The sequence below is a fragment of the Pseudomonas saliphila genome, from assembly GCF_008638345.1.
Classification (GTDB): domain Bacteria; phylum Pseudomonadota; class Gammaproteobacteria; order Pseudomonadales; family Pseudomonadaceae; genus Halopseudomonas; species Halopseudomonas saliphila.
Map to the genome: position 1 here is coordinate 1 of NZ_VTVA01000010.1, position 115,343 is coordinate 115,343.

Annotated in this window: 98 protein-coding genes, 3 tRNA genes and 2 pseudogenes (1 of these 103 running past the window's edge); 64 read left to right on the forward strand and 39 right to left on the reverse strand. The window is 57.4% G+C overall.

Features of this window, described 5'->3' with window-relative positions:
* Nucleotides 1–268: 268 nt before the first annotated feature.
* The 16 genes from FHK95_RS12050 to FHK95_RS12120 all read left to right on the forward strand — a co-directional run bounded on the left by FHK95_RS12050 (nucleotide 269) and on the right by FHK95_RS12120 (nucleotide 22,891).
* Nucleotides 269–1,453, forward strand: coding sequence for a glycosyltransferase family 1 protein (locus tag FHK95_RS12050; RefSeq protein WP_150304883.1), 1,185 nt, complete (start codon nucleotides 269–271; stop codon nucleotides 1,451–1,453).
* Complete coding sequence (gene glf / locus FHK95_RS12055) at nucleotides 1,441–2,712, forward strand: UDP-galactopyranose mutase (protein WP_150304884.1); 1,272 nt, start codon at nucleotides 1,441–1,443, stop codon at nucleotides 2,710–2,712. Before FHK95_RS12050 ends, glf begins: the two co-directional genes overlap by 13 nt.
* A gap of 7 nt (nucleotides 2,713–2,719) precedes the next feature.
* Entirely contained in the window at nucleotides 2,720–3,871 is a 1,152-nt protein-coding gene (locus FHK95_RS12060) for a glycoside hydrolase family 1 protein (protein ID WP_150304885.1), read from the forward strand.
* Nucleotides 3,868–5,646, forward strand: a complete 1,779-nt coding sequence (locus FHK95_RS12065) for an ABC transporter ATP-binding protein (protein WP_150304886.1) — start codon at nucleotides 3,868–3,870, stop codon at nucleotides 5,644–5,646. The genes FHK95_RS12060 and FHK95_RS12065 overlap by 4 nt, the downstream gene beginning before the upstream one ends.
* Before the next feature lie 135 nt (nucleotides 5,647–5,781).
* Nucleotides 5,782–7,341, forward strand: coding sequence for a trehalose-phosphatase (gene otsB / locus FHK95_RS20035; RefSeq protein ID WP_178114779.1), 1,560 nt, complete (start codon nucleotides 5,782–5,784; stop codon nucleotides 7,339–7,341).
* A complete protein-coding gene (locus FHK95_RS20040) occupies nucleotides 7,341–9,758 on the forward strand; it encodes a glycoside hydrolase family 65 protein (RefSeq protein ID WP_178114780.1) in 2,418 nt (805 codons plus the stop codon). Before otsB ends, FHK95_RS20040 begins: the two co-directional genes overlap by 1 nt.
* A 536-nt stretch (nucleotides 9,759–10,294) precedes the next feature.
* The gene (locus FHK95_RS12075) at nucleotides 10,295–11,281 is read left to right on the forward strand and encodes a nitroreductase family protein (RefSeq protein ID WP_178114781.1); all 987 of its coding nucleotides are present in this window, start codon (nucleotides 10,295–10,297) and stop codon (nucleotides 11,279–11,281) included.
* Entirely contained in the window at nucleotides 11,278–12,594 is a 1,317-nt protein-coding gene (locus tag FHK95_RS12080; protein ID WP_150304888.1) for a flippase, read from the forward strand. Before FHK95_RS12075 ends, FHK95_RS12080 begins: the two co-directional genes overlap by 4 nt.
* Before the next feature lies 1 nt (nucleotide 12,595).
* Nucleotides 12,596–13,795: a polysaccharide pyruvyl transferase family protein gene (locus tag FHK95_RS12085; RefSeq protein WP_150304889.1), complete on the forward strand. Its 1,200-nt coding sequence runs from the start codon at nucleotides 12,596–12,598 to the stop codon at nucleotides 13,793–13,795.
* 167 nt (nucleotides 13,796–13,962) lie between these two features.
* Nucleotides 13,963–14,271 carry a YebG family protein gene (locus FHK95_RS12090; protein ID WP_150304890.1) on the forward strand — a complete coding sequence of 103 codons (309 nt, stop codon included), beginning with the start codon at nucleotides 13,963–13,965 and terminating at the stop codon, nucleotides 14,269–14,271.
* A 309-nt stretch (nucleotides 14,272–14,580) separates the two neighbouring features.
* Nucleotides 14,581–15,633: an NAD(P)-dependent alcohol dehydrogenase gene (locus FHK95_RS12095; protein ID WP_150304891.1), complete on the forward strand. Its 1,053-nt coding sequence runs from the start codon at nucleotides 14,581–14,583 to the stop codon at nucleotides 15,631–15,633.
* Nucleotides 15,634–15,702: 69 nt separating this feature from the next.
* Nucleotides 15,703–16,827, forward strand: a complete 1,125-nt coding sequence (locus tag FHK95_RS12100; RefSeq protein ID WP_150304892.1) for a metallophosphoesterase family protein — start codon at nucleotides 15,703–15,705, stop codon at nucleotides 16,825–16,827.
* Entirely contained in the window at nucleotides 16,824–19,481 is a 2,658-nt protein-coding gene (locus FHK95_RS12105; protein ID WP_150304893.1) for an AAA family ATPase, read from the forward strand. Before FHK95_RS12100 ends, FHK95_RS12105 begins: the two co-directional genes overlap by 4 nt.
* Nucleotides 19,482–19,887: 406 nt before the next feature.
* Nucleotides 19,888–20,154 (forward strand): DUF4212 domain-containing protein, encoded by a 267-nt coding sequence (locus FHK95_RS12110; RefSeq protein WP_150304894.1) that lies wholly within the window; start codon nucleotides 19,888–19,890, stop codon nucleotides 20,152–20,154.
* A gap of 16 nt (nucleotides 20,155–20,170) precedes the next feature.
* Nucleotides 20,171–21,940 (forward strand): sodium:solute symporter family protein, encoded by a 1,770-nt coding sequence (locus FHK95_RS12115; RefSeq protein WP_150304895.1) that lies wholly within the window; start codon nucleotides 20,171–20,173, stop codon nucleotides 21,938–21,940.
* Between the two features lie 327 nt (nucleotides 21,941–22,267).
* Nucleotides 22,268–22,891: a GNAT family N-acetyltransferase gene (locus FHK95_RS12120; protein WP_150304896.1), complete on the forward strand. Its 624-nt coding sequence runs from the start codon at nucleotides 22,268–22,270 to the stop codon at nucleotides 22,889–22,891.
* A gap of 152 nt (nucleotides 22,892–23,043) precedes the next feature.
* On the opposite strand, the gene FHK95_RS12125 is transcribed toward FHK95_RS12120, so the two are convergent.
* The 3 genes from FHK95_RS12125 to FHK95_RS12135 all read right to left on the reverse strand — a co-directional run bounded on the left by FHK95_RS12125 (nucleotide 23,044) and on the right by FHK95_RS12135 (nucleotide 27,069).
* Nucleotides 23,044–24,276: an OmpP1/FadL family transporter gene (locus FHK95_RS12125; protein ID WP_150304897.1), complete on the reverse strand. Its 1,233-nt coding sequence runs from the start codon at nucleotides 24,274–24,276 to the stop codon at nucleotides 23,044–23,046.
* Nucleotides 24,277–24,421: 145 nt separating this feature from the next.
* A complete protein-coding gene (locus FHK95_RS12130; RefSeq protein ID WP_150304898.1) occupies nucleotides 24,422–25,138 on the reverse strand; it encodes a 3'-5' exonuclease in 717 nt (238 codons plus the stop codon).
* Nucleotides 25,135–27,069 (reverse strand): putative nucleotidyltransferase substrate binding domain-containing protein, encoded by a 1,935-nt coding sequence (locus tag FHK95_RS12135; protein ID WP_150304899.1) that lies wholly within the window; start codon nucleotides 27,067–27,069, stop codon nucleotides 25,135–25,137. Before FHK95_RS12135 ends, FHK95_RS12130 begins: the two co-directional genes overlap by 4 nt.
* 164 nt (nucleotides 27,070–27,233) lie before the next feature.
* On the opposite strand from FHK95_RS12135, the gene FHK95_RS12140 reads away from it, so the two are divergent.
* From FHK95_RS12140 to FHK95_RS12205, 14 genes are all read left to right on the forward strand, one after another.
* The gene (locus tag FHK95_RS12140; protein WP_150304900.1) at nucleotides 27,234–29,141 is read left to right on the forward strand and encodes a propionyl-CoA synthetase; all 1,908 of its coding nucleotides are present in this window, start codon (nucleotides 27,234–27,236) and stop codon (nucleotides 29,139–29,141) included.
* Between the two features lie 185 nt (nucleotides 29,142–29,326).
* The gene (uvrY, locus tag FHK95_RS12145; protein ID WP_150304901.1) at nucleotides 29,327–29,971 is read left to right on the forward strand and encodes a UvrY/SirA/GacA family response regulator transcription factor; all 645 of its coding nucleotides are present in this window, start codon (nucleotides 29,327–29,329) and stop codon (nucleotides 29,969–29,971) included.
* 2 nt (nucleotides 29,972–29,973) lie between these two features.
* A complete protein-coding gene (gene uvrC, locus FHK95_RS12150; protein WP_150304902.1) occupies nucleotides 29,974–31,803 on the forward strand; it encodes an excinuclease ABC subunit UvrC in 1,830 nt (609 codons plus the stop codon).
* Nucleotides 31,804–31,834: 31 nt separating this feature from the next.
* Nucleotides 31,835–32,404 carry a CDP-diacylglycerol--glycerol-3-phosphate 3-phosphatidyltransferase gene (pgsA, locus tag FHK95_RS12155; protein WP_150304903.1) on the forward strand — a complete coding sequence of 190 codons (570 nt, stop codon included), beginning with the start codon at nucleotides 31,835–31,837 and terminating at the stop codon, nucleotides 32,402–32,404.
* A 62-nt stretch (nucleotides 32,405–32,466) separates the two neighbouring features.
* A tRNA-Gly gene (locus FHK95_RS12160) sits at nucleotides 32,467–32,542 on the forward strand.
* A gap of 43 nt (nucleotides 32,543–32,585) precedes the next feature.
* A tRNA-Cys gene (locus tag FHK95_RS12165) sits at nucleotides 32,586–32,659 on the forward strand.
* 33 nt (nucleotides 32,660–32,692) lie between these two features.
* A tRNA-Leu gene (locus FHK95_RS12170) sits at nucleotides 32,693–32,779 on the forward strand.
* Nucleotides 32,780–33,128: 349 nt separating this feature from the next.
* Complete coding sequence (gene nirK / locus FHK95_RS12175; RefSeq protein WP_178114782.1) at nucleotides 33,129–34,517, forward strand: copper-containing nitrite reductase; 1,389 nt, start codon at nucleotides 33,129–33,131, stop codon at nucleotides 34,515–34,517.
* Between the two features lie 186 nt (nucleotides 34,518–34,703).
* Nucleotides 34,704–35,144 (forward strand): DUF411 domain-containing protein, encoded by a 441-nt coding sequence (locus FHK95_RS12180; RefSeq protein ID WP_150304904.1) that lies wholly within the window; start codon nucleotides 34,704–34,706, stop codon nucleotides 35,142–35,144.
* A 36-nt stretch (nucleotides 35,145–35,180) separates the two neighbouring features.
* The gene (locus FHK95_RS12185) at nucleotides 35,181–36,449 is read left to right on the forward strand and encodes an acyl-CoA dehydrogenase family protein (RefSeq protein ID WP_150304905.1); all 1,269 of its coding nucleotides are present in this window, start codon (nucleotides 35,181–35,183) and stop codon (nucleotides 36,447–36,449) included.
* A gap of 126 nt (nucleotides 36,450–36,575) precedes the next feature.
* Nucleotides 36,576–37,571, forward strand: coding sequence for a ubiquinone anaerobic biosynthesis protein UbiU (ubiU, locus tag FHK95_RS12190; protein ID WP_150304906.1), 996 nt, complete (start codon nucleotides 36,576–36,578; stop codon nucleotides 37,569–37,571).
* Between the two features lie 11 nt (nucleotides 37,572–37,582).
* Entirely contained in the window at nucleotides 37,583–38,473 is an 891-nt protein-coding gene (locus tag FHK95_RS12195) for a U32 family peptidase (RefSeq protein WP_150304907.1), read from the forward strand.
* Complete coding sequence (ubiT, locus tag FHK95_RS12200) at nucleotides 38,467–38,970, forward strand: ubiquinone anaerobic biosynthesis accessory factor UbiT (RefSeq protein WP_150304908.1); 504 nt, start codon at nucleotides 38,467–38,469, stop codon at nucleotides 38,968–38,970. Before FHK95_RS12195 ends, ubiT begins: the two co-directional genes overlap by 7 nt.
* 70 nt (nucleotides 38,971–39,040) lie before the next feature.
* The gene (locus FHK95_RS12205; RefSeq protein ID WP_150304997.1) at nucleotides 39,041–39,427 is read left to right on the forward strand and encodes a putative zinc-binding protein; all 387 of its coding nucleotides are present in this window, start codon (nucleotides 39,041–39,043) and stop codon (nucleotides 39,425–39,427) included.
* A 484-nt stretch (nucleotides 39,428–39,911) separates the two neighbouring features.
* Here the strand turns inward: FHK95_RS12205 and narL are convergent, their stop codons facing one another.
* The 9 genes from narL to FHK95_RS12250 all read right to left on the reverse strand — a co-directional run bounded on the left by narL (nucleotide 39,912) and on the right by FHK95_RS12250 (nucleotide 49,007).
* A complete protein-coding gene (gene narL, locus FHK95_RS12210) occupies nucleotides 39,912–40,565 on the reverse strand; it encodes a two-component system response regulator NarL (protein ID WP_150304909.1) in 654 nt (217 codons plus the stop codon).
* Nucleotides 40,558–42,450, reverse strand: coding sequence for a histidine kinase (locus FHK95_RS12215; RefSeq protein WP_150304910.1), 1,893 nt, complete (start codon nucleotides 42,448–42,450; stop codon nucleotides 40,558–40,560). Before FHK95_RS12215 ends, narL begins: the two co-directional genes overlap by 8 nt.
* Nucleotides 42,451–42,517: 67 nt before the next feature.
* Complete coding sequence (locus FHK95_RS12220) at nucleotides 42,518–42,757, reverse strand: cytochrome C oxidase subunit IV family protein (protein WP_150304911.1); 240 nt, start codon at nucleotides 42,755–42,757, stop codon at nucleotides 42,518–42,520.
* A gap of 7 nt (nucleotides 42,758–42,764) precedes the next feature.
* Nucleotides 42,765–43,373, reverse strand: coding sequence for a cytochrome c oxidase subunit 3 (locus tag FHK95_RS12225; protein ID WP_150304912.1), 609 nt, complete (start codon nucleotides 43,371–43,373; stop codon nucleotides 42,765–42,767).
* Nucleotides 43,370–45,208, reverse strand: coding sequence for a nitric oxide reductase activation protein NorD (locus tag FHK95_RS12230; protein WP_150304913.1), 1,839 nt, complete (start codon nucleotides 45,206–45,208; stop codon nucleotides 43,370–43,372). The genes FHK95_RS12225 and FHK95_RS12230 overlap by 4 nt, the downstream gene beginning before the upstream one ends.
* A 3-nt stretch (nucleotides 45,209–45,211) precedes the next feature.
* Nucleotides 45,212–46,114: a 4Fe-4S binding protein gene (locus tag FHK95_RS12235; RefSeq protein WP_150304914.1), complete on the reverse strand. Its 903-nt coding sequence runs from the start codon at nucleotides 46,112–46,114 to the stop codon at nucleotides 45,212–45,214.
* Between the two features lie 78 nt (nucleotides 46,115–46,192).
* On the reverse strand, nucleotides 46,193–47,605 hold the full coding sequence (locus FHK95_RS12240) for a cbb3-type cytochrome c oxidase subunit I (protein WP_150304915.1): 1,413 nt from the start codon (nucleotides 47,603–47,605) through the stop codon (nucleotides 46,193–46,195).
* Between the two features lie 38 nt (nucleotides 47,606–47,643).
* Complete coding sequence (locus tag FHK95_RS12245) at nucleotides 47,644–48,090, reverse strand: c-type cytochrome (protein WP_150304916.1); 447 nt, start codon at nucleotides 48,088–48,090, stop codon at nucleotides 47,644–47,646.
* Between the two features lie 50 nt (nucleotides 48,091–48,140).
* Nucleotides 48,141–49,007: a CbbQ/NirQ/NorQ/GpvN family protein gene (locus FHK95_RS12250; RefSeq protein WP_150304917.1), complete on the reverse strand. Its 867-nt coding sequence runs from the start codon at nucleotides 49,005–49,007 to the stop codon at nucleotides 48,141–48,143.
* 538 nt (nucleotides 49,008–49,545) lie between these two features.
* On the opposite strand from FHK95_RS12250, the gene nosR reads away from it, so the two are divergent.
* The 6 genes from nosR to FHK95_RS12280 all read left to right on the forward strand — a co-directional run bounded on the left by nosR (nucleotide 49,546) and on the right by FHK95_RS12280 (nucleotide 57,362).
* On the forward strand, nucleotides 49,546–51,705 hold the full coding sequence (gene nosR, locus FHK95_RS12255) for a transcriptional regulator NosR (RefSeq protein ID WP_150304918.1): 2,160 nt from the start codon (nucleotides 49,546–49,548) through the stop codon (nucleotides 51,703–51,705).
* Nucleotides 51,706–51,772: 67 nt separating this feature from the next.
* Complete coding sequence (gene nosZ / locus FHK95_RS12260) at nucleotides 51,773–53,677, forward strand: TAT-dependent nitrous-oxide reductase (RefSeq protein ID WP_150304919.1); 1,905 nt, start codon at nucleotides 51,773–51,775, stop codon at nucleotides 53,675–53,677.
* Nucleotides 53,678–53,784: 107 nt separating this feature from the next.
* Entirely contained in the window at nucleotides 53,785–55,074 is a 1,290-nt protein-coding gene (locus FHK95_RS12265) for a nitrous oxide reductase family maturation protein NosD (protein WP_150304998.1), read from the forward strand.
* The gene (locus FHK95_RS12270; RefSeq protein WP_150304920.1) at nucleotides 55,071–55,982 is read left to right on the forward strand and encodes an ABC transporter ATP-binding protein; all 912 of its coding nucleotides are present in this window, start codon (nucleotides 55,071–55,073) and stop codon (nucleotides 55,980–55,982) included. The genes FHK95_RS12265 and FHK95_RS12270 overlap by 4 nt, the downstream gene beginning before the upstream one ends.
* On the forward strand, nucleotides 55,979–56,809 hold the full coding sequence (locus FHK95_RS12275) for an ABC transporter permease (RefSeq protein WP_150304921.1): 831 nt from the start codon (nucleotides 55,979–55,981) through the stop codon (nucleotides 56,807–56,809). Before FHK95_RS12270 ends, FHK95_RS12275 begins: the two co-directional genes overlap by 4 nt.
* A 19-nt stretch (nucleotides 56,810–56,828) precedes the next feature.
* The gene (locus FHK95_RS12280; protein ID WP_150304999.1) at nucleotides 56,829–57,362 is read left to right on the forward strand and encodes a nitrous oxide reductase accessory protein NosL; all 534 of its coding nucleotides are present in this window, start codon (nucleotides 56,829–56,831) and stop codon (nucleotides 57,360–57,362) included.
* A gap of 96 nt (nucleotides 57,363–57,458) precedes the next feature.
* Here FHK95_RS12280 and FHK95_RS12285 read toward each other — a convergent pair whose 3' ends face one another.
* From FHK95_RS12285 to ytfE, 9 genes are all read right to left on the reverse strand, one after another.
* On the reverse strand, nucleotides 57,459–57,962 hold the full coding sequence (locus FHK95_RS12285; protein ID WP_150304922.1) for a hypothetical protein: 504 nt from the start codon (nucleotides 57,960–57,962) through the stop codon (nucleotides 57,459–57,461).
* Nucleotides 57,963–58,149: 187 nt separating this feature from the next.
* Nucleotides 58,150–58,509: a YbaN family protein gene (locus tag FHK95_RS12290; protein ID WP_150304923.1), complete on the reverse strand. Its 360-nt coding sequence runs from the start codon at nucleotides 58,507–58,509 to the stop codon at nucleotides 58,150–58,152.
* A gap of 53 nt (nucleotides 58,510–58,562) precedes the next feature.
* Nucleotides 58,563–59,249: a Crp/Fnr family transcriptional regulator gene (locus tag FHK95_RS12295; protein WP_150304924.1), complete on the reverse strand. Its 687-nt coding sequence runs from the start codon at nucleotides 59,247–59,249 to the stop codon at nucleotides 58,563–58,565.
* Between the two features lie 182 nt (nucleotides 59,250–59,431).
* Nucleotides 59,432–61,471 (reverse strand): nitric oxide reductase activation protein NorD, encoded by a 2,040-nt coding sequence (locus FHK95_RS12300; RefSeq protein ID WP_150304925.1) that lies wholly within the window; start codon nucleotides 61,469–61,471, stop codon nucleotides 59,432–59,434.
* A gap of 6 nt (nucleotides 61,472–61,477) precedes the next feature.
* The gene (locus FHK95_RS12305) at nucleotides 61,478–62,281 is read right to left on the reverse strand and encodes a CbbQ/NirQ/NorQ/GpvN family protein (protein WP_150304926.1); all 804 of its coding nucleotides are present in this window, start codon (nucleotides 62,279–62,281) and stop codon (nucleotides 61,478–61,480) included.
* Nucleotides 62,282–62,286: 5 nt separating this feature from the next.
* Nucleotides 62,287–63,672: a cbb3-type cytochrome c oxidase subunit I gene (locus FHK95_RS12310; RefSeq protein ID WP_150304927.1), complete on the reverse strand. Its 1,386-nt coding sequence runs from the start codon at nucleotides 63,670–63,672 to the stop codon at nucleotides 62,287–62,289.
* A gap of 39 nt (nucleotides 63,673–63,711) precedes the next feature.
* Nucleotides 63,712–64,545 (reverse strand): cytochrome c, encoded by an 834-nt coding sequence (locus FHK95_RS12315; protein WP_150304928.1) that lies wholly within the window; start codon nucleotides 64,543–64,545, stop codon nucleotides 63,712–63,714.
* Nucleotides 64,546–64,947: 402 nt separating this feature from the next.
* Nucleotides 64,948–66,126, reverse strand: a complete 1,179-nt coding sequence (locus FHK95_RS12320) for an NnrS family protein (protein ID WP_150304929.1) — start codon at nucleotides 66,124–66,126, stop codon at nucleotides 64,948–64,950.
* Between the two features lie 277 nt (nucleotides 66,127–66,403).
* Nucleotides 66,404–67,120 (reverse strand): iron-sulfur cluster repair protein YtfE, encoded by a 717-nt coding sequence (ytfE, locus tag FHK95_RS12325; RefSeq protein WP_150304930.1) that lies wholly within the window; start codon nucleotides 67,118–67,120, stop codon nucleotides 66,404–66,406.
* A gap of 157 nt (nucleotides 67,121–67,277) precedes the next feature.
* Between ytfE and norR the strand changes: the two genes are divergently transcribed.
* The 4 genes from norR (at nucleotide 67,278) to FHK95_RS12345 (ending at nucleotide 71,961) form a co-directional block, all read left to right on the forward strand.
* A complete protein-coding gene (norR, locus tag FHK95_RS12330) occupies nucleotides 67,278–68,816 on the forward strand; it encodes a nitric oxide reductase transcriptional regulator NorR (RefSeq protein ID WP_150304931.1) in 1,539 nt (512 codons plus the stop codon).
* Between the two features lie 258 nt (nucleotides 68,817–69,074).
* Nucleotides 69,075–70,520 (forward strand): cytochrome-c oxidase, cbb3-type subunit I, encoded by a 1,446-nt coding sequence (gene ccoN / locus FHK95_RS12335; protein ID WP_150304932.1) that lies wholly within the window; start codon nucleotides 69,075–69,077, stop codon nucleotides 70,518–70,520.
* Nucleotides 70,520–70,753: a hypothetical protein gene (locus tag FHK95_RS12340; protein ID WP_150304933.1), complete on the forward strand. Its 234-nt coding sequence runs from the start codon at nucleotides 70,520–70,522 to the stop codon at nucleotides 70,751–70,753. Before ccoN ends, FHK95_RS12340 begins: the two co-directional genes overlap by 1 nt.
* A 77-nt stretch (nucleotides 70,754–70,830) precedes the next feature.
* On the forward strand, nucleotides 70,831–71,961 hold the full coding sequence (locus FHK95_RS12345; protein WP_235906772.1) for an HPP family protein: 1,131 nt from the start codon (nucleotides 70,831–70,833) through the stop codon (nucleotides 71,959–71,961).
* Nucleotides 71,962–71,998: 37 nt separating this feature from the next.
* On the opposite strand, the gene FHK95_RS12350 is transcribed toward FHK95_RS12345, so the two are convergent.
* Entirely contained in the window at nucleotides 71,999–72,862 is an 864-nt protein-coding gene (locus tag FHK95_RS12350) for a LysR family transcriptional regulator (protein ID WP_150304934.1), read from the reverse strand.
* A 555-nt stretch (nucleotides 72,863–73,417) separates the two neighbouring features.
* Nucleotides 73,418–74,287 carry an EamA family transporter gene (locus FHK95_RS12355; protein WP_150304935.1) on the reverse strand — a complete coding sequence of 290 codons (870 nt, stop codon included), beginning with the start codon at nucleotides 74,285–74,287 and terminating at the stop codon, nucleotides 73,418–73,420.
* 179 nt (nucleotides 74,288–74,466) lie between these two features.
* Between FHK95_RS12355 and FHK95_RS12360 the strand changes: the two genes are divergently transcribed.
* The gene (locus FHK95_RS12360) at nucleotides 74,467–75,342 is read left to right on the forward strand and encodes a YihY/virulence factor BrkB family protein (protein WP_150304936.1); all 876 of its coding nucleotides are present in this window, start codon (nucleotides 74,467–74,469) and stop codon (nucleotides 75,340–75,342) included.
* 151 nt (nucleotides 75,343–75,493) lie between these two features.
* On the opposite strand, the gene FHK95_RS12365 is transcribed toward FHK95_RS12360, so the two are convergent.
* On the reverse strand, nucleotides 75,494–76,264 hold the full coding sequence (locus tag FHK95_RS12365) for an OmpA family protein (RefSeq protein ID WP_150304937.1): 771 nt from the start codon (nucleotides 76,262–76,264) through the stop codon (nucleotides 75,494–75,496).
* A gap of 38 nt (nucleotides 76,265–76,302) precedes the next feature.
* Entirely contained in the window at nucleotides 76,303–76,692 is a 390-nt protein-coding gene (locus FHK95_RS12370; protein WP_150304938.1) for a DUF4398 domain-containing protein, read from the reverse strand.
* A gap of 273 nt (nucleotides 76,693–76,965) precedes the next feature.
* Between FHK95_RS12370 and gorA the strand changes: the two genes are divergently transcribed.
* Together gorA and FHK95_RS12380 are read left to right on the forward strand one after the other, a co-directional pair.
* On the forward strand, nucleotides 76,966–78,330 hold the full coding sequence (gorA, locus tag FHK95_RS12375) for a glutathione-disulfide reductase (protein ID WP_150304939.1): 1,365 nt from the start codon (nucleotides 76,966–76,968) through the stop codon (nucleotides 78,328–78,330).
* Nucleotides 78,331–78,444: 114 nt separating this feature from the next.
* Nucleotides 78,445–79,065 (forward strand): trimeric intracellular cation channel family protein, encoded by a 621-nt coding sequence (locus FHK95_RS12380; RefSeq protein ID WP_150304940.1) that lies wholly within the window; start codon nucleotides 78,445–78,447, stop codon nucleotides 79,063–79,065.
* 22 nt (nucleotides 79,066–79,087) lie between these two features.
* Here the strand turns inward: FHK95_RS12380 and FHK95_RS12385 are convergent, their stop codons facing one another.
* The gene (locus FHK95_RS12385; protein WP_235906773.1) at nucleotides 79,088–79,585 is read right to left on the reverse strand and encodes a copper chaperone PCu(A)C; all 498 of its coding nucleotides are present in this window, start codon (nucleotides 79,583–79,585) and stop codon (nucleotides 79,088–79,090) included.
* 308 nt (nucleotides 79,586–79,893) lie between these two features.
* Between FHK95_RS12385 and FHK95_RS12390 the strand changes: the two genes are divergently transcribed.
* The 7 genes from FHK95_RS12390 (at nucleotide 79,894) to FHK95_RS12420 (ending at nucleotide 85,795) form a co-directional block, all read left to right on the forward strand.
* The gene (locus FHK95_RS12390) at nucleotides 79,894–80,253 is read left to right on the forward strand and encodes a PilZ domain-containing protein (protein WP_150304941.1); all 360 of its coding nucleotides are present in this window, start codon (nucleotides 79,894–79,896) and stop codon (nucleotides 80,251–80,253) included.
* 455 nt (nucleotides 80,254–80,708) lie between these two features.
* Nucleotides 80,709–80,924 carry a dodecin gene (locus FHK95_RS12395; RefSeq protein ID WP_150304942.1) on the forward strand — a complete coding sequence of 72 codons (216 nt, stop codon included), beginning with the start codon at nucleotides 80,709–80,711 and terminating at the stop codon, nucleotides 80,922–80,924.
* Between the two features lie 240 nt (nucleotides 80,925–81,164).
* Entirely contained in the window at nucleotides 81,165–81,587 is a 423-nt protein-coding gene (locus FHK95_RS12400) for a CBS domain-containing protein (protein WP_150304943.1), read from the forward strand.
* A gap of 45 nt (nucleotides 81,588–81,632) precedes the next feature.
* Nucleotides 81,633–82,502 carry a D-hexose-6-phosphate mutarotase gene (locus tag FHK95_RS12405; RefSeq protein WP_150304944.1) on the forward strand — a complete coding sequence of 290 codons (870 nt, stop codon included), beginning with the start codon at nucleotides 81,633–81,635 and terminating at the stop codon, nucleotides 82,500–82,502.
* Between the two features lie 223 nt (nucleotides 82,503–82,725).
* On the forward strand, nucleotides 82,726–83,115 hold the full coding sequence (locus FHK95_RS12410; RefSeq protein ID WP_206668575.1) for an exopolysaccharide biosynthesis protein: 390 nt from the start codon (nucleotides 82,726–82,728) through the stop codon (nucleotides 83,113–83,115).
* Between the two features lie 552 nt (nucleotides 83,116–83,667).
* Nucleotides 83,668–83,859 (forward strand): CsbD family protein, encoded by a 192-nt coding sequence (locus FHK95_RS12415; RefSeq protein WP_150304945.1) that lies wholly within the window; start codon nucleotides 83,668–83,670, stop codon nucleotides 83,857–83,859.
* 643 nt (nucleotides 83,860–84,502) lie between these two features.
* Nucleotides 84,503–85,795 carry a tyrosine-type recombinase/integrase gene (locus FHK95_RS12420; RefSeq protein ID WP_178114785.1) on the forward strand — a complete coding sequence of 431 codons (1,293 nt, stop codon included), beginning with the start codon at nucleotides 84,503–84,505 and terminating at the stop codon, nucleotides 85,793–85,795.
* Between the two features lie 9 nt (nucleotides 85,796–85,804).
* On the opposite strand, the gene FHK95_RS12425 is transcribed toward FHK95_RS12420, so the two are convergent.
* Nucleotides 85,805–87,937 (reverse strand): sensor domain-containing diguanylate cyclase, encoded by a 2,133-nt coding sequence (locus FHK95_RS12425; protein ID WP_150304946.1) that lies wholly within the window; start codon nucleotides 87,935–87,937, stop codon nucleotides 85,805–85,807.
* On the reverse strand, nucleotides 87,927–88,541 hold the full coding sequence (locus FHK95_RS12430; RefSeq protein WP_150304947.1) for a biliverdin-producing heme oxygenase: 615 nt from the start codon (nucleotides 88,539–88,541) through the stop codon (nucleotides 87,927–87,929). The genes FHK95_RS12425 and FHK95_RS12430 overlap by 11 nt, the downstream gene beginning before the upstream one ends.
* Nucleotides 88,542–88,848: 307 nt before the next feature.
* On the opposite strand from FHK95_RS12430, the gene FHK95_RS12435 reads away from it, so the two are divergent.
* On the forward strand, nucleotides 88,849–89,853 hold the full coding sequence (locus tag FHK95_RS12435; RefSeq protein WP_150304948.1) for an SDR family oxidoreductase: 1,005 nt from the start codon (nucleotides 88,849–88,851) through the stop codon (nucleotides 89,851–89,853).
* 30 nt (nucleotides 89,854–89,883) lie between these two features.
* On the opposite strand, the gene tpx is transcribed toward FHK95_RS12435, so the two are convergent.
* The 3 genes from tpx to FHK95_RS12450 form a co-directional block, all read right to left on the reverse strand.
* Nucleotides 89,884–90,384 carry a thiol peroxidase gene (gene tpx / locus FHK95_RS12440; protein ID WP_150304949.1) on the reverse strand — a complete coding sequence of 167 codons (501 nt, stop codon included), beginning with the start codon at nucleotides 90,382–90,384 and terminating at the stop codon, nucleotides 89,884–89,886.
* Nucleotides 90,385–90,474: 90 nt separating this feature from the next.
* Complete coding sequence (locus FHK95_RS12445) at nucleotides 90,475–94,185, reverse strand: translocation/assembly module TamB domain-containing protein (RefSeq protein WP_150304950.1); 3,711 nt, start codon at nucleotides 94,183–94,185, stop codon at nucleotides 90,475–90,477.
* Nucleotides 94,182–95,900: an autotransporter assembly complex protein TamA gene (locus tag FHK95_RS12450; protein WP_150304951.1), complete on the reverse strand. Its 1,719-nt coding sequence runs from the start codon at nucleotides 95,898–95,900 to the stop codon at nucleotides 94,182–94,184. The genes FHK95_RS12445 and FHK95_RS12450 overlap by 4 nt, the downstream gene beginning before the upstream one ends.
* 159 nt (nucleotides 95,901–96,059) lie before the next feature.
* Between FHK95_RS12450 and xthA the strand changes: the two genes are divergently transcribed.
* Nucleotides 96,060–96,875 carry an exodeoxyribonuclease III gene (xthA, locus tag FHK95_RS12455; protein WP_150304952.1) on the forward strand — a complete coding sequence of 272 codons (816 nt, stop codon included), beginning with the start codon at nucleotides 96,060–96,062 and terminating at the stop codon, nucleotides 96,873–96,875.
* 71 nt (nucleotides 96,876–96,946) lie between these two features.
* On the opposite strand, the gene clpA is transcribed toward xthA, so the two are convergent.
* Nucleotides 96,947–99,214, reverse strand: coding sequence for an ATP-dependent Clp protease ATP-binding subunit ClpA (gene clpA / locus FHK95_RS12460; protein ID WP_150304953.1), 2,268 nt, complete (start codon nucleotides 99,212–99,214; stop codon nucleotides 96,947–96,949).
* A 33-nt stretch (nucleotides 99,215–99,247) separates the two neighbouring features.
* A complete protein-coding gene (gene clpS, locus FHK95_RS12465) occupies nucleotides 99,248–99,610 on the reverse strand; it encodes an ATP-dependent Clp protease adapter ClpS (RefSeq protein ID WP_150304954.1) in 363 nt (120 codons plus the stop codon).
* A gap of 205 nt (nucleotides 99,611–99,815) precedes the next feature.
* On the opposite strand from clpS, the gene cspD reads away from it, so the two are divergent.
* On the forward strand, nucleotides 99,816–100,079 hold the full coding sequence (gene cspD, locus FHK95_RS12470) for a cold shock domain-containing protein CspD (protein ID WP_150304955.1): 264 nt from the start codon (nucleotides 99,816–99,818) through the stop codon (nucleotides 100,077–100,079).
* 128 nt (nucleotides 100,080–100,207) lie between these two features.
* Here cspD and icd read toward each other — a convergent pair whose 3' ends face one another.
* A complete protein-coding gene (gene icd, locus FHK95_RS12475; protein ID WP_150304956.1) occupies nucleotides 100,208–101,467 on the reverse strand; it encodes an NADP-dependent isocitrate dehydrogenase in 1,260 nt (419 codons plus the stop codon).
* A 407-nt stretch (nucleotides 101,468–101,874) separates the two neighbouring features.
* Between icd and FHK95_RS12480 the strand changes: the two genes are divergently transcribed.
* The 11 genes and pseudogenes from FHK95_RS12480 to FHK95_RS12525 all read left to right on the forward strand — a co-directional run bounded on the left by FHK95_RS12480 (nucleotide 101,875) and on the right by FHK95_RS12525 (nucleotide 112,098).
* Nucleotides 101,875–102,309: an NUDIX hydrolase gene (locus FHK95_RS12480; RefSeq protein WP_150304957.1), complete on the forward strand. Its 435-nt coding sequence runs from the start codon at nucleotides 101,875–101,877 to the stop codon at nucleotides 102,307–102,309.
* A 1-nt stretch (nucleotide 102,310) separates the two neighbouring features.
* Nucleotides 102,311–103,441, forward strand: coding sequence for a tRNA 2-thiouridine(34) synthase MnmA (mnmA, locus tag FHK95_RS12485; protein ID WP_150304958.1), 1,131 nt, complete (start codon nucleotides 102,311–102,313; stop codon nucleotides 103,439–103,441).
* Entirely contained in the window at nucleotides 103,438–104,058 is a 621-nt protein-coding gene (gene hflD / locus FHK95_RS12490) for a high frequency lysogenization protein HflD (protein ID WP_150304959.1), read from the forward strand. The genes mnmA and hflD overlap by 4 nt, the downstream gene beginning before the upstream one ends.
* Nucleotides 104,051–104,941 carry a DMT family transporter gene (locus FHK95_RS12495; protein WP_150304960.1) on the forward strand — a complete coding sequence of 297 codons (891 nt, stop codon included), beginning with the start codon at nucleotides 104,051–104,053 and terminating at the stop codon, nucleotides 104,939–104,941. The genes hflD and FHK95_RS12495 overlap by 8 nt, the downstream gene beginning before the upstream one ends.
* Before the next feature lie 36 nt (nucleotides 104,942–104,977).
* Nucleotides 104,978–106,348 carry an adenylosuccinate lyase gene (gene purB, locus FHK95_RS12500; protein ID WP_150304961.1) on the forward strand — a complete coding sequence of 457 codons (1,371 nt, stop codon included), beginning with the start codon at nucleotides 104,978–104,980 and terminating at the stop codon, nucleotides 106,346–106,348.
* Between the two features lie 78 nt (nucleotides 106,349–106,426).
* Complete coding sequence (locus FHK95_RS12505) at nucleotides 106,427–107,602, forward strand: ribosomal protein uL16 3-hydroxylase (protein ID WP_150304962.1); 1,176 nt, start codon at nucleotides 106,427–106,429, stop codon at nucleotides 107,600–107,602.
* A pseudogene (locus FHK95_RS20260) lies at nucleotides 107,592–108,011 on the forward strand (GNAT family N-acetyltransferase); the annotation flags it as partial. The gene FHK95_RS12505 and the pseudogene FHK95_RS20260, both read left to right, overlap by 11 nt.
* A 162-nt stretch (nucleotides 108,012–108,173) precedes the next feature.
* Nucleotides 108,174–108,614 (forward strand): annotated as a pseudogene (locus tag FHK95_RS20560) (DUF7931 domain-containing protein); the annotation flags it as partial.
* A complete protein-coding gene (locus FHK95_RS12515) occupies nucleotides 108,611–109,438 on the forward strand; it encodes a secretin N-terminal domain-containing protein (protein ID WP_178114786.1) in 828 nt (275 codons plus the stop codon). The pseudogene FHK95_RS20560 and the gene FHK95_RS12515, both read left to right, overlap by 4 nt.
* Nucleotides 109,439–109,884: 446 nt before the next feature.
* Complete coding sequence (locus tag FHK95_RS12520) at nucleotides 109,885–111,480, forward strand: isocitrate lyase (protein WP_150304965.1); 1,596 nt, start codon at nucleotides 109,885–109,887, stop codon at nucleotides 111,478–111,480.
* 165 nt (nucleotides 111,481–111,645) lie between these two features.
* Nucleotides 111,646–112,098 carry an acyl-CoA thioesterase gene (locus tag FHK95_RS12525; RefSeq protein WP_150305003.1) on the forward strand — a complete coding sequence of 151 codons (453 nt, stop codon included), beginning with the start codon at nucleotides 111,646–111,648 and terminating at the stop codon, nucleotides 112,096–112,098.
* A 44-nt stretch (nucleotides 112,099–112,142) separates the two neighbouring features.
* Here FHK95_RS12525 and FHK95_RS12530 read toward each other — a convergent pair whose 3' ends face one another.
* From FHK95_RS12530 to rraA, 5 genes are all read right to left on the reverse strand, one after another.
* Nucleotides 112,143–113,114 (reverse strand): OmpA family protein, encoded by a 972-nt coding sequence (locus FHK95_RS12530; protein ID WP_150304966.1) that lies wholly within the window; start codon nucleotides 113,112–113,114, stop codon nucleotides 112,143–112,145.
* 102 nt (nucleotides 113,115–113,216) lie between these two features.
* Nucleotides 113,217–113,801 (reverse strand): RNA polymerase sigma factor SigX, encoded by a 585-nt coding sequence (gene sigX / locus FHK95_RS12535; RefSeq protein WP_150305004.1) that lies wholly within the window; start codon nucleotides 113,799–113,801, stop codon nucleotides 113,217–113,219.
* A gap of 39 nt (nucleotides 113,802–113,840) precedes the next feature.
* Complete coding sequence (locus FHK95_RS12540; protein ID WP_150304967.1) at nucleotides 113,841–114,662, reverse strand: mechanosensitive ion channel family protein; 822 nt, start codon at nucleotides 114,660–114,662, stop codon at nucleotides 113,841–113,843.
* A 3-nt stretch (nucleotides 114,663–114,665) separates the two neighbouring features.
* On the reverse strand, nucleotides 114,666–114,914 hold the full coding sequence (locus tag FHK95_RS12545) for a CrfX protein (protein ID WP_150304968.1): 249 nt from the start codon (nucleotides 114,912–114,914) through the stop codon (nucleotides 114,666–114,668).
* Nucleotides 114,915–115,105: 191 nt separating this feature from the next.
* Nucleotides 115,106–115,343, reverse strand: partial view of a ribonuclease E activity regulator RraA gene (rraA, locus tag FHK95_RS12550; RefSeq protein WP_150304969.1) — the 3' end only. Its footprint extends 248 nt past the window's final position; 238 of the gene's 486 nt are visible here — the last part of the coding sequence; its start codon lies off the right edge, out of view; its stop codon occupies nucleotides 115,106–115,108.

The following is a 115,343-nucleotide window of genomic DNA, read 5'->3' on the forward strand; positions in this document are numbered from 1 at the left end:
GACGGGATTGCCGGACGCTTACCTTCGACTGACTTGCTTAGGCATTGGCCAGCCGATGCCAGGGAACCGATCCCTGTTCGCTGCGTCAATAAACTAGGCGCTGATAATTTGCGCGGCAGTCCCAAGAGCTGTCGATGTTCTGTCGCCACTGCGGCAGAAGCACCTCTTCTGGTACTTCAAATCTGCGCATGGCTGCGCTGCCTTCTCGCGCCGTGTGCCTGGAAAGTGGATCCCAGCAGCACCGGCTGATCGACGATCAAGGTGCCATATGAGCTGGGCAGGTCCCTACCAATCCAATATCGGCAAATCTCGCGATCCCGGCCCGGCCGCCACGGATCTTTTATATTCCGAAGATCTACCAACCCTTCTGGTTTTATCCCATTTGCGCTGGAATTTTGTTTATCAGCGTCCTCAGCATCTGATGTCTCGATTCACGAAGGACTTCAATGTTCTTTTTCTTGAAGAGCCGTTGTTTTCTGACGAGGCGCAACCTTGGCTGGAAGCCCGTCCCGAAGAAAAGGGCGTACAGGTATTGGTCCCGCGACTTCCGCATGGCTGCGCGGGCGCGGCTGGGGATCGAGCGCAACGAGATCTGCTCGAGGACTACCTTTGCCGGCTTGGTATAGATGAACCGATCCTCTGGTTTTATACGCCAATGGCGCTGAACATCACCGACGGGCTGCGCCCTCGATTAATCGTTTACGACTGCATGGATGAGCTTTCGGCGTTTCGCGGTGCGCCACCGGAGTTGATTGAGCGCGAACAAGCCTTGTTGCGTTGCGCAGATCTTGTATTCACCGGGGGTTACAGCCTATGGGAGGCCAAACGCAATTTACACAATAATATCCATGCATTTCCCAGCAGCGTTGACGTCTCACATTTCTCTTCGGCGCGGAGCATTCAGATCGAGCCGCTCGATCAAATCGATATTCCCCACCCACGTCTCGGGTTTTATGGGGTTATTGACGAGCGTCTGGATCTCAAGCTTATTTCACGTATCGTCGAGCTACGACCGGACTGGCATATAGTGCTCGTAGGACCTGTAGTCAAGATTGATCCAACCAGCCTGCCTCAGCTCCCCAATCTCCATTATCTAGGACCTAAAACCTACGAAGAACTTCCGCAGTATCTGGCCGGCTGGGACGTAGCCATCATGCCCTTCGCATTGAACGAATCCACACGTTTCATCAGTCCAACGAAGACTCCCGAGTTTCTTGCGGGAGGCTGCCCTGTGGTGTCGACGCCCATCAATGATGTGGTCCGTACCTACGGAGACACTGACATAGTGTATATCGCAGACACGCCAGAGGAATTCGTTAAAGCCGTAGAAGGCGCTCTGTTACTCGCGAGAGACCCTGATCGGTTGTGTGACGCTGCCGACTCAATTCTTGGTGATGTGTCCTGGGACAACACCTGGGCATCGATGATGGAGAAAATAAAATGCGCGATATAAGAGCATTCGATGATGTGCAGGGTCAACTGTCGGCAGGTTCCAACAGCAGAATACGCAACCTTCTGGCGCGTCAGCCCAGTCGAAGTGTTGGGTTTGATTATCTGATAGTAGGCGCAGGATTTGCCGGTAGCGTGATTGCCGAGCGGCTCGCCGCAGGATCAAACCGACGCGTGCTGATTATTGATAGGCGTCCGCATATCGGCGGAAATGCCTATGATTTTTACAACGAAGCGGGGATCTTGATTCATCGTTACGGGCCGCACATTTTCCACACCAATTCCCAACGCATCGTTGACTATCTTTCGAGGTTTACCCAGTGGAGACCCTATGAACACAGGGTTCTCGCGGATGTGGATAAGCAGTTGTTACCCATTCCTATCAACAGAACCACGCTGAACAAGCTCTATAAGCTGAACCTGGCGAGTGAGGCCGAGGCTTCAGAATTTCTTGCAGCCAGAGCTGAGCCGGTCAATGAAATAAAAACCAGCGAAGACGTTGTCGTCAGCCAGATTGGACGCGAGCTGTATCAGAAGTTCTTCCGCGGTTATACACGGAAACAGTGGGGGCTTGACCCCTCCCAACTAGACAGGATGGTCACTTCGCGGGTGCCCACGCGCACTGATACCGACGACCGCTATTTCGCTGACAGCTTCCAGCAGATGCCAAAGCATGGCTATACCAGGATGTTCCAGAGAATGCTGGACCACCCGAACATTAGCATTATGTTGGAAACTGACTACCGTGAATTACGCGGTAAAGTTGCCTATGACCACTTGATATATTGCGGCCCGGTTGATGAGTTCTTTGATTACCGGTTAGGTCGATTGCCGTACCGCTCGCTGACGTTCAAGCATCAGACATTGGACCAGGAGCAGTTCCAGCAAGTTGCAGTCGTTAACTATCCGTCCGAAGACGTACCCTATACTCGTATCAGCGAGTACAAACACCTCACAGGGCAGATCCATCCCCGGACGAGCATCAGTTATGAGATCCCATCAGACGATGGGGACCCGTACTATCCGGTCCCGCGTCCGGAAAATGTCGAGCTATATAAACGTTATCAGAAGCTCGCCGAAAGCGTGCCGCACGTAACCTTTCTTGGTCGACTTGGAACCTATAAGTATTACAACATGGACCAGGTCGTTGGGCAGGCTCTGGCACTGTACAAGCGTATCGACACACAGTTAAGAGCGCAAAGCAGCGTTGTAATAGCTACTGGGGAATGTCATAAATCGGCTGATCAGGGGGGTGAAGAATAGGATGACAATGTATCAGCCAAGGCTGTTTGAAAGTTTTTTTCTCGGTGGATTCGAGTGTTCGAACCATCGGCGCAGCGATGGGCGACGCTTGGACATGCTGGATGTCACAGGTCACGCGCAGTGGGCAGCGCAGGACTATAAGACACTCAACCAGTTCGGAATTAATAGCGTGCGCGATGGCCTGCGCTGGCACTTGATCGAGTCCAGCTCCGGACGTTATGACTGGTCCAGTTTCTTGCCGATGTTGAAGGCGGCAGAGTGCCAAGGAACGCAAGTGATATGGGATCTGTGCCACTACGGCTGGCCAGATCACATCGATATTTGGCGTCCTGGCTTTGTCGAACGCTTCGCTGCATATGCAGGTTCCGTTGCGCAACTGATCAAAGATGAAACCGACCGCATCCCTCACTACTCGCCACTCAACGAAATTTCCTTCTGGTCCTGGGCAGGGGGAGACGAGGCCTATTTCAATCCTATGACGCGTGGCAGGGGGGCAGAACTCAAGCATCAATTGGTCCGGGCGACCATCGCCGCTATGGATGCGATACGTCAGGTCGAGCCACGCGCACGTTTTGTGCAGGCGGATCCCGCTATTCATGTGATTGCAGCAAATGTCCGCCCTGGTTCAGTGCGCGAAGCGGAGAATTTTCGACTGTCACAGTTCCAGGCGTGGGACATGTTGTGTGGTGAGCTCTGGCCCGGATTGGGCGGCGCGCCGGAGTATCTGGACATCATTGGCGTCAATTACTATTCGGATAATCAGTGGTATCTGAACGGGCCTGTCATTGAGCGGGGTAGCCCTGATTATCGGCCGTTCAGGGGCATTCTGAGCGAGATTCATCATCGATATCGCCGCCCTATGCTGGTTGCCGAGACCGGCGCTGAGGGTGATTTGCGCGGTCACTGGTTGCGCTACGTCGGCGAGCAGGTCTGGTTGGCCATGCAACAAGGTATTCCAGTAGAGGGTATTTGCCTGTATCCCGTGGTGGATTATCCCGGATGGACAGATGACCGCCATTGTCCGGTTGGTTTACTTGGCTTTCCGGACGCTAACGGTAATCGGCTGGTTCATCAGGGACTCGCTGACGAACTGCGAGTGCAGCAGGCCCGGTTCGATCCGCTCACAGAGCCTGCCATCCTCACCAACGCACGACCATGAACGCCCCCGAAAGACCGCCTTCAGTAACGGAGCCGCCTTTGCCTGACAGTCCGGTGGCGTTTCTCTGGCGTTACGTAGTCCGGCGCCCCTGGCGTTTCGCCAGCCTGTTCATGCTGATTGTCGGCGCGGCAGGGTGTGCTGTTGCCGTGCAGTACGGCATGAAACTCCTGGTCGATGCGATGGCGGAAGGAAACCGGGCGACTGCCGCGGTCTGGTTCCCACTGACGCTTTTTCTGACCCTCATTGTCGTCGAAAATGTCCTCTGGCGGCTGGGAGGTTGGCTCGGCTGCAATACCGTCATCGCCAGTGTCGTGGACATTCGGATCGATCTATTCAGATATCTGACCGGGCATCCGATGCGCTATTTCAATGAGCATTTTGCCGGCTCTCTGGGCAATCGGATCTCAGCACTGGGTGCCTCGGCAGGGGCGATTTTCGGCGGACTGGCCTGGAAAATCATCCCTCCTGTGGTGGACTTCCTCGGTGCCGTGGTGCTGTTGTTTACAGTGGACTGGAGCATGGCCGTGGCGCTGATCTTCTTTGTCACGATTGTCGCGGTGCTGATCACCGGATTCGGCATCCGTGGTCGCGCCAAACACCAGCGCTTCGCTGCGCAATCGGCGCGCGTGGGCGGGGAGCTGGTTGATGCGGTATCGAATGTCTGGACCATCAAGGCATTCTCGGCTCGGGATAGGGAGAGCGAGCGCCTTGCCGAAGCAATTGGCTATGAAGCCCGGGCCCAGCGACGGAGCTGGATGTATCTGGAAAAGGCGCGCGTGCTGCACGACATATGCCTGGCCGTCATGGCCGGCGGCATGTTGATCTGGGCCATATCGCTTTGGTTATCTGGAGACGTCACTGCGGGTGACGTGGTGCTGGTCAGTGCATTGACCTTTCGCATCCTGCATGGCTCACGTGATCTGGCGCTGGCCCTGGTGGATACCAGCCAGCAGATCGGTGCGATCGACGATACCTTGCGCATTATCTTACAGCCGCATGGTCTTGAGGACCCGGTACATCATGTTGCGCTGGCGGAGGGTGAGATTGTTTTCGACAACATAAGCTATAGCTATCCCGGCAACAGGCCCGTGTTTGATGGGTTCAGTCTGCGTATCGAGCCTGACCAGAAAGTCGGCATAGTCGGACCTTCCGGCGCGGGCAAATCAACATTGATCAGTCTCATTCAGCGCCTCGACGACGTACAAAGCGGGCGCATTCTCATTGGTGGGCAGGATGTACGCAACGTCAGTCAGGACAGCCTGCGGGGAAAGATTGCTGTGGTACCGCAGGAGACCGCGCTATTCAATCGCAGCATCCGCGAAAACATACGCTATGGTCGTCCAGATGCTTCTGATGACGAGGTGATCGCAGCCGCGCGCGCCGCATTTTGTGACGCGTTTATTCGCGAGCTTCCCCAAGGCTACGACACCTTGGTCGGGGAGCGCGGTGTTAAGCTCTCCGGAGGCCAGCGACAGCGTCTGGGCATTGCCCGCGCATTTCTGAAAAACGCACCGATTCTGCTACTTGACGAAGCGACCTCGGCACTGGACTCCCAATCTGAAGCAGAGATCCAGGTCGCCCTCAACGCTCTGGTGCAGAATCGTACGGTGATTGCTGTAGCCCATCGTCTGTCCACACTGTCTTCATTCGATCGAATCATTGTGCTGAGAAACGGCAAGCTTATGGAAGAGGGTTCCCCTCAGGAACTGCGCAGCCGTAAGGGTGAGTTCGAATCGCTCTGGCGGCTGCAATCCGACGGCTTCATCGTTGAATAAGCACCAGAGGGAGCAAGCGCGTTGCGCTCCTCACGACGGTCCTCTTTGCAGCTCTCTAACCCCACAAAACATAATTCGGAACGACTCGCTCCCCGTGGCGCCTAAAGGTATTAGTTGCCAAGTCAGGGGATACGTATGGTTACCATTGATACTGCCGCATTTGGTGCCGCTGTATTTGACCTGGACGGAGTAGTCACGCGCACCGCCACGGTACATAGCGCAGCCTGGAAGGCGCTGTTTGACTCCTACCTGTTCGAGAAAGCCGCACAGGGCGGCGAGCCCTTCCTGCCTTTCGATGTGCATACAGACTACCTCCGCTACGTCGACGGCAAGCCTCGCTATCAGGGTGTGGAAAGTTTCCTCGATTCACGCTCGATCAAGCTGCCCTACGGTGCGCCTGAAGACGCGCCCAATGAAGAAACCATCTGCGGCCTCGGAAATCGCAAGAATGTACTGTTCAAGAAGCTTCTTCAGCAGGGCGAAGTGGAGGTGTTTGAGACCACGGTCAGACTTATCCGAACGTTACGCGATCATGGCCTGAAAACCGCTCTCGTGACATCGAGCGAGAATGCCCTGGTGATACTGGATAAGACCGGTTTAAGCGATCTGTTTGACGCTCGGGTTGACGGCGTCGAGTCGATTCGCCTCGGACTCAAGGGTAAGCCCCACCCGGATATCTTCCAAAAGGCCGCCGAACTATTGGGCGTGTCGCCGGAGCAGGCTATCGGGGTCGAAGATGCATTGTCGGGTGTGCGGTCTGCGCGCGATGCAGGTTATAAGCTGGTAATCGGCATAGATCGGAGCGGTACCCTGCGCAAGGATCTGCTAGCGAGTGGCGCCCATGAAGTCGTTGATGATCTTGGCGAGGTCACTCTGGCGCAGACAGATGCCGATCCTGCTCTACCCGATGCGCTGGCCGACTTTGCCCACATCGCTCAGCGGCTGGAACACGCGAGGCCGGTGATCTTCCTTGATTATGATGGAACCCTCACGCCGATTGTTGACCGTCCCGAGCTGGCCGTTCTGGATGACAAGACCCGCGCTACGCTCGCGCAGCTCGCCACTCATTACACCGTAGCGATCATCAGTGGCCGGGATCGACATGATGTCGAGCACCTGGTCGGGCTGGAGAATCTGATATATGCGGGGAGCCATGGATTCGATATCAAAGGGCCGCAGGGGCTGCACATGGAAAATGAGCAGGCCGAGGAGGTAATTCCTGCTCTCGACCGAGCTGAAAAACTGTTGAGAGAAAAGCTCGTTAAGGTTGAGGGTGTACTGGTGGAGCGTAAGCGGTATGCCATCGCCGTGCATTACCGGCTGGTTGCGGACTCGCACCTTCAAGCAGTCAGTAGTGCGGTAGATTCGGCAATTGCCGAGGTGGCACCAACCTTGCGCCGCGCCGGCGGAAAGAAGATCTTCGAGCTGCGCCCGAGCCTGCCTTGGGATAAGGGCCAAGCGCTGATCTGGTTACTTGACGCACTCGAACTCAATCGTCCCAGTGCGGTGGCTCCCCTCTATTTGGGTGACGACGAGACCGACGAAGACGCTTTCAAGGTGCTGCGCGAGCGAGGAGGCATTGGCATTCTGGTCGCCGCCGAGGTCTGTCCAACGGCCGCCCAATACCGTCTCCGTGATCCACGCGCCGCTGAAACATTCCTATCACGGCTTATACAGCTACAGGAGCAGAACTGATGCCCACCTGGTCGCTGGAATATGACAGTTTCGACCCCGATCAAGAAGGGCTGCGGGAAGCGTTGTGCACCTTGGGCAATGGGTACTTTGCCACCCGCGGCGCGGCGGAGGAGGCTGAAGCGGGAGAAATCCACTATCCCGGTACGTACCTGGCAGGGGGCTACAATCGTTTGGCAACGGAAATAGCCGGGCGCGAAATCATCAATGAAGATCTGGTTAACATGCCGAACTGGTTATGCCTGAGCTTTCGCCCTGACGGTGGAGACTGGTTCAATCTGCTGGCTGTGGAGGTGCTGGCTTATACTCAGAAGCTCGAGTTGAAAGATGGCGTGTTGGAGCGCAGGCTGCGTTTTCGTGATCGTGAGGGTCGAGAAACTACACTCTTGACGCGCCGTCTGGTGCATATGGGCAATCCTCATCTTGCCGCGTTGAGCTGGGAGCTCACGCCGGAGAACTGGACAGGTCGAATAACGGTTTGTTCAGCGCTCGACGGACGAGTCATCAACGCAGGGGTTGCACGGTATAGCCAGCTTTCCAGCACGCATCTGGTCACGGTCGCTGCGAACTTGGTGAACAGCGAAACGATCGAGTTATTGAGTGAAACCTGTCAATCGCGCTTCCGCATTGCCCAGACCGCACGCACTGAGGTGTACCGACAGGGCCTAGCAGTTGAGGTGGAGCGTAACCTGGTTGCCGAGGAGGACTATATAGCGCAACACCTTGTACTCAATGTAGAGCAAGGCGTGACCATCCAGATCGAAAAAATCGTTGGTTTACATACGTCACGGGATAACGCTATTTCCGAGCCCGCTTTGGCGGCACGTCAGGTCGTCGCGCGGGCTGGGCGTTTCGCCGAGCTGTTTGACTCGCATGCCGGCGCCTGGGCGCGTCTTTGGCATCGCTGCGATGTGAGACTGGAAGGGAGCGACCGTGCGCAGATGATTCTGCGGTTGCATATATTTCACCTGCTGCAAACCGCTTCGCTGCATACCATCGACCTGGATGTGGGTGTCCCTGCGCGCGGGCTGCATGGCGAAGCCTACAGGGGGCATATCTTCTGGGACGAGCTGTTCATCTTCCCCTTTCTGAACTCGCGTATACCGGAAATAACGCGCGCCTTGCTGCGCTATCGCTATCGTCGGCTCGACGAAGCGCGCCGACTGGCGGCTAAAGCCGGATTCAAGGGTGCGATGTATCCCTGGCAGAGCGGCAGTGATGGTCGTGAAGAAAGTCAGCGGGTGCACCTCAATCCGAAATCCGGACGCTGGTTAGAAGATCACACACACCTTCAACGCCATGTTAACGCAGCCGTGGCGTACAACGTCTGGCGTTACTACGAAATAACCGGTGACCGAGAGTTCATGGGATTCTTCGGCGCAGAAATGCTTTTCGAGATTGCCCGCTTCTGGACCAGTGCAGTGACCTGGAATCCCGAGCGCCAGCGTTATGATATCCGTGGCGTCATGGGCCCTGACGAATTTCACGACCGCTACCCATGGCGGGAAGCCCCTGGCCTGGACAATAACGCCTATACCAATGTCATGGTGGCCTGGGTTTTACAGCGGGCTGTAGATGCTTACCAACTTGTGGGCGTTGAGTGTCAGAACGAGCTCTGCGCTGCGATCAGCCTATCGTCAGATGAACCCAACCAGTGGGATGATATCAGCCGTAAACTGTTCGTGCCGTTTCACGGCGATGGGATCGTTAGCCAATTCGAGGGCTATGAGCAACTGGAGGAGTTCGATTGGGATGGCTACCGGGCGAAGTACGGTGACATTCACCGCCTGGACCGCTTGCTGGAAGCCGAGGGCGATACGGTCAATCGGTACAAAGCTTCCAAGCAGGCCGATGTGTTGATGCTGCTTTACCTGTTTTCTGCGCATGAGCTGAGCAACACCTTTGACCAGCTAGGGTATCCGCTGGAAGAGGGCTGGAAGACGCGCACCATCGCCTACTACGAGCAGCGCACCTCCCACGGCTCCACTCTCAGCCGCATTGTGTCCTCCTGGGTACTGGCCCGCCTGGATCGGCGTCACTCCTGGAACCTGCTGAACGAAGCCCTGGAAAGTGACATTGCAGATGTGCAGGGCGGTACAACCGCTGAAGGTATACACCTCGGCGCCATGGCCGGTACGGTAGATCTGGTGCAGCGTGGACAGACCGGGCTGGAGGTTCATGACGATACCCTTTCGCTCGATGTTGGCTTGCCCAAAGAAGTATCCTGCTTGAGTTTTCGGTTTCGCTTTCGCGGACATTGGCTGGAGCTACAGATCACTCATGACCTGTTAAGGATCGCGGCGCCGGACGGCTGGGCAGGACCCCACAAGGTATTTGTCGATAATCAGGTGTATGCGTTCGAAGCGGGTGAAATCCTGGAATTACCGCGTGGAAGGTTGCCACGAGCTGTCAATCCTTAAGGCATATTCTGCAAGTACGTTGCACCCATGGAAACCAGGCGGAACCTTGAACCCCGACTGAAATTTCATCAGCTCCGCTTGGCTAGGGGGAGTGAACCTGACACACTTGCTCGCACATCACAGTTAGAACCCTGCATCGCCTCTTAACAAAGTCCAGAGGTGATCAGCAAGTCGTTCCCGATGAATTTTGGTCGCAATATGTGACAGAGTTTGCAAATTGTAAAAAGGGCAGGATAAGACTAAACTTCACGCCCTTCGAAAAGTCATATCGGCGATAAGTCGGTAAAAAGGTTCAATGGCATCGTTATGCTGGCCAAGTGGACGAGTATTGGTGAACTTTAATGCTCATATGATATCAAATAGACTTTATTGTACGGGTTCGCAGCGTTTTAAACTAATCATGGTGCAGTTATTAAATGGAAAAGCTGAAAGTAACCTTGAAGAAGGTATTGCGGCCAGATAGCGTCCGCAAATTGAAGCAGTATCAAGGACAGCTTTCGCTCGCCTGGTTGCGGGCGTTATCACGATCTGCCTTAATGCGGCGCATCCATTATGCTTTTTTCTCTGACGCATTTGATCGTGAGGCTCGCGCAGTAATAGGTGGCCATCTGCAGCATGAAGAGAATCAGTCCGGCGCGGAATCGGTAAATTACTTCCTCAGACGGGCCATCCACCGCATAGAGAAAGGCCTGATCATGCAGCCTCGCCGCGACGTGTTTGCGGTCGACTACATCACGCAAACAGTTGACTCCTATCGCGACTCGCTGGTTGGAACAGTGGATCGCGATGAAGTGAGCTGGGCGCACGACGTGCTCAAGACGTATTTCGAGACGACTGGTAACCATCCGGTTATAAGCGCTGCCCGCACAGCTTTCCAGCAGCTGGAGTCACCTTATTCCTGCGCATCGAGTCTGCGTCATCCTGAAACAGAGCGTGTGCCTTTTTCTGCGTACATGCACACTCCTCCCGTTGATTTTGAATCCTTTACCGCGCTGTGCATGCGTCGTCGCTCAGTACGCTGGTATCAGGACCGTCCGGTTCCTCGCGAGGTCATCGACAACGCCGTAGCAATGGCTGTCCAGTCCCCGAGCGCCTGCAACCGTCAGCCCTATAAGTTCATGATTTTTGACGACGCCGAATCCGTTGCGCAGGTGTCCGAGCTGCCCATGGGCGTCGCCGGTTTCAGCCATAACTTTCCCGCGATGATAGCGGTGGTAGGGCGGCTGCGTGCATACCCACACGTGCGTGATCGACATGTCATCTATATTGATGGCGCACTGGCAGCGATGTCTTTCATGTTCGCTCTTGAAACGCAGGGTGTGGCCTCCTGTTCGATCAACTGGCCAGACATCCCTGAACGGGAAGACGCTGCCACCAAACTGCTTCGCCTCGACGCCGATGAGCGCATTGTGATGTTCATCTCCGTCGGTTACGCGGCGGAAGAAGGTCTGGTGCCGTACTCCCAGAAACTGTCCCTCGAAGAGGCGCGGGTATATAGCAGCCTGGGCACCAGCGGCGAATGAAGGCGGCCCAGCTCAAAGAGTTCAGGCGTTACCTGTCAAATTCCGGTTGGATGCTGGGTGAGAAGATTCTCATGCTGGCCGTTGGGCTTACCGCGACCGTGGTGTTGGCGCGCTACCTGGGGCCAGAAGAGTTTGGATATCTGAATTACGCATTATCGCTGGTGGCCTTGCTGACCATTGTCTGCCACCTCGGGCTCACCGGGCTGGTGGTCAAGGAACTGAGAGTCAGGCCCGAACAGGAGGACCGAATACTCTCATCTGTGTTCATGACCAAGGTGGCAGCGTCCATCGTTGCGTACGGGATATTGATCGGTACCTGGTTCATTGGCGATGACCGCAATTTTATGGTGCTGGCTCTTATTGGTCTGGCGCTGTTTTTTACCCCCTTTGAAGTCTTGATCGACTGGTTCCAGGCGCGCGTCAAGGCAAAGTATGCGGCTATAGCAGGGGCCGTTGGCCAGATAGGCGGCAACGGACTGAAGATCATCCTCGCCGTGGCAGGGCTGGGATTGGTATGGATCGCCGCTGCGCACGTTGTGATCATCATGCTCACCTCGCTCATCCTGGTCATCTACGCTCTGGCATTGAAACGCTCTTTTCGTTTCGATTTTTCCTGGTCATTGAGCAAAGAGTTGTTGGGCAAGAGCTTCCTGATTTTCCTGGGTTCGCTGTCAGCGGTGATCTACCTCAAAGTAGATCAGATCATGTTGCAGTATATGCTGGGTGATAATGCCGTAGGGCAATACGCTGCAGCGTCCAAGCTGTCGGAAGCCTGGTACCTCATCCCGACGGTACTGATGGCTTCGATCTTCCCAAAGGTTATTGATGTTCGAGCGCACAGCAAAGAAAAATACAAGCGGTTAATGCAGGTCATCTTCGATCTGTTATTTCTTTCAGCATTCTGTTTGTCGGTTGTAGTGTTTATACTTTCAGATCAAGTGATTGATGTGCTATATGGCGATGCGTACTCCGCTGCAGCACAAGTGTTGGCTGTGCACATATTTGCATCAATATTTGTATTCATGCGTGCGTTGTTCAGCAAGTGGATCATTCTGGAGGAAGTGTTTATCTTTTCCCTGATTACGCAGGGATTGGGTGCAATCAGCAATATCGTTTTGAATTACTTTTTTATAAGAAGTCATGGCGTGGCCGGGGCCGCTGTTGCTACGTTGATTTCCTATTCCATAGCGGGATATTTTAGCCTGCTGCTGTCCAGCAAGACTCGGGAGTTGTTCGTCATGATGAGCAAAAGCATGATGTTTCATGCCTTTATCAGCGTTCCCGAGACGATCAAAGAATTGAGGCGAGGTTAGTATGTATATCGAGATCCGAAAGGCTGGGTTTGTAAACAAGGGCGCTGAGCTGATGTTGCACGCTGTAGTACAGCAGCTTCGCCGCAACTGCCCCAATGCCAGACTCGTCATGGAACCGAGCCGAGAAACCGGCCCCTATCCATACCGCGGCCGAGCCGAGCTGGGTCTGTACCAAAAGGCCTGGCTCTGGCGCAAGAATATTCCTTTCGGCGATCTGGCTGCCTTGGTGCCGGGTCGTCTGCGCGAAATGTATGGAGTCGTGCTGGACAGTCAAATTGATGTGGTGCTGGACGCAGCGGGATTCGCCTACACCGATCAGTGGGGCGCTGAGCTATCCGAAGAGCTGGCACGGGCCAGTCGCCGGTGGAAGAAGCGCGGTACCAAAGTCATCCTGATGCCTCAGGCATTTGGCCCTTTCCGCGATGAGAAAAGCAAGACTGCGGTGAAGGAATTTGTCGCCAATAGCGACCTGATCTTCGCCCGCGAGCCGATCTCCTACAAATATCTGACAGACATTGTAGGTGAGCAAGACAAGATCAAGATGTGCCCTGACTTTACTAATCTGCTGGAAGGCACGGTACCCGAGTACTTCGATCCTGCCATACACCAGATCGCCATCGTTCCGAATTACCGGATGATGGACAAGACCAGTGAAGCCGTCGCCAAAGGGTATGTGCCTTTCCTGAAACGTGCAGCGCAGAAGCTCCTGGACAAAGGCGCAAAGCCCTTCATGTTGGTCCATGAAGGCGAAGACGATCTGAAGCTGGCTCGCGAGGTGTCGCAAGCTGTTGGCGGGATACCGGTCATCATCGAAGCGAATCCGCTGGCCATCAAAGGTCTGCTTGGTGCCTGCCGCGGTACAGTTGGCAGCCGCTTCCATGGTCTGGTGAGCGCCCTGTCGCAGGGTGTTCCGTCGCTGGCTACCGGGTGGAGCCATAAGTATCAGATGCTGTTTGCGGATTACGGTTTTGAGCCCGGTATTCTGGATATCGGCATGTCAGACGAAGAGCTCGATCATGTCCTGGAATATCTGACTGACAAACAGCGCTCGCAGGAGCTGTCGGTTCGGCTGATGCTTCGTTCCGATGCGCTGAAAAAACAGTCCCAGGCTATGTGGAGTGACGTGTACAAGATCCTCAACAACCCCATCGCTGGTCGCCAGACCGCCCCTGCGAAACACGCCGGTCCGGTCTGCTCGTAGCACTCGCCAGACCGCTCTGCGTGCATCCGCTGGCCCCTGCGCCAGCGGATGAACTGCTCCCTCTATGATGCTGTATACCTATACAGTACAATATCCCCGGCCGAGATCGTGGATGTTGCCTGCCTGATCCCGGTACAAAAGGACTCACGTACAGCCTGAGGTGAAGCATGGCCGTTGAAATTGTATATCGAAGCAGTAGAGACCCGGAGCATCTGTTCATGGATAAAGCCGAAGCCGACCGTCACGATAAAATGTTGGAGTTGGCCGAGGCGCTTGGCGGCGTTCTGCTGAAAGCCGTACCGTCACTGTCAGAACAGCAAGCGGAGGAAGCGAGTCTCTACATGGCAAGGCGTCGGGACATTTTTGCCAAGGCGTTCAAGAGTAACCCCGAGGCGTTGTCGGTTCTCGACGAGGAAGAGCCTCAGAACACCAAAACAGATCCGCCGAGTAAAAAAGAAGCAGCGACGAAGAAATAGTGGCCCGAGTGTTGTCCGGATAATCGATCGGATTACCGGTACCTCAAGGCTTGCGGTGTGTTGATGCAGGGTAGGGTGGTGTCTGGTGGTATGCCCTGTGAGCCATCCGCTGTTTCGGAAAGCTCCGGTACTGCGGAACTGTACACGGCATAGTTGAGTCGAGATGAGACCGGTTGCTGACGCCCCCTCAGTAACACCCCTGAAGAATGACGTGCCGAATCATGGGTTGCGAGTTGATCGCCCATGCGTGCCGTTATTCTCCTTGCATCGCTTAACAGTGAGCGACGCTGCACCTGATAGGAGAGAACCATGACCGAAGTACAGGGTTACGCCGCGACCAATGGCGATTCACCTCTTGCCCCTTTTCGTTTTGAGCGCCGTACACCGGGCCCGCAGGATGTCCAGATCGATATTCTGTATTGCGGCGTCTGTCACTCGGACCTGCATACCGCACGCAACGAATGGAACAACACTCTGTATCCGTCGGTACCTGGTCACGAGATTGTCGGCCGCGTATCAGCAGTGGGTCCGCAGGTCAGTGCCTTCAAGGTTGGCGACATCGCAGGCGTAGGTTGCATGGTCGATAGTTGCCAATCGTGCGCGTCCTGTGCCGAGGGCCTGGAGCAATATTGCGAGAACGGGTTTACCGGCACGTACAACGGGCCGGTAGCTGGGGGTGAAAACACCTACGGCGGCTATTCCAGCAAAATTGTGGTCGATCAGAAGTTTGTCCTGCGCATCAGCCACACAGATAACCTGGCCGCCGTAGCGCCCTTGCTGTGCGCGGGCATTACAACGTACTCGCCACTGCGCCAGTGGAAGGTCGAGCCAGGGCAGAAGGTCGGGGTCGTTGGGTTAGGCGGGTTAGGTCACATGGCAGTGAAGATCGCCAACGCGATGGGCGCCAAGGTCGTGCTCTTCACCACTTCGCCGGACAAGAAGCAGGACGCGCTGCGTCTGGGTGCCAGTGAGGTTGTGGTCTCCAGGAACCAGGAGGAAATGGACGCGCACCGGGATAGCTTCGATTTCATTCTCAATACCGTCGCTGCACCGCACAACCTGGACGCCTTCATGGCGCTACTCAAGCGCGACGCAACCATGACGCTGGTTGGCGCGCCCGCCACGCCACACCCGGCGCCGGATGTATTTGGCCTGATTTTCCGTCGCCGTCGACTTGCCGGTTCGTTGATCGGTGGCATTGCTGAAACGCAGGAGATGCTCGATTTCTGCGCCAAACACGGTATCGTCTCTGACGTTGAGATGATCGCGATGGACCAGATCAACGAGGCCTACGAGCGCATGCTCAAAAGCGAAGTGAAATACCGGTTCGTAATCGACATGTCGACACTGCAGCCGGCCTGATACTCATAGATCACTATCGGCTTACCCGGAAGTCGGCGTTGCTGGATAGTAAGACCGCAAGGACACTCAATGCCGCGTTTTCTGCACACTGCCGACTGGCAAATTGGTCGACAATATGATCGTTTTGGCCCGGAAGACGGGCCGGTCCTGGCAGAAGCGCGGCTCAGCACCGTAGAGCGCATCGCGCGCCTGGCGAGTGAGCAGGGCGTCGATGCGGTGCTGGTAGCCGGGGATGTATTTGATGCGCAGACGGTTTCGGATCGGACTATCCGCCGTCTGTTCATGGCCATGCAAGGGTATGCGGGGCCATGGATCATGATTCCCGGCAACCATGATGCGGCCTTGGCCGAAAGCGTCTGGACCCGCGCCAGACGACTCGAGGCTATTCCCGCCAACGTGCATGTCCTGCTGGCGCCGCAGGTGTTGATGCTCGCCGAGCAGGGCATGGCCATCCTGCCGGCTCCACTCACGCAACGACATACCTACAGCGACCTCACCGACTGGTTCGATCATGCCGAGACGCCACCGGAGCTGCTGCGTGTCGGTATTGCCCATGGCAGCATCCAGGGCATTCTCGCCGAGGATATCGACTCGCCCAATCCCATCGCACCCGATCGGGTGGCCCGCGCTAACCTGGACTACCTTGCCCTCGGGGATTGGCACGGCTGCAAACAGATCGATGCGCGTACCTGGTATAGCGGCACGCCGGAACAGGATCGGTTCAAGAGCAACGGCGCCGGGCGACTGCTGGATGTCACCATCGAGCGCCCCGGTTGCGAGCCACAGGTGACGACAGTGGCTATCGGGCAGTTTCCCTGGCTGCAGTGGGAGCAACAGCTCGATATGCCTTCGGATCTGGACCTGTTTATCGAACACCTGCAGCAGCTAACCCAGTCTTCAGTACTCAGTATCGCGCTGTCCGGGCATCTTGACCTGGCGGGCGAGCAGCGCTTGCATCAGGCGCTGAGCAAGGCTGAGGCGCTACACCGTTACCTCGAATATGACTTCCACGACCTTCGGCTGTACCCCACTGAGGAGGACATTGCCGGTTTGCATGCCGACGGCTATCTCGGCGAGGTGGTCGAAGAGTTGCGTCAGGCGCAGGAGGGCGAAGCCGCCGGTACGGCCCGCGAGGCGCTGGTCATTCTCACTGGCTTGCTGCGCGACAGACAGGACAATGGGGAAGCGCAATGAAGCTTGGCTATCTGCGTATTAATCAGTTTAAACAGTTTCGTCAGGCCATTGAAATTAAAGACTTTGATCCCGGGCTAAATCTTTTCTGTGGACCTAATGAATCAGGCAAAAGCACGGTGGCCGCTGCCATTCGTGCGGCCTTCTTCGAGCGCCATCGTTCCAGCAGTGTGGATGATTTGCGCCCTTGGGGCGATTCCGGTGCAGCGCCTGAAGTCGAGCTTGAATTCGACCATGACGGTCTGACGTGTCGAGTGAAGAAACGCTTTCTCGCACGCAAACGTTGCGATCTCACCATTGGAACAGAAACCCTGTCTGGCGACGAAGCCGAAGACCGTCTGGCGGCCATGCTGGGGTTTCAGTTTCCCAGCCGTGGCGCGAGCAAGTCCGAGTACTGGGGAATTCCGGGGCTGTTATGGATCGAACAGGGTAGCGGGCACGAACTGCGATCGGCCGTGGAGTTTGCCGGCGACCATCTCAAGTCCGTGCTCGGCGCAACGCTGGGTCAAGTCACCAGTAGCAGGGGTGATGAAGTACTCAGTCGTGTGGAGAGCGAACGCGCAGAGCTGCTCACTCCAACTGGCAAGCCGCGTGGCCGTTATAAGGAAGCACTTGAGCAGGTAGACATTCTTTCCCAGACTCTGGCCGAACTGGATGAACGAGTCGAACGCTATCGCCAGCAGGTCGATCGCTTCAGCGACCTGACAGCGCAGCAGCGGCTGGATGAAGTCGAGCGTCCCTGGCAGGAGCTACGGGACCAGCAAGCGGCTGCCGAAGTAAAATTTGCGCAGGTTCAGCAGCTTGGCGAGCTGCAGGCTCGAGACGAGCAGGCATTGCTCAAATGCCGTCATCACCTGCAGGTGGTGGTGGAGCAGCTTCGCGGCTTTCAGACTCAGGCAGAGGAACTTGCGCAGCGAAAAAATACGCGGGACGCACTTCAACGCCAGGCGCAGGAGCTGACTGCGCAGCAGTTGATCGTCAAGGAAATGCTCACCCAGGCAGTTAAGGCTTACGACACCGCGCGGGCCAATGATCGCGCGAGCAGGCAACAGGCGCGGCGGCGGGACCTGGAACATAAGCGCCAGTCGATGATCGATCGGCACCTGCAGCTCACCGCAGCCTGCGACCAGGCCACTACGCTGGATGCGCTGTTGCAGGAGCAGAAGCGCACTCTGGCGACTACTCAGTTGGATGAAAAGCAGCTCGCCACTCTGCAGCGCCTTGGCAGTGCGCTGCGGGATCTGGAGATACGTCAGCAGAGTATCGCTACACTGCTGGCATTCGAACTGACGTCCGGGCCTCGGCTCCTGCTCGATGGCGAGGTGTTGACCGGCCAGGGGGAGCGACGCCTGCTGAAAAAGACCGAACTGCACATCGAAGGTATTGGTAAGCTGAGCATTGCACCAGGCGGTCAGGATCTCACCGAGTTAGCGCGCCAGCTCGAACGAGCCCGTGAGCAGTTGGCGAGCGCGCTCGAGACTGCCCAGGTGCGTGATATTGCTCAGGCTGTCCAGCGGGCAGAAGACTCCCGTACGCTGCGTACGGACATCAGCGGCAATGAAAGGATGCTGGCGCTCCACGCACCGCAGGGCATCGCAGCGTTGCGGCAGGAAATCGCGTTATTGAACGAGCAGATCCAGCAGGCTGACGCCGACATGCAGGCGCAACCACCAACCACTGCGTCTGCTGAGTCGCTTTCCCCAGAGCAGGCTGATCAGCAGTTGGAACTGGCCTCCACCGCGCTACAAGAGGCTGAACTGACCGAACGTCAGTTGCAGGAAGGGTTGATCCAGTGCCAGCAGGCACTAAATACCGCACAGACTGAGTGTCAGCAGCTTGAGGCGCGGTTGGCCAGCCCAGAACGCCAGCAGCAGGAACGCGACTGTAACGAAACGCTGACTGTGCTGCGTCATGAGCAATCACAACTTGAACAGGCTCTTGCTCAGCGTGCCGAACTGATCGAGACGGCGCGGCCGGATATCCTGCAGCAGGATATCAAGCGCTTTCAGGCCAGCGCGGCTCAGCTGGAACTGGCCAATCAACAGCGCAAGGAAGAGCTGATCCGCCTACAAAGCCAGCTCCAGGCGCAGGATGCCGACGGACTGGAAGAGCGCCAGGGTAAGGCCGCGACTGAACTGGGCGCACAGCGGCGGCGGCTTGAACAGTTCGAACAACGTGCCCAGGCGCTGAGCCTTCTAGCTGGGCTGCTGCATGACAAGCGTCAGGCACTGACGCGGCAGCTGCAGGCACCCCTGCAGAAACACCTTAACCACTACCTGCAACTGTTATTTCCCCAGGCGGTACTGGAAGTTGACGAGAATCTGGTGCCGGGGCAGCTGGTGCGTGCCGGTCAGGAACGAGGTGATTTTGATCTACTCAGCTTCGGTGCGCGGGAACAGATGGGACTTATCAGTCGCCTGGCGTACGCAGATCTGTTGAAAGAAGCAGGGCGGCCTACGCTGATCATTCTTGACGATGCGCTGGTTCACAGCGACCCGCACCGTTTTGCCCAGATGAAACGGATACTGTTCGACGCCGCACAACGCCACCAGATTCTGTTGTTCAGCTGTCATCCGGGAAACTGGCGGGATATGGGTGTTGCGCTCCGTGAAATAGACTCGCTAAGAACCTGGAAGACGCGCATTGTCGGCGGCTGAGATTCAACAAGCCCCCACCTGGCGGGCTTGCTGCAGCACGATCAACATCCATCAAAACACACCGTTTGGCCTGCCTGCGCAAGACCTGAGCGCGCGGGTGATTAGCCCCAGCTATCGCTTTCCAGCGAGCGAATCAGCCGTGGAGCCCATCGGTAACAGTTTTCTTGCGTACCTGGTCCACGAAAATGACTACGACATTAGTAGCAGGCAATATGGCATCATTCGTGAAAATGCGCGAAAAAATAGATAATAAATATATTAGATACAATGTGTTAGATGATCAATCTAGAATCTTTACTAGCGACCAGTCAAAAAAGATGCGTTATTTCCTACCAAAGTCGTAGTCGACGTTTGCCGATGCGGTGCTAACGTGACTATGCAATAAAAACAACAATTGGAGATGGTTATGTCCTTGTCTAAAGAAGACGCAGCGCGAGGCTACTGGAAGGAGAACCTGCGGTTCATGTTCATTCTGCTGGCCATCTGGTTCGTAGTATCGTTCGGAGCCGGCATTCTGTTCGTCGATGAACTGGATGCCATCCAGTTTTTCGGTTTCCCGCTGGGATTCTGGTTTGCTCAACAGGGCTCCATTTATACCTTCGTCGCGCTCATCTGGGTTTACGTCTGGAAGATGAATCGCCTCGATCGTAAATACGATGTCCACGAAGAATAATAACAGGAGCCATTGAATGGAAACTCAAACCCTGATCTACCTGTTTGTAGGCGCGACGTTTGCGCTATACATCGGGATCGCAATCTGGTCTCGTGCAGGCAGCACCAGTGAATACTATGTGGCAAGCAAGGGTGTGCACCCTATTGCAAACGGTATGGCCACTGGCGCTGACTGGATGTCAGCTGCATCCTTCATCTCCATGGCCGGTATCATTTCCTTTTCGGGTTATGACGGCAGTGTTTACCTAATGGGCTGGACAGGCGGCTACGTGCTGCTGGCAATGTGTCTGGCACCCTATCTGCGCAAGTTTGGCAAGTTCACCGTCCCGGAGTTTGTTGGCGAGCGTTACTACTCGCAGACGGCGCGTGTGGTTGCCGTAATCTGTGTGATCTTCATCTCCTTCACTTATGTAGCCGGCCAGATGCGCGGTGTGGGTATCGTGTTCTCGCGCTACCTGCAGGTCGACATCAACATGGGCGTGCTGATCGGCATGGCGATCGTGTTCTTCTACGCCGTGCTTGGCGGCATGAAGGGCATCACTTATACCCAGGTGGCGCAGTACTGCGTAATGATCTTCGCCTACATGGTTCCGGCGATTTACATCTCCCTGCTGATTACCGGCAACCCGATCCCGCAACTGGGGTTTGGTAGTGAGGTGACGGGGACCGGCATGTCGGTGCTCGATCGGTTGAACGGGTTGGGCGCGGAGCTGGGTTTTGATGCCTATACCGATGGCACCAAATCGACCATCGACGTGTTCTTCATCACTATGGCGCTGATGGTTGGTACCGCTGGTCTGCCCCACGTGATTGTGCGCTTTTTCACCACGCCTACAGTACGTGATGCACGTAAATCAGCAGGTTACGCACTTCTGTTCATTGCGATTCTGTATACCACAGCACCGGCTGTTGCGGCCTTCGCACGGACCAACCTGCTGACCACTATTCCGAACGTGGCTTACGAGGAAGCACCTGACTGGTTTACTACCTGGGAAGTTGCAGGACTGGTTGCCTGGCAGGATAAGAATGGCGACGGTGTGATGCAGTATGGCCCTGGCGCTCCCTTTGTAGGTGCTCCAAGCTTTACCGGTGATCGCGGTGAGCTGGGCGCGCGTGAGGTTCGCAACGAGCCCACCGCAACGGAAAACGAAGTGTATATCGACCGCGACATCATCGTTCTGGCCAACCCGGAAATTGCGCAGCTACCTGGCTGGGTGGTAGCGCTGATTGCAGCAGGTGGTCTGGCGGCGGCGCTGTCCACTGCGGCAGGTCTGCTGCTGGTGATTTCGACATCGGTCTCCCACGACCTGTTGAAAAGCAACATGATGCCCAACATCAGTGAGAAGAAAGAACTGTTGGCAGCGCGTGTTGCTGCGGGGGTGGCGATTCTGATCGCCGGTATCTTTGGTATCTATCCACCGGCCTTCGTGGCACAGGTGGTGGCGTTTGCCTTCGGTCTTGCAGCCGCGTCCTTCTTCCCGGTCATCGTCATGGGTATTTTCTCCAAGAAGATGAACAAGGAAGGCGCAATCGCCGGCATGTCCGTTGGTCTTACCTTTACCTTCTGCTACATCGTGTTCTTCAAGTTCATCAGCCCTGAGATGGATAACGCAGCGCATTGGTGGCTTGGTATCTCACCGGAAGGCATTGGTACCCTCGGCATGGTCTTTAACTTCATCGCCGCTGTAGCTGTGGCTGCGGTCACTAAGGCGCCGCCGGAGCATATCCAGCACCTGATCGAGGACATTCGTGTACCGCGCGGAGCTGGTGCAGCAGTCGCTCACTAAGGTTCCAAGCGTAGTAATAGAAAGCCCTCAGAGATGAGGGCTTTTTTGTGTCTGGCTAGGAGGTCACCGGCATCTGTCATTTCCCCAAGCAGTGTTGTCCCTCGCTTTATTACCCGCTCGTCGATTTTCTGCACTATGTTTAGTACAGGACAGCGCTGAAGACGACAGCGGTGCTGACAGCTACTGAGTGACACGCTGAAGGCGTCCGCTGCCAGCTCATATTCCATATATTGTCAGCGCCCGACGCTCGGCGCCGTCGAGCTGAATAAAGATCTTGACCGGTATTGGGAAACCTGGAGCTTCCGGCCAGCACACGAGGGGTGAGCCATGCTTGATACCCATTCTTCCCGGCTTCCGGATCAATATGGACTGGACGACTTCCAGCACACCGCCATCGGGCTGCGCCAGGTTCGCTACCCGGAAGACATGCCACTGTTGTATCGCTGGATGCATGCAGGTCACGTCATCCCCCAGTGGCATCTGAACAAGCCCACCACCGAGCTGAATGTACATTTTGAGAAGATGCTCGCCGACGATCATCAGCGGCTCTATCTGATCAGTGTGAATGGTCAATGGGTGGGGTATGCCGAGATATACGAAGCCGCCCGTGATCGGCTTGCCCGTTATTATCCAGCGGAGCCGGAAGACATCGGCTGGCACCTGTTGATTGGCGAGCTGTCAGCATACGGTAAGGGGCACTTACGGCCTATTGTGCGCACCTTGTCGCACTTCATCTTCCAGCATACGCCTGCCCGCCGAATCGTCGGAGAATCTGACCATAGCGTTCAGGCCTACGAAGTAGTCGCTGAAGGGCTCTGCTATGAGTCGAAGGGGCTGATTCATATGCCTGAGAAAATTGCGATGCTGTATCTCTGTGACCGTGACCGGTTCCTGGCGGCCTATCCGCTGGAAGCGAACCCGCTCGGAGTGCAAGCAGGCGTGGCGCCCTGAGGTCTGTATCCGAGACAGTAGAACGGGTAGGTGCATGCAAGTGCATTGCAGCCGACATCTCGACGCGGGCATCAGGTCCGAGTCTGGCGCGCGCACCAGGGGACGTTACAGGGTATAAAAACGCCCCGGCAGAGCAGGGCGTTTCTGGTCAATCAGAAGCGGTGGGTTACCTGGGCGCTCAAGCCATGAGCAGTATTGCGATAGCTTGAGTGGTAGTCGCCCTGGTGTACCTCGGACTTATCTTCGCGCAGATAAGCGTAGGCCACATCGACAGTCAGATCGTCAGTCGCATTCCAACCTGCGCCGAGGGACAGGATCTTGCGGTCACCCACAGGGATGCGCACGGTACGGTCGGCATCAGTAGTCGGGGATTCATCCAGAGTGAAACCGGTACGCAGTACCCATTGCGGATTCAACTGATAGGCCGCGCCGAAGGCGAAGGACCAGGTGTCGCTCCAGTTGAGTTCTTCCTCTACCGTAGTAAAGCGAGCAGCCAGGGGTCCGGTGACGCCTTGGTTATCAACCACGATTTCCTGCAGCTGGCTCCAGCGAGTCCAGGTAGTGCCGGCATGCAGCGTCCACTGATCATCAAACTGGTAGGTGATAGAGGTATCGACCGACTCGGGGGAGGTGAAGTCCAGCGTTGCATCGTAGCTGCCGTTAATCCCGAGCGGTGGCGCACCCGTAATACGGGTACGGCCTTCAAGCTCGTACTCGACCTTGGAATGGTAGGTCAGGCCCCATGCGACTTTGTCGGTCACATCAACCAGCACGCCGGCGTTGAAACCGTAGCCGATATCGTCACCCTTGATGTTCACTTCGGCATCGTTGAGTGCAGTGACGTTTTTGGTCAGCTTGCCATCGATCTTATTGATGGTCGGGCCGAATCCAACGGATACGCGGTCAGTAATCTGGTAGCTCAGGGTAGGCTGCAGGGTTACCACCTGTACTTTGCTGTACAGGCCGTGCTCGCGGCCGGCGAAGCTGTCTTCGTAGTCGCTGATCACGCCGAAGGGAGCATACATGCCCAGGCCGAAATGCATTTTCTCATTCAACGGCCGCACGTAGTAACCGAAGGGGATTGCAGCCAGAGGCACCATGTCCCCGTCGTTGGTGCCACGTCCGTTATTGCCACCACGGATATCAGTGCTGGCGTCGATCACAGCGAAACCGCCGCTGATTTCGGCACGGTCCAGTTTCGACATGCCCGCCGGGTTGCCAAACACCGTGCTGGCGTCAATGGCAGACGACGAGCGACCGGCGAAGCCAGTGCCCATGCTGCTGGCGCTCTGCTCGTTGATCGTCAGACCGTTAGCGAAACTGTGGCTGGAAATAGTGGCAACTGCCACGGCGAGGGTGGTTTTGAACCAGGCAGACTTTTTCATCCGATACTCCGGGATAAATGAAGCCGCGCAAGCTACCAAGATTTCTACGGTTTAGCTATGGGTGAAAAGAGATTTATTGGCGATCGTGCTGGTATCAGTAGGTATCATGCGGCCTACAGCGCAAAACGTGACCCACCAGTCATGCCTAGACACCGGCATTCCGGGCCTGGCGCAGCTGTCGCCAATGGCCGAGGCGGGTGTGCAACTGCGCCAGTGTGGTAATGCCCTGTGCTCGCGCCTTGCTGAGCAGGATCAGTGCAATTTCAGCGGTAATCATGGCATCTGCAGCTGCGTTGTGCCGCTGACTGTTGTTCAGTCGGAAGTACCCGGCCCAGTCGTCCAGCGAGGCTCTGCCAAGCTCGGCTTCCGGGCAGAGCATGGGAGCCAGCTCTGCAACATCGATAAATTTGTGTCGCAGCTTGTGGCCGAGATCCAGGCGCAGTCCGCGAGTGAGCATGCGCTGATCAAAAGGGGCATGGTAGGCGAGGAAAACACACTGGCCGGCGAATTCCATGAAGTCCAGCAGCGTGGCGGCGGCGGCCCCGCCTTGCTCGATCTCGCTGGGCGAGATGCCGTGTATCAATACCGTCTCGGTCAGTGGGTGGTTAGCGCGATACAGCGTGCGCTCGAACTGCTTGCCGAAGTGAATCACACCCTGCTCGATGGCCACCGCACCGATCGAAAGGATCAGATCCCGGTGCACGTTCAGACCGCTGGTTTCAAGGTCAAGCACGACCAGACGCGTGTCATCCAGAGACGTATCGTCCAGGGGCTGTATCGGGGGCAGGGCGGCACGGCGAGCAATCTGCTCGGCAGTCAGTTTCGGCGCCCGCAGTTGTGGCAACCAGGCCAGTGCGTTCATAGCTGATACCTCAATGCCAGACTCGACTGCAAGCGCTTGGCCTGGCGAAAGGATTCGCGCAGGATGCGGCGGTCCAGATGGTTTAACGTGTCGGGGTCAACGCGGTTACTGAATGGCTCCCCGGAGCGGGCCTGTTTCTGGTGCTGCTGCATCCGTATCAGTTGAATGAAGTGGTAGGCCTCCTCATAGGCGCCAGCATCCAGCGGTTCAATCACGCCTGCGTCGCACAGTTGCCTGAACCGTTCAATGGTATTGCATTCGCTGATGCCGTTGGCCAATGCAAGCACCCGCGCACCATCGACGAAGGGCGTCAAACCCTGGGTTTTCAGGTCGAGAGTATCTTTCTCGGCACCGCTGCGAGCCAGGACGAAATCGCGGAATCGGCCAATCGGTGGGCGGAACATGAGCGCGTTCTGTGCCATCCGATTCTGGAACAGCGTATTGTTCGCCACCTTCCGGAGCACCCCATCAAACAGTTCCTGCGCGCCGGATGCATCGCCCCAGACCACCCGAAAGTCGAAGTAGATGGACGAGGACAGCAGGTTTTCTGGCGTGGTGGTGCGGATGAACTTGTCGAAGCGCTGGCCCCATTCTGCGCGCGACAGGCACAGCTCAGGGTTGTTGGCCATAATGTTGCCCTTGCACAGCGTGAAGCCGCATTGAGCCAGGGCATGATTGATGCGGTCCGCCAGGGGTAACAGCTGCTGACGAAGTTGCTCGGCCTGGGCGGCGGACTCGGCTTCAAACAGCATGCCGTTGTCCTGATCCGTGTGCAGCGTCTGTTCACTGCGCCCCTCACTGCCAAACACCAGCCAGGTGAAGGGCACAGCCGGTTCGCCATGCTTCTCGATACACAGCTCGATCACGCGACACACAGTGTGATCGTTCAACAGCGTGATGATCCGGGTGATCTGCGTCGACGAAGCCCCATGCGCCAACATGCTTTCGGCCAGGCGGCGAATATCCTCGCGCATCGCCTCCAGCGCTTCGACGTCCGCCGCTTGACGGATAGTGCGCGCTAGATGCACCAGGTCCACGCGTTGCAGGGAGAACAGATCGCGCTCGGATAACACACCGACTAGTATGTCGTCCTTGACCACGCAGACGTGGGCAATATGCCGGCTGGTCATGGCGATGGCCGCATCGAACGCGGTATGTGCCGGGGACAGATGAAAAGGTGAAGCGGTCATCACCTGGCGGATCTCGGCGTCGAGTCCAATATCGCCGTCAGCGACCATGGCGCGCAGGTCGCGCAGGGTAAAAATCCCCTGGGGACGCAGCCGTTGGTCGGTGATGATAATGCTGCCGACACTTGCTTCGTGCATGTGTTTTACCGCCTCGCGTACCGGCGTATCGGGCTGGCAGGTTACCGGTGCGCGGTTTGCCAACTCGTCGAGTCTGGTTTCCAGCGAATACTGCTCGCCCAGTTGCTCGGCCGCCTGTGCTTGCGCCTGTTGGTTCACCTGATCCAGCAGACTGCTGACACCGCGCAACGCGAAGTCTCGGAACACCATCGACAGCTTGAACAGCTTGATAAAATGCACGCGCGGCAAGGTCAGGCAAAAGCAGTCCTCGCTGGCAATGTGCTCGGTGCGCGTGGCACGTTCACCCACCAGGGCCGCCAACGGAAAGCACTCGCCGACGCCAATCTCGAAGGTGGTGTCCGGTGTTTCCTGACCCGGAATCAGACGCTCGCCGCGAATAAGCCCCTGCTTGACGATGTAGAAGTCCTGCACCACGCCTTCCTGCGGACTGATGATCGACTCACCCTTGGAGTAGAAGCGCAGCTGGCAATGCTCAACCATCCAGGCGAGATGGCTGGGCTCCATACTGTTGAATGGCGGGTATTTCTGCAGAAAGGTCATTGTGCCGTGAATGTTCTGCAGAACTGCTGTTTTACCCGCCTGCGAGAAGGCTTCTTCTTTCGTCATCGACGTGGCCTGTCAGTGGTGTATTTGCGAGTCTGCGCTGCGTGCTGCGCGGCTCCCATCCGACCTAAGTATAGGATCTACCTAAGTCTAAGCACCGACATAAGTCTAGTTTCCTTTCCAACCGCGAGGACTAGTCTTGAGGGTATTGAAAGAGGACACCTTCCATGACCCGCACCCACACCTATCAGCACGATTACCAGCAATCCATCCAGCTACCTGCTTTATTCTGGGCCGAGCAGGCCGCCGAACTGGCGTGGCATACACCGCCGTCGACGGTCATCAGCCAGGATGCTGAAGGTCAGCACCAATGGTTTGCCGATGGAAAATTGAACACCTCGTGGCTGGCGCTGGACGCCCATGTCCAGGCCGGACGAGGCAGCCAGACGGCGATCATTTATGACTCGCCGGTGACCGGCATCAAACAGCAGATTACCTATAGTGGCCTGACTGACAGCGTCGCGCGCTGCGCTGGCATGCTCCGGGAGCTGGGCGTTGCCAAGGGTGACCGCGTGGTGATCTACATGCCCATGATCCCCGAAGCGGTGATTGCCATGCTTGGCTGCGCCCGCCTGGGAGCGGTTCATTGCGTCGTGTTCGGCGGGTTTGCGCCGCATGAGCTGGCCATCCGGATCGACGACGCCCAGGCGGATGTCGTGCTGACGGCGTCCTGCGGTATAGAGGCCGACCGGCTGATTGATTACAAGCCCCTCGTAGATGCCGCCATCAGCGAAGCGGCGCATCCGGTTCGCCATTGTGTGGTGTATCAACGACCTGAATGTCCATCCCAGCTGCAAGCGGTACGTGATATCGACTGGAAACAGGCAATAGACAGTGCCGCCCCGGTGGATGCGGTGCCAGTGATGGCCACTGACCCTTTGTACGTACTCTATACCTCCGGTACGACAGGCAAGCCCAAGGGCGTCGTACGCGACAACGGCGGGCATGCCGTGGCGCTGCGTTACAGCATGCAGGCGGTTTACGGCGCACAGACCGGAGATGTGTTCTGGGCCGCGTCGGATGTGGGTTGGGTGGTGGGTCATTCGTATATCGTCTATGGCCCGCTACTCGCCGGTTGTACCACTGTTCTGTATGAAGGCAAGCCGGTGCGTACTCCGGATGCAGGGAGCTTCTGGCGAGTCTGCGCCGAATATGGCGTTAAAACGCTATTCGCCGCACCCACTGCGTTCCGTGCGATCCGCAAGGAAGATCCCGATGCCGAGCTGGCACGGCATTATGATCTGAGTCGCCTGGAACGGTTGTTCCTGGCCGGCGAAAGGCTTGATCCACCGACCTGGGACTGGCTGCAAATGCACTTTGGCATACCGGTGATCGATCACTGGTGGCAGACGGAAACCGGTTGGGCCATTGCTGCCAATCCAGCCGGCTATGAAATTCAGGATGCCAAGCCGGGCTCGGCCACCTGGCCCATGCCAGGCTATCAGCTGGAAATCCTCGATGATGACGGCCAGTCACTGGAACCAGGCGCGCAGGGAAATATCTGCTTGAAATTACCGCTGCCCCCAGGCTGTCTGACAGGGATCTGGGGCAACCCGGAACGGTACCGCGCCGGTTATCTGGAGAAGTTTCCCGGCTACTACCAGTCCGGCGACGCAGGCTACATCGACCGCGACGGCTATGTTTTTGTCATGGGTCGGACTGACGACATCATCAACGTGGCCGGGCACAGACTGTCCACCGGCGAAATGGAGGAAGTGGTGGGCTCGCATTCCGCCGTTGCCGAGTGCGCCGTAATTGGGGTCGCTGATGAGCTGAAGGGCGAACTCCCGCTGGGGCTGGTGGTACTCAAGAACGGCGTGGACATTTCCGAGCAGGAGCTCAGCGCCGAGTTGCGCACGCTTATACGTCTGGATATCGGCGCGCTGGCATGCTTTCAGGGCGCGTTGATTGTGCCCCGTCTGCCTAAAACCCGTTCCGGTAAGATTCTGCGACGGCTCATGCGTCAGATGGCCAATGGCGAGACCTACAGCATTCCGTCGACCATCGATGATCCGGGCTGTCTGGATGAACTGGCAGCCAAGCTGACCAGTGGCAAGCTGGTTGCGACGGGCTAGCACCACGGTTATCAGGGCCGGGGCCGGACAGGGTGTGTGCTTGATGCTGCATTTCACTATGCGGCCCAGTTTGCTATTGTGGCGGCAGTGAATAACGGAGTGAGCGCCGCTCGCTCTGCCCTGAGGTCTGCCGGAGACCTTTGGGAACAATACGTCTCCCGGATTTCCTGGCAAGAGGGTGGGATTTGATCAAGGTACTCGTGGTTGATGACCATGATCTGGTACGCATGGGCATCAGTCGCATGCTCAGTGATGTACCAGGGCTCATCGTCGTAGGCGAGGCCGACAGTGGAGAGTCCGCCATCGAGCAGGCCCGTGCGTTAAAGCCGGACGTAGTACTGATGGATGTACGCATGCCCGGCATCGGCGGCCTGGAAGCCACCCGCAAGCTTATCCTGCAGAACAAGGATCTCAAGGTCGTCGCGGTCACCGTGTGCGATGAAGAGCCGTTTCCCACCCGATTGATGCAGGCCGGTGGGACCGGTTATGTGACCAAGGGTGCGGCACTGGATGAGATGGTCACCGCCATTCGCAAGGTGTATGCCGGTCAGCGTTACATGAGTCCGGATATCGCCCAGCTGCTGATCACCAAGCTCTATGACCCCTCCAGCGACTGTCCCTTTGATAGTCTCTCCGAGCGTGAAATGCAGATCGCCTTGATGATTGTTAACTGCGAAAAGGTCCAGAGTATCTCCGACAAATTGTGCCTGAGCCCCAAGACCGTCAATACCTACCGTTACCGCATTTTCGAGAAGCTGAGCATACACAGCGACGTCGAGCTGGCGCTGCTTGCAGTACGCCACGGCATGATCGAAACCGTACGCTACTGAGCATGACCCATACGCACTTTGATGCGCAGGCCTTTCTGGCCACCGCAAGTAACAAGCCTGGCGTTTACCGGATGCTCGACGAGCAGGGCGCGCTGCTCTATATCGGCAAGGCAAAGAATCTCAAGAAACGCCTGGCGAGCTATTTTCGCAAGACCGGCCTGAGCCCCAAGACCGAGGCGCTGGTTGCGCGTATCCGTCAGGTCGACACCACCATCACAGCAAACGAGACCGAGGCGCTGCTGCTTGAGCAGAGCCTGATCAAGGCGTCGCGGCCGCCGTATAATATTCTGCTTCGCGACGACAAGTCTTATCCCTACGTATTTCTGTCCAGTGAGGATGACTTCCCCCGGCTCGGCCTGCACCGCGGCACAAAGAAAGCCAAAGGTCGCTATTTTGGCCCGTACCCCAGCGCCGGGGCGATTCGCGAAAGCCTTGGCCTGTTACAAAAGGCATTCAAGGTTCGCCAATGTGACGATAGCTACTACCGCAATCGCACCCGACCCTGCCTGCAGTACCAGATCAAACGCTGCAAGGGTCCCTGCGTCGGGTTGGTCGACAAACTCGAATATGATCAGGATGTCCGCCATTCGGTCATGTTTCTTGAGGGGCGCAGTAATGCGCTGGCCGATGAGCTGCATCGGACCATGGACGCTGCCGCCGAGAACCTGGATTTCGAACGCGCCGCTGAGCTGCGAGACCAGATTGCCTTGCTGCGCCGGGTGCAGGATCAGCAAAACGTTGATACCGAACACGGTAATGTCGATGTGATTGCGGCTTCGGTATCCCCAGGCGGCGCCTGCGTGCACGTCATCATGGTTCGTCAGGGCAGGGTATTGGGCAGCAAGAACCATTTTCCTCGCGTCCCTATCGAACAGACTCCAGGGGAAGTGTTGGCTGCCTTTCTGCCGCAATACTATCTGGGCGATGCCGAGCGCGAACTGCCCCGCGAGATCATCGTCAATGACATCCATGAGGATATGCCAGTTATCGCCGAAGCCCTGGCTGTCGCGCGTGGCTTTGGCGTAGCTATCAGTCACCGTGTGCGTGGCACGCGCAGTCGCTGGCAGAGCATGGCGGTGACAAACGCCGATTCGGCGCTGGCAGGCATGCTCTCCAACAAGCAGAACATGCAAGCGCGGTTTGAAGCGCTGCAGGAGGCGCTCAAGCTAGAGGAAACGCCTACGCGGCTGGAGTGCTACGACATCAGCCACTCAAGCGGTGAGGCGACGGTTGCTTCCTGCGTCGTGTTTGGGCCTGAAGGGCCAATCAAGAGTGACTACCGGCGTTTCAATATTGAAGGCGTTACCGCCGGTGATGACTATGCCGCCATGCGCCAGGCCCTGAGTCGACGCTTCAACCGACTCAAGGAAGGCGAGGGAAAGATGCCGGATATTCTCCTGGTGGACGGCGGGAAAGGGCAGATGAGCATGGCCATTGAGGTGCTCAATGAACTCATGGTGCATGAACTGACACTGCTCGGCGTGGCCAAGGGGGTTACCCGGAAGGCGGGTATGGAAACCCTGTACCTCAATGATCCGCATAATGAACTGGTATTACCCGGCAACTCGCCAGCACTGCATCTGATTCAGCAGATCCGCGACGAAGCACACCGGTTTGCCATCACAGGTCACCGGCAACGGCGCAGCAAGACACGCAATACCTCCACACTGGAGGGTATCGCAGGGGTCGGCCCGAAGCGCCGCCGTGAGCTGCTCAGGCACTTCGGTGGGCTGCAGGAACTGAAGCGCGCCAGCGCTATCGAAATTGGCAAGGCCCCCGGTATCAGTAAAAAGTTGGCGGAACAGATTTATGCCGCGCTGCATAGTGATTAGAATGCTTGCATAACCCATTTGCCGAGACTTCATGAACATTCCCAACATTTTGACCTTGCTGAGGGTCGGGCTGATCCCGGTCTTCATCCTGCTGTATTACCTCCCATATCCCTGGAGCTATCTGGCGGCTGCAGTCGTGTTCACTCTGGCGAGCCTCACTGACTGGCTGGACGGCTATCTGGCGCGCAAGCTCGAGCAAAGTACGCCGTTCGGTGCCTTCCTTGACCCGGTGGCCGACAAGTTGATGGTTGCCGTGGCGCTGGTCTTGCTGGTGCAAAGTCATGCCAACTTCTGGGTGACTGCGCCGGCAATGGTTATCATCGGTCGTGAGATCGTCATTTCCGCCCTGCGCGAGTGGATGGCCGAGCTCGGCGCACGGGCCCATGTCGCCGTTTCGCAGCTTGGCAAATACAAGACCGCCGCGCAGATGGTTGCACTGGTCGTGCTGCTGGCCAATCCGCCGGTGCTTACCAACTGGGTGATCCTTGGCTATGTGCTACTGATGATATCGGCGGTGCTGACGCTCTGGTCGATGTATGTCTATTTGCGCGCTGCCTGGCCCTACATGAGCATGGATGCCGATCAAAAGAACGACAGATAATATTTTCTGAATCAATGACTTGACAGACCGGCGCAGAAAGATAGAATGAGCGCCGTTCCAAAGCGGGAATAGCTCAGTTGGTAGAGCACGACCTTGCCAAGGTCGGGGTCGCGAGTTCGAGTCTCGTTTCCCGCTCCAGTTTTATGTTGTGTTGGTTTCGCCAATGCAGCACACCCTCAGAGGCCGGGTGGCAGAGTGGTCATGCAGCGGATTGCAAATCCGTCAACGCCGGTTCGATTCCGACCTCGGCCTCCATTATTCAGTACCTGCTGGACTTAGTACCTGCTAGCCCGGATGGCGAAACTGGTAGACGCAAGGGACTTAAAATCCCTCGGAGGCAACTCCGTGCCGGTTCGATTCCGGCTCCGGGCACCATCCCAGTACAGACGCTCCGTTCCCTCCCGCAGTCCGTTATTCAGCGTGTTCACTTCTTCCTCCTTTTGTACGCCCAGGCAATTACTACCTTCCTTGTGCTATTTCGCTCGACGCTGCAGCGGCTCTGGCATGCGGCATTGCGCGACCTGCGACAAACAACCGCGCTCTGAACCCTCCAGTTCTTATAACTATTTGATATCCATCAAGGGTGAGCTACCCTGCCGCTTGTAGCCTGAGTTCGAGCTTGGAAGAGAGTGGGGGTCTGCGATCAGACTGACATTGTTCGCTCTCGACCGGGCATTTTATGACTCTGCAGTGGCAGGGTTTCACCTGATCTGGGATTAAATCAATGAGAACCTTCCTTCTCTATATTTTCACCTTCTGCACCCTTGTAGGGCTCGGTGCGCCGGCGTTTGCCGAGCACCCCGACAATTCTGCGGATGTAAAGTACGTACCTGATGTCGTTTTCACTCTGCGAACCGATATAGCCGATGGCAAGCTGGTCTATATCAGCGAAGCGGGCCCGACCAAAGGTCAAGTTAACCCCGAGATGCGCGTCGCCGAAGGTGCTGTGGTCCAGATTAATATCCTGAATGGGGATGGCGCTCTGCATGATTTCGCAATCCCTGAGTTCGACGTGAAGTCTGACCAGATCGGCGGCAAGGGTTCAGCAACGGCTGTCGTCTTCCGTGCAAACAAAAGCGGCACATTCGAATACCTGTGTACGCTGCCCGGCCACAAGGCTGCCGGTATGTTTGGCAAGCTGATCGTGGGTGACCCCCAGGAGACGACTGCCAGCAACTTCCCCGACCTGTCGAAGAACCCAAGCGAAGTGGGCGAGCCCGTTGGCAAGCGCGAAGCGAAAGAAGTCACTTTCGACCTGGAGACCACAGAAGTTGAAGGTCGTCTGAGCGATGGCGCCAGCTACAAGTTCTGGACGTTCAACAACACCGTTCCTGGTCCGATGATGCGTGTACGGGTAGGTGACACCGTCAACATCAACATGAAGAACTCTATCGAGAGCGCTCACATCCACTCGATCGACCTGCATGCCGTGACGGGTCCTGGCGGCGGTGCGGCGGTTACTCAGGCTGCGCCTGGCCACACCAAGAGCTTCTCGTTCAAGGCTATGGCTCCCGGCCTGTATGTCTACCACTGTGCTACACCGATGGTTGCGCAACACATCACCAACGGTATGTACGGCATGATTCTGGTCGAGCCCGAAGGCGGTCTGTCCCCAGTTGATCGTGAGTACTATGTGATGCAAGGTGAGTTGTACACCGCGCAGCGTCATGGCTCTTCCGGTCTGCAGGAGTTCTCCCTGGACAAGCTGCTTGACGAGCGTCCCGAGCACATGATGTTCAACGGTTCGATGGATGCGCTGTCTGCAACGCACACTATGGAATCCGATGTCGGCGAGACTGTCCGTATCTTCTTCGGTGTCGGCGGCCCGAACCTGGTATCGAGCTTCCACGTTATCGGTGAGATCTTCGACCGTGTATACGATCAGGCGTCATTGACCAGCCCACCGCTGACTGACGTGCAAACCACCCTGGTTCCACCGGGCGGCGCCACCATGGTCGAGTTCGATACCGAATACCCAGGCAAGTACATTCTGGTTGACCACGCTCTGTCCCGCGCAGAGAAAGGTCTGGTCGGTATCCTGACCGTGAACGGCGACGCGGATGCGGAGATCTTCGAAACTGAGGAGGCAGTAGACCACGCCAGCGGTCACTGATCGCCAACGGCTACAAAGGCGCCCCGGAACCTTGTGTTCCGGGGCGTTTTTCGTTTGGGCCCATGCTCTCTGGGCGGCGAGCAAGCCATGAGCTGGTTATAACCTTCAGGTCCTTGAGCCAGATCAAGGATGCAGCCCTTGAGCGGTGATTGAATGAGTCTGCACTCATTTAATACGGGGCCTTTCATGTTTCGATACCTTATTCCAGTACTTGCCGGCTCCGCGCTACTCGGCGCAGCGGCCGTTGCCCAGGCGGCAATACCTGACGAAGCTACTCTCTACAAGAATCCTGACTGCACCTGTTGCGACGAATATGCTCGCCATCTCGAAACTCAAGGGATACAGGTGACTATTGTTGACGATGCCAATATGGGCCAGATCAAGCAAGAGGCGCGGTTGCCCTACGGGCTTGGCTCGTGCCACACGATGAAAATCGGCAACTATCATGTTGAAGGGCATGTGCCCTATGACGCCATAGCCGAACTTTTCAAGCAGCAGCCAGCCATTCACGGCATCACCCTGCCGGGAATGCCGCAGGGCAGTCCGGGTATGCCCGGGCCGCAGCTCTCGCCCTTCGAGATTCAGCAGTTTACCGATCAGCAAGCTGAACCCTTCATGACGCTGTAAGACCAGCGCTGCATGGCATTCAAGAAAGGAGCCACTATGGATTTTGCATACAGTCCCGCCACCCAGGCATTGCGCCTTCAGGTACGCGACTTCCTCGACCAGTATATCGTGCCCCGTCTGGGTCAATGGCAGCGCGAGGTTGCGGCGGGTCAGTTTCCGGTCTCTTTTATGGCCGATCTGAAGGCGCTGGCGCGGGAGGAGGGCCTGTGGAACCTGTTTCTGCCATCGCTGGCTGAAGACGAGCCAGGTAGGGGCCTGACCAATCTTGAATATGCACCTTTGGCCGAGATCATGGGCCGCGTCAGCTGGGCGTCCGAAGTCTTCAACTGCAATGCGCCGGATACCGGCAACATGGAGTTGCTGCACATGTTCGCTACCCCTGAGCAGCGCGAGCGATGGCTGCTGCCGCTGCTGCAAGGCGAGATACGTTCAGCCTTTGCCATGACCGAGCCGGATGTGGCTTCCTCTGATGCCAGCAATATTCAGACGCTGATTCGCCGGGATGGCGACGACTATGTGGTGAATGGGCGCAAATGGTTTATCACCAATGCGTCGCACCCTGACTGCAAGTTTTTGATCGTTATGGGCAAGACCGACCCGGATGGTGAAGCGCGCAAGCAGCAGAGCATGCTCATCGTGCCGCTCGATACGCCTGGCGTAGAAGTCGTGCGCAATATCCCCGTGATGCACCACGTTTCACCGGAGGGCCATAGTGAGCTGGTATTCCGTAACGTGCGAGTACCGGCGACCAATCTGCTCGGCAACGAGGGCGATGGTTTCATGATGGCCCAGGCCAGGCTCGGGCCGGGCAGGGTGCATCATTGCATGCGCGCAATCGGAATGGCCGAGCTGGCGCTCGAACTCATGGTCGATCGTGCCCAGGAGCGCCGCACCTTTGGACGCTATCTGCATCAGCACGGCAGTATTTCCGACTGGATCGCCCGTTCACGGATGGAAATTGAGCAGGCTCGGCTGTTGGTGCTGAAAACCGCCTGGATGATCGACCAGAGCGGCGCACGTGAGGCCCGTCGCGAGATCGCAATGATCAAGGCGGTGGTGCCAACCATGCTCAGCAATGTCATCGATCGTGCCATGCAGGTATTTGGCGCGATGGGACTGACCCCGGACACACCCTTGGCCGATTTGTGGATCAGCTCCCGCGCGTTACGCATTGCAGACGGCCCTGATGAGGTACACCTGCGCAGTATCGCTCGAATGGAGATTGCAGCAGGTCAGGAGCGTCGCGGTAGCAGCAGCGATTATCTGACGCCGCCTGACGTGCTTCGCACGGACCACAAGCACTGACCATCCGGATCGGTGCTCGAGCGGCGCATATGCGCCGCTCGAGCACCGATGCCTTGATCGTGATCAAGGCCGGCTGACCGGAATAAGCGCAGAGTGGCTCGCGATTCAAATTATCAGGGAGCCATTATGCAACTGGTCTGTCCAGCAGGCAGCCTGCCCGCACTGAAATCGGCGCTGCGTCAGGGTGCTGATGCTGTCTATACCGGCTTTCGCGACGACACTAACGCACGTCATTTCGCTGGCCTTAATTTTACTGACAAACAATTACAGAGCGGTGTAGACCTGGTTCGCCAGAAAGGGCGCAAGATCTATATTGCGGTCAATACTTATGCCTTGCCTGATGGCTGGGCGCGCTGGCGGCGGGCAGTCGATCACGCTGCGGATCTGGGCGTGGATGCACTGATCGCGGCGGACCCCGGCGTGCTGGGTTATGCGGCGAAACATCATCCCAAACTCAATTTGCACCTCTCCGTGCAGGGTTCGGCTACCAATGCCGCTGCCTTGCAGTACTACCATGAACATTACGGTATCCGCCGAGCGGTACTGCCCCGGGTGCTATCGCTGAACCAGGTGCGTCAGGTAGCCGAGGCGAGTCCGGTGCCGGTTGAAGTCTTCGCATTCGGCAGCTTATGCATCATGGCGGAAGGACGCTGCCACCTGTCTTCCTACGTCACGGGTGAATCACCGAACCTCTCCGGAGTGTGTTCGCCGGCCAGTGCTGTGCGCTGGAATCAGGAAAAGGATGTGCTGAGCTCGCGCCTGAATGACGTACTGATAGACCGGTACGAAGAGGGCGAAGCGGCAGGCTACCCGACGCTGTGCAAAGGTCGCTTCATGGTCAACGGCAAACGTTTTCATGCCCTGGAGGAACCTACCAGCCTGAATACCCTGGATCTGATACCGCAATTGACTGCGATCGGGGTGACGGCTGTGAAGATCGAGGGTCGCCAGCGCAGTCCGGCTTATGTCGAGCAGGTGACGGGCGTCTGGCGCCAGGCGCTGGACCGCTATGCCGCCAATCCACAGGCCTATTCTGTGGAGTCTGCGTGGATGCAGGCACTCGACAAGGTTTCAGAAGGCAGTCAAACCACCCTGGGTGCTTATCACCGCGCCTGGCAGTAAAGGGGAGAGAAATGAAATTAACACTGGGTCCTATCCTGTTCTACTGGACGCGGCAACAGATCATGGATTTCTATGCCAACGTTGCCAGCGAGCCGTTGGATGTCATCTATATCGGCGAAACGGTGTGCTCCAAACGCCGCGCTTTATCACTGGACGACTGGCTGGAACTGGCGCGCGATCTGCGCAGCGAGAGCGGTGCTCAGGTCGTGATTTCAGGTCTGGCGCTGATCGAGGCAGCCTCTGAGTTGTCCGGGCTGCGCCGCTTGTGCGACAACGGCGACATCATGGTCGAAGCCAATGATATGGCTGCAGTGCATTACCTCACCAGCAAAGGCGTTGAGTTTGTCGGTGGCTCATCGCTCAATCTGTATAACGCGCTGGCGCTGCAACAATTGACCGAGCAGGGCATGGTCCGCTGGGTGCCGCCGGTGGAATGCTCCGGTGAGCTGATCCGGGCAGTAATGCATCAGGCGGCAGAAGAGGGATTCACCCTGCCCGAAATCGAGGTATTTGCCTGGGGCCATTTGCCGCTCGCCTATTCGGCGCGCTGCTTCACCGCTCGAGCAGAGAATCGGCCCAAGGATGACTGCGGGTTCATCTGCCAGGAGTATCCCGACGGTCTGCCAATGACCAGCCAGGAAGACCAGGCACTCTTCACCCTGAACGGTATCCAGACCATGTCCGCCGGCGTGAGCAACCTGCTCGCCGAATACCCGCGCATGCGTGATATGGGTATCGACGCGCTGCGGATAAGCCCCGCCTCAAACGGAACACTGGAGATTATTCGAACCTTCGATCAGGTTAGACGTGGCGCTCAGCCGCCGCTGGCGATCGACGGTTGCAATGGCTACTGGTACGGCGAGCCGGGCATGCTGAGAGTAGAGGAGGCGGGTTTATGTTGAACCTGGCAAAGCTGGTGCTGCGGGCTGGTGATCCCTTGCTACCCTTGAGCCGCCACGTGCCATTCAGGTTGCAGAGACTGGTGATCGAGAAGGTCATGTCGCAGGTGTTTGCCGAGCCGGTTGCTGACGGTGAGTTCGATTGCCTGCGAGGACGCTGGTTACGGCTGGAAGTGTCAGATCTGGGTATGGCCTGGAACGTAACCCGCACAGACGCTGGCCTTCGGTTGGATCGTCACGCGCCGACCGACTTGTGCATTAGGGGTAATTGGCGCGAATTTCTGCTGTTGGCCAGCCGTCAGGAAGATCCCGACACCCTGTTTTTCCGTCGTCGCCTGATTATTGAAGGTGATACCGAGCTGGGCCTGGAAATCAAGAACCTGATGGACAGCCTGGACCCCGATCGTTTGCCACCGCGATTGTGGCAGCTGATTCAGTGGCTGGGGGCCGGGGCGTCCGGAATTGACCCAGGTCAAGGAGGGGCCCAGCACACAGCATGACAATGGCAAGGGTCTGATGGCGCTCCGTCGCGGCCGCGATGAAGCATCAATAGACCCTTTGGAGGTATTAATGTCTGCTGCAAAAAATTCCCCGCTTATCTATTCCTGCTCGGGCTGTTCCAACGTGGCGCAGCTCGCCAATACTCTCGCTCTGCGTATCGATCGCGCCGGGATTGCCGAGATGTCCTGCATTGCTGGTGTCGGCGGCAAGGTTGCACCGCTGGTAAAAACAGCTCAATCGGGCCGCCAGATAATCGCGGTGGACGGCTGCAAATTGCAATGTGCCAAAGCTTGCCTGAACAACGTTGGCGTCGAACCCGAGATTCACGTGTTACTCAGTGACTTCGGTGTACGTAAACGATTTGGTGAAGATTGCACGCCGGAGCAAGCTGATGAGCTGGAGGTGCAGATTGTGGAGTTGATTCATAACAGTCGCCCTCAGGACGAGGCTGTCTGAACTATCGGCTGGAAGCCTCAGCTCTCAAAACGCTGCGCTGAAATTTCGGAGCTAACTGCCCGCCATCTGTCAGGGACTCCGCAAGACGCCGTGAACCCATCCCTGGGGGCTTGACGAAAACATCCCTGTTTTCAACACTTGCTTCACCCTGACAGTCGGCGGGCTTGGTCGAGCGTCGGTGTGGCATAGAGATTAAGACCGATTTTCAGGATTCTGCCGGCAACACGAATCTCTAGGGCGGAGCGAGGCGATAGGGTTGCGATGACCGTTCGATGACATGGATGTCATCGGCGAGCTTACAGGGACGTACTTGCAGCGTGTCAGCGCAGCCCTGTCGGCTCGCGGATGCTGACTCAAAACTCAAAACAATACTGCGCAGCGATTGCCGAGCTAGCAGGCTCCGTAAGGTTTGCGTGGCTGAGAATCTGGCGTAGCGCAGGCGCGCTACACCCCCAGGGTGGGCGAGCACACTTGAGCCGATCCTCTATGCCAGGTTCTGCTCTACCACCCATACCGCTGCTTCAGTCCTCGAACGCATGCCCAGTTTGTTCAGAACACGTTTGACGTGCACCTTCACCGTACCTTCACTTATATCCAGTTCACGGGCGATCATCTTGTTACTTTGGCCCTTGGCGATCTGACGTAGCACGTCTCTTTCCCGGCGGGTGAGGTTAGCCTGTGGTTCTGACGCTTCAGCCTCCGGGCGTTTGCGGATAGCCTCGGCCAGCACCATGGTCAGTTCGGCGCTGAGTGCCAACTTGCCCCGCGCGGCCAGACGAATTTGTTCTACCAGTTGCTCGGCATCCATATCCTTCAGCAAATACCCGTCAGCACCGCTGCGCAGCGCTTCCAGCACATCGCCATGGTCATCTGATACGGTGAAAAATATGATGCGCGCATCAATCTGTTCCTGGCGCATCTGCCGGAGAATCTCCAGTCCGCCCATCCCGGGCATGTTCAGATCCAGTAAAATCAAGTCAGGCTCGAGTTCATGGGCTAGGCGAATGGCATCGGCACCGTTGCCTGCTTCGCCGGCCGGATCGAGATCAGCCTCCATGGCCAGCAGATCACGTAAGCCGCGTCGCATCATGGGGTGATCGTCGACAAGCAGAATGCGGATAGTCTCTACTTCATTCATATACTGCGTGTTCCTGTTTCGGGACAGCTATTCGATAAGCCGGCGGAAATTGCGCCAGAATTTGCGTTCCAAAGTCCATCCGGCGAGCGATCTCCAGCGTACCGCCGAGGCTATTGGCACGCTCGCGCAAAATGCTCAGGCCGTAATGACCTTCCGGAGAAGTCATGTCTGGTATGCCAATACCGTCGTCCTCGATCGACAAGGACACTATGCCATTGTCGTCCTGTCGCAGCGTAATCCAGCAGTGGTCTGCCTGTGCGTGCTTGAGAACATTGCTCATGGCTTCGCGGGCAATCTGCAGGCAGTGCACTTCTTCATTTGGGGTGAGTGGGCAATGATCGAGCTGATAATCCAGATTGATCTGGATACCGGAGTTACGACTGAATTCCTTTACCGTCGCCTGCAGCGCAGGCTTGAGCCCGGGCTCGTTGACCTGGATGCGGAAGGTGGTCAGCAATTCGCGTAACTGGCGATACGCCGCAGATAAGCCCTGTTCGATTTGTTCGCGAGTCTCGGCGAGCTCCTCCGGCCCGCAGCCCAGTTCGACCTGACGTTTGAGCCTGGCCAGCTGCAGCTTCTGCGCCGAGAGCGCCTGAGCCAGCGAGTCATGAAGCTCGCGGGCAATCACCGCACGCTCTTCCATCAAAGCCAGACGCGCCTGATGCTGGCCGAGATTTGCCAGACTCAGTGAGGCGGCGTACAGGTCCGCCAGAGTCACCAGTACCCGCTCCTGCCAGGGCAATAGCGGTTCATTCGCGGACTGTTCAACGCGCAGACTGCCGAAGTGAGTATGTCTGGAATGCAGGGTGAAACTGGTTAGCTGGCTGCCATGGCCGAGCAACGCGCCAGGCAGCTCCGCTGGACATTCTGCACAGCTGGATAAACGGCAGTAATGCGGTGGCTCGACGCCTTCGGAGGTCACAGCGGCATAATTGCCTGCCCCTGCGCCGCTGTTCAAACACAAGGAAACCGGGCCGCATCCGAGCGCCTGTCTCACCCCTGCCAGGGAGCGGGCCATCATGCGTACCGGGTCGTCCGGTTGGTTATAGAGCATCCGGGCACTGTCAAAGAGCAGGTGCAAGGCGGCGTTGCTGCGCGTCAGCTCGGCAGTCTTGTCGTTGACCTTGGACTCCATATCCGCGTAGAGCCCCGCGAGCTCTTCGTTCATCCTGTTCAGTGTGCGGGCGAGTAGATCGAGCTCGGTTCCGCTGCCAAGCCTGATTCGGCCGCTGAAATCCCCGTGGCTGACCTGGTGCGCGAGGGTGGTGAGCTGCCGCAAGGGTCCGGCAAGGTGCCGTCGGAGATCAAAAATCAGTAGGCAGGCGCTCAGCAGTACAACCAAAAGGGTTCCTAGCTGGATCGCATGAATCACTGCCAGATTACGCTCGGAGAGGCGCTGCAAGTTCGTAACAATGCCGTCCAGCAGATCGACAAAAACCGGCACCTGATCTCGAAAAACCTGCCTCGAGGATTGCGCCGAGGGTTCGGCAACTAGGAGCAGCGGGCGCATACTTTGTTGCCATTGGTTAACGACTGCCGCATGCAGCGCTGGCAGCGCAGAAGCGTCATGGCGTTTCAGCGCTGACTGCAACACCGCCGATTGCAGAGTGGTGTCCAGTAGCTCTATGTCGGCCTGCAGCCGGGCTGGTTCGGAGTCTGCCGTGGCTGTCAGTCGCCAGGCCTGCATGCGCAAGCTGCCTGCGACGTTGATCGCCTCGGCATCGCCCTCCAGCGCCTCGGTCATGTAGGTGTTGCCCAGTATCCCAAGCAGCGTGAAACAGATGATGGTCGCGCAGGCGATAATCGCCCTGGATACGATCGAATGGCGTGGTTCGAAGGCCGGAGTATCGGGAAAGTCTCTGGCGTTGGGTGTGTCTTTATTCATGTCTTATCTTGTGCGTTTGGGTCGCGGAGGAACCCCGACGATAACAGACCATCATACGAGCGCACCTCTATAAAAACAGCGCCATGCTAGTGAGAACCAGGAACAACCAGCCACTGACAATTGCCCGGAACAATTTTGGCCCGCGCGCCAGTCCCATGAAATGGTCAATCAGCCATTGTCCCTTGATCGCGCTTAACAAAATGATTGTCCAAAGAAGCCAAGTGCCCTCGGTGTAATGCCCCAGCCACCAGCCCAATCCGGTAAGAGCGAGCAGGGATAGCCAGCCGAACGTCAATTTAGTGGTCATGCGTACCTCACGGCAGAATGTAGAGCAGTGGAAACAGCATCAGCCATACCAGGTCGACCATGTGCCAGTAGCTGGCTGCCGAGTCCGCGGCCATCCGCCGGGTTTCGGCAGTCTGATAGACCTGCCGCTGCCAACGTCTGGCGACGACCAACAGAATCACCATGCCCAGTACCACATGCATCAAGTGAAAGAAGGTCGTAAAAAAGTAGAAAAAATAGAAGGTATTGGTGCGCAAGTTATATCCGGCGTTGAATAGCTGAACGTATTCCACACTCTTGACCACCACATAAAACACGCCGCTGAGCGCACCCCAGAAGAACCAGACCGGCAGTTTTTCCAACCGCCTCTCACGGACCGCGGCCACGCCGCGCGCGACCGCATAACTGCCGGTGAGCAGGGCCAGCGTGTTGATCAACCCGGCCTCCGGATGCAGGGTGGCGACACCGGCGCTGAACATTTCCGGCCAGGTGCCACGGGCGAAGGCCATCCCGCCAAGCAGCAGGGCAAAGACGGCCAGCTCCGCGAAGATGAAGAACCACATCGCCAGGTCGCCGGGTATTTCCTCCTCTGTTACCGCCTCACTCAGCGGCAGGTTTATTCGCTCCGGCGCATTCATGGTGTCCGTCCGGTCAAGAGCAAATACAGTTGGGGCAAAAGTGCTGGCAGGTCGGCGGCCTTTTGCAGCAGATGGAAACGCTGCGGACCAAACAGGTAGGGCAGGTAATCGGCCGCTTCCTGGTCGATGGTCACGCAAAAGGGTTCCAGACCGGCGCGTCGCGCCTCGATCAAGGCGTGACGGGTATCTTCCATCCCGTAGCGACCTTCATACAGGTCGAGGTCGTTCGGCTTGCCATCAGTCAGCAACAGCAGTAGCCGTTGCTCGGCTGGCTGCTCCTTGAGGATCTCGGTTGCCTGGCGGATGGCTGCGCCCATGCGGGTGTAATAGCCAGGCCGCAAAGCCTGAATACGGCCATGGATCGGTGCACCCCAGGGTTCGGCGAAATTCTTGATCAGGCTGTAGCGCACGTGATCGCGCCGGCGTGAGGAGAACCCGTACATGGCGAAGGAATCATCCCCGGCATCCAGGGCTTCGCCGAGCAATTCGAGACTGTCCCGAACCACATCGATGACCTGGTGTTCGTTATCAGCATAGGCCTCAGTGGACAAAGAGAGATCAGCCAGGACCAGACAGGCAAGATCACGCTGCTGCGGAGACTGCTGGCGCCATAACGCGGGCTGGGCGTTGGCTTCGCCGCGCTGACGCGCGGTGGCGAAATTAATGCAGGCCTCCATGTCGAGTACCGGGCCGGTTGTCTGGCGTTTGTTCCAACCTTGCTGAGGGCGCAACGCTTCGAAACGGCGGCGCAATTCTGCGGCGAGCGGTTGCAGGCGTGAGGGCAGCTCGCAGGGCACGGCGTTTTTCGGCAGCATGGGTATCACCTTGCAGTGCCGGGGAATCAACAGCTCCTTGCGCCAGTCCCATTCGGGCAACAGACAGCCTTCGCCTAGCGGGATGTCATCCTCGGCGGCGGAGGGCAGATCCAGATCCAGACGCAGACGGGACGCACCGGCGTCACCGTGGCGCGACAGGGTCAGGTGGTCCAGGTCTTCGGCGACGCGATCGGCATCATCGTCGTCGCTGTCGTCGACGGTACGGTCCACGGGTACAAACTCGGACCAGGAAAACAGGCTTTCCAGGCGGAACACGATCAGCCCGTCGCGCCCCTCTATGTCATCAACGAATTCCGCGCGCTTGCGTCCCTTGCCCTGCTTGGGCTTGGCCGGGACAGTGCTGGTTCCATCGCCTTCATCGGTGCGTGACACCGCAGCCTGGTCCTGATGCAGGGCCGGATACAGCCACAGGGGTACGGGCAAAGGATCGCCATCGGCTGCGGGCAGCGCGGGCTGACTGCCGGGTTCCAGTATGGCTGCCTGCAGACACCGCTCACGGTGGGCCTGCGCCGCAGACAGCGTATTCAGTGACGGGCGCAGTGCTACCAGCTCGGAAGCCAGACGTTCATAGAGTGAGACCAGCCCGGGGAAGCGCTGGAGGGTGGCGGCGACCTGTGTCTGGTTCCACTCCAGCCACTCGCCGCTGGCCGGAGCGCCGCTCTGGCTGGCCAGGGCGACCAGCCAGAGGTACAGGTCATTATTCAGCGCCACCGTTGGATAGGTCTGGATCACCGCAGGCAGGCGCACGCTATCGTGATCGCGCCATGCCATGGCGTACTGTCGGCCGGTGCCGGCGATTTTCTCAAGCCAGTGACGCGGCGGCTTGAAGGCGCGCTCGGTAGCGGCCTTGATCACCAGACCAGGATCGCCGCCCAGCGCGCGGAACACCATGGCCAGCCGAGGACCCTGGTCCTCAAGGCGAACCTGAGCTTCGGGGTAGCTGGTACGCGCCAGGCGCGTTACCAGATTGTGCCAGCGCATGCCTACGAGTTCTTCCATCGTTCAGTCCTTCTCGATCACGTGGATTTTGGTACTGGGTTGCTTGTCCATGACGAGGGCGTTATCGCCACTGGTCCAATGGAGAAGCGAACCGGCGGGGTTGTTGGCCTGAACCTGCGAGCAGGTCTGGACGCACACTCCGCACTGAGTGCAGGTAATCTTGTGACGCTTCATGCCGCGTGGCGGCAGGCGCATCGGGCAAGCCTTGTCACAGGCATTGCAGTCGCGGCAATCTCGGGCGCGTTCGCGCTTGAAACCGATCACCATGGCGCGGCTGTTCACCGCCCAGATCAAACTCTGGAAGATGCCCACGGCGCAGCCGTATTTGCAGAAATAATGCCGGGCCAGGGCAAATTCGATGCTGAACAGGGCGGTGCCGATACCGATGAAAAACCAGTGCCAGGTCGGCAGATTCAGACTTGCCAGCCCTGTCCACAAAGGCACCGGTGGGACCAGGTAGCTCAACAGCGTGATGGCCCAGAGTGCCGATCCGCCCAGTACCATCACGGACATGACCAGGCGTGCGCCTGCCCGTCGGGGGGCAGAGGGCTTTTCCCATACAGAGCGCCGTCCAAGCCAGCGGGCCATCAGGCCGTCGATCCATTCAACCATCGAAAAATGCGGACATAGCCAGCCGCAATACAGACGTCCCCAGCGCCAGACGACCCAGAGCAGCACGCCCAGGGTCAGCAGAATGGGCAAGCCCAGACGCAGCAGCAGGTGGAGGGTGATGGAGGTGGGATCAAGGGCGCTGGTCTGGGGATCAAGCCCCAGGGTCCAGTCCATGGTCAGAAAAACAAAATGGCCCCTGCTCAGATCGAGACGAAACAGATCCAGTACAGGTGCCACAAGAAAGAGGGTAAAAAAAGCGCTGCGACTGATTCGGCGAAGGGTTGCAAGCTTCATGTTGTCTTCGCCTCAGTCAGGTTGGTGGGTAGGGCGGTGCTGGCAGTGGAAACTGCCAGCACCGGGTTGTCGTTATGATCAGCTCATAGCGCCTTCAGCAAGGAGCGGCTCGGTCGGCTCGCTGGTGCGTGCGGCGACCACGAAGCTGGCCAGGTACATGAATACCCCGATGCCAAAGCTCACACCTGCGGCCAGGCGCATCCAGTAGATCACTGTGATCGCATCCTGAGTGGCCATGAAACCTAGCGCACCGGCATCGTCCGGAATGCGTTGCAACCAGATCTGTACCACGCCGGCAGCGGTCAGCAACAGAGTGATCAGCAGCATGCTGATGCTCATGGTCCAGCAGGAGGCGATCTCCAGGCGTTGTGACTGCAGGCTGTTGGCTTGCCGTCCGTGCAGGATCGGCCAGGCGTAGGAAATGATTGCCAGCACGATCATTACGTAGGCGCCATAGAAGGCCAGGTGGCCGTGGGCCGCAGTCAGCTGGGTGCCGTGGGTGTAGTAGTTCACCGGTGCCAGAGTGTGCAGGAAGCCCCATACACCCGCGCCGAGGAACGCCATGATGGTGCAACCGACTGCCCAGGTGACGGCCGCCTTGTTGGGGTGGTCGCGGCGACGCTGCTTGAGCATGCTGAATGCGAAGACCATCATCATGAAGAACGGCAGTGGTTCGATAGCCGAGAAGATCGAACCGATCCACAACCAGTATTCCGGGGCACCGATAAAGAAGAAGTGGTGGCCGGTTCCGAGAATGCCGCTGATCAGAGCCATGGCGATGATCAGGTACAACCATTTCTCGACGACTTCACGGTCTACGCCGGTAGTGCGGATCAGAATGAACGCCAGGATGGCACCCAGGATCAGTTCCCATACACCTTCAACCCACAAGTGCACGACCCACCACCAGAAGTACTTGTCCATCACCAGCGAGGCGGGGTTATAGAAGGCGAACATCCAGAATGCTGCCAGACCGATCAGACCGGTTGTCAGCACCATGCTGACCACAGTCTTGCGACCCTTGAGCACGGTCATGATGACGTTGAACAGAAAGCCGATAAACACCAGGGCCAGGCCGATCTTGGTAATGGTCGGCTGCTCAAGGAATTCCCGTCCCATGGTCGGGAAATACTTGTTACCTGTCAGCTCCGCCAGCGTCGCGTAGGGCACAGCCAGATAGCCAATGATTGTCAGCGTGCCGGCTGCGGCAAATACCCAGAAAAGTATTTTAGCCAGCAAGGGACTATGCAGCTCGCACTGGGTTTCCTCGGGTAGCAGGAAATAGGTCGCGCCCATGAAGCCGAACAGCAGCCACACGATCAGCAGGTTGGTGTGGACCATGCGGGCCACGTTGAAGGGTATTTCCGGGAACATGAAGTCGCCGATGATGTACTGGGTTCCGAGGATCAGACCGAATACGATCTGACCGACGAACAAAATCATGGCGAAAGCGAAGTAGGGCTTCGCTACCGACTGACTTGCGTATTTCATAGTGTGATAATCCTTGCGTAATGGGAACCGGGTAAGCTTCAGCCTTCCTTGTTCGGCGGCCACTCATTGGTATCGATTCGCGATGTCCAGATCAGGAACTCGGACAGGGCGCGGTGTTCTTCGTCGGTCAGATTGAATTGCGGCATCTTGCGGCGGCCAGGCACGCCGATTGGTTGCGCCTTCATCCAGGCGGAGAAGTACGCATGAAAGGCTTCTTCGTTACCCATACCGCGTCGGTCAAACACGTTGCCCAGTTCCGGTGCGAAATAGGCACCCTCGCCGAGCAGGGAATGGCAGCCAACGCAGTTGTTCTTCTCCCAAAGCTCCTTGCCATGCTCGACTTCGGCGGTGAGCATGTCCCGATTTTCGCGCTCCGGTATTGCTACCACCGTATCGACGGTCAGTCCTATAAACAGCAGCATGAAAAACATGCCGCCCCCGTAGTAGATATTGCGGGCCATGCCCTTGGTGAAACGCTCCGACATGATTACTTCCTCATCGTGTTAGTAGTTCGAAAGCTGGGACTAACCAGGCTTCATGCACTGGTTTTCATTCGTTGTGTGGATGCTGCGGGTTGGTTGGTGGAGCCAAAGTGCGCTTTGACCACGTCCAGAATGGCGGCCTGAGTGGTCGGATCGTCACTCAACGGCTGGGCCAGACAGGCCTCGCAGGCAGCAATGGGATCGAGGCCGGAACGCATCAGGCGGGCGGTATGAATGAGTAGTCGGGTCGAGGGCGCTTCCTCCAGGTCATGGGTGCCGAGATGGCGTAACGCGTTGCATAGCTGAACCAGCCGGGTAGCCAGCTCAATGTCCACGCCAGCTTCGCGGGTGAGAATTTCGATTTCGGCTGCTGCTTCCGGGTAATCAAAGGTCATTGCCACAAACCGCTGGCGGGTGCTCGGCTTGAGTCCCTTGAGCAGGTTGCGGTAGCCGGGGTTGTAGGACACCACCAGCATGAAACCGGGTGCGGCTTCTAGGCACTCGCCCGTCGCATCCAGCGGCAGGATGCGCCGATCATCCGCCAGTGGGTGCAGTACCACGGTGGTGTCCTTGCGCGCCTCGATGATTTCATCCAGATAACAGATGGCGCCTTCGCGCACCGCGCGGGTCAAGGGGCCGTCTTGCCAGTAGGTGCCATCGCTGCCGATGAGATGCCGACCGACCAGGTCAGCGGTGGTCAGATCGTCGTGGCAGGCAACGGTGTATAGCTTGCGGCCCAGGCGCTCGGCCATATGCTGTACGAAGCGGGTCTTGCCGCACCCTGTTGGCCCTTTGATCAGCACAGGGAGCTGGTGCTGGGCAGCCTGCTCGAACAACTCGGTTTCATTACCGGTCGCCCGATAATAGATTGCGTCATTATCGCGTTGACGCAGTGTGGTCGTATTTGCCAGTTGGTTCATGTTTGTCGTCCTGATCTGGATCCGTTTCGGTGGATTTGCGCTCACCGAAGCGAATCGGATGCTTGTGCAGGACTATAAGCAAGCACCATGCCAATTCGTATATAGTTGTTTTTAAAGGATTTATCAGCAGATGAGTATTTTCGACCCAACTTGATGATGGTAAATATTACCTCCATGGGTTGGATGTACCGTTTCGCTTCGCGCTTTATCTATAACCGCCGACAGAGTCAAGAGATAAGAATGGGTATGGCAGTTATGAAGACAGTTCTTCACTATCTCTCGAGCTCACTAACAGGTTTCCGTCAACCTGCGACCTAAGGTCGCGCTAGGCAACGGAAAGATGACCTTTTAGGTGCGTCTAGCTACTAGTTCTGGGATATGGCAGAAGATGAGCGCTGGTGAACGTTAACGTGCGCCGCGCCCGAGCTCTCCCAGGTGCGGTTGTAATTGACCGGTATCAATTCGGCACGCTCAAAGGAGGTCTACACTCATGCCCAAACCCCGCAAGTCACCTCGTTAGTACCCGGAGTCCCGTTAGATGACACACCCAATTAGTGCCGCATGGGTATGCAGAGCTATTATCTGCATCGTCCTTGGGCTGGGAGCCTTTCAAACTGCTGTTGCCCAGGAATATGCAGAGCTTGTGCAGCAGCGAATCGATACCGCATTGCCTGATGTCGACACTATTTCCGAACCTGAGGGTGAGTACAACGTCCGTACTCTGTATGCAGGTGAAGAGGTAGTCGGTTATACCTACCAAAGCATCGATGTCACCACTATTCCTGCCTATTCGGGCAAACCCATTAATCTCCATGTGATCCTGGATCCGCGGGGCGTGGTCCGTGATGCCTACGTACTGGAGCATCATGAGCCCATTCTGCTGATTGGAATTCCCGAGCAGAAACTGCACGACTTTACGGCCAAGTATGACGGCATCTCCGTCAACCAGCGTGTTGTGGTGGGCCGTTCACGGGACGAGAACGCGGTCACTATCGACGCTGTGAGCGGCGCGACGGTCACCGTGATGGTGGTCAATGAGATCGTTATGGGCACTGCCCATACGGTGGCGGTATCGCTGGGGCTGGTCGAAGCAACGAGTGGTGCGGGCGCTGCGCCTGCCATCGTACGCGATGATGTATATGAAAAGGCTGACTGGGCGACCCTTACCGGCAACGGTGCAATCCGCCGTCTGCACCTTACTCATGGCCAGATTGATGAAGCCTTCCGCGGTACAGAAGCAGAGGGCATAGACGAAGCGGCCCCTGATCAGGTCGATTCGACATTTATCGATATGTACGCCGCGCATCTCAACCCGCCGACCATTGGTCGCAACCTGCTCGGTGATAATCAGTATCGCTTTCTGATGGAGGATCTCGAGCCCGGCGAGCACGCCATCGCGGTGATGGGCCGTGGAGACTATTCGTACAAAGGGTCCGGCTATGTACGTGGCGGTATCTTCGACCGGGTGCAGTTGCGGCAGTTTGGCGAGATGGTCAGCTTCCGGGATATGGATCATGAGCGGCTAACAGATGTGTTCGCTGAGGGCATCCCCGCGTTCGATGAAATGTCGATTTTCATTGTGCGCGAAAACCATCGCTTCGATCCCGGCGCACCCTGGTCGCTGGAATTGCTGGTTCGCCGGCAAACCGGTCCGGTCAGCAGCATGTTCACCAGCTTCGAGCTGCCATACCAGCTGCCAGAGGACTACATCGAACGGCCAGAGCCAACTGAGCAGGAGCTGGCTGCCATCGAAGAGGCCAACCGGCCGATGTGGGTAAACATCTGGTATCAGCAGAGCTGGAAGATCGGCGTGGTCGTTACGGCACTGCTGGTGTTGCTCGGCATTCTGTTCTTTCAGGACAAGCTCACCAAGCATCCGACCATGCTGCACTGGCTGCGTCGCGGTTACCTGATCTTCACCGTGGTCTTTCTCGGCTGGTATGCGCTGGGGCAGCTGTCGATAGTCAACGTGCTGACCTTCGTGCACGCCGTGTTTCAGGACTTCCGCTGGGAGCTGTTTCTTACCGATCCGATCATCTTCATCCTCTGGGTCTTCACAGCGGCCAGTATTCTGCTCTGGGGTCGCGGGGTGTTCTGCGGCTGGCTATGCCCCTTCGGCGCGCTGCAGGAATTGATCAACGAAGCGGCGCGCAAGTTGAAAGTGCCGCAGTACGAGCTACCCTTCGTGGTACATGAGCGACTGTGGGCGATCAAATACATAGTGCTCATGGTGCTCTTTGCCATATCACTGGAATCCATGTCTGTCGCAGAGCAGGCGGCTGAGGTAGAGCCTTTCAAGACGGCCATCACGCTGAAATTTGATCGTCAGTGGTGGTTTGTGTTGTATGCGGTGATCCTGCTGGTAGTCAGCATCTTCACTCGCAAGGTTTACTGCCGTTATATCTGCCCGCTCGGTGCAGCGCTGGCTATCCCATCGAAATTCCGCCTGTTCGACTGGTTGAAGCGTCGCAAGGAATGTGGCGATCCGTGCCAGCTGTGCGCCAAGGAGTGCGAGATCCAGGCAATTCATCCGGATGGGCATATCAATCACAACGAATGCCATTACTGTCTGGATTGTCAGATGACGTATCACAACGACGAAAAATGTCCGCCCTTGATCCTCAAGAACAAGCGCGCCCGAAAAGGAAAGAAGGAGCCCGTACCCGAGCTGATACCTGTACACGTGGTTGAACCTTGAGCGCCCGACAACCGAAACGTTCAAGATCCGAATTTGAAGACAGATGCTGTATCCAAGGAGCTAAAGAATGAGTGACAAAGAGAAGAAAAGCACCGAAGTACTCGAGTCCAAGGGCCTAAGCCGCCGTGGCTTCCTCGGTGCCAGCGCCATGACTGGCGCAGCCGTTGTCGGTGCGACAGCGCTGGGTAGTTCGATCATGAGCCGTGAAGCCTTTGCCGAGGCTGCCAAGGAAGCCAAGTCAAAGACCCACGTGGCGCCGGGCGAGCTGGATGACTACTACGGTTTCTGGAGCGGTGGACACCAGGGTGAAGTGCGCGTGATGGGCGTTCCGTCGATGCGCGAGCTGATGCGTATTCCCGTATTCAACATCGATTCTGCGACAGGTTGGGGTCTGACCAACGAAAGCAAGCGCATCATGGGCGACAGTGCCAAGTTCATGAACGGCGACTGCCACCACCCGCACATCTCCATGACTGATGGCAAATACGACGGCAAGTATCTGTTTATCAATGACAAGGCCAACAGCCGCGTTGCCCGTATCCGTCTGGATATCATGAAGTGCGACAAGATCACCACGATTCCCAACGTGCAGTCGATCCATGGTCTGCGTCTGCAGAAGGTGCCGCATACCAAGTATGTTTTCGCCAATGCCGAATTTATCATCCCGCACCCGAACGACGGCACCAATTTCGATCTGTCGGGTGATGATGCTTACACCATGTTCAACGTCATTGATGCCGAAAGTATGGAAGTCGCGTTTCAGGTGATTGTTGACGGTAACCTGGACAACACCGACGCCGATTACACCGGCAAGTACGCAGCGGCAACCTGCTACAACTCGGAAGAAGCGACCGACCTGGGTGGCATGATGCGCGCTGAGCGCGACTGGGTAGTGGTCTTCAATATTCCGCGCATTGAAGCCGCGATCGAGAAGGGTGATTTCGCCACTCTGGGCGATTCCAAGGTGCCGGTGTTGAATGGCCGTGCCGGTTCCGAGCTGACGCGTTATATCCCGGTTCCGAAAAACCCCCACGGGCTTAACACCTCTCCGGATGGCAAGTACTTCATTGCTGCTGGCAAGCTGTCGCCCACCGTCACCATGCTGGCGATCGACCGTCTGGACGACCTGTTCGATGACAAGTTCGAGGATCCGCGCGAAGTGGTGATCGCCGAAGTCGAGTTGGGTCTGGGGCCACTGCACACCACATTTGACGGGCGCGGCAATGGTTACACAACCCTGTTTATTGATAGCCAGATCGTCAAATGGAACATGGATGACGCGATACGCGCTTACAACGGCGAAGACGTGAAGTACATCAAGCAAAAGCTGGATGTCCACTATCAACCAGGTCATACCCATGCCTCGCTGACGGAAACATCAGAAGCAGACGGCAAGTGGCTGGTAGTACTCAGCAAGTTTGCCAAGGACCGCTTCCTGCCGACAGGCCCGCTGCATCCTGAGAACGATCAGCTGATCGATATCTCCGGCGATGAAATGAAGCTGGTTCATGATGGTCCTGCTTTCGCCGAGCCGCATGACTGCATCATGGCGCGCCGTGATCAGATCCGCACCAAGAAGATCTGGGACCGCGATGATCCGTTCTTTGCCGAAACCGTGAAAAGCGCGGAAGCGGATGGCATCAACCTGACTGCCGACAACAAGGTAATCCGTGACGGCAACAAGGTGCGTGTATACATGACCTCCTTGGCGCCTGCTTTTGGCGTGACCGAGTTCACCGTGAAACAGGGCGACGAAGTAACTGTGACCATCACCAACATTGACCAGATCGAGGACGTGACTCACGGCTTCGTCATGGTGAACCATGGTGTGAGCATGGAAATCAGCCCACAGCAGACCTCTTCCATTACGTTTACCGCCGACAAACCCGGCCTGTTCTGGTACTACTGCAGCTGGTTCTGCCACGCGCTGCATATGGAAATGTGTGGACGGATGATGGTCGAGCCTGCCTGATAAGCAGCGGCCTGATAAGTAGATTGTCAGCACGTATTACAGCCCGGCGAATTCGCCGGGCTGTTTTCCTATAGCACCCGAAGAAGGTAACAGCAGTGCCGAAAAGACTGGCGAGAGTGGTTTCGCGCCTTGGTGCAGTATGTGCATTACTGTACGTTTCTGGAGTTGCCCAAGCGGCTCCCCAGAATATTATCGACTTGCCACTGTCTGCCGACAGTGACAACCGCTGGACCCTCCCTGAAGGGGAGTATCAGGGCCAGTTTCTTATTGATCAGACTATCCACCTGCGTTGCGAAGACGGCGCAATATTACGCGGACAGGGCACCGGTCACCTGGTCGAGATTAGAGCCCCGGACGTCACCCTCGAGAACTGTACCTTGCGGGATTGGGGGGCGAACCTGACCGATCTGGATGCGGGGATTTTTATCCATCCGCAAGCCGAACGAGCGACGCTGCGCGGTAACCGGCTTCGGGGGCCAGGTTTTGGCATCTGGATCGATCAAGCCAATGACGTCAGCGTGATCGGCAACGACATCCAGGGCGATGAGACGGTTCGCTCGCAAAACCGTGGCAATGGCATCCATATGTTCAGTACCAAGGGTGCCCGCATTATCGATAACCATGTGCGTCACGCACGTGACGGCGTATATATCGGCAATTCCAACGGCAATCAGATCGAGGGCAATACGCTGGAAGATCTGCGCTACGGCGTGCACTACATGTTTTCCCACGACAATACGGTCATCGGTAATACTACGCGCAATACCCGTACCGGCTATGCGCTGATGCAGAGCCGTCAACTGACGGTCACCGGTAACCGCTCCGAGCACGATCAGAATTACGGCATTCTGATGAACTACATCACCTACTCCACGATAAGCGATAACTTCGTATCCGATTCGCATCAGGGGGATGGTGACGCCATGATCTCCGGCGCGGAAGGCAAGGCGTTATTCATCTACAACTCCTTGTTCAATACCATAGAAAATAATCACTTTGAAAACAGCGGCTTGGGGATACATCTTACTGCTGGTTCTGAGGATAACAAGGTCAGTCGTAACGCCTTCGTCGGCAACCAGCAGCAGGTCAAATACGTCGCCACCCGCACCCAGGAATGGTCAGTGGGCGGGCAGGGGAACTACTGGAGTGATTACCTCGGCTGGGATCGCGATGACGACGGCATCGGTGATGTGTCCTACGAACCAAACGACAACATCGACCGATTGCTCTGGCTTTACCCGCAGGTGCGCTTGTTGATGAACAGCCCAGCTATTGAACTGTTGCGCTGGGTGCAGCGTGTTTTCCCGGTCACCAAATCACCGGGCGTGCAGGACAGTCATCCGTTAATGCAGCTACCGGCCGACAGTCCGGCACTGGCTCAGGAATCCACTCGATGAATGCAGTTGAAATCCAGAATCTTACCCAGCGTTACGGCGCCATGACGGTGCTTGAAGAGTTGAACCTGACGCTGGGTGAAGGTGAAGTGCTTGGGTTGTTCGGGCACAACGGCGCGGGCAAGACCACCACCATGAAACTCATCCTCGGCTTGCTCAACGCCACCGAAGGCCAGGTACGTGTACTGGGCTGCGAGCCGAACGATCCGCAGGTGCGGCGTACACTCGGCTATCTGCCTGAGAACGTCACCTTCTACGGACAGCTCAGCGGCCGCGAAACCTTACGGCATTTCGCACGCCTCAAAGGCGCCCCGGTCAGCCAGACCGAGCAGCTACTGGAACAGGTCGGCCTGAGCCATGCGGCAGACCGTAGAGTGCGCACCTACTCCAAGGGCATGCGCCAACGCCTGGGGCTGGCGCAGGCCTTGTTGGGTGAACCGCGGCTGCTGCTGCTTGATGAACCCACCGTGGGCCTTGATCCTGTAGCCACTGAAGACCTGTACAGCCTGATCGATGGACTTCGCCAGCAAGGTTGCAGTGTCATCCTGTGTTCCCACGTGCTGCCGGGTGTCGAGCGGCATATCGACCGCGGCGCCATTCTGGCCGGAGGTCGCCTGCAAGCGGTTGGCACACTGACCAGTCTGCGCCATGAAGCAGCATTGCCGGAGCGTATCCGGGTCAGCGGGGTGGTTGACCGGGAGTCCTGGATGCAACGCTGGAACGCAGCAGGCCATAGCGCCACGCCGCTCGGCCACGACGGTATCGAAGTAGTCGCGCGGGGTGATCAGAAACTCAACCTGCTCAGGCAGCTGCTGGCCGGCGAAAAGCTGACTGACATCGAAATCCATCAGCCATCGCTTACCGACCTGTACCGCCACTATATGGACAAGGCTAACGGGGTGTCTGCATGAACCAGATATGGAATATCGCGCGCAAGGAACTCAATGACGGCCTGCGCAATCGCTGGTTGCTGGCGATCAGCCTGGTGTTCGCGCTGCTGGCAGTCGGCATCGCCTGGTTTGGCGCCGCCGCGTCCGGTCAGGTTGGTTTTACTTCGATTCCGGCGACTATCGCGAGTCTGGCCAGCCTGGCGACCTTCCTGATGCCGCTGATCGCGCTGATGTTGGCCTACGATGCGATCGTTGGTGAAGAGGAGGGCGGCACACTGATGTTGCTGCTGACTTACCCGCTTGGCCGCGGACAGATACTGCTGGGCAAGTTTTTCGGTCACGGCCTGATTCTGGCGCTGGCCACCTTGATCGGCTTTGGCTGCGCTGCCGTCGCTATCGCGGTGCTGGTCGAGGATGTCGAACTGAGTCTGTTGGTATGGGCGTTTGGCCGCTTCATGATCTCCTCGACGCTGCTCGGCTGGGTGTTCCTGGCGCTGGCCTACGTGTTGAGCAGTCTGGCCCGGGAGAAGTCGACCGCGGCAGGCCTGGCCCTCGGCCTATGGTTTCTGTTCGTGCTGGTGTTTGATCTGGCCCTGCTGGCTGTACTGGTGATCAGCGAAGGCAAGTTCAACCCTGAACTTCTACCCTGGTTGCTGCTCTTCAACCCCACTGATATCTATCGGCTGATCAACCTGACCGGCTTCGATGTGGGTAGCAGTGCGGTCGGGGTACTGACGCTGGGTGATGATCTGCCCATATCCGGCTGGCTGTTGTGGGCGTGTCTGGTTGGCTGGGTTGGTATTTCTCTACTTCTGGCTTATTGGTTGTTCCGTCGACGGGTTGTGTAGCCCCAAGGAAATGAAAATGATGCGTTATCTTCAAGGGCGCAGCGCGCGCCTGGTTGCCATTACCCTGGTGAGTCTGGGCCTGCTGGCCTGTGGCACGGAGGAAGAAGAACAGGTCGTACGTGAGCCGGTGGCATTCCATCAGGACGATTCATGCCATGTTTGCGGAATGGTGATCAGTGAGTTTGAAGGGCCCAAAGGGCAAAGTGTGGGCAATAATGGCGTGCGCAAGTTCTGCTCCACCGCCGAAATGCTCGGCTGGTGGTTGCAGCCGGAAAATCGCATCAGTGATGCGTCATTGTTCGTCCATGACATGGGACAGAGTGAATGGAGCGCACCGGATGATGCGCACCTGATCGACGCGACGACTGCCTATTATGTTATCGACACTCCGCTGAAGAGCGCGATGGGCGCGACGCTGGCCAGCTTTTCGGACGAGGCCGCAGCGCAGGCGCTCGCCGACGAGCACGGCGGACGTGTGCTGCGCTTTGAAGAAATCGATCAGCAGGTACTGCAGCAGGCCGCTGCCTCCCAGCACGGCGATGGCGGCCATTGAACGCATGCCTGGGAGTGTAGCGCGGTGCGCTACGCCCGGTTCCGCGTCGCCGGACTATCGAATAGCTCCGGCGACGCGGCCCATCCGTGATATCGCTTAGTGATCGAGCGCTTCAAAACTCTCATCGTCAAAATAGGTAGCGTAGTTGTTTAACGCACCCACCATCCGAATAGCGCCATCGCGTCGGGCCTGGTTTTCTGCCTCTCCCTGCATCGCGTTGGCACTAGCCATCAGATCCGCAATGATCAGATGCAACTGCGCATCCGCTTCCCCCTCCAGCTCGCAGTGGTCGATCATATAGTTGACCTGTGTGTTCACGCTGTCGGCCAGCTTCTCGTACTGATCAACAGCAAGTTCATCCTGGTGAATCACAGGCATCAACGGGTGGAGATCGCTTCTCAGCATAGCCATTGCCTTACGCAGTGGCGCGTCGGATTTCCACTGGCTACCGTTGTCCAGGTGCAGCGCATTTGCATCGGCGCCCTGTTGTTGGTGCGCTGCATCGCTGTGCTCGTGGGCGGCGGTTTCGGCATAAGACAGACTCACCGGAACAGCCGTGAGGGCGATTGCCAGAACCAGGCCAAGAGTTTTGCTAGGCATCAGATATGCTCCTTGAATAGACGTCAGAACCAAATTTTTGGTTTCTTGACTTATATCAAAGCAAGGTCCGTGCCGCATAGCATCTTGTTGATTTATATATCTTTTTATCGGAAGTGGTCGAACGAACCACCTGAGGGTAAGGTGCTTTCAACCATTATGGTGATATGAACCCATCAGGGACACGGCTTCAACTTTCCGGTCGTGCCCAGAGCCAGATGGCTACGCATAGCAGGAACGCCGGTAGCAGCCAGCGCACCAGATCAGGCGCGGGGGAGATCCAGATCATGACCACGCTGCTCAGCATCAGTGCCGAGGCAAACCATTTGGCCTTGCGCGGTACAGCGCCATCGTTGCGCCAGTCGCGTATCAGTGGACCATAGCGTTCGTGGGCCAGAAGGCGGGCTTCCAATGCAGGCCACCCGCGGGAGCCGGCCCAGGCAGCGACGAGCAGAAAGGGAGTTGTCGGCAGGCCTGGGAGCACGATGCCCAGAGCACCCAGTCCGAGACTGACAGACGCCAAGGTGCGCCATAATAATTGCCTGAACATGAATTCAACTTCCGGCTGAGGATTCAGCTGTAAACGCTTTCCGGGCAGCTGTCTCAGGCAAACTCGGCCAGCAGTCTGCTGACGCTCGGAATCTGAATATGGCGGCCCTGGCTGCCGATCAATCCGAGGTCTCGCAATGTGGCCATCGCCCGGGACAAGGTTTCCGGCTTGATCGACAGTCGCGCAGCGATCAGGCCCTTGGGTAAGCCAAGATCCAGTTCGACCTTGTCGTCCGAGCGGTCCTTGATCTGACTGACCAGGTATAAGGCAAAGCGCTGCGTCGCATTCTGCAGCGTCAGGTTCTCGAGCTCATCAAGTCGCTGATGTAGGCGAACACTCAGGTGGCCCAGCAACCTCAGGCAGGTTTGCGGATTGGTCTCGAGACTGCGCAACATCAGTTTGTTTGAGAAACCCACCAGCTGGACCGGCTGTAACGCCTCGGCACATACAGGGTAAACAGGCCGCTGCATAAACATCACAGCTTCAGCGAAGGTATGACCCGCCTGAATGACCTCGACCACTTTTTCCTTGCCGTCGGGCGAGATACGGAACAGCTTCACAGCACCTTCGAGCACCAGAAAGAATCGCTCGGCCGGGTCACCCTGGCGCAGGATCAAGGTCTGGGCAGGGTACTCGCGGTAAACGGTCTCTGCCAGCATTTCGGTCTGAACCTCAGGCGGAAACGACGACAGCATCGGATGCTGGAGGATTCGGTGATGATGTTGTGCAGACAGTTGCATGGTCGGAATTCGCGTTTGGATGTGCGTGGGAGGGTAAGCACTTGATCTGGATCAAGCCATGCCTCTTTATGGGTAGATCATAACCGAGGCCTTCCGCCGGTACTACCCAAGGGGATGTGGTCGGAGGTGGTAGGCTCACGTGGATACGCAAGGCGAGGGGGATATGCGATTAAGAGTCGACGTTAAACCAGCAAGCGCCTGATCCACTCCAGTAGCACCGCCGGTAGCCGCTGCGGTGAAGGCAGCAAGGCGTAGCGGTTTGCCCCGAACACCTTGGGCAGGTAGGCGGCGGCCTGTCGGTCGATGGTCAGGCAGAAGGGGAAAATGCCTTGTAGAGACGCCTCATTGACTGCCTGGCGCATGTCCTCCACCCCATACTGTCCTTCGTAGTCATCAATGTCGTTGGGTTTGCCGTCGGATAACAGTATAAGCAGTCGGTGTTCAGCACCCTGTTGCATCAGGCCACTGGTTGCGTGGCGCAGGGCGGCACCCGCGCGGGTATAGTGTTCGGGTTCGAGAGCGGAGATGCGCAGTGCGATGGCATTGCTGTAGCGCTCGTCAAAGCCCTTGATTTCACGCACGGTAACACCGCCAGGTCCTTCACCGGAAAACGCCTGCACGGCGTAGGGCTCGCCCAGACTTTCCAGCGCCATGCATACCAGCAGCACAGCCTCGCGTTCGACATCAATGATCCGTCGATTACCCGACACCCAGCCATCGGTGGACCCGCTGACGTCTATCAGCAAGGTGATGGCCACATTCCGGCGGATGGCACGACGGGTCTGATATAAGGCGTCGGAGCGTGGCAGCCCGGCGCGAAAGTCCGCATGATTCTCCAGATAGGCGTCCAGATCGATGTCGTCGCCATCCTGCCTGCGCCGCAGTAGCACGGGCTCGGCGCGTAGCATCTCGAAATGCCGGCGAATTGAATTCAGCATGGGCCGATGCTTTCTCAGCGTCTCATCAACCCATTCCTGTGGGCCGGCGCCTGCATCAAGCAGCCGCACTGTTGCGCCTGGATCGCGGTAACTGCTGCTCTGGTAGTCCCATTCCGGATAGCGTATGCGCTTGCCCCGCGGATCACTGCGTCCGGCTGCGCGACGGGCACGTTCCTCTGGGGGGTCATCGGTGAGGAGCACCTCCTTGGGTCTGCCGGGAGTCGAGATCAGTCTGGCTTCGGGGAGCTCGGATACCAGCTCACCGTATTCGGTGGCACTGGTGGCATCATCCAGATCAACCGGACGTTTGAGCCCCATCGGATCCTCGGCGTGTTCGTGGCCTCCTTCAGGATGCACCATCCAGGGGCCCGGACCTGAATCATCGTCTTCATCATCCTTGGCTTCGCGGATCGTCGGCCTTCGATCGAGTCTGGCACTGCGCGGTGCCGGGGCGTCATGCTCAGTCTCGTCCGTGGCGTCGGCCGCCGGTCCCAAACCGTGCTGCTGGGAAACCGGGGTAGGTAGCAATGCACCGGTCCAGCAATCAGGGTACAGGGGATGCAGTCCCATAAGTCGCCGCGAACTGTCGTCAGGCGCAAATTGAGCCGTCATGTCGGCCGCCAGCTGCAGGGATTGATCCGGGGTAGGACAAAGCAGCGCTTTCGGCGGCTCAGCGCACGGACTCTGTAGTAACTGGCGCAGGAATAACTCGAGTTGCTGACGGGGCGCGGAAAACCGCTCCAACTCGGGGCGCGCTGCCAGTGCCTGTTGGCGGGCGACATCCAGCGCGCCGCGCATGCCGGGCAGCAGCTGGCTCAGAGCCTGGTCGGCATTGAACGCCTCCAGCAATAGATACAGATCCCGCAACAGTGGGTTCATGTCCGGCGCGATGAGCGCCGCGCTGCCGCGTTCAACGCGCATCGCCTGTTGCAACGCCAGGACGCGATACCAGGCCGACCCGAATGTGACGTCAGGCGTGCCGGCATCGCGTGGAAGCCAGATGCTGACACCATCCGTTGCGGGGATGGCAGCGCGGGTGCGTGGTGCAGGATCGCGCCTGAACACCAGCGTCAGCAGCGTTGAGCGCGCGCCCATTTGCGCCACGCGGATCGGGAAACGATTGGCGAACACCCCGGTGCACAACAGGTCGAGGCGACTGGCAACATCGTTCAGGGTGAGGAGTACAGGACCCGGAGGAGGGGGACGATACCGGCGCCATAGGTTCCGGGTGAAAATCGTGGCGTGGCGCGCGGCATCGGTGATTACATCTTCAGCTTCGGCCATGGATACTCAGATAAAGGTGGCGTCGACAAGGTCGCGCATGGCGGCGACCAGCGATTCGTCGTCGGACAGAGGCGAGATCACCGCTGCGTAGCACGCCGTGCGAGGCTTGATGCCACTGGCGATGAGGTTGGCGGCAGCAATCAGCAAACGCGTGCTCGGCACCTCAGCCAGACCGTGGTCGCGCAATTCACGCAGCCGAACGGCGAGGGCAACCAGCGCGTGTGCGGTGGGCTCGTCGATACCGCTTTCGCTGGAAACAATGTGCGCTTCTCGCTCGGGCGGCGGAAAATCCAGATCCATCGCAACGAAACGCTGCCGGGTACTGGGCTTGAGGTCCTTGAGCATCCGCTGATATCCCGGATTGTAGGACACCACCAACTGAAACCCCGGAGCGGCGACGAGTTGTTCACCGGTCTTGTCCAGCGGCAGGATTCGGCGATGATCCGTCAGTGAGTGCAGTATCACCACGGTGTCCTGCCGCGCCTCGACCACCTCGTCAAGATAGCAGATGGCACCTTCCCGAACGGCCCGGGTGAGCGGCCCATCCTGCCAGACGGTGTCGTTGGCTCGAATCAGAAAACGACCGATCAGATCACTGGCAGTCAGATCATCGTGACACTGGACAGTCACCAGCGGCCGTCCCAGTTTCCAGGCCATATGTTCAACGAAGCGCGTCTTGCCGCAACCGGTAGGCCCCTTGAGCATGACCGCCAGATTGCGGGAGTGAGACTGCTCAAAAAGTTCAACTTCATCTCCGCTGGGGACATAGAAGGGTGCCTCCCCCTGCTGGGGAGGCACTTGTGTGGACATGACGGTCAAACTCGGGTCCTCGCATCGTCAACAACCGGTTCGCGTGGTGACAGCTGCTCCGTGTCGTCCGAGATCATCAGACGTGGCGGGAACCGGAAGAAGTCGTAGATAAACAAACCCACCCCGGTAACAAAGACCGTGCCTGTGGCGATCAGCATCAGGAAGTGGACCTGAATCTTGAGCTGCGCATCCAGGTAGCCCATGCCCATCACGCGTTCCAGATACACCTGACCGATGCCTGCCGTGGCGAAGGACAAGGTCATGCCGAACATGCCAGCCAGCTGCAACCAGAACGCCCAGTAACCCATGGTGGTGCCGCCTTCCGGACGACCGCGGGTTAGCGCCGGCAGGGCGTAGGTGATCATCGCCAGAATGATCATCACGTACGCACCGTAGAACGCCGCGTGCCCGTGCATGGCGGTAATCAGCGTGCCATGGGTCCACTTGTTGATGCCCGGCCAGGTGTGAGCCAGCCCCAACAGACCGGCGCCAAACAGGGTAAATACAGCGCTACCGACCGCCCAGTGCAGCGCAAGGGCATTGGGGTGCGCCATACCTGAACGGCGGATGGCGCCGTAGGCAAGGACCGCCATACCGACCAACGCTGCAGGCTCGAGCGCACTGAACATACCGCCAATGGGCAACCAGTAGGTCGGCACACCCACCCAGTAGTAATGGTGCGCAGTACCCAGGATGCCGGCGATAAATACCAGCGCGACGATCACATACAGCCACTTTTCCATGACTTCGCGATCCGCGCCGGACAGGCGAATCAACAGATAAGCCAGGAACGAGCCCATGATCATCATCCACACGCCTTCTACCCAGAGGTGGATGGTCCACCAACGATAGAAGATCGACACGGTATAGTTTTCATAGTGCAGCAGGGCAGGGATGAACAGTACCGCGGAACTGACCAAGCCGAGCAGCAGGACGCCCTCTGTGGTGGTGAAGCGCCCGGACTTCTTGATGGTCATGCCGATGTTGTAGAGGAATATCCCCATACACAGCACGATAACCAGCTTTTGCGGCAAGGGTTGTTCAAGCAGCTTATTGCCCGTTCCGTAACGGAACAGGTAGCCAATAATGGCCGTAACCCCCATCAATACCCAGAGAATGAGCTGAATATAAGCCAGCTTCACACTGTACAGTTCACGTCGTGATTCTTCTGGTACCAGCCAATACGTACCGCCCATAAAACCTGCCAGTACCCAGACAATCAGCAAGTTGGTATGGATTACCTTGGTCACATCAAACGGCAGAACGTAAAGCAGCGGGTCAGGACCAAGATATTTGGTGGCCGATAGCAGACCGAATACCATCTGCAATCCGAATAGCCCCATCGCTACTGCGAAATACCAGTAAGCAACTGATTGGGATTTATAGCGCATGTTTGTTCTCCGTCAACTTTTTATGGCGCGCGGCGCAATTCATTTGAGCGAGGTCAAATAGGCCACCAACTGGTCTATCTGCTCTTCGGTCAAGCTTTCCGGATAAGTCGTTGGCATGAACGACACGCCGTCCGCCGAGAACATGCTGCCAGGTACCAGGTGCGCGCTCGGGCTGACGATGGATTCGCGGATGTATCCCTCGACATCTGTCGCTTCGCCGGTGTACTCGTCAGACGCAAGCGTCTGTTCTGCTCGATCCAATAGTCCCGCCATCGTCGGGCCCGCCATGGTCACGCCAGGAGCGATGGAGTGGCAGGCATTACAAGATGGCACCGCGGTGTTGAACAGCTTCTCACCCAGTGCGCGGGGGTCAGAGCCGCTGTCCACGGGCGTCACACTCGGGTCAGTGGTTACGTCAGCACCAGGCTGATGCTGTGCGAAGCTGTTGGTCACCAGAATAGGACGCGGCGGCCAGCCCTGGTTATCAACATTGGCAACCCAGTCGAGGAAGATAATCAGGTCATTGATTTCCTCCTCGCTGAGATCCTGTTTGGGCATCAGCCTGCGATGAATTTCCTCGTCATAGAAATTTGACGGATCACGCATATAGGCTTTTAGGTAAGCTTCGCCCCTATGTTGAGTGATCTTCGTGAGATCGGGCGCGTAATAAGCACCTTCGCCGAACAAGGTATGGCAATTGATACAGTTATATTTATGCCATACGTCTTTGCCGTGGGTGACCTGAGGAGTGATGGCATCGGCGTTGGTCAGCTCTGGAAATTGCCGATGGCTATCAATGGTCAGAACCAGAAACACCAGAGCCGATATCGCCGTGGACGCTAGAGCGAATATCCTGGTTTGTCTTTTATTCATTTTTTTCCGCCCGCCAGATTGTCAAAGAAATCCCTTACATCTCATACCGAGATCCCGTTCCAATATTTGATTGACATAAAAGTGGCATAACAAATTGCAATAACCATAAAAAACAGTACGGCAAAGCCGATAATTTTCATGGAGCTGACTAAGCGTTGCATAGATCCCCCGGCGCTTCAGTTAAATCACGTGGTTAAGTGATAGCAGTGAACCGGCATATGGGCAAATTTGGAAGTGGAAATAAAGAGGTATTGAATGCCCGGGATGCCCGGGTTAGAGGGGTCAGACTTGGAGGGAGAGTGGCGGATGTAGAACAGGTAACGAGGCGAGCAGGAGGGCAGCTAACTTGAACATTTTCGCGCGGGTGTCCGGATTATCCAGACACCCGCCCGCACAACCTGATTAACCCGGTCTGCCGTCCGGGCGTGGCTTGCAGAGCAGCGGAGCGTAGTACCAGAGGTACAGCGCAAAGGCGATGCTCCAACACAGCACGGCAAGCCAGAAGCCTGCGAGTGCAGACCATTCGATCAGCCACACCCGTGCAGGAACCGCCACACTGAGCAGAATGAAGGCCAGGTTCATGTAACTCGGTGGCTGCAAAGGACGCCCGGTATGCCCCAGCGTAACGCGCGCCAGCATGGCGAGGATCAAGCCTGACATACCGCCGATGGCCATCAGGTGAGTCGCCTGACTCAGGCCAATTTCCCAGCCCGCATGCCACATTGCCATGGCGAGCAGTGCAGCGGCCATCCAGGCGTAGGCGACGTGCAGCGACCACAACAGCGGCACGCCCCAGATGCCCGGATGGTACCAGCGGACTAGACGCATGATCTGCGCTGCGGCCACCAGCAGGAACAACGGCACCTGCCAGATACTGACTGCCAATCCCCAGCCACTGAGCATCAGCACTGCTATCAGAATACTGCCGACCAGAATGAAATTGTCCAGCCAGGGCAGGGCAGGCGACGCCGCAGGCAAATCGAGACCGCGCTGGGTGAAGAACGGAATGACCCGTCCGCCGATGACAGACATCAGCGCGGCGACCAACCACAAGGCACCGAGCGCACCCCGACGCTGCAGCAGATCGTCGCCTGACTGAATGCCGAGCATCGAGCACAGGTTGCACAGTGCAAGTAAACCGAGCACCACGAGAATTGGCGCGTTACGGTACTGGCGCACCTGCCACAGATTCCCGCCAAAGGCGATCGCAACCGCTGGAAGAAATGCCAGTTCCAACGGCATCAGCAACCACAGGGGCGCATTCGCGAGCCAGGCCACGCGCGCCGCCAGCCATAATCCAGCCAGCAACACCAGTGGCCTACCGCTCAGACCAGGCACACCTGTCCAGTTTTGCACTGCGGTCAACAGAAATCCGGCGATGATTGCAGCAGAAAAGCCGAACAACATCTCGTGCCGATGCCAGGCCAACCAACCGCCGGAAGGCTGCCACGCGGGGATATATCCCAGAAACGCAGCAATCCACAAGGGGATGGCAAGCAAGGCATAGGCCGCGCCGGCCAAAAAAAATGGCCTGAAGCTCAACCCGAACAGTGCGATGGGTCTGGTACTGCTGCTTTGCATAATGGTCTCTCTTGGTCAATCAAAGGTCACGCGTTCAACCGGCTGGCATCAGCAGGTCCAGACATTGCGCTGGCGGAGCCGGGCTCCCTTGCCCGATCTCTGAGCGCGTTGCCCGGTGTCCTGCCTGGGCTCAGCACGACCAAAGGTGTGCTGGTTTGTCAGTCGGCCGCTGCTCCTGCTGCTATGACCACTGTAAACGAAGCCAGCTGTAAAGCGGTCGACAAGTCGCTGACCAAAGGGCCGCGACGAGTCGGTATTGCTTTTCATGTGTCTGTCCTTAGTTGCCAGAGCAGACGGAACAGCAACTGTCTGCGGGAGTGTCGGTGATGCGTGGGCTGAAGGCGAAGAGAATATTGTTCTCCAGGTGGATATGCTGCATCAGGTCCTGTCGAAACTCTTCGAGCCCGCGATACAACGCCTGCCAGGTGTTACATGCATCTGCGGGCGGGGTAATGTCGTTGGTGAGCCTGATCAGTTCATCCAGGGATTCACCATGCTGTTCGTGTTCGAAGCGCATGACGCTGATTGGCCCCGCCGCTTCACTCTGCTGTCCTTCGATCAACATCGGGAACAGAATGGTTTCTTCCTTGAGCATGTGGCTCTCAAGCTCTTGCTGCATGTTATTGAGGTGATCGGCCAAGCCGTTCGGGCAATTCGGCCGTCGGCCGTGCACCTGTTCAACGCGGCGTGCCAAGCGAATGAGTTCCGGCAGCTGCTCTCGGTGAGCGTCGTGATAGCGCTCGAGAATATGATTGATCAGTACAGAGGGTGACTCCTGTCGCCAATCCTTTTCGGTCGCATCGCCGGCCGCCTGGAGCGTCTTCAGCTGCGCAGCCAGTGCTTCAGCATCGATATGCTTACGGTTGGCTGCTTCTGCCAGGGTGACATGTCCGTTACAGCAGAAATCCAGCCGATGTTCGTGGAGAACGCGGGTAGCGCCAGGGATGGAGCGGGCAATATCGCCCAGGGAAGTATTCAGATAATCAAGCGTCATGGCGGAGTCTCAAAGGATGGTTACTCGGTAGCATTACCCAAAGCAAAGCCTGTGCCATGTCTCAAGCGTTTGAATTCCAATGGGAATTAGTATAAAAGGGTCGCTTGTACCCTCTCACTGAAGGGTAATAAAGCCCTTGCAATGGTTAATTAGACCCATGATCGAACCCCTGATACTCCCGGATCTTGTCGCTGAGCTGCCCGCTGCCGTGCGTCTGCAGCGACTTGTCCATGTACTACGCGAACATTTTCACTGTGGTGCTGTGGTGTTGTTGCAGCGCTCCGAAGACTGTCTCAAGCCTCTCGCCGCTACCGGTCTGGTACAGGAGGCGCTTGGGCGCCGATTCGATATCGCCAGTCATCCGCGACTGGCCGCCCTGATGTCGCGTAAGGAGCCTACCTGGTTCGATCCGGACAGCCCATTGCCTGATCCCTATGACGGCCTGCTGGACAGTTCACCGGGTGAGCCATTGCCCGTTCACGATTGCATGGGCGTCAGCTTGTATGGAGAAGGGCGCGTGTGGGGCGCGCTGACGATGGACGCGCTGCGGGCGGGCACCTTTGACGAAACGGCAAGACGCGAACTGCAAGCGCTGATCCCCTTGATCGAGGCATGCGTGCGGGTCACCCGGCTGGAGCAGGAAAATCGGGCACTGCGCCTGTCACGAACCGGAGAACAGCCTGGTCTGCCGGCGATTGACGAGCATGTGCTCGGCCATAGCCCGATCATCACGGGTCTGCTTGAAGAGCTGAGCGTGGTGGCCGACTCGGATCTTCCGGTTCTGTTGGCAGGTGAAACCGGTGTCGGTAAGGAATTGTTCGCACGCTGGGTGCACAGCAACTCGCGCCGTTCGAACAAACCGCTGGTGCATGTGAACTGCGCCGCGTTGCCTGAAACCCTGGCCGAGAGCGAGTTGTTCGGCCACGTCAAAGGCGCGTTTTCTGGCGCGACTGCCGACCGGGGCGGGCGCTTCGATGCGGCGCACGGTGGAACCATTCTTCTCGACGAGGTAGGCGAGCTACCCTTGTCAATTCAAGCCAAGCTGTTGCGCACCTTGCAGAACGGCGAGATCCAGCGTATCGGTGCAGACAAGCCGATCAAGGTGAATGTGCGGATCATTGCCGCGACCAACCGTAAGCTGGCTGAGTCGGTTGCCGCCGGTGATTTTCGTGCGGACCTGTACCACCGCCTGTCGGTGTATCCGGTACACATCCCTCCGTTGCGCGACCGCGGCAATGATATTCTGCTGCTGGCCGGGCACTTCCTGGAGTTGAACAGGATCCGGTTGGGCGTGCGCAGTCTCAGGCTCTCACCTGAGGCCGAGCAGGCGCTAATGGGATATCAGTGGCCCGGTAACGTGCGCGAGCTTGAGCATGTGATCAGCCGCGCCGCGCTCAAGGCGCTCGGCCGCAACGGGTCGCGTCAAGGCATTATCAGCCTTGAACCGGTGCATCTGGATATCGCCTCGTCGTCCCAGTCTGTTGAGCCCGTAGCGGACACCCTGTCCGCTACGTCGGCAGAGAAGGGGGCCGACCTGGCCAGCCTCAGACAGTTCACCGATGCCTGTCAGCGTCAGCATTTGCGCAGCGCCCTGGAGCGGGCCAATCACAACTGGGCCGCCGCCGCGCGCCTGCTCGACATCGACCCCAGCAATCTGCATAAGCTGGCCAAGCGACTGGGTCTCAAAACTAGCTGATCCGCCAGGCTATTCGGCGGCGTCCATGCCGCCGGATGCAAAACATCCCCCCATACGTCTCCCTCAGGCTTCAAGCCAGCGAGGACGCTTAACATCGAACGCTTCCCAGCGACTTGATTTAAATCAAATATAATTGAACTCAACGACAATTTTTATTCGTTTGTTGTGAATCATGTCAGCACCGACAATAACCGCCTTTCCGTGACAGCCGCTTTCCAGCGCTGTTGTAGCTGTCTATTGCCATTCCAGGGAGATTCGATGAGCCGCCCAGCCGAGCCAAGCATCACGTATAACTATGACGTGGTCCGCCAATTCACTATCGCCACCCTGATCTGGGGTGTCATAGGTATGGCAATGGGTGTGTTTATCGCCGCCCAGTTGGTTTGGCCCACGCTGAGCTTAGATGTGCCCTGGCTCAGTTTTGGCCGCCTGCGTCCCATTCACACCAATCTGGTGATCTTTGCCTTCGGTGGCGGGGCGCTCTTCGCCACATCCTTCTATGTTGTACAGCGCACCAGCCGCGTCAGGCTGATCTCAGACCGGCTCGCTCAATTCGTATTCTGGGGCTGGCAACTGGCACTGGTGGCGATCGTGATTACCTACTTGCTGGGCTATACGACAAGCAAGGAATACGCGGAGATGATCTGGCCAATTGCGTCCTGGATAACGCTGGTCTGGGTCGCCTACGCCTGGCTGTTCTTCGGCACCATTGCACGGCGCACCGTCAAACACATTTATGTCGGCAACTGGTTTTACGGCGCCTTCATAATAGTGACCGGCATGGTGCACGTGATTAATCACATGTCGATACCGGTGTCGCTGCTGAAAGCCTACCCGGTCTATGCGGGCGCGACCGATGCAATGATCCAGTGGTGGTACGGGCACAGCGTGGTCGGTTTCATCCTCTCTGTCGGCTTTCTGGGGATGATGTACTACTTCGTACCCAAGCGCGCAGAACGACCGATTTACTCCTACCGGCTGTCGATCGTGCATTTCTGGGCAATCATCGCGCTGTACATCTGGGCGGGGCCCCACCACCTGCATTACACCGCGCTGCCGGATTGGGCGCAGTCCCTGGGCATGGTGATGTCACTCATCCTGCTGGCGCCAAGCTGGGGCGGGATGATTAACGGCATGATGACGCTCTCCGGCGCGTGGCACAAACTGCGTACCGATCCGGTCCTGCGGTTTCTGGTGGTCGCGCTGGCGTTTTACGGCATGTCCACCTTTGAAGGGCCGATGATGGCCATCAAGACCGTGAATGCACTGTCTCATTACACCGACTGGACCATCGGCCACGTGCATGCCGGCGCGCTAGGTTGGGTCGCGATGATCAGTATCGGCACCATTTACCACATGCTGCCGCAGCTGTATGGGCGCAAGGAGATGTACAGCCTGGGACTGATCAATGCGCATTTCTGGATGGCCACCATAGGCACCGTGTTGTACATCGTCGCCATGTGGGTCAACGGCATTACCCAAGGGCTGATGTGGCGCGCAGTGAATGTGGACGGCACCTTGACCTATTCCTTCGTTGAAGCACTGTCGGCCAGCCATCCCGGTTACATCGTCCGCCTGATCGGCGGCAGCACCTTCGCTGCCGGCATGCTGCTGATGGTGGTCAATTGCTGGCTGACGATCCGCCAGTCGCAATCAGCACCTGAATCCGTGCGCGCGGCGCAACCGGCTGAGAGCGCGAGCTGATGACCATGATGCTCTTGGCCTCATTCGCGCTAATCGTTGCCTTCGGCCTGTCACTGGCCTGCGGCGTGATGGATGAGGCGCACATTGAGCAAGCCGCGCTGATTCCCTTCGCGGATGACCCGGACGCCGCCGAGCAGCTGACCCGGGAAACCGGGCGACGCTGCGAAACGGTGGTTTGCCCCGTCCAGGAACCCTTTGCTGACCAATCGTCGGTTGCTTATCTTGATGCCTGATCAGCATTGCTATTGATTGAACAGGGCTGGCTACCTGCGCCGCGGCGTATTGCCAGGCCGCTCTGTTACGGAGTCCCATGTTACAACGAATATTTCTGATGTCCGCGCGCATTGCGGGTTGGATGCCGCAGGCGATAACAACGCGCCCCATGGAATGGTTACGCTTGTCTACGGGGCTGGTATTGGCGCTGGGAGTCAGCGCCTGGCTCTGCCAGCTTCTGTTTGGTCACGATATTGCCGTAGCCTTGATCGGCCCGCTGGCTGCCTCGGCGATTTTGCTGCTCGCGGTTCCGTCGGGTGCCCTGGCGCAACCCTGGTCGCTGCTGGGCAGTTATCTGGTGGCTATTATGGTGGCGTCGTTATTGGCTAGCGTATTCGGTGCGACTATCGAAACAGCCTGCCTGGCAGCCGGGCTGTCGCTATTGTTGATGTTCCCGCTGCGCTGTCTGCACCCGCCCGGCGGTGCCATGGCGATTGTCCTGGTACTGACCTGGAACTCGATCGACGCGCCGGGCTGGACCCTGGGCGTGCCGGTAATGAGCATCGCGGTCTGTCTGCTGGTGTGCGCACGGGCGTTCAATCGTCTCACCGGCGTCAAACATGACAAGGGAGCCGCCGCCAATACCCACCACACCCGGGACCCCGTGGCTGAGCGCAGAGTCGGAATCACCGACGATGACCTGGACAGTGCATTGGACGAATTCGGTGAATTTGTCGACATCACCCGCGAAGACCTCGAACAGATCGTGCGAAACACCGAGCGGTCGGCATTGCGTCGGCAGATGCGTGGCACCCGCGCTGCGCAGGTGATGTCCCGCGATGTGCGATCGGTGACCCCGGATACCAGCGTCCTGCAGACGTTGCAAATGCTGCGCCATCACCATGTGAAGACCTTTCCCGTCATCGATCAGGATGGAACACTGGTGGGCATCGTGAGCCTGGGCGATCTGATGGGCCAGGTGGACGCTTCACCAGGGAGGCTGTTTGCCGCGCGGATGCAGATATGGCGCGATCAGCCGGTGAGCAAGTGGATGACCAGCCCGGTGATCAGCGCCGACAGCCACATGCACATTGTCGACATGATCCCGCTGATGTCCCGGCATGGGCTGCATTCGTTACCGATCATGGATAACGGCAAACTGGTGGGGTTGGTGACCCAGACGGATCTGATCGCTGCGCTGCATCAGGACCTGTTAATGCATCTCTAGCGCACGCAGGGCAGATTAAGCACGGAGCAGGGCTTGACTAGAACAGCGAATCCCGACGGCGGGACCAGCCTCGGTTGCTACTGGCGACTTCGCGCAGCAGGCTGAAGGCCTGTTGTAATGCGTCCGACTCCCGTCGACGGGTATAAACCAGATAGGTCGGAAAACTGAACTCGGGTGCCTGCGGTACCCGCTCGAGCACACCTGAATCGAGGTAGGGCTGGACAACCCGGGTGCGAAAATATCCGGCGCCGCCGTTCTCTATGATGTATTGCAAACCGAGCGGCCCCAGATTGAAGCTGAGCGGGGCGCGAATGCGTTCTGGCAGGGCGGCATCATGCAATCGACGAAAACTCTCACCCCAGTCGATATACACGTAGGGATCGGGACGTTGCGGTAGACGCACCTGAATAAGCTTTTCCTCGAGCAGCTCCTCGACTTGCAGGCCAGGCAGATATTCGGGCTGGTAAACCAGTGCCGCATCCAGCGTTCCATCCTCGACGCGGCGCAGCAGTTGATGACTCTCGCCGATTTCCGTTCGCACGGTGTGCGTCGGAATCTGCTCCCTGAGCAGCCGCACCCAGTCCAGTACCAGGGGATTGCACAAGCTCGGCTCTGCGCCGAGATTCAGTACGTTCCGATGGCCTTCCGGTAGCGGCAGGTTGCGTTGCGCGGCTTCCCAAGCCTGCACCATCTGGTTGGCATGCACGGCGAAGATTTCACCCTCTGTGGTCAGTTTGGCGCCAGAGCGGTTGCGGATGAACAGCGTGCAATTGAGCTGACTTTCAAGCGATTGAATGCGTGCGGTTACCGCGGCCTGGGTGAGATGCAAGCGCTCAGCTGCAGCGATGAAGCTGCCGCCGCGGATGATCTCCAGAAAAGTACGTGCCAGTGTTGTGTCCACGGGGGATTCCGGAAAGTCGTTAACGAGGTAAGTAGCTGTCCGGCGCTGCGGTTTATGTCGAGCCGCTGCGAGCGGACCCGCATAAAGCACAGATGGGTTCCGCGGAAGCCTGTAGCGCGCGCTGGGCACTGTCATTACAGGCCTTGCAGGGACGGTTTTCTGTTACCGCCATGGGGCGGCCACCGAGGAAAGCGCAAAGTGCCCGGAAGAGACCGATCAAGCCCACGAGCATAGTGAGCGCAGCAAGCATGTAGGCGAACTGTTGCACCGGGTCCGCGGCAGCGACGGCGTTGCCTGCGGCTTCGGTATCGGTGCCGAGCAGCAGCATGCCGGCCGAGCCGGACACGGAGAGCAGAACGGGGGCAGTGAACTTGTGGGTCCACTGCTGAAAGTTTAGTCGATTGATAAATGGGTCCTGTCCTGGTTGCGTACGGGGCCGATCATAACACAGGGTTTTCGACCAGGCTTGCGCGCAACTTCACCTGTTCGGGTGGAAATTGCAACGGCAGCTATTGCTCTGTATGGCCTATTGCAGAGGCCTGTAGCGCCTGAAACTCAGCCTCGCGTGCCGCTCCAGCGAGGCCAGCTCGCGTTCACCCAGAGCGACAATCCGATGAGCGCCCCTCCGAGCAGCAGGCGTTGAATATCCGCCTCCTGGTTCCAGATAATCAGATTGACCACCAGGCCGGCAGGGATCAGCGCGTTGTTCATGATGCCCAGGGTGCCTGCGTCGACCTGCGTTGCCCCACGGTTCCAGAAGAAGAATCCTAGCCCCGACGCCGCCAGGCCCAGCCAGCTCAGAACGCCCCATTGAACGGCTGTATGGGGGAGCCGGTGCGTATCGCCAAGCAATAACCAGGCGGGCGCTGCGACAAGGAGTGCACCAATAAAGAAGAAACCGAAGCCGTGCCATTGTTGGCGTACGTCGACCTGATAATGCCGCACGAGATGCGCATAACCGATTTGTCCGGCCGCAAAGGTCAGGTTGGCCAGCTGCAACAACAGAAAGCCGCGGATGTAACTGTCACTGATCCCGTCGTAACGGATGACGGCCGCGCCGAGCACCGCTATCAGCGTCGCCACCACTGGGCCGATGCTGAATCGACGTCTGAGGACATTGTCTGCCAGCGCGACATACAGGGGTGTGAATATAGTGAAAAGCAGTACTTCGGGCACGCTCAGCAGTTCAAATGACAGATACAGGCAAATGTAGGTCACGCCAAACTGCAGTGCGCCGACCAGTAACAAGCCGGGAATCATCCCCCGCGGTAGGCGCGCCGGGCGCAGCAATGGCAGGAAAAGCAGTCCTGCCAGTACGATCCGCGTCAGCACGGAGAAGTAGCTATCGACCTGGCCGGCGAGATATTCGCCTATCAGACTGAAGGAGACCGCCCACAACAGGGTGACGGCAATCAGGTGGAACATGCAGCCTTACTCCGTTAAACACCGCCAATGGTGCGGGCCGCATGGTAAGCGTTCAGAGGCCCGACGACAAACACGACCGCTCTGTTCCAGCTTTTTTGCCGCGTTGCGCCTGAATTGGGCCGAACTACCCGCCTCAGGCGTCGTCTCAGCTTGAACCACTCTGATTCGGAGCAACGTATATGGCGATCTTGAGTACGGGCGACATTGGTATGGGCACGCTGGCTAAGCGCACGCTCAAGGAGTTCGGTGCTGACGACATGTCGTCTTACTCGGCGGCGCTGGCTTACCAGGCACTTTTCTCGATATTCCCTTTTATTCTGTTTCTGATGTCCATGCTCGGCTTCCTGCATCTGCCACAGTTCTTTGAGTGGTTGCGTTCGCAGGCAACGACGGTCTTACCCGAAACCGCGGCGGAGCAGATAAACCCGGTAATCGACCAGCTACAGTCGCAGGACGGCGGGCTGCTTTCCTTCGGGATTCTGATCGCGCTCTGGACGTCATCTGCAGGCATGCGCTCCCTGATGAATGCGATGAACAAGGCCTATGACGTCACCGAGGAACGGCCGACCTGGAAAGTGTTTTTGCTTTCTGTGGTCTACACCATTGGCATTGCTATCGTTCTTCTGTTGATCGCCGCGCTGATGATCATGGGCCCGCAGGTGATGGAATGGTTGGCCGCGCAGGTGGGGTTGCAGGATATCGTGGTGACCATCTGGACCTGGCTGCGCTTGCCCGTGGCAATCTTTTTGATGATGTTGGTGGTCGCGCTTCTCTATTATGTCGCGCCGAATGTGGAGCAAAGCTTCCGCTTTATCACGCCCGGTTCGGTGGTTGCCGTCCTCGTCTGGATAGCCGCCTCGCTGGCGTTCGGTTATTACGTGCAGAATTTCGGCGACTATGATGCGACTTACGGCAGCGTAGGGGCCGTTATCGTATTGATGTTGTTCTTTTATATATCCTCGGCCGTATTGCTGCTTGGCGCAGAGATAAATGCCGTGATCGAACATGCCTCGCAGGACGGAAAAGAGAAGGGAGACAAGGAGTTGGATTCCTGATCTGGGGGTGCGAGGCAATCGCTTTGATATCGAGGAGATTGGCGTAGCGCAGGAGTCGGCGAGCGTGGCCCATATTACAGGGACCGTTTGATCATCTGATGGAAGAATCGCCCACGTCCGTGATGGACGTGGGCGATTTAGCTACGGATCATTACCGCGACGGTACTTCGTCCTCGTCATGCGAAATGGTGACTTCCACACGACGATTCATCGCACGGGATGCCGGGGTGTCGTTATCGGTTACAGGATGCGCCTTACCCAGACCCACTGTATCGATGCGGCCGGGCTCAACGCCCTCACGAACCAGCGCATGTCGCACTGAGTCGGCTCGCGCCTGAGACAGCTGGCGGTTATAGGCATCGCTACCAGTGCTATCGGTGAAGCCCTCTACCAGGATCTTGCGCTCGGGATTTTTCTTCAGAAAATCCGCCAGGCTGCGAATGCTGGAGTTGGCCGCCGGCTTGAGATCCGCTTTGTTTACGTCGAACAATACGCTTTCAAAGGTGACAACCGAGCCACGCTTGGTTTCCTTCGCGTTGAGTTGCTCGCGCAGTTGATCGATCTCTTTTTCACGAGCGGCAAGGCGGGTTTTCGCGCGTTCTTCCGGCAGCTTTTCGTAAGCTTCTTCAGCTGTACGCAAGACAATCGTCTGGCGTGCCAGCTCGACTCGACGGTCCGTCAGATAAGCCAGATGATCAATCTTGTCCTGATCAGAACCCTTGTTCAACGCCTGCTCGGCTTCTTCAAGGGCTTTTACTGCATCCTGAGTTTCGATAGCAGCGTACTGGCGTGCGTCCGGATGGCTTTGCAGGTCGCTTACATTCTGCTGCGCCTTTTCAAAATTGGGATTAGGCTGAGTTGCGCAGGCCGTCACCAACAGGCTCATGGCAAAACAGGCCGGTAGAGCGAAATAAGTACGCATGGATCTACTCCTTGCAAAAAACAAATGGGCCGGGTGGTTCAGTTACTACGGCGAAGGCTTTCTTCACGCAATTCAATGCTGCCTTCCTCTGCCTGACGCAGGGCGCGTCGCGCTTTTTCAGCACGCGCTTTGCGCTCGGCTACCCGGGCGTCCCATTCAGCTTGTTCGGCCAGGTGTCTGGCCTTGTCATACTGCTCGTTGAGGCTGGCCTGCTCGGCTTGAGAGAGCTTCTCTCTCGCCTTGCGCAATTCAACAGGTGCGTACTCGGCGCCTTCGGCAGTGTCTGCTGCGGTCACTGCCTGCTTTGCGACCGCAAGTTGCGTAGTCGGTGGTGGGGTGCCGGCACAGCCAGCGAGGGTTACGGCGGCGCCAAGCGTGACAGCGGCTATCAGCCGCTTGGGGGCGTGTAAAAGAAAATGATCAGACATGGTCCCAACTCCTGGTTACGGATATACGAACTACGTCTCCGTCACTGGCTCCACCTGGTGCAGAGCCCGATAATCAGGGCTTATACGCTTTGGCTGACCAGAAGAGAGATATCGCAGTTCCGGCACTATCGCAGTTTCGACAGCACATAGCTTGTAACTGTTCAGTAAATCGTTCAGTCATGGCTGCGCAAAGCCGCACCACGCATGCTGGGGAGTGTCTCATCGGGTCAGTTGATGAGGTATGCTGACGTTTTTGCACGGCGGGAATAGAGCATGGCGCAATACGATTTTGATCTGTTTGTTATCGGTGCGGGCTCCGGCGGGGTTCGAGCAAGTCGCATGGCGGCGGCGCTGGGCGCGCGGGTCGGAGTAGCAGAAGACCTTTATCTGGGTGGAACCTGCGTCAACGTAGGCTGTGTCCCCAAAAAGCTGTTCGCCTATGCCGCGCATTTTGCAGAAGATTTTGAAGATGCAGCCGGTTTCGGCTGGGACCTGCAAAAGGCCGGATTCACCTGGAGCCGTTTGCTGGAGAACAAGAACGCTGAAATCACCCGGCTCAACGGTATCTACCGCAACCTGCTGATTTCCGCCGGGGTTACGCTGGTGGAAGGGCGGGCACGGTTCGTTGACTCGCACAGGGTCATCATCGGTGATATGACCTACAGTGCTGAACGCATCCTGATCGCTACGGGTGGATGGCCCCACATCCCCGAGTTTCCCGGGAACGAGCATGTCATCAGTTCCAACGATGTGTTCTTTCTGAAGGAACTGCCGCGGCGTACGGTGGTGGTGGGTGGAGGTTATATCGCTGTCGAGTTCGCCAGCATTTTTCATGGCCTCGGTTGCGAAACCAGCTTGCTGTATCGCGGCGACCTGTTTCTGCGGGGCTTCGACAAGGACGTGCGCGAGCACATGGCGCGCACCTTTGAGGCCAAGGGGCTGGATCTGCAGTTCAATGCAGATGTTGCGCGCATAGACAAACTGGACGACGGCAGCCTGCGTCTCACCCTGAAAAACGGTCAAACCCTGGAAACCGACCTGGTGCTCTATGCAACCGGTCGCCATCCGAATCTCGCGGGTCTGGGTCTGGAGAACACTGAGGTCAAACTGACCGAGAAGGGTTTTGTGGAGGTTGATGAGCTTTACCAGACCAGCGATCCGGCCGTATTTGCCGTTGGCGATGTAACCGATACTGTGCAGCTGACACCCGTGGCCCTTGCTGAAGGCATGGCGCTCGCTCGCCGCCTGTACAAGCCGGATGAGTACATTCCGGTCGACTACGAGCATATCGCTACCGCCGTGTTCTGTATTCCGAACATTGCAACACTCGGCCTGAACGAAGAGCAGGCCCGGGCCGCAGGGCATCGCCTCAAGGTGTATGAAAGCCGTTTCCGCGCGATGCGCAATACACTCGCCGGGCGTGCCGAGCAGAGTTTCATGAAGCTTATTGTCGATAAGGACAGCGACCGCATACTGGGCATTCATATGATTGGTCCGGACGCAGGCGAGATCATTCAGGGGCTGGCCGTGGCGGTGAAGGCGGGCGCCACCAAGGCTGTGTTTGATGCGACCCTGGGGATTCATCCGACTGCGGCAGAAGAGTTCGTCACCATGCGTACGCCGACCCGCGAAGACTAGACTCTGGCAAGGGCGGGCGCGAAGCCTGAAAATGTAGCTGCGTCACGGTTGGCGCAGCTCAATTGCGCATTAAGCCGTTTCAAGCTGAGCGCATCGACATGCGGAGCCTGAGTCATGACATGGTTCTATGCCTTTGACCTGTTCGGGGTGGCGGTCTTCGCGATCACCGGCGCACTTATGGCCGGGCGCAAGTCGATGGACCTGCTGGGTGTACTGGTCATAGCGGTCATCACGTCGTTGGGCGGTGGAACGCTGCGCGACGTTATTCTCGACCGCCATCCGGTGGTATGGATACGGGACGATACCTATATCGTGGTGGCAATAGTCGCGGCCCTGGCAACGGTGCTGTGGGTGCGCCTGACGCGGCCCATCCATGAGACCGGGTTATTGGTGGCCGACGCCTTCGGTCTGGCGGTGTTCACGGTGATTGGCACGCAAGTGGCTATCGCGGTGGACGTACCACTGAGTGCTGCAGTGATAATGGGCGTCATGACCGGGGTCGCGGGCGGGGTGTTGCGCGACATCATTTGCAACGAGATCCCATTGATATTCCAGAAGGAAATTTACGCGACTGCGAGCATTGTCGGCTCGTTGCTCTACATCCTCCTGTCCCGGATGAATGCACCAGCCGGCCTGGATGTGACCCTGGCCATGCTCTCGGTGCTGGTGATCCGGCTAGCTGCCATCCGTTGGCAGCTGCAGTTACCGCGCTTTCATCTATTGGATCGGGACTGAGCTCGTCAAGTCCAACCACTAATTATTGCGGGTGATCGCTGTGGGCTTCGACAGCGGGCTTTTTCTTCGGCTTCGGTGCGTCCTTATGCACAGCGACCTCAACCTCCACTGTCCCTGCCTGCTCAAAACGCAGCGTCATGGGAAATTTTTCGCCATCCACGAGCGGTTGTTGCAGGTTTATCAACATGATGTGATAACCACCTGGCTCAAGGATGACGCTCTCACCAGCGTCAATAGTGAGGTCTGCAGCCTTCTGCATTTTCATCAGGCCACCGGCATGAACATGCTCATGCAGCTCGGCAGACTTGGCGGCAGGGGTTTCGACTCCAAGCAAACGGTCACCCACCTCGCCATTGTTATCTATCCGCAGATAGGTAGCGCCCGTTGTCGCAGTGGTTGGCATCGCGCGAGCCCAAGGGTGATCGATAACCAGACTCTCGACCTGATAGTCATGGGCTATGGCCTGGCCAGCCATACACGCGGCAGCGACAACAGCAAGTACGGTCTTATTAAAATGCACAAGTGACTCCAGCAGCTTGGATGAGTATCCAAGAGTAGCCGGCGCAGTCGCTGCTGCACAGAGGGCGCGACCCTTTGAAGCGGCAGAAGGTGGTTGCGCCCCGGTCTTATTGCGTGACGGAAGCCGATTGAGGAGGCGGAGCTGCATTCCATTTCGGATAATGGCATATTGATATGTGACCCAGGTTGCAGCGTTTTTCACCCGATCAGTGAACTGTGATTGAGTTGACCTAAAAGCACAGACGAGCGACTTTTCGCCTGACGGCAAATACCGCACACTCCTCAGCAAGTGCTAACCAGGAGTCTGTGATGCATAACACAGTGGATGAGCAGCAGATGAACGAGAGACGAAAACTGGAGCGTCACAGAGTGAGCAGCAGCCTAGAGGTCTATGATCTGGATACCGGCGATTTGCTAGGTCGAGTGGTTGACCTGCACATCGAAGGATTGATGTTGTTAAGCGAAAAGCCGATCGAAATGTTCAAGTCCTACGCGCTTCAGGTGAACCTGCCGATGACGCTCAATGGCATTACCGAATTCATGCTGGACGCCGAAAGCAAGTGGCGCCGTGAGAGTATCGCAGGCGGTCAGTTCTGGACCGGCCTGCAATTCACTCACGTGCCTGAGGACTCCCGCCACTGCATCGAGAAAATGGTCGCAAGCCGCTAACGTCTGCCTATCCCGCTAACCCCCGCCCACCTCGGTGCTGTCCCCGGCACCGAACCTGTTCTGACAATGGCTGAACACTTCGCCGGGAAGGGGAGATGCTCGACCACTCCTTTAAAAATGATAATCGTTCTCATTGACATTGATTATGGAGTAGCTAATATCTGTGAACCTTAACGTTTACGGAGACAAACCCATGGCCGCAGCGACACAAATGGCAGGTTCCTGCCGACTCCTTCGTCAGGCCTGGCGTGCCTTGCAGCAACAGAACGCCACTCAAACGCATACCGAGAATGATCGGCGGGATACCACCTCCCGTGACACGACTCGCCAGCGTTAAAGACCCGTTGTTCTCCGCCTGGGTGTTAACGCGTGGCAGAGCAGGGCAGAGCCTTGGGTTGAACTAACAATCCCATCCTTTGCCATAGACATACGACAACCTGGAATTGGAGATTCGCATGTCAGACCACGTATACAAGAGAGTGGAAATAGTCGGTTCATCAACGACAAGTATCGACGACGCCATTCGCACCGCCATCGCCCAATGCAGTAAGACCGTCCACAACGTGGAGTGGTTTGAGGTTCAGGAGACTCGAGGTCATGTTGAATACGGCCAGGTCGCGCACTTCCAGGTAGTGCTCAAGGTCGGCTTCCGTATCGAGGCCAGCGCTTAATTATCCTACGCTGACCAGGCTTCACTAAGGCGTCCCGGCTCACGGGACGCTTGTCTATCTAGTATTAGAACTCCGTAATCCTTCCCTGGCTGCATCATTCTGCCAACAAACTCCTCGCTTCAAGATTGCCGTGGTGATCAACCGCGTCCCGCTAGAAGCTGCAACTTTCCCGCCCCGTTCGAGTCACCAATAGGACACGCCGTATCAAGACTGTTCCCACTGCCTGCAGGAGGATCCGCCATGCAAGTCAGCCAGGTAATGACTTCTCGACCTGAATTCACCGATGCCGACACCAGCATCCGCGATGTTGCACGCAGAATGATTGAGCAGGAGAGCGGCTTTGTTCCCATTGCAGACGGTGAAGCGCTCGTCGGTGTCGTCACTGATCGCGACCTTGCGCTGCGAACACTGGCCGACGACAAGAGCGCTGCTGACAAGGTCAGCAGCATCATGACCAAGGAAATCTTGTTCTGTTACGAGCAGGATGACATTACCGACGTTCTGCGTCAGATGCGGGAGTTCCAGGTTCAACGGCTGGTTGTACTGGATAATCCCAATGACAAGGATTTTATCGGGGTGGTGTCGCTCAGTGATATCGCTGACAAGTGCGATAGCGCCGAAATGGCCAAACGGCTCGTGGAATGTTGTAAACACTATCGTTAGTTTAGCGGTATACCGCTCAATGTTTCAGCTCAAAAAGGACGGGATATGACGGCAAATATGGCCGCTAGCTTCGAAGAAATTCATGTTGTGCGTAACATCCATGGTCGAGAGTTCCTCGAGATCAATCATCCGGCCGTTCGGGCGCGGATTTCTCTGGAGGGCGCGCATATCGTTTCCTGCACGCCCTCTGGAGCAAAACCGCTGTTATGGATGAGTCCGATTGATCCAGAGGAACCTGGCAAACCGCTGCGCGGGGGCATCCCGATTTGCTGGCCGTGGTTCGCTGGTGAGCGGCCCGGTCCGGCACACGGGATTGCCCGCACCAGCCAATGGGTCCTCACCGATACAACCAGTGCGCCGCATCAACTACGACTCATGCTTGAACTGCCCGAAGCCGCCATTACCCGACAGCTGCCCGGTGAGCGCTGGCGGCTCCAGGCCGAATTTGTGTTGGGCCAGACCTTGTCGGTAAACCTTATCTCCACCAACCTCAGCGATAAACCGCAAGTACTCAGTCAGGCACTGCACACCTATCTGCCTGTGCGCAGCATCCATTCGACTCGGCTCTGGGGGCTTGAAGGCGCGTCGTATGTTGATCAGGTCACGGGCGTAGCCTCGAATATCCAGCATGGTGCCGTAACATTTTCGGGTGAGGTAGACCGCATCTACTATGATCATCGGTCACCGATTCAGCTGGAAAACGGTGACGACCACCTGCTGGTCATCAGCCGCGACGGCAGTGAATCCGTGGTGGTATGGAACCCCTGGATTGAAAAGAGCGCCAGACTCAGCCAATTCCCTGACGACGGTTATCTCGAAATGGTTTGCATCGAAGCCGCCAACGCCGGTCCGGACGCCCGCATCCTTGAACCTGGCGAATCCCATGCGCTGAGCACCGAAATCAAACGCGTTTAAGCGGGAGAGGGCGCAGACATGCCGAGCGACCTGACCACAGTAAAGGAACTGGTGGATCGTATCGGCGAGCCTAAGGATCACTCATACAGTCAGCAAACATAGCTTGGGTCCATTCTTTAGACTCTCGAACGCGAGCATTCGGTCCATTGCTGCTTCTGGCCGGGATTATCACCCTGGTGCCTGTGATTGGCGGAATCCCCGGCGTGCCGACGGTATGGGCGTCATGGTGTTGCTCACTGCAGGTCAGCTGCTGTTCGGACGCCACGCGTTCTGGCTACCAGACGCCTTGCTGAATCGATCGATGGCGCGGGACAAGCTCGACAAGGCCGTTCGGCGTACCAGACCGGCCGCGGATTTCATCGACCGGTTGTTCAAACCTCGCCTGACAGCGCTGATCAAAGGCCCTGGCCTTTATCTGATTGCGATTGCCTGTGTCCTGATCGGCTTGGTGCTTCCGGTCATGGAGCTGATACCGTTCAGCGCGCTGAGCGCAGGTGCTGCGTTGGCAGCGTTTGGTATTGCATTGATTGCCTGGGATGGATTTCTCGCGCTGATTGCTTTGATCATCACACTAGTTGCGCTGATGTTGGTCGTTGCTTACTTTTTCTTCTGATGAATTAAGAGGACGTTCGCTGTCACAGGCTCAAAACGTCCCCCAGAAATCTCGTGGAGTTGGGGTGTCATTAGCATGGTGTCGACACGCTTTGTACTAGCTTCTCTGGAGTCCCTAATACATGATTTAACATAATATAGATTATACGAACTTAACCTGTAGGTGGCACGGGAGTGGTCAGGGGGCTTTCAGATGCTGAGTGGCACAGAACACTCTCATAGCCGGCAGTCACTTAAAGCGCTTAATGGACAATGACCGTTGTAAGCTTTGCATTGCGTTCGACCTGTTCCGGTAGTCCAACCGCCAGGACTTTTACACGCTAGCAAGGCTAGCCCCAAGTGTTCAGGCCCTGGTTCACTGTTTGAGCTCTGTGCTCGCACAACGATCTTATTAAGCGCTCGCACTGCCACTCAGCCAGGGCTCAGCGATCAGCTGAAAGAATCCGGGCAATGGGGATTCCTCCGGTGACATTATTGAACTGATGAATTGAAGGACCGATGTGTTGTCTAATGAAAGTACGGTCGAATTCCGACCGTTACCAGGAGCACCACCATGACCAGCACCACGGACAAGATCAAAGGCACGGCCAATGAAATCGTTGGCAAGGGCAAACAGGCTGTGGGCAAATCGGTCGGTAACGAGAGCCTTCAGGGCGAAGGTGCGGCCCAAGAGCTCAAAGGCAAAGCACAAAACCTGAAAGGCGACGTAAAGGATGCGATCAAGGATCGCGTCGACGAGTCCTGATACACGAAGTGAGTCTGAACGCTGGCGCGCTGTCGCGCCAGCACAGGACTGCAGGTAACACCGCCATCTGCGGTGGACGCTTTCCGCTCAGTACACATCCTCCAGATACCGCCCGTTGGCTCTGGCTACAACAAGATTCCAACTAGCCAGCCTCCGCCCCGTCGTTACGCGAAAACCGTATTCAAATAAGTCCCTACGCCAAGGCGAAGCAAGATCGCGTGGCCGTACAGCGCGTCACTCGAAAGCCTGCACTACTAAGTGCCGTTTCAGGCCAGATCTATACCCGGTCCCAAATAGCGCCTCACGCACTGCCTTTTAACTCTCCGCCATACGAAATTCCCGTTCAAGACCACCGATTGGCCGTATGGAGCAAGTGGTGAAAACAGGGATGTTTTCACCAAGCCTCCAGGGATGGATTCACGGCGTCTTGCGCCATACGGCCAACCAATGGGCGATCAGCGCAAACTGTCAGCATCAAGCCCATACCACCCAGCACCTATGAAAGCGTCAATAGGGTCCATAGCCCATGGATAGAAGTATATGCAATATCCGATAACAGCTAGACCCGGATATTGCATATAAGGCGCTGGACCCGCACACTAGAGCCTTCAAATGAGTCACTCAAGCTCCAAGGCGTACCCCGATGCCAACATCTCCAGCTCCTTTGTTCGAAACCTACGACAGATTCCTGGAGCTGAACTTCAGCCAGATCAGCAATGAACTGCCCCTGGTGCGCGATTATCTCTCCCGGTTTCCGCCCGAGGTCCACGCTGCTGAGGGATATTCAGCCGTTCGTGGTTTTCTGAAATCCTATTCGGGAAACGCAACAACCTATACCTCGTATCGCACCCATGTTGAACGCCTGCTGCTGTGGGCGCTGCTTGTCGCGCAAAAGCCCTTGCTCGAGCTGCGGCGCCGGGATGCCGAAGCCTTTATGGAGTTTTGCCTGAGGCCACCCGCCGACTGGGTCGGACCCATGGTCAAGGCGCGTTTTGTGCGTGTCGGTGGCCGTAAAAAACTCGAATCTGATCATTACGACGTCAACCAGGCCTGGCGCCCGTTCAGCGTTACCGTGCCCAAGCGTAACCGCCTGATGACTGACGCAAGCAGTCAGGACCTGGCGAATCGACCCTACAAGATGTCCCAGGGTTCGGTCGCTCAGGTATTTGCCGTGTGCGGCAGCTTCTTCCAGCATGCGATCGACGAAGGCCTTACCGAAGTGAATCCCTTTCGCGCCGTCAAACAAAAATCCATCTACAAGCAGCGTAATACGCTGGATGTCGCCGGCCGGTCGCTGACGCCATTGCAATGGAACTATGTCATCGACGTGGCCGAGCAGATGGCCAACGAAGATGAAACCCACGAGCGAACGCTGTTCATTCTGACTACCCTCTTCTCCATGTACCTGCGCGTATCCGACCTGGTCGGACGCGACAACTGGGAACCGACGATGGGCGATTTCCGACGCGATACCGCGGGTAACTGGTGGTTCCACGTTGTGGGTAAAGGCAACAAGGCGGCGAAGATCAGCGTGCGTGACGATTTCATTGAGAATTATCTTTCGAGGTATCGCCGACATCTCGGGTTGCCTGCCCTGCCCTCACCACATGAAAGCCAACCGCTGCTGTCCACACTCAAAGGGCGCGGTGGGCTCTCGGATCGTCACCTGCGGCTGTTACTGCAGCAGGTGTTCGACCGAACACTGGAAAGAATGGTCGCCGAAGGTTGGACGGATGACGAAGTGGATCATCTGCGTTCAGCCTCGTTGCACTGGTTACGGCATACCTCGGCCACCTTCGACGCACCACGCCGGGACATGAAGGACCTGCAAGCAGATCTCCGACATAACAGCCTCAGCACAACCCAGAATACCTACTACAACTCGCTGGACGAGCAGCGCGCGCATTCAGTGAAGAATCTGCGCATCAAGGACTGATTGCACCGTTCAAGCCCCGTCCGGGATTCTGGACTCAGGATCAGCAGCTGACAGTATGTGGTTGTTATCAGTGACAACCCGGTTTCGCCCGCTCTCCTTGGCCTGATACATCGCGCTATCCGCGCGCACCAACACATCCTTGAGGCTGTCTCCCGGCAGCCACTCGGTGACCCCCAGGCTCACCGTCACCGGCTCGCGCAAGCCAAAGTCCGTGGCTGCTACGCTTGCCCGCATGCGCTCGGCAAGTTCAGTGGCGCCTGGCAGGTCTGTTCCGGGGACAAGGACCATAAACTCTTCACCGCCCCAGCGGCCGAACTGATCGCCCTCTCGCAGGCAGGTTTGCAGACTGTGTACCAAGGTTTTTAGAATCCGATCGCCTTCGTCGTGCCCGTAGGTATCGTTCACCTGCTTGAAGTGGTCGATATCAAACAGTATCAGGGAAAAACCATGACCATAGCGCTCGGCGTTGGCCAAGGCGGTTTGTACCAGATCTTCTATTCGATAGCGGTTCATCGCCCCGGTCAGCGAATCAGTGATTGCCAGTTCGTGGAGATGCTTGTTCGCGCGAGCAAGTGCCTCTCGCTCGGCCTGCAAGCGCTCGTTCAAATGCGTCACTTCGTGGGCCGAAGCCAACACTGCCAGATCGTCACCCAGGTCTCTGGCTGCCACCAATTCCTCCGGCTGCCACGCCAGGCTTCTCCCGCGAACCTCCTCCCGCCATACGGCAAACGACTGTCGGGGCGTAAGCACGAGCTGGTCGCCCACCTGCTCCAGTTGTTTTTGCGGTTGACCGGCCCAATCAATCGTTTCTACCTGCTCGCGGCGGAAGAACAATAGCCAGCCGCGGGTCGTGACATCTATCACCAGGGGCATGGCCAGCAGCCCACAACAGCCACAATCGATGTCCCTGACTTGCGGGAACCCGACCTCCGCCAGGCAAGTGGTAGACCAGGGATTGAGCTCTTTCCACTGCTCGGCCAGCCAGCCAGACAGATCTAACAGCTGGGATTTTTCCGGGGTACAGCCATGCCGTGAGGTACGGTCGCGGTACACCAGCGCCACGCCTCTGGCCCGAAATAGTCGCAGCCAGTCGGCAGCATGTTCGGCGAGAATCTGCTCTGGTCCCTGCTCCTGTAATTCGCGCGCTACCATGACCCGGTTTTGATGAATCTGCTCCCGATAACCAGCCTCCTTCTCGGCTTTCAACAGGAACAAGCGCTGGGCCGCCACCCGCACCAGGATCACGACACTATCGCGACCCGAAGGCGTCAGCACTGCTGCATCGCGCTTATGACACGCCACCAGCCCCCAGAGCCCGGCACTCGAATGAATAGCCACGGACAGTGACGTAGCGACGCCCATGTGCCGCATATACTGCCGGTGCACGGGAGATACGGCGCGCAGAGCCCCGCAACTCAAATCTATGGGCGGTTGTTGGGACGGCACCAGAGGTGCCGGATCCTGATGCGCATCGGCGATAAAGCGCAGCTGGTTAACCTGATAGAGCGCGCGCACCTGAGGGGGGATATCACTGGCTGGAAAGTGGTGATTCAACATCGACGACAACCGCTCGTTACGGCTTTCCGCCACCACGCGACCATTCCAATGTTCGTCGAACTGGTAAACCATAGCGCGATCATGACCGGTTATATCCCTGACCGCGGCGACCAGTTCATCCAATACACCCGCTTCTGTATCGGTATTGACCAGCCTGTTTAAATGCTGGTTAACCAGGGAGAGCCAGCGATAACGTGTTCCGGGTTCAACGGGTTCCAGCTCCACTACCACGGAGCCGCCAGTGTGAAAGGCCATCACATGAAATCGACAAATGGTGCCTTCGATTTTACGTCCAACTACCAGCCCCGGGAGTAACTGATCACTGTCGGCAAGCCCTTCATGCAGGCTGCGGCAAGCCTTGCTACCCAACAATAACTGCGGCGAAGTCGACAGGCTGTCCTTGACCGAGATGCCCAACAATGCCTCGATATTGGCACTTACCTGTTTAACCTGGGTCAATTCCCGATCGAGAACAATGGACACGCCAAAGGGTTGAATGGCACCAGGAATATGTACCGGTTCGCTGTCACAGACGGCGAGAGCTGCTTCGATCTCCGTCTCGGAGTAAATGGGTTTAGTTTCCATGGGTGGGAAGCTGCCACTGGTCAAGATGAGTACGCAATGCAGAAAACGTCATATCCGCTCCCTCAATGATATTCTCGATGTCATTCCGGTGTTCAAATGCCAGGCCCTTGTCCAACCAGCGACGAAACGCCGCCCAGGAGTCGTTGCCTCGATGAAGGTTGAAGAAACCGGCACCTGAATGCTCGTCCCGATCCAGGGTGTCAGCTAGATGTCGGGAGATAAACCGACCACCCTGGGTAGAGCCCTCGATCACATAGAGCACTCCCAGCAGATATCCCTCACGACCGCTCAGATGGGGCTCGACGGTCGGTCGAGGCACCGGCGGCATGGCACAACCCAGCGCTTCGCAGTCACTGCTCAGCAAGGGCGCGCGAGGCAGATAGCGATAATCCGGATCCGGAAATCGTGACAGTAGCGCTGCTGTGGCGGGGACCAGCTCCGCGTCCAGGGCCTGGTAGAAAGCCAGCATGGACTGCAGTAGCTCGCGGTATTGCGACTCGGTGAGTTGACTCGACAACAGGCGTTTCAACAGCGGCTGAGCTTCAAGGGCCACATGCGCTGGCCGTGTCCGCTCACGCAGGTGTTCCAAGAGTGTTGGCCCCATAGTGCCTCCAGGCGTAACGGTGAATCTACCGATGAAAATGACGGGGACCCTGTCAGCCGGACTATTCAAGGGCTTGTTGACCAGGCTCAAGCGGCCAAGTTTACGGGTTACCCGCAGCGCACTGCCAATGCTTTATGCCATGCCGTCGGCGGTACAAGACCCTCCCCCAGCCAGCAGAGTGCCTTCGCCCGTTGCCGCGACTCGGGAACCGTCGGCCCGCAGTCCAGTCGGTTCAGGTAGCACCCTCATTTTTTGCAGCTGGATCCGGCCGGGGCTCGACTCCAGCGTGCCACCATAAGGTATTGATATGAGCGAGCAACCACGCACCGCAGTGATTACCGGCGGCAACGCTGGGGTAGGACGCGCGACGGCCAAGGCGTTGGCGCAGGTAGGCTATCAGGTCGCACTATTGGCCCGTGGACAGCAGGGCCTGAACGATACGCGAGCGGAGCTTGAAGCCTTCGGCGCACGCGTCCTGGCGTTATCGGTGGATGTGTCGGACGCCGCAGCGGTCGAACAGGCAGCAGATCAGATCGAAGCAGAGCTCGGGCCAATCGATCTCTGGGTGAACGCCGCCATGGTGACTGTGTTTGGCACTATTGCTGAGCTTCCGGCCGAGGAAATCCGCCGCGTCAGCGAGGTGACCTATCTGGGCAGCGTGCATGGGACTCAGGCGGCACTGCGCAGGATGCAACCGCGCAATCGCGGCACCATCGTCCAGGTGGGCTCCGCCCTTTCCTACCGCGCCATTCCCCTGCAGGCGCCCTATTGCGCCGCCAAGTTCGCGATACGGGGTTTTACTGATGCGCTGCGCTGTGAGCTGATACATGAAAACAGCGCGATCCGGATCACCATGGTCCAGCTCCCGGCGCACAACACCCCGCAGTTCGACTGGGTACGCAATCACATGGGCAAGCGGCCACAACCCGTGCCGCCGATCCATACGCCCGACGTCGCTGCGCGGGCCATACTGCGCGCAGCAACCGAGGCACCGCGGGAACTGTGGCTGGGCAAGGCGTCGCTGCAGGCGATACTGGGTAGTATGGTGATGCCCGGGATGCTCGACCGAATGATGGCCAGGCAGGCGTGGGACGGTCAGCTGACGGATGAAGACGAAGATCCAGCGCGGGAGGACAATCTATTTTCGCCAGTTAGCGAGAAAGGGCTACACCGGACATCCGGACGTTTCACCCGCGATGTGAAGGACCAGGCTTTTGAAATCGGATCGGAAACCGTGCGCAAGCTGCTGCTTGCCACAATCGTCGTAGTCGCCTTCGCCAGCGGGACGCTTGTCGCCACGCTGGCGGGTTAGCTGCCAATGCGGCCGCTAACCGGCGCAGAATCAGGCGAGGCTATCGAGCGCAGCCTGGTAGTCCGGCTCGCTACCAATCTCTGGCACCAGCTCGCTATGCAGGACCTTGTCCTGTTCGTCCAGTACCACTACCGCGCGAGCAGTAAGGCCTGCCATTGGTCCGTTCTCAATCGCAACACCGTAGTCCTGCAGGAATTCGCTGCCACGCAGGGTCGACAACATGACCACGTTGTCCAGACCCTCTGCGCCACAGAAGCGCGCCTGGGCAAAGGGAAGATCAGCGGAAATACACAGGACCACAGTGTTCTCCAGCTGACTTGCCTTGGTGTTGAAATTGCGCACAGACGTGGCGCAAGTAGGCGTGTCCACGCTGGGGAAAATGTTCAGGATCTTGCGCTTGCCGGCAAAGCTGGACAATTTGGTGTCCGCCAGGTCCTTGCTTACCAGACTGAACGCGGGGGCGCTATCGCCTGACGCAGGGAATGTACCGCCTACTGTGATCGGATTGCCTTTCAAAGTAACGCTGGACATGAGAGCTCCTTGATTGCGCCGCGCAGCATGCGCGGCGTGTGGTGGAAAGTACTGTAAAGCCGACTGCACCCGCAATACCGCAGCGGTTTCCTAAAAATCAATGCGGTAAAAGAAATCCAGTGAACTGGCAAACCCGCTAAGCGCTTCGAGGTATAGACGCCGGGTCAACTCATAGCGAATACCCACTTGGTTGGCCGGCTCGAATACTCCGACACCATAGCGCAGGCTGAGTTTCTCGGTGATATATCCCGCTGCCACGACCTGAGTGCTGTCGCCCGAGCCCTCAGTATCCAGTTGAAAATTCTGAATGCCCAGACTGCTGGCAATATTCTGTGCCACTGGTCCGCTCCCGGCCATGCCGAGCGCGAGCGCTGCCTGGCCGAGCATATTCGAATCGCCGCCATCACCTCCAAGCGGCCGGCCCAGGATCAGATAGGATAGTGCCTCTTCCTGCGCCATCGCAGGTTCCGAAAAAATTTCCGACTCAGGGCGTTCGGCTGGTCCGGTCAAGCGCAAGCCCGCGGTCACGCCGTTGACCTCACGGATGGCTTCGATGTTCAGGTACGGCTGGCTTATCGGGCCGGCAAACAGCAGTTGCGCACGTCGGAGCTTCAGGCGCTGGCCGTAGCCGCGATAGCGCCCGTCGAGGATGTTGAGATCGCCGTTGGCGGTCATGGTCTCCTCGACCTGAATCTGCCCGCGCAATCTGCCTGTCAGGCCGAAGCCCGAAAAACGCAGCTGATCGCCAATAACCAGCTGTACGCTGGCATCGATATCCAGCGGGGCTTGCTCAGCCGCCGTCTCCTCACCCACTACCACAGCGTCAGGCGACAACCTGACGGCCTGCGGCGGCAGCTCGCGAACGGTTATGTCGCCTTCAGGGATGGCAACCTGCCCAAGCACCTGCAAACGGTTATCGGCCAGGCTGATGGTCAGGTCAGGGCTCACCTGCAGGTCAGCATAGGGCTGCACCGTGACAGGCAAAGCACTGCCAGTGACAGTCAATGACAGATCCAGCTCGGGCGCCCATTCGATTTGCCCACTGATGTTGCCCTGGCCCGCTTCGCCACTGCGCCAGTCGCCCGACAGAGTGGCGCTTTGCCCGGATATATCGGCACGTGCGTTCAGTTGCTCGAAGGTAACCGGCAGCTCAGGCCCGCTGATCTCGCCGTCCTGCAAGCGAATGACGCCAGCCACCTCGGGCGCCTGCAGGGTGCCGGACAGGTCGCCGGTGCCGTTCAACTGTCCGTGGACGACCTCGACATTCGGCAGAAAGGGCCGAATGAAATCGAGCTTGAACCCGTCGAGTTGATATTGACCGGTGAGCCGCTGCTCCCCCGCCGGATCCTCAACATCAGCCTGTACATCCAGTTGGCCGAGGGCTTCGCTCTGGAGCACCAGTGTATTGCGCGCGCGCTCCGGATCCAGCTGGGTGCTGAGCTGCAGACGTGAATAGGGAAAGGCAACCGTCTGATCCCTGCCGGTAACCGACACCGTACCGTCAAGACTGCTGATCGTTGCTTCTGCTGTCGGTGGCTGACCGGCAGGTTGAGAAAATTCGGCATCGGCATTGAGGGTGCCACTCCAGGAAAAATCCTCGGGCAGGAAATCGGCTAGCGAAGCCAGCGGGAAGTCGTCTAACGTCAGAGCCAACTGCCGGTCCGGCATCAGTCGCTGCGTTCCCTGGAAACACAGCTGCGAGGATTCATGCCTCCAGCAATGCGCTTGCATGGTCAGGCGACCCTCAGCCAGTTGATATTCAATCGGAGCACGACCCGTCAGCTGCCAATCCAGGCCACTGGTTTCGATCTCGCCGCGCACCAGGCTGCCTTGCCACAGCTCGTCAGTCAGGCCGCCTTCAATCCGGCTGCGGATATCCACCACGCTGCGCTCCAGCACCAGATCCAGCGCGTGCGCCGCCCGATTACCCTGCAACTGAATATCGAGGTTCCCCAGACGGGTGTCGCCATTGCGTATGCGATCAGCGGTGAAACTCAGGCGGCCGGGCATTTCCTCGGACAAGGTCACCTCGCCGATCAGGCTCAGCTGTCTCAGCTCCAGCTGCTCATACGCTATCCCGCGCCCCTGAATATCGGCATTCAGTTGCGGCGCATCCAGCGTGCCGGCCGCGCGAACATCGCCAACCAGTTGACCGGAGAGCCCCGGCCACAAACTGTCCAGCGCACCAAGATCGATATTCAGATCCGCCGCAATCTGCTCGCCCCAGGTACCGCCGCCGGATACGCGGTTCTCACCCTGGGTCAGGAGTATGTCGGTAAAGTCCCAGGTCGCTTCCTGCTTGGTCACGGCGCCGGAGAGTCTGAGTTCACGCTCGCGCAGTGAGCCATTCAGTTCCCAATCCGCCACCAGCTCAAGCTGTTCGTCCACCAGCGTGCCACGGCTGCTTATCGGCCCATTCAGACTGCCCGGCAACTCGGCAACAAAAACGCCGGGGTCCAGATCCTCCAGTAGCAACTGGGCTTCCCAGCCAATACCCTCCGACAGCTCGATCGCCAGTTCACCCATGGCGCTGCCAGCGGATGTGGTTACGGCGAGCGGCGCCACATTCACCCGCTCAGGATTGCCGGCGACGGTCATTTCGATATCTGCGCTCTGCCCAGCGACCCCGGACAGCGAAGCAGTCAGCTCACTCTCGAACTCCATCCCGCGCAGACTTGCCTCCATGCGCAGCTGTTCAAGGACGATCTCGCCGATGTCCTGCGGGTATAGCCATTGCCAGGGGAAACGGTCCAGTTCAGCCTGAGCGTCAGCCTCAAGCTCATCTTCCCAGGACGCAGCACCGGTCAGCGCAAGACGCCGGTCCGGGTCATCGGCCACCTGCAACACGACACTCAGATCAGACACGCCCGTGGCACTGGCCAGTGCCTCGAGTTGCAGGGCGATCTCTCCACCCTCCCCCGGCAAGCTGCCATCGCCGCGTATGACATAGCCGGCGTCAAGGTTGCCCTCGGCGGTAACCGTCATTGCCTGCAAGGTCAGGGTTTCCGGCAGTGTCGATAAGGCGAGAAAATCCTCGCCCTGCCATTGCACGTTAACCGGCAGCGCAGGCTCCAGCGGCGCAAGGCGTCCGGTCAATCGGCCGTCAATATAGCCATGGGTGCGCAGATCGAGGCGCAGGTCTTCGACGCTGCCGCTGAGTCTCATATCGGCAGCGAGCTCACGTCCGTCCACTGGCGGCAATTCGGCGTCGGCACGAACGGTCAAAGGCCAGCCCTCAGCCATACGCACCTCGCCGTCCAGCCGCCAGTTCAGTTGAGGCCCGAACCCGCTGAACTCGCGTATATACAGCCGTTGATTGCGCACCTCACCGGCAAGCAGGATATCGGTCAACAGTGGCTCGTCAGTCCCGAGCGTCACACTGCCTATCGACAACCGCTGCAGGTCTACCCCAAGCGGGAGGTCAAGCTCAGGCAGTGCGATAGCTTCGTCTCTAGCTGGCGCCTCTTCAGCGGCAGGCTGGGAATCAACGTCAATGCTGGCAATGTCGATATAGTCGACACACAGCCGCCCGCTGCCCAGGCAGCGAAATGTCCAGGACGTGGCGAGGTCTTCGACCACTACCTGCAGATTCTCGTCACGCCATTCCAGGCGTTCTACCGTCCAACCTCCCCACAAATCGCCCGCCACATCGGTGAGCTGCAGGCGCGGTTCGAACCCTTCAACCTGCTTGAACAGCCAGCGATTAAACCCATCGTTGGCCAGCAACAGCGCTAGAACCAACGGGATCATCGCCAGGATCAACAGTCCACGCAAAAATATCTTGGTAACGAACCAGATCACAGCTCAGGCCCCATGGCAAAGTGAATACGAAAGCCCTGCTCCGGGTCGCTCATGGACTTGGCCAGGTCCAGCCGGATGGGGCCGATCGGCGATACCCAGCGAATCCCGACCCCGACACTGGTCTCAAGTGGATCTTCGAGCGAATCCACAGCGTTACCATGGTCAACAAATACGGCGCCACGCCACTTCTCGATGAACTCGTACTGGTACTCAAGACTCCCTGCTACCAGATAGCGCCCGCCAATGTGGTCACCGGTCTCGTCGATCGGCGACAGGGTACGGAAGTCATAGCCGCGCACGCTCTGGTCGCCGCCGGCGAAAAAGCGCAGCGATGGTGGAATGCGCTCGAAGCTCTCGCTGGCGATGGCACCGAGCTGCGCCCTGGCGAGCAACCGGTGTCGGTCCTGCACGGTGTACAGCCCGCGGGCTGTGCTGGTAACGCGCAGGAAATCGAAATCTGAAATGAAACCTTCCTTGGCGCCCTGGACCTCGAACGCCAGGCTGTAGCCCTGGCTTGGGTCCATCCCGCCATCGCTCTTGAGGCGATTGAAACCGATGCTGGGTATCAATAAGGTGGCGTCGCCCTCGTCGTTACCGACGGTAAAGCGCTCCTCTTCAAGACGCAGCCCGATGGCACGCTCCCATCCATTGTCCAGCCGCCGCTGATGGAGAGCGCCGATAACAAAGCTTTCTGTTTCAACGTCTTCGATCTCCTCCTTCTGAACACCGGTGAAGAACCGCAGACTGGACGATTGCGGGGGATCTAATGGGATCTGGTACCAGGTGGTGATCTGTTGGCGGGGCAGCGATATTTCCAGATCGGCGCCGCGACTGTGGCCATGCTCATTCAACCAATGCTGAGTCCAGCTGACACGCCCGCGCGCCCCCACGTCGGTGGAATACCCGCCACCAAAGCCGAGGGAGTGAGGCTTGCGTGCGCTCAGGGTTGCCTGCACGGGAATCACCCCATCGACCGCCTGCGACGCGGGCGCGAGTACCTGTACGTTCTCGAAATAACCGGTCGACAACAGATCACGATTGAATTCGGCGATCAGCTCCGAGTCGTAGGCCTCACCGCTTTCAAAGGTGACCATGCTGCGTAACAGCTCTTCGGTGAAGGGCGTCTCGGAAAATGTCACTTCTCCTAGCCGGTAGCGCCGACCGGAATCGTAGAGCAATGAGATGTCAGCCTGTTTAGCCTCGGGATCAATCAGCAAACGACTTTCGGTGAACCGCCCGGAAAAATACCCGTAACGCAGGGCCTGATTGCTGATCAGCGACTTTGCGCTTTCGTAATGCCCATGATGCAACTTTGCGCCGGGTGCGAGGCGGGGGCTATCCGGACGGCGGAAAGCCGCCGTCCCCTCCCCGGGCCCAGTGACTCTGATATCGACGTTGCGCAGTCGAACCGGCTCGCCCAGGTTAACATTGAGCTCCAGTACTGGCGCATCGTTACTGCCCGTTACGCGCGGACGCACCCGCACATCGTAATAGCCCAGCGCCTTGGCTGCGTCCGTAGCCTGCTGCTGACTGTGCCTGGCCAGGCGCCACATTTCACGCCGGCTCTCGGCTTCCACAGGGCCGATGAAGGCTTCAATATTGTTCCTGACAGCGGTGTTGGCAGGTTCTAGATTAACTCTCAGTTCGGCCTGACCCGCTGCGGATAGGAAAAGCAGGCATACCAGCAGGTACGCCGATGGAAAGGGTCGAGCCATGATTCGATCATCCAACAACTAAATGGCAGTGGGAATGCTAACATGCTGCCCCGTTCTTTCGGACCTAAACCTGCGAAGGGTCAGCTGTTAACCTGCAAGGCTTTTGCCGCGACAATTTCAGCAAGCCTACTTCGAGCGCCTAAATTCACAGGACAAATGATGAAAGTAGTTTCTTTTAATATCAATGGCTTGAGAGCAAGACCTCATCAATTGAAAGCGATCGTCGAACAGCATGCTCCAGACGTGATCGGGCTGCAGGAAACCAAGGTCGATGATTCAATGTTTCCCCTGGCTGACGTCGAGTCGCTGGGGTATCACGTGTTTTACCATGGCCAGAAAGGCCACTATGGCGTTGCCCTGCTGACCCGCACTGAACCGCTCTGGGTGGAGAAAGGCTTTCCAACGGATGACGAAACGTCGCAACGCAGAATGATTTCTGCCGCTATCGCCTGTCCGGATGGCTCTGAAATGGTGGTTTTCAATGGTTACTTCCCTCAAGGTGAGAGCCGTGATCACCCCGTCAAGTTCCCAGCCAAGACGCGTTTCTATGCGGATCTGCAGGCGCATATCGAGCACCGTTTCACGCCCGAACAGAAGCTGGTAGTAATGGGCGATATCAACATCTCCCCGGAGGACTGTGATATCGGCATCGGTGCGGTCAATGCCCAACGCTGGTTACGCACAGGCAAGTGCAGCTTTCTGCCTGAAGAGCGCGCCTGGCTGCAGCGGCTCAAGGACTGGGGACTGGTTGATACCTTCAGACACATGAACCCGGATGAGAACGACAGGTTCAGCTGGTTTGACTACCGCAGCCGCGGCTTCGATGACGATCCCCGTCGCGGATTGCGAATTGATGTGGTCATGGCAAGCCAGGCGCTGATTGGCTCATGCGTCGATACCGGTATCGACTACGACATCCGCTCGATGGAGAAGCCCTCCGACCATGCCCCTATCTGGGCGACTTTCGATTGCTGAAGGCAATAAAAAAGCCGGTCCGCGGTGAGTTTGCGCTCACCCCGTACCGGCTCGTCACTTGGCTATAACGTTCAGGCCATTTCTTCTTCCAGCACATGCAGTACCAGTTCGTCGTCGAGCAGACTGATCTGGACGGTGCCCCCGTGCTCGGCCAGGTCTCCGAACAGGATCTGCTCAGCCAGCGGCCGCTTGATCTTGTCCTGGATCAGACGGGCCATTGGCCGCGCGCCCATGAGCGGGTCATAGCCATGCTCAACCAGCCAGCCGCGTGCGTCTTCGTCGACCTCGATGACTACGTGCTTGTCTTCCAGCTGGGCCTGGAGTTCGGTGAGGAACTTGTCGACAACCGACTTGATGCTCTGATGACTCAGTCTGCCGAACTGGATAATTGTGTCCAGACGGTTGCGAAACTCCGGAGTAAAGGTCTTCTTGATCACCTCTGAGGCATCGCTTGTGTGGTCCTGACGGGTAAAGCCAATCGACGCTCTGGCCATCGATTCGGCGCCCGCGTTGGTGGTCAACACAATGATCACGTTGCGGAAATCCGCTTTGCGCCCGTTATTATCGGTGAGCGTGCCGTGATCCATGACCTGCAACAGCAGGTTGAAGACCTCCGGATGCGCCTTCTCGATTTCGTCCAGCAGCAACACGCAATGCGGCGTCTTGTTGATCGCTTCGGTAAGCAACCCGCCCTGATCGAAACCCACGTAACCAGGAGGCGCACCGATCAACCGAGAGACCGTATGCCGTTCCATATACTCGGACATATCGAAACGCACCAGCTCCACGCCAAGGCTTTTCGCCAACTGCCGAGTGACTTCCGTTTTGCCGACCCCGGTTGGTCCCGAGAACAGGAATGAGCCCACCGGCTTGTCTGCTGACTTGAGACCCGCGCGCGACAGCTTGATAGCAGTGGACAGCGACTCGATCGCAGCATCCTGGCCGAACACCACCAACTTCAGATCCCTATCGAGATTCTGCAGCAGTTCCTTGTCGGTAGACGAGACATGCTTTGGAGGAATGCGCGCGATCTTGGCGACAATCGCCTCCACTTCAGCCACATCGATGCACTCAGGCCGCTCATCGACTGGCTTGAGCCGCTGATAGGCGCCCGCCTCGTCGATGACGTCAATTGCCTTGTCTGGCATGTGGCGATCATTGATATAGCGCGAGGCCAGTTCCGAAGCGGCACGCAGCGCCTCATCCGTATAGCGGATGTCATGGTGCTCTTCGAACCGGCTCTTGAGGCCGCGAAGTATCTGGATGGTATCCTCGACCGAGGGCTCGATAACATCCACTTTCTGGAAACGCCGTGCCAACGCGCGGTCCTTCTCGAAGATGCCGCGGAACTCCTGGAACGTGGTGGAACCGATACAGCGAATCTCACCAGACGACAGCATCGGCTTCAGCAGATTGGACGCATCCATGACCCCACCCGACGCCGCACCTGCACCTATTATTGTATGAATTTCATCAATAAAAAGAATAGCTTGCGGACGTTTCTTCAAGGCTTTTAACAGTGCCTTGAAGCGCTTCTCGAAGTCACCGCGGTATTTGGTACCTGCCAATAGCGCGCCTAGATCCAGGGAGTACACCACCGCATCATTCAGGATGTCCGGCACCTCGCCGTCAACAATACGCTTGGCCAGGCCTTCGGCGATGGCTGTCTTGCCGACGCCCGCCTCACCCACCAGCAAGGGGTTATTCTTGCGGCGCCGCACCAGAATCTGCGCCACCCGCTCTACCTCTGAAGCGCGCCCTACCAGCGGATCGATTCGTCCCAGCCGGGCCTGCTCGTTGAGGTTGCTGGCGTAGGTTTCGAGCGGATTGTTCGAGGTGGCGGCTTCGCCAGCCTCCTCGTCCATGCTCTCCTGATCAGGCTGGATCTGCTCAGCGTCCCCGGCCACCTTGGAGATGCCATGGGAAATATAATTGACGATGTCGATCCGGGCGATCTGTTGCTGTTTAAGGAAAAATACCGCCTGGCTTTCCTGTTCGCTGAAAATCGCTACCAGCACATTGGCCCCGCTGACCTCGCCTTTGCCGGAACTCTGCACGTGGAATACCGCGCGCTGCAATACGCGCTGAAAGCCCAGCGTTGGCTGCGTCTCACGCTCGTGGTCGTGCTTGGGGATCAAGGGGGTTGTGGAATCAATGAATTCAGTCAACTCGCGGCGTAGGCGCTCCATATCGGCCCCACACGCACGCATGACTGCTATCGCTGCCTGATTATCCAGCAAGGCGAGCAATAGATGTTCGACCGTCATGAATTCGTGGCGCTTGTTACGCGCTTCCTTGAACGCCAGGTTCAGGGTGATCTCGAGATCTCTATTAAGCATTTTGCCACCTCTTCATGCGACCCAGTCGCTTTATCACGCGTCCCGTTCGATCTGACACATCAACGGGTGCTGGCATTCCCTAGCGTATTCGTTCACCTGTTCCGCTTTTGTCTCGGCTATGTCCCGAGTATAGACCCCACAAACGGCTCTGCCTTCAGTATGAACCTTTAGCATCACCTGCGTTGCGGCTTCACGATTCAGCGTGAAGAAAGTCTCCAGTACCTCTACCACGAAATCCATCGGGGTGAAGTCGTCGTTCAGCATGACCACCTTGTAGCGTGATGGCGGTTTGAGCTCAGGCTTGCTGGTCTCGACCGCGATATCGTGATCTTTTTCATGCTCCGGTTCATCAGGCCCCTGACCGAAGGTTAGTAGAATTTTTTGCTTTGAAAACATATTGATAGATCACTGTTGCTGGGAGCAAAACTCCGAGAGGGATTGTGTACTGGTACACAGCTTGCCTGAGGGCACCTTGACTTACTGTGAATCAATGTTAAAAAGTGTAAACAAGCATGACGTGCAGGTCACTTGTTTTTGATTCGTCCATGCTAGTACGTAATCAGTTTCATTTTCCCCGGCGGGGTTAGCAGAGGATGTGGTAATGGAGAACGGTAAGGTCAAGTGGTTCAATAATGCCAAAGGGTACGGCTTCGTCGTAGCCGATGGACGAGATGAAGATCTTTTTGCGCATTATTCGGCAATTCAGATGGAGGGGTATCGTACATTGAAAGCCGGACAGCCTGTCCAGTTCGAGATCATCCAGGGTCCCAAAGGCCTGCACGCGGTTAACATTCAGTCCGTGACAGAGAAGAAACCCGAGGACGCCAAGGTAGGGCTCAAGGAAACGGCTTCGGCCAATCACTGATCCTCAACTTTATGGACGGCAGCTTAAGGCTGCCTTTCTGCGCAACAATCTACTTTTCTCAGGTTCCTGGGCTATAACAATAAAACCGGCGTCAGCCGGCTTTATTGTTTCTGCACCAGAACCAGATATCAGCTCATGGAGGCGATCATGTCATCGCCAAATTCCGAGCACTTGCGCAGCTGTGCACCTTCCATCAGACGCTCAAAGTCATAGGTTACCGTCTTGTTGGCAATGGCGCCTTCGGTTCCCTTGATGATCAGGTCTGCCGCTTCCAGCCAACCCATGTGACGCAGCATCATCTCTGCGGACAGGATCAGTGAGCCAGGGTTAACCTTATCCTGACCAGCATACTTCGGCGCAGTGCCGTGGGTAGCCTCGAACATTGCCACCGTATCTGACAGGTTCGCACCCGGAGCGATGCCGATCCCACCCACTTCTGCAGCTAGCGCGTCGGACAGGTAGTCGCCGTTCAGGTTGAGTGTGGCGATGACGTCATAGTCAGCCGGACGCAGCAGGATCTGCTGGAGCATCGCATCTGCAATGACGTCCTTGACGACGATGTTCTTGCCAGTCTTCGGATTCTTGAACTGCATCCATGGGCCACCATCCAGAAGTTCTGCGCCAAATTCGGTGCGAGCAACTTCATAGCCCCATTCCTTGAAGGCACCCTCGGTGAACTTCATGATGTTGCCTTTGTGGACAATGGTCACCGACTCGCGGTCGTTATCCACTGCATACTGCATCGCACGCCGAACAAGACGCTTGGTGCCCTCTTCGGAGACCGGCTTGACGCCGATACCGCACATATCGGAGAAACGGATCTTGGTGACACCCATTTCGTCCTGGAGAAACTTGATAACCTTTTTGGCTTCAGGGGAGCCGGCCTTGAATTCAACGCCTGCGTAGATGTCTTCGGAATTCTCGCGGAAGATGATCATGTCGACATCACCAGGCTTTTTCACCGGGCTGGGTACACCGGTAAACCAGCGAACCGGACGCTGGCAGACGTACAGGTCGAGCTGTTGACGCAGCGCAACGTTCAACGAACGGATGCCGCCGCCTACTGGCGTGGTCAACGGGCCCTTGATCGAAACCACATAGTCTTTGACTGCGTGCAGGGTCTCTTCAGGCAACCAGGTGTCCTGGTCATAGACCTGAGTGGCCTTCTCGCCAGCGAAAATCTCCATCCAGGAAATCTTGCGCTTGCCGCCGTAAGCCTTTTCGACTGCAGCATCTACTACTTTCATCATGACCGGAGAGATGTCGACACCGATTCCATCACCTTCAATATAGGGGATAATCGGGTTTTCCGGCACGTTGAGGGACAGGTCCGCATTGACGGTAATTTTGTCGCCGCTGTTCGGCACCTGGATCTTTTGGTATCCCATGTTTGACTCCGTTGTGTTGTCGTTGTCAGTAGACTGATAGCAAGCGGATAACCTGCAACCAGAGAATAAGCTACACGGCTCTGTCATTCTTCATCATTATTCCAGCAATGAAAGATGACCGAGCTCAAAATGAGTGCCCGCATTGTTGTAGTTTTCCTACAAAAAGTCACGCACTTTTGGGCGTCCGCCGCCCCTCACGCGCTTTTCAGGTCGCCTGAGCTACTTGCGCCGCGTCCGCAGATACCGAGATGTAGTAACACTACATTCGCACTACATGTCGGTGAGTAACAGCATCCTAGCTACTTTTGAAATCTATTCCAGCACAGCGGCACCTGAGGGCATCATCGTCCATGGTTCACGCCGAAGAAGCTTTGAGCTACCCTATGCGACCTTTACGGAGGCCTGGTATGCGATTTAAACCCCACCTCACTGTTGCCACCATCGTCGAAGACAGTGGCCGGTTCCTGATGGTAGAGGAACGCCAGGATGGCCGTACTGTTTTAAACCAGCCTGCAGGGCATTTGGAAGCCGACGAAAGTCTCATTGAGGCGGCCGAGCGCGAAACACTGGAAGAAACCGGCTGGACAGTTGAGATCACCAGCCTGGTCGGCCTCTATCTGTTCACCGCACGCAACGGGATCACCTACCAGCGCACCTGTTTTGCCGGACGTCCCCTGGCCCACGATGCGGCCCGCGTGCTGGACGAAGGTATCATCGGTGCGCACTGGATGACGCTCGACCAGCTGCAGAACACGCCAACTGAGCTGCGTAGTCACCTTGTGCTTGATTGCATTCGGGATTATCTCGAAAAACCGCATTATCCACTGGATTTGATTCGCTGATATGACTTCCACATCCGATATTACCCCCAGTCAGACCCGCGTCATCGTCGGCATGTCCGGCGGGGTAGATTCCTCTGTCTCGGCTGCGCTTCTACTGGAACAGGGGTTCCAGGTGGAAGGCCTGTTCATGAAGAACTGGGACGAGGACGACGGGACCGACTACTGCACTGCCAAGGAGGATCTGGCTGACGCACAGGCAGTGTCCGACCGGCTTGGCATCAAGCTGCACACTGCCAACTTCGCGGCGGAATACTGGGATAACGTGTTCGAGCATTTCCTCGAAGAGTACAAAGCCGGGCGCACGCCTAACCCAGACATCCTGTGTAACCGGGAAATCAAGTTCAAGGCATTCCTGGATTACGCTTTGATGCTGGGCGCTGATCTTATCGCCACGGGTCATTACGTACGACGAGCCGATGTCGATGGACAAACGCTGTTGTTGCGCGGTCTGGATGGTAACAAGGATCAAAGCTACTTCCTGCATGCGGTTCAGGGCGAGCAGATCGCGCGTACGCTGTTCCCGGTCGGTGAGCTGGAAAAACCTGAAGTGCGCCGTATTGCCGAGAAATACCAGTTGGCGACTGCGCGCAAGAAGGATTCCACCGGTATCTGCTTTATTGGAGAAAGGCGCTTTAGCGACTTCCTCAAACAGTACCTCCCGGCACAACCGGGTAATATCGAGACGACCGCCGGACAAATACTGGGCAAGCACCACGGCCTCATGTACCACACCATCGGCCAGCGCCAGGGGTTGGGCATCGGGGGGTTGTCAGGCGCCGGAGACGATCCCTGGTATGTGCTGCGCAAGGATCTTCAGCGCAATGTATTGATAGTCGGTCAAGGCAACAATCACCCTTGGCTGTTCTCCAGCGCACTGGAATGCTCGAATATCTTCTGGGTCAACGAACCGGCTTTCGATTTCCCGGTGCGTCTCACCGCCAAGGTACGCTATCGTCAGCCGGATCAGCACTGTGTACTTGAGCGCACTGACACCGGTTATCGGGTTCGATTTGATGAGCCGCAACGCGCGGTCACTCCCGGACAGTCAGTGGTGTTCTACCAGGACGACATATGTCTGGGCGGCGGCGTTATCGAGCTAGCGATTGCCGCCTATAACGAGGAAGCCGTATGACGCGGGCGGAAGAACAGGTTATTGCGTTGGGTGCAATATTTGAAGCAGCGCAGCAGGTCGACAAGCTGGCGCGAACCGGTCAGTACGGCGAAGCCCCCGTGCGCTGTTTGCTACAGAGCATCTTTGAACGCTCGCCCGATGATGTGATGCAAGTATATGGCGGGTCGCTTTATCCCATACGCCAGGGCATTCAGGCGTTGCAGGCCATGCTTGAACGTGACACCGCGGGGCTGCAACGGCAGGCGCTGCGTTATGTGATGAATTTGCTCGCCCTCGAACGGCAACTCGCCAAGCGTGACGATATGCTCCAGGTGCTTGGCCAGAGACTGGATCAGGTCGGCAATCAGATCGAGCACTTCGGCCTGCTGCACGATAACGTGATGGCCGGGCTCGGCGGCACCTATCAGGACACGCTCAGCACGCTCAAGATGCGCATTCAGGTCCAGGGTGATATGCGGCATTTGCAGCAGCCCTCCACGGCCAATCAGATCCGCGCGCTGTTGTTGGCCGGTATCCGTTCCGCCCGTTTATGGCGTCAGCTGGATGGGCATCGGTGGCAATTGCTGGTGTCCCGGCGCAAGCTGCTGGATGCCACCCGGTCAGTCTTGAATGGTTGAACTGATCCGGCTTGACCTTCCGCGAAAAGGCGCCGCCTTACTGACACTCTCCGCCCTGCTGTTCTCCATCATGGGTGTACTGATTCGCGAAACATCACTGACCGTCAACAACGAAACCATCGTATTCGCACGCAATTTCGTCGGCGTATTGTTCTTTCTGCCGATGATCCTGGTGGGTGGCTTTGGCCCTTTCCGTACTCAGCGCCTAGGCGGGCATTTCCTGCGCTCATTTTACGGTTTGAGTGCGATGTACTGCTTTTTCTATGCCATCGCTCACCTGCCCCTCGCCGACTCCATGATTTTCACCTACGCCGCCCCGGTCTTCACGCCCATCCTGGCGTGGTTGTGGCTGCGCGAGTCGCTGACTCCGCGAATGATGGTCATGGTATTGATCGGTTTCACTGGTGTGCTACTGGTCGCCAAGCCGACCGGCGCCCTGTTCGACCCGAAGGGGTTGGTGGGCATTGGCGCAAGTTTATTGGCCGCGTTGGCCTGGGTCTCCATTCGGGCCATGAGTGACAGCGAGCCGGCCAGCCGGATCGTGTTCTACTTCGCCACCTTCTCGGCGTTGCTGTCTTCGATCCCCCTGTTCTGGGCCTGGCAACCGCTGGTCCTGCGTGAGCTGTTGCTGCTTGCTGGCGTGGGGATAGTCGCAACGGCCAGCCAGTTGGTCATGTCTCATGCCTATGCACTAGCGCCCCCAGGCAAGATCGGCCCGTTCAGCTACCTGGCGATCCTGTTCTCAGGCTTCATCGCCTGGCTGCTATGGGACGAAGTGCCTGATCTAACGACTTGGCTGGGCGCCGGACTGATCTTTGCATCGACGCTGCTAAGCCTCGCCATGCCTGCCAGGCAGACCAAAACCAGCCAGACTGGTGTATGATTCGCCCCTTTCCGCCTGACCAATTACGAGACTCCTATGCAACTTTCCTCCCTCACCGCCGTATCTCCGGTTGATGGCCGTTACGGCAGCAAGACCGCCAGCCTGCGCAGCATATTCAGTGAATACGGCCTTATCCGTTTTCGTGTTCAGGTTGAGGTTCGCTGGCTCCAGTGTCTGGCAGCCCATCCTGGCGTGCCTGAGGTAGGCCCGTTCTCCGATCAGGCCAATCAGTTGCTGGACCGTCTGGTTGATGACTTTCAACTCGAGCACGCCGAGCGGATCAAGGAAATCGAGCGCACCACCAACCACGACGTAAAGGCCGTGGAGTACCTGCTCAAGGAACAGGTGAAGAGCCTTCCGGAACTGCAGGCGGTGAACGAATTCATCCACTTCGCCTGCACCTCCGAGGACATCAACAACCTGTCCCATGCGTTGATGTTGCGCAGTGGCCGCGATGAGGTGTTGCTACCCCTCATGCGCCGTATTGCGGATGATATCCGCGGGCTGGCCAAGCAGCACGCCGACGTTCCGATGCTGTCCCGCACGCATGGGCAGCCAGCCTCCCCGACTACCCTCGGCAAGGAACTGGCGAACGTGGTCTATCGTCTGGAACGGCAGATCAACCAGGTCGCATCGGTTCCGCTGCTAGGGAAAGTCAACGGCGCGGTGGGCAACTACAACGCGCATCTGTCTGCCTATCCGCAGATCGATTGGGAAGCCAATGCAAAGAACTTCATTGAAGACACTCTGGGGCTGACGTTCAATCCTTATACGACCCAGATCGAGCCGCACGACTACATTGCTGAAATGTTCGACGCGGTAGCTCGCTTCAACACCATCCTCATCGATTTCGACCGTGACATCTGGGGCTACATATCACTGGGGTACTTCAAGCAGAAAACCATCGCCGGCGAAATCGGGTCCTCCACGATGCCGCACAAGGTCAATCCAATCGACTTCGAGAATTCCGAAGGCAACCTCGGGATCGCCAATGCCATCCTTCAGCACCTGGCCAGCAAACTCCCCATATCGCGTTGGCAGCGGGATCTGACAGATTCCACGGTACTGCGTAATCTCGGCGTCGGCTTCGCTCACAGCGTCATTGCTTATGAGTCAACCCTGAAAGGAATCAGCAAGTTAGAGCTGAACTCTAAGAAGATAGCTGAGGATCTGAATGGCTGCTGGGAGGTGCTTGCAGAGCCCATCCAGACGGTAATGCGTCGCTATGGTGTTCCAGATGCCTATGAGAAATTGAAAGAGCTGACCCGCGGAAAAGGCATCACACCCGCTGCGCTGCAGAAATTCGTTGATGGCCTTGAGATTCCCGATGCCGCCAAGCAGGAGCTGAAGACACTGACGCCCGCCTCCTATATCGGTAATGCGGTGGACCAGGCGCGGCGTATCTGAATCTTGTCCCGCGCTAACGCTCTCCGCTCATCACTCCACGCCCGGCATCCCCGGGCGTTTTAAGTTACAGGATTCGATATGTCGTCAACTCATCGCGCATCACCCTTAGGCAGCCTCTCAGTCGAGACATTCCTGAGAGACTATTGGCAGAAAAAACCACTACTTATACGTCAGGCCTTTCCTGATTTCGAGAACCCGCTGTCAGCCGATGAGCTTGCTGGCCTGTCGCTGGAAGATGAAGTGGAGTCGCGCGTGGTGCTGGAACACGGGGAGCGCCCTTGGGAACTGCGCCGCGGCCCCTTTTTCGAGGAAGACTTCCGCACGCTCCCAGAGCAGGACTGGACCCTGCTGGTTCAGGCAGTAGACCAGTTCGTCCCGGACGTAGCAGAGCTGATGAACGCCTTCAGGTTCCTCCCGAGCTGGCGGCTGGATGACGTGATGATCAGCTACGCCACGCCCGGTGGCAGCGTCGGCCCGCATTTCGATAATTACGACGTGTTTCTGCTGCAGGGTCAGGGGCACCGGCGATGGAAGATCGGCCAGCACTGCGATGCCGAGAGCCCCCTGCTGGACAACCCTGACCTGAAGATTCTGAGCGATTTTGATCAACAGGAGGAATGGTTGCTGGCGCCTGGGGATATGCTGTATATACCGCCGGGCCTGGCCCATTACGGCATCGCCGAAGATGAATGCATGACCTACTCGATCGGCTTTCGAGCGCCCAGCCAGCACGAAGTATTAGTGCATTACACGGACTTCCTCGGGCAACACCTGAACGATCAACAGCGATACAGTGATGCTGATCAATCTGTCGTGGCCGACCCCGCTGCAATCGATGACACGGCCGTTGAGCGGTTGCGCGACATATTGCTTGCAGCGGCGGACGACAAGACCGCCCTGGCTATCTGGTTTGGACGCTTCATGACCGAGCCGCGCTATCCCGAACTAATCCAGCCTATAGAAGGCGTGGCTGGCGAACTGGAGGAGGTTCTGAATCAGGGCTACGGGCTGGTTCGCAATCTAAGCGCTCGCCTCGCCTACCGTGTTGAAGGCGAACAGCTGGTGCTGTTTGCCAGCGGCGAGCACTGCGTACTGCCCGCTTCCTTGTTGCCCCTGGTTCAACTAATCTGCAATGAGGACTATCTGGACTCAGAACACCTGTTGCAATGGCAAGCCGACCCTGAGGGCTGGACGCTCCTGCAGCAGCTGCTCGACAAGGGAGATCTCCTGCTGGAGGGAGACGATGACGAATGACAGCAGAATTGAAGTAGTCGACTGGCATAGCTGCGAATCAATACGCGACATACGGCGAGCGGTATTTATCGACGAGCAGCGCGTACCAGCGGATGAGGAATGGGATGCGGACGATGCCGGCGCCGTTCACTTCCTTATGAGCACCGACGGTCACCCTGTCGGAACTGCGCGTCTGTTACCGGACGGGCACATTGGCCGCGTCGCCATCATGCGAGACTGGCGCGGCCACGGTCTGGGCCAGGCGCTTATGCTCGAGGTCATCAGGCATGCCCGCCGTGCTGGAATCGACGCACTCGCGCTCTCAGCGCAAACCCATGCACTGGAATTTTACCGGAGGCTGGGCTTCGTCATCGATTCCGACGAATACCTCGAAGCGGGCATTCCACATCGCCACATGGTCTGGCGTAACGACGACGCCATTTCTGATGAACTCGAGCCCATCGAGTTCACCTCCCCCGGGCGCTTCGCAATACACAACCCTGATGAACCTGCGCGCGCACGCCCGGTCAGCCGGCAGCCGCAGCGCCTGGGTATCGAGCCTGAGATGCTCGACATTAACGAACATGATGCCCTGCAGCACGCTTGCAACCTTGTATTGCAGGCACGCCGCAGCCTGACTCTCTATGCTCCCGACCAGGCGTTATGGCTGTTCAATCAGCGGGAGTTCGTCGCCTGTTGCGAAGAAATGATTGTCAACAATTCGAAAGCCCGCATTCGGGTATTAGTCCAGGATGTCTCCAAGGAATTATTGCTCGGGCACAGCCTGGTGCGACTCATGCACCGGTTCCCCAGCTTCTGCGAGGTACGCCGCCAACATCCTGATCTTGCGCGCGATCCGCAGGTGCATTTATTGGTCGATGACGCGGGCATTCTGATGCTGCCCAAGGCAACCATGCGCAGCGGATTCGTGCGCTATAACAGTCGAGATCAGGTCAGACGTTACAGCGGCAGGTTTGATGAGCTCTGGTCCTCCAGCCAGACCGACCCAGCACTGCGCAGGTTTCTCCTGTGAGCCGGTTCGCCGGTTTACTACGGCGCTGCTGGCATTTGCCAGCCATCTGGTTACTGGCGGGCGTTGTATCCGCGGCCCCCAGCACCGAGATCATTCCGCTCACACACGGCCTGGCGGAAACACTGGTGCCGGTTGTGCAGCCCATGTTGCAGGACAGTGAACGGGTATCAGCCTACGGCAGCCAATTGATCATTCGCGCAGAACCGGAGCGCATCGCCGAGATTCGAGCGCTGGTAAAGGACCTCGATACAAAGCCGTCCCGGTTGCGGATCAGTGTGGCCAGCAGTGGTGAGACGGCGGGCGAAACCGATGGTTACCGCGTCAATGGACGCATAGGAAACCGCTCGGGCGGCCTGGTGATGGGCGATCCTCGCGAAGCCAATAGCGCGCGTATCATCCGCCGCGAGACCCGCGGTGCGTCGGACGGCGTGCGCCAGGTCACCGCGAACGAAGGCTATCCCGTGTACATCCAGAGCGGTCAGAGTCTGCCCATAACGACTCGCTCTACCGACGCCTATGGAGGGATCGTCGAGCAGAGCCAGTACCGCGACGTCACTCAGGGTTTCTATGCAACCGTTCGCCTGAGCGGCGATTCGGCGACGATCAGTCTCAGCACCAATAATGACCGTGTAAATACCAGCGACGATCAACGAATCGACGTACGGCACACCAATACCCAGGTTTCAACCAGGCTTGGTGAATGGGTCACGGTTGGCGCGCTGGGCGACATCGAAACCGACAACGACCGCGGCTTAGGCCGCCGAACCACCACGCGCCGGCATGACTCAGGAACCATTCGACTCAAGGTCGAGCGCCTCGATTGAACCGCTCCAGGGCCTTGTAGTGCAGCGAAAAAGTCACTACATGGCGTTGACTTATCCCGCAGCAAGTCGCATTATTGCCCGGCTCCCGCTAGCCAGGACCCTGTAAAGGGGTTCCCAATCGGTTCCGAAACCAAAGGACCCGATGCGTGTCTTAACAGCCCACAAGGCATTTTGACGAGGTTGCGACTGGAACGAAGTTGTCCTGAGGGACGGGGAAGCGATTTAAACGTATCAGCCTGAATGACGGGACCATTACTCTGCCTGGTCAAGCGACTGCTTGGCATTATGCGCAGATGCACGTCATCAATCTGTTCGTACCCCCACCTCCGCGCCACCTTCATTTCGATTGCTTCTTCGTTATTGCTCCAACTGTTGAGACTGTCGCCCATGGCGGGTTCAGGTCGACAAATCGTGCAGAACCAAACGCAAACTTTGAAGGATTGACCATGTCAGCATACCAAAACGAGATCAAGGCTATTGCCGCGGTAACAGAAGCCGCAGGTAGCACCTGGGCCGCCATCAACCCGGAATACGCTGCTCGCATGCGCGTACAGAACCGTTTCAGAACCGGTCTGGAAATCGCCAAGTACACCGCAGCCATCATGCGTAAAGACATGGCCGAGTACGATGCCGATACCAATGCCTATACCCAGTCTCTGGGCTGCTGGCACGGCTTCATCGGTCAGCAGAAGCTGATCTCCATCAAGAAGCACCTGAAGACCACCAACAAGCGTTACCTCTATCTGTCTGGCTGGATGGTCGCTGCACTGCGTTCCGAGTTCGGTCCGCTGCCTGACCAATCCATGCACGAGAAGACGTCCGTCTCCAACCTGATCGAAGAGCTTTACACTTTCCTTCGCCAAGCTGACGCCCGCGAACTGGACCTGCTGTTTGTAGACCTGGACGAAGCCCGCGCTGCTGGCGACAAATCCAAGGAAGCTGAAATCCAGGCCAAGATCGACAACTTCGAAACTCACGTTGTGCCGATTATTGCCGACATCGACGCTGGCTTCGGTAACCCGGAAGCTACCTACCTGCTGGCCAAGAAAATGATCGAAGCCGGTGCATGCTGCATCCAGATTGAAAACCAGGTTTCTGACGAGAAGCAGTGCGGTCACCAGGATGGCAAGGTAACCGTTCCGCATTCGGACTTCCTGGCCAAGATCAATGCTGTCCGTTATGCATTCCTTGAACTCGGCATCGACGACGGCGTGATCGTTGCGCGTACCGACTCCCTGGGTGCTGGCCTGACCAAGGCAATCGCCGTGACTGACGAGCCAGGTGATCTGGGCGACCAGTACAACAGCTTCCTCGATGGCGACTATATCGACAGCGCTGAAGACATTCAGAACGGCGATGTTGTTATCAAGGCCAACGGCAAGCTGCTCAAGCCCAAGCGTCTGGCTTCTGGCCTGTTTCAGTTCCGCAAGGACACTGGTGTTGAGCGCGTAATTCTGGACTGTATCACCAGTCTGCAGAACGGCGCTGACCTGCTGTGGATCGAAACCGAGAAGCCGCACGTTGGCCAGATCGCCGACATGGTTAACCGTATCCGCGAGGTCGTACCGAACGCCAAGCTGGTTTACAACAACAGCCCGTCGTTCAACTGGACTCTGAACTTCCGCCAGCAGGTGTTCGATGCCATGCAGGAAGAAGGCAAGGACGTTTCCTCCTACGATCGCGCCAAGCTGATGAGCGTCGAGTACGACGAAACTGAACTGGCCAAGCTGGCTGACGAAAAGATCCGTACCTTCCAGAAGGATGCTTCCCGCGAAGCCGGTATCTTCCACCACCTGATCACCCTGCCGACTTACCACACTGCCGCCCTGTCTACCGACAACCTGGCAAAAGGGTACTTCGCAGACGAAGGCATGCTGGCCTACGTCAAGGGCGTTCAGCGTCAGGAAATCCGTCAGGGCATTGCCTGCGTCAAGCACCAGAACATGGCTGGCTCTGACATCGGCGACAACCACAAGGAATACTTTGCTGGTGAAGCTGCGCTGAAGGCTGGCGGTAAAGACAACACCATGAACCAGTTCTAAGACTGTTCGTCGGGCTTAGGCCCGGGTGTAGGAAGGCCACCTTCGGGTGGCCTTTTTTGTAGCTGTTTTGTGACTACCTGGTCGCGTACAATGCGTGCGCTTCTTCCATTCCTCCCCTGCCGGCTCGATCGTGTCGTCATGGGCGAACGCAGCGCAAGGTTACATATGTCCCGTTTGATACTTCATTTTCCCGATAAACAGTTTTATTTTACTACCCAGTTGACCGTCAGGATTACCGACATTAATGCTGGCAAACATCTTGCGAACGATTCGATGATCTCGATGATCTCCGAAGCGCGCGCCCGCTTCTTGTATCAGTTCGGAATCGAAGAAGTCGGTGAAAACGATGTCGGTATTATTGTTACCGACCTGGCGACAACTTACCGCACAGCGGCATTTGCCAGAGACGCACTGATTTTTGAAGTCGGGCTGATGGACCTGAACCGATACGGTGGGGATATCATCTTCCGCATTACCAAGGCTCGAAATGGGGAACTGGTAGCTCTGGCGAAGTCAGGCTTTGTTTTCTATCATTTCGCCACATCAAAAGTAATGCCCATGCCTGAAGACTTTCGCATGCGCTTTCCCGGCGTCAACTGTCTCCCCGATTACGCATAAAAAAACCCGGTCAATTGACCGGGTTTTTTCTGTCGAGTTCGCTATTAACGAACTTCAACCTCTGCTTCTACGTCTGCTTCGACGCGGCGATTCATCGCACGGCCTTCAGCAGTTTCGTTGTCAGCGATCGGGCTGGACTCGCCATAACCGGCCGACTGGACGCGCTCACCGTCAACGCCTTCGTCGATCAGGGCCTGACGTACAGATGCTGCACGACGCTCTGACAGATCCTGGTTGTACTGCTCTGTGCCGACGGAGTCAGTGTAACCTTCGACCGTAGTTGTTACGGAAGGATAGGTGTTCATGAACTCAGCCAGGCTCTGGATGTCCTGGCGGAACTCAGGACGGATAGTTGCCTTGTCGAAGTCAAATTTGACGTCGAGCTCAACGCGCACGTTCTGCATTTCGGGCTCTGGCGCAGGGGCCGGAGCTGGAGCAGGTGCTGGAGCAGGTGCTGGTTCAGCAGCAGGTGCAGCCGCGCCGCCGAAGTTCAGACCCAGGCCAACGCCAGCCATCCATTCGGTGTTGTCATGATCCAGTCCGTGCATCACATCGACACCAGCGCGAACGAAGAAGTTTTCGTTCAAATAGTTCTTAACGCCAGCACCAGCCAGAATCATGCTGGTCTTGTCGCGGCTGTTAGTGCCAACCTGATCCAGCTCCTGATGACCAACACCACCGGACAGGTAAGGACGAACTGCGCCCTGACCAAAGTGATAGATAGCTTCAAGGTGAGTCAGACGGCCGTCGATATCGTCGCCTTCGAAACCAGCCGCTTCACTTTCCAGGCTCTTGTAGATGCCATGGCCGAGGTTCAACGAGACGTTGTCGCTCACAAAATAACCGAGGCTGCCACCGACCAAAGTGCCGTCATCCAGATCATGGATGCTGTCAGTGAAGTAACGCTTGGCAAATGCTTCCGCCTCAACAGAGCCAGCGCTCTGAGCCATAACTGGCATTGTGGAGGCAGCTACTACTGCGCCAACAACGATACCTACAGTGTTTTTCAATCTCATCTTTGAATCCCCGTTTAATCCGTTCGGACGTTTGGTTTGCGCAATTTCGGCAAAACACAGGCGTGAGTATACAGACAACGCAACACCGCGACATAAAGAGTTTCAAAAAGGCGCATCAACGTGTCTACGAAGTTTTTCCAATGCACGCTTATAACGCATTTTTGTAGCACTCAAACCCATGTGCATGATGTCGGCTATTTCCTGAAATTCAAGCTCCGCCACAAAGCGTAGCACAAGAATTTCACGATCCACCGGGTTCACGTGGACCAACCAGCGGTCCAGTCCGCCACTGCCTGCGAGGGGCTCGGGTTGTTCCTGAGCTTCCTCCTGAGAGTCCAGACTTAGCGCATCGAAGAGGCGTTTTTTACGCTTCTCTTTGCGATACTGTGTGATGCACTCATTGTAGGTAATGCTATAGAGCCATGTTTTGAATTTGGCCTTACCCTCAAACTGTTTCAATCCATGTAGTACTTTTAGCATTACCTCCTGACAGACATCGTCCGCATCCCTTTCGTTCCCCAAATATCGCGCGCAAACGTTAAAAAGCGTCCTTTGATACCGCCTCATCAGTTCTTCGTAAGCGACTGTTGTGTGAAGCAATTCACGCTTTGCGCGGACGACCAGCTCTTCATCTGTGAGATCGGCAGGAGCGTATCGACCGCTTGATGGGCCAGGAGTGTTCGAAATAGGAGGGTCATGGAGTGGACGAGTCTGCACGCGTGACGGTTACCGAGAGACCCGCTCGTCCAGCAGAACGCGATTGGAAATGGATATCACCGCACCACTGTCATCGACCAAGGAGGTCTTTACTGTTCCAATTTCGTCGATAATACCCTCCACGTCACCGACGTGAATGCGGTCACCCACCTGGTACAGTTCACGCACGTACACCCCAGCGATGATCTGGCCGACAATCTGCCGACTCCCCAGCCCTAACGCCAGAGCAGCGGCAGCGCCAAACGACACCAGCACGATGGCAATCACCGTATTGAGCAAGCCCGTTTCGATCTGCAGCTGACCGATCGCCAGTGAAACCGTGATGATGACCAGAAGCCCCTGTGCAAAGCGTCCTAGGCCACCGGCATAGTCAACCCCAATACTTTCGGCAGCTCCACGCACCACCCCACTGACCAGGTGCGACAACAACAGGCCCGCCAACAGGATCAGCGCCGCGCCAAACACCTTGGGCAGATAGAGCGCGAACGCATCCAGCGTCGAGGACACCCTGGCAAGTCCCAGGGTTTCGGCGGCGGACACGACAAAGGTCAGAATGATGAACCAATAGACTATCTTTCCGATCACCGCGGAAACCGGCGCGTAAACACCAATTCTGTTGAGTAGCTTGGTGACGCCAGCGCCCGTCATCAATCGGTCCAGACCCAGCTTCGCCAGACCTTTGCTTAATAATGTGTCGACCACCTTGGCGATCACAAAACCAAGCAATACGATGAGCAGTGAGGCAATCAGATCAGGCACAAAAGACGCAATTTTGCTCCAAAGCGTCGTCATTGCCGCAACGAAGCTTTGCCTCCAGGTATCAAATTCCATGATCTAGTCTCTCGATTGGTTGGAGGAATCATTGCCGCGTCGCACTGGTCGGCGGTGCTCGATGCCTTTGCTTAGCCCCTCGGTGAGGACCCAACCCCAGCGAGCGAACAGGCTCAGCAAGTCAAAGATGCCACCATCTATGTGCGCCTTGTGCAACACGCGCTCGAGCCGCTCATTATCAGCACTAACCGGACGCTGTTGTTCGGCGTCGCGCATGAGCTTGCGCAATTGAACTTCAAAGGGATCGTCCACGGTAATGACCTCACATCAATGAATAGCTGGAAACCTCGCGCCTCCAGAGGCCCCTAAAATACCTGTTGACTGATACTGCTGTTACGCCGGGCCGGCTACAGACAACACGCTATGCAAAGACGCACAATATCCGGAGGGTGTCACCCCTCCGGATGTCGGTCCCGCAGCTGGATCTGAAATGGCTGCCTTGGTCAGGAAGGCATTTTGAGTTCCGTGGGTGAAACGATGATCCCGTTATTATCGGCATACACGTACTCACCAGGACGGAACCTCACGCCGCCAAAGGTCACCGCCACATTGAGGTCGCCTACCCCGCGCTTCTCCGTCTTCATCGGATGACTTGCCAGCGCCTGAATACCCAAGGGTGTCTGAACCAGTACGTCCACGTCACGCACGCAGCCGTAAACGATGATCCCTTCCCAGCCATTG

Bases quoted from the DNA above. Each gene is read 5' to 3' on its own strand.
- FHK95_RS12050 (WP_150304883.1), top strand. From the start codon at position 269: ATGAGCTGGGCAGGTCCCTACCAATCCAATATCGGCAAATCTCGCGAT.
- glf (WP_150304884.1), top strand. From the start codon at position 1,441: ATGCGCGATATAAGAGCATTCGATGATGTGCAGGGTCAACTGTCGGCA.
- FHK95_RS12060 (WP_150304885.1), top strand. From the start codon at position 2,720: ATGTATCAGCCAAGGCTGTTTGAAAGTTTTTTTCTCGGTGGATTCGAG.
- FHK95_RS12065 (WP_150304886.1), top strand. From the start codon at position 3,868: ATGAACGCCCCCGAAAGACCGCCTTCAGTAACGGAGCCGCCTTTGCCT.
- otsB (WP_178114779.1), top strand. From the start codon at position 5,782: ATGGTTACCATTGATACTGCCGCATTTGGTGCCGCTGTATTTGACCTG.
- FHK95_RS20040 (WP_178114780.1), top strand. From the start codon at position 7,341: ATGCCCACCTGGTCGCTGGAATATGACAGTTTCGACCCCGATCAAGAA.
- FHK95_RS12075 (WP_178114781.1), top strand. From the start codon at position 10,295: ATGCGGCGCATCCATTATGCTTTTTTCTCTGACGCATTTGATCGTGAG.
- FHK95_RS12080 (WP_150304888.1), top strand. From the start codon at position 11,278: ATGAAGGCGGCCCAGCTCAAAGAGTTCAGGCGTTACCTGTCAAATTCC.
- FHK95_RS12085 (WP_150304889.1), top strand. From the start codon at position 12,596: ATGTATATCGAGATCCGAAAGGCTGGGTTTGTAAACAAGGGCGCTGAG.
- FHK95_RS12090 (WP_150304890.1), top strand. From the start codon at position 13,963: ATGGCCGTTGAAATTGTATATCGAAGCAGTAGAGACCCGGAGCATCTG.
- FHK95_RS12095 (WP_150304891.1), top strand. From the start codon at position 14,581: ATGACCGAAGTACAGGGTTACGCCGCGACCAATGGCGATTCACCTCTT.
- FHK95_RS12100 (WP_150304892.1), top strand. From the start codon at position 15,703: ATGCCGCGTTTTCTGCACACTGCCGACTGGCAAATTGGTCGACAATAT.
- FHK95_RS12105 (WP_150304893.1), top strand. From the start codon at position 16,824: ATGAAGCTTGGCTATCTGCGTATTAATCAGTTTAAACAGTTTCGTCAG.
- FHK95_RS12110 (WP_150304894.1), top strand. From the start codon at position 19,888: ATGTCCTTGTCTAAAGAAGACGCAGCGCGAGGCTACTGGAAGGAGAAC.
- FHK95_RS12115 (WP_150304895.1), top strand. From the start codon at position 20,171: ATGGAAACTCAAACCCTGATCTACCTGTTTGTAGGCGCGACGTTTGCG.
- FHK95_RS12120 (WP_150304896.1), top strand. From the start codon at position 22,268: ATGCTTGATACCCATTCTTCCCGGCTTCCGGATCAATATGGACTGGAC.
- FHK95_RS12125 (WP_150304897.1), bottom strand. From the start codon at position 24,276: ATGAAAAAGTCTGCCTGGTTCAAAACCACCCTCGCCGTGGCAGTTGCC.
- FHK95_RS12130 (WP_150304898.1), bottom strand. From the start codon at position 25,138: ATGAACGCACTGGCCTGGTTGCCACAACTGCGGGCGCCGAAACTGACT.
- FHK95_RS12135 (WP_150304899.1), bottom strand. From the start codon at position 27,069: ATGACGAAAGAAGAAGCCTTCTCGCAGGCGGGTAAAACAGCAGTTCTG.
- FHK95_RS12140 (WP_150304900.1), top strand. From the start codon at position 27,234: ATGACCCGCACCCACACCTATCAGCACGATTACCAGCAATCCATCCAG.
- uvrC (WP_150304902.1), top strand. From the start codon at position 29,974: ATGACCCATACGCACTTTGATGCGCAGGCCTTTCTGGCCACCGCAAGT.
- pgsA (WP_150304903.1), top strand. From the start codon at position 31,835: ATGAACATTCCCAACATTTTGACCTTGCTGAGGGTCGGGCTGATCCCG.
- nirK (WP_178114782.1), top strand. From the start codon at position 33,129: ATGAGAACCTTCCTTCTCTATATTTTCACCTTCTGCACCCTTGTAGGG.
- FHK95_RS12180 (WP_150304904.1), top strand. From the start codon at position 34,704: ATGTTTCGATACCTTATTCCAGTACTTGCCGGCTCCGCGCTACTCGGC.
- FHK95_RS12185 (WP_150304905.1), top strand. From the start codon at position 35,181: ATGGATTTTGCATACAGTCCCGCCACCCAGGCATTGCGCCTTCAGGTA.
- ubiU (WP_150304906.1), top strand. From the start codon at position 36,576: ATGCAACTGGTCTGTCCAGCAGGCAGCCTGCCCGCACTGAAATCGGCG.
- FHK95_RS12195 (WP_150304907.1), top strand. From the start codon at position 37,583: ATGAAATTAACACTGGGTCCTATCCTGTTCTACTGGACGCGGCAACAG.
- ubiT (WP_150304908.1), top strand. From the start codon at position 38,467: ATGTTGAACCTGGCAAAGCTGGTGCTGCGGGCTGGTGATCCCTTGCTA.
- FHK95_RS12205 (WP_150304997.1), top strand. From the start codon at position 39,041: ATGTCTGCTGCAAAAAATTCCCCGCTTATCTATTCCTGCTCGGGCTGT.
- narL (WP_150304909.1), bottom strand. From the start codon at position 40,565: ATGAATGAAGTAGAGACTATCCGCATTCTGCTTGTCGACGATCACCCC.
- FHK95_RS12215 (WP_150304910.1), bottom strand. From the start codon at position 42,450: ATGAATAAAGACACACCCAACGCCAGAGACTTTCCCGATACTCCGGCC.
- FHK95_RS12220 (WP_150304911.1), bottom strand. From the start codon at position 42,757: ATGACCACTAAATTGACGTTCGGCTGGCTATCCCTGCTCGCTCTTACC.
- FHK95_RS12225 (WP_150304912.1), bottom strand. From the start codon at position 43,373: ATGAATGCGCCGGAGCGAATAAACCTGCCGCTGAGTGAGGCGGTAACA.
- FHK95_RS12230 (WP_150304913.1), bottom strand. From the start codon at position 45,208: ATGGAAGAACTCGTAGGCATGCGCTGGCACAATCTGGTAACGCGCCTG.
- FHK95_RS12235 (WP_150304914.1), bottom strand. From the start codon at position 46,114: ATGAAGCTTGCAACCCTTCGCCGAATCAGTCGCAGCGCTTTTTTTACC.
- FHK95_RS12240 (WP_150304915.1), bottom strand. From the start codon at position 47,605: ATGAAATACGCAAGTCAGTCGGTAGCGAAGCCCTACTTCGCTTTCGCC.
- FHK95_RS12245 (WP_150304916.1), bottom strand. From the start codon at position 48,090: ATGTCGGAGCGTTTCACCAAGGGCATGGCCCGCAATATCTACTACGGG.
- FHK95_RS12250 (WP_150304917.1), bottom strand. From the start codon at position 49,007: ATGAACCAACTGGCAAATACGACCACACTGCGTCAACGCGATAATGAC.
- nosR (WP_150304918.1), top strand. From the start codon at position 49,546: ATGACACACCCAATTAGTGCCGCATGGGTATGCAGAGCTATTATCTGC.
- nosZ (WP_150304919.1), top strand. From the start codon at position 51,773: ATGAGTGACAAAGAGAAGAAAAGCACCGAAGTACTCGAGTCCAAGGGC.
- FHK95_RS12270 (WP_150304920.1), top strand. From the start codon at position 55,071: ATGAATGCAGTTGAAATCCAGAATCTTACCCAGCGTTACGGCGCCATG.
- FHK95_RS12275 (WP_150304921.1), top strand. From the start codon at position 55,979: ATGAACCAGATATGGAATATCGCGCGCAAGGAACTCAATGACGGCCTG.
- FHK95_RS12280 (WP_150304999.1), top strand. From the start codon at position 56,829: ATGCGTTATCTTCAAGGGCGCAGCGCGCGCCTGGTTGCCATTACCCTG.
- FHK95_RS12285 (WP_150304922.1), bottom strand. From the start codon at position 57,962: ATGCCTAGCAAAACTCTTGGCCTGGTTCTGGCAATCGCCCTCACGGCT.
- FHK95_RS12290 (WP_150304923.1), bottom strand. From the start codon at position 58,509: ATGTTCAGGCAATTATTATGGCGCACCTTGGCGTCTGTCAGTCTCGGA.
- FHK95_RS12295 (WP_150304924.1), bottom strand. From the start codon at position 59,249: ATGCAACTGTCTGCACAACATCATCACCGAATCCTCCAGCATCCGATG.
- FHK95_RS12300 (WP_150304925.1), bottom strand. From the start codon at position 61,471: ATGGCCGAAGCTGAAGATGTAATCACCGATGCCGCGCGCCACGCCACG.
- FHK95_RS12305 (WP_150304926.1), bottom strand. From the start codon at position 62,281: ATGTCCACACAAGTGCCTCCCCAGCAGGGGGAGGCACCCTTCTATGTC.
- FHK95_RS12310 (WP_150304927.1), bottom strand. From the start codon at position 63,672: ATGCGCTATAAATCCCAATCAGTTGCTTACTGGTATTTCGCAGTAGCG.
- FHK95_RS12315 (WP_150304928.1), bottom strand. From the start codon at position 64,545: ATGAATAAAAGACAAACCAGGATATTCGCTCTAGCGTCCACGGCGATA.
- FHK95_RS12320 (WP_150304929.1), bottom strand. From the start codon at position 66,126: ATGCAAAGCAGCAGTACCAGACCCATCGCACTGTTCGGGTTGAGCTTC.
- ytfE (WP_150304930.1), bottom strand. From the start codon at position 67,120: ATGACGCTTGATTATCTGAATACTTCCCTGGGCGATATTGCCCGCTCC.
- norR (WP_150304931.1), top strand. From the start codon at position 67,278: ATGATCGAACCCCTGATACTCCCGGATCTTGTCGCTGAGCTGCCCGCT.
- ccoN (WP_150304932.1), top strand. From the start codon at position 69,075: ATGAGCCGCCCAGCCGAGCCAAGCATCACGTATAACTATGACGTGGTC.
- FHK95_RS12340 (WP_150304933.1), top strand. From the start codon at position 70,520: ATGACCATGATGCTCTTGGCCTCATTCGCGCTAATCGTTGCCTTCGGC.
- FHK95_RS12345 (WP_235906772.1), top strand. From the start codon at position 70,831: ATGTTACAACGAATATTTCTGATGTCCGCGCGCATTGCGGGTTGGATG.
- FHK95_RS12355 (WP_150304935.1), bottom strand. From the start codon at position 74,287: ATGTTCCACCTGATTGCCGTCACCCTGTTGTGGGCGGTCTCCTTCAGT.
- FHK95_RS12360 (WP_150304936.1), top strand. From the start codon at position 74,467: ATGGCGATCTTGAGTACGGGCGACATTGGTATGGGCACGCTGGCTAAG.
- FHK95_RS12365 (WP_150304937.1), bottom strand. From the start codon at position 76,264: ATGCGTACTTATTTCGCTCTACCGGCCTGTTTTGCCATGAGCCTGTTG.
- FHK95_RS12370 (WP_150304938.1), bottom strand. From the start codon at position 76,692: ATGTCTGATCATTTTCTTTTACACGCCCCCAAGCGGCTGATAGCCGCT.
- gorA (WP_150304939.1), top strand. From the start codon at position 76,966: ATGGCGCAATACGATTTTGATCTGTTTGTTATCGGTGCGGGCTCCGGC.
- FHK95_RS12380 (WP_150304940.1), top strand. From the start codon at position 78,445: ATGACATGGTTCTATGCCTTTGACCTGTTCGGGGTGGCGGTCTTCGCG.
- FHK95_RS12390 (WP_150304941.1), top strand. From the start codon at position 79,894: ATGCATAACACAGTGGATGAGCAGCAGATGAACGAGAGACGAAAACTG.
- FHK95_RS12395 (WP_150304942.1), top strand. From the start codon at position 80,709: ATGTCAGACCACGTATACAAGAGAGTGGAAATAGTCGGTTCATCAACG.
- FHK95_RS12400 (WP_150304943.1), top strand. From the start codon at position 81,165: ATGCAAGTCAGCCAGGTAATGACTTCTCGACCTGAATTCACCGATGCC.
- FHK95_RS12405 (WP_150304944.1), top strand. From the start codon at position 81,633: ATGACGGCAAATATGGCCGCTAGCTTCGAAGAAATTCATGTTGTGCGT.
- FHK95_RS12410 (WP_206668575.1), top strand. From the start codon at position 82,726: ATGGTGTTGCTCACTGCAGGTCAGCTGCTGTTCGGACGCCACGCGTTC.
- FHK95_RS12415 (WP_150304945.1), top strand. From the start codon at position 83,668: ATGACCAGCACCACGGACAAGATCAAAGGCACGGCCAATGAAATCGTT.
- FHK95_RS12420 (WP_178114785.1), top strand. From the start codon at position 84,503: ATGCCAACATCTCCAGCTCCTTTGTTCGAAACCTACGACAGATTCCTG.
- FHK95_RS12425 (WP_150304946.1), bottom strand. From the start codon at position 87,937: ATGGAAACTAAACCCATTTACTCCGAGACGGAGATCGAAGCAGCTCTC.
- FHK95_RS12430 (WP_150304947.1), bottom strand. From the start codon at position 88,541: ATGGGGCCAACACTCTTGGAACACCTGCGTGAGCGGACACGGCCAGCG.
- FHK95_RS12435 (WP_150304948.1), top strand. From the start codon at position 88,849: ATGAGCGAGCAACCACGCACCGCAGTGATTACCGGCGGCAACGCTGGG.
- tpx (WP_150304949.1), bottom strand. From the start codon at position 90,384: ATGTCCAGCGTTACTTTGAAAGGCAATCCGATCACAGTAGGCGGTACA.
- FHK95_RS12450 (WP_150304951.1), bottom strand. From the start codon at position 95,900: ATGGCTCGACCCTTTCCATCGGCGTACCTGCTGGTATGCCTGCTTTTC.
- xthA (WP_150304952.1), top strand. From the start codon at position 96,060: ATGAAAGTAGTTTCTTTTAATATCAATGGCTTGAGAGCAAGACCTCAT.
- clpA (WP_150304953.1), bottom strand. From the start codon at position 99,214: ATGCTTAATAGAGATCTCGAGATCACCCTGAACCTGGCGTTCAAGGAA.
- clpS (WP_150304954.1), bottom strand. From the start codon at position 99,610: ATGTTTTCAAAGCAAAAAATTCTACTAACCTTCGGTCAGGGGCCTGAT.
- cspD (WP_150304955.1), top strand. From the start codon at position 99,816: ATGGAGAACGGTAAGGTCAAGTGGTTCAATAATGCCAAAGGGTACGGC.
- icd (WP_150304956.1), bottom strand. From the start codon at position 101,467: ATGGGATACCAAAAGATCCAGGTGCCGAACAGCGGCGACAAAATTACC.
- FHK95_RS12480 (WP_150304957.1), top strand. From the start codon at position 101,875: ATGCGATTTAAACCCCACCTCACTGTTGCCACCATCGTCGAAGACAGT.
- mnmA (WP_150304958.1), top strand. From the start codon at position 102,311: ATGACTTCCACATCCGATATTACCCCCAGTCAGACCCGCGTCATCGTC.
- hflD (WP_150304959.1), top strand. From the start codon at position 103,438: ATGACGCGGGCGGAAGAACAGGTTATTGCGTTGGGTGCAATATTTGAA.
- FHK95_RS12495 (WP_150304960.1), top strand. From the start codon at position 104,051: ATGGTTGAACTGATCCGGCTTGACCTTCCGCGAAAAGGCGCCGCCTTA.
- purB (WP_150304961.1), top strand. From the start codon at position 104,978: ATGCAACTTTCCTCCCTCACCGCCGTATCTCCGGTTGATGGCCGTTAC.
- FHK95_RS12505 (WP_150304962.1), top strand. From the start codon at position 106,427: ATGTCGTCAACTCATCGCGCATCACCCTTAGGCAGCCTCTCAGTCGAG.
- FHK95_RS12520 (WP_150304965.1), top strand. From the start codon at position 109,885: ATGTCAGCATACCAAAACGAGATCAAGGCTATTGCCGCGGTAACAGAA.
- FHK95_RS12525 (WP_150305003.1), top strand. From the start codon at position 111,646: ATGTCCCGTTTGATACTTCATTTTCCCGATAAACAGTTTTATTTTACT.
- FHK95_RS12530 (WP_150304966.1), bottom strand. From the start codon at position 113,114: ATGAGATTGAAAAACACTGTAGGTATCGTTGTTGGCGCAGTAGTAGCT.
- FHK95_RS12540 (WP_150304967.1), bottom strand. From the start codon at position 114,662: ATGGAATTTGATACCTGGAGGCAAAGCTTCGTTGCGGCAATGACGACG.